Raw genomic sequence first — 114,488 nt, 5'->3', positions numbered from 1 at the left:
GCCTCGCGCAGGCGGACGCGCTGGTGGCCCTGCGCGCGACCTGAGCCCGGCTCCCGGCGCGCCCCGCGCGTCAGGCTCGGCGGGACAGCTCGGCGGGACAGCTCGGCGGCACACCGTACGCACGGCCGTACGGTGTGCCGCCAGAGCTGCGCCGGGTGCGCGAAGGACGCGCAGGAGAGGAGGCCGCATGCCGGCCGACAGGGACGCGTCACGACGCGGCGAGGTGGTGGACGGCGCCCGCAACGGCTGCTTCGGCGACGGGCTCGCCTGCGTGCTGGACGGGCTGGAGGCCCGCCTCCCCGGTGCGTGCCGCTCCGTCGGCCGAGGCGCTCTCAGGTCCTGCGGCCGAAGAACTCGACCTCCGCGACGGCGAGGCGGCGTCCGGGTCCCGCCCCGTAGGTGCTGTCCGTCGTGAGACGGGCCCTGACGATCTCCGAGCCGCGCAGGTCGAAGGTCTGCTGACCGGGCTGGTCCTTGACCCTGATCTCCTTGCTGACCCGGCTTCCGTCCGCGGAAGTGAGCAGGACGGTGATCCTGGCCGGGCGGGCCTGGGTGAGGAACTCGTCCAGCTTGGCCGACGTACCGGAGAAGACGACGAGCTTCAGCACCCGTACCGGCTGCTCGAAGTCGCACTCCAGGTACTGGCTCACCCCGGTGTCGGGACCTGCGGCCGCGGGCGCCCAGTAATGGTTGGTGTAGCCGTCGAACGCCGCGCCGGCCGGGTGGCCCGGTGCCGTGCTGGAGGCCCGGAACCGGGTCGGCGGGACCGCCTCCGGCGTTCCGGTCTCGTCCTTGGCGAAGCCGAACCAGCCGGACACGTGCGGAAGGGCGAACCACACCCCGCACGCCACCACGATCAGCGCGATCGGAAGCGCCAGGCCGGGGCGGCGCCACAGCCGACGCCGCGGCCGGGTGCCGGCGGTGGGCGCCTGACGCGGCCGGCGCCGGAGAATCCGGCGCCACCAGGGAGGCCGGACCCCGGGCGGCGGGCCCGGGTCCAGGAGCAGTGCGCAACGGATGCACAGGGTGCGGTCCGGGGCGTTCTCCGTAAGGCAGTTGGGGCAGCGGACCGGGGCGGCGGGCGGCGGACCCGGCGGTGCGTGCGTGGGATCCGGCGGCACGTCGGGCAACTCCTCGGGCCCCGGCACCGACACGTCCGGGGCGTCACCGGGGCGACGTGGGGCGGCCGTCGCGGCAGCACCGGGGGGCACGGGGCGCGGCCGGGGCTCGGGTTGCGGTTGCGGTTGCGGTTGCGGTTGCCGCTGAGGCTGGGATGGCAGTTGGGGCTGAGATGACGGCTGCGGCTGGGGTGCCAGTCGGGGCTCGGGTTGCGGCTGCGGTCGGGGCTGAGGCCGAGGTTGGAGTGACGGTTGGGGCTGGGGCGGCGGCTGGGGCTCGGGCGACGGCTGGGGCTCGGGCGGCGGCTGGGGTGCCGGGGCCGGTACCGGGACCGAAGGCGGGACCGGAGCCGGAGCCGGTGTCTGAGCCGGGACCGAGGGCGGGGCCGGGGCCGGGGCCGGGGAGGCCGAGGAGCCGCCGGCGGGCCCCTCCCACTCCAGGAACGCCCGGCACGAGCCGCAGAACTGCGTCCCCGGCGCATTGCTCTGCCCGCACGCCTCACAGATCACGAGACCTCCAGGTCGAAACCCACGTGCGCCGGTATCTCCGTACGGATCAGCTCCTCCAGCCGCACCCGGTCGACCTGGTACGGCTGCGAGGCCCGGACCCGGACCGTCACCCACGGCCGCGGGCCGCCCGGGAACTGCGTGTGCGGTGTCGACGACCACGCCGTGCCGCCGCTCTCGACGATGTCCGGCTCGATCCCGGTCTCCAGGAACACCGCCTCCGAGAGGCCGCGCCGGGTGCCGCGCCTGCTGTGCCGTTCGACCGCGCCGCGCACCGTCGCGCGCCGCTGCTCGACCGGGTGGTCCTCGTGCGGCTCGACGGCCACCCACCGGGCCAGCCAGGCCAGGAAGTCCTCCGGCGCGCTGCGCGGGTCGAGGTGGGCGGGCAGATTGTCGATGGAGAGCAGGACCGGGGCGAGTACGTCGTCGAGCGCGGCGAGGAACCGGCGCAGGAAGTCCTGCTCCAGATAGACCGCCGGGAGCTGTTCGATCAGCGGGTGCGGTGTCGGCAGGCCGGTCACGGCTGTACGCATGGCGGTCAGGCCTCCCGTACCCGGAGCTGGTGCTCGTAGCTGAAGACCAGTGCGTGCCGGTCCAGCGCGATCTTGGCGGCGGGTTCGCCGCGCTCCCCGGTCACGGGGTCCGCGGGGAAGAGACGGACGTCCTCCACGAGGTCCACGCCCGGCACCTGTTGCAGTACGGCGAACGCCTCGCCCGACTGGACCGGCCGCCCGAACGGCCAGCCCTCACCGCCCGGCCCGCCGCTCAGCGGGTTGAAGTAGCCGTACAGGGCCGCCAGCGCCTCCTCCCGTACCCGTTCCGGCACGACGCCCCTGCGAACCTGCACCGAGGCGACCACCGTCACCCCCTGGTAGAAGGGCGGTTCGACCACCAACCGGGCGCCGATCGGGCGCCGTTCGTCCAGGTGCCCCGCGATCAGGGCGAGCGTGTGCTGCGGCGGGACGAGCTCGTCGAACCGGATCCGGCCCTGCCCGTCGCTGCGCCCGGCCGGTACGACGAGCAGCCGCACCCCGCCCGCCTCCACGTCCGGGTCCCCGCCGGCCGGGATGCACTGCACCCTGGACGCGTCGGGGGCCACCTCGCGGGCCAGCAGCTCGTAGTCGTGCGGGACTACGGCCCGGTGCAGCGTCCGCAGCGTCATCGGCCCGCGCACCCGCGCGCTGTCCACCGTCTCGCCGTCGACTCCGCCGAGCGCGGGCCGTCGGTTCTCCACCCGGGCCACGTAAGGGATGGCGCTGCGCAGCACCCGGAGCGTGGAGCGGGCGACGTTGCCGCGCAGACCACCGCCGGTACGGTACGCGCGCACGCGGACGGTCGCGCCCTTCGGCGGTACCGCGCCGTAGTAGCGGATGGACCCGTCCCGCTCCCGTACCGCCGGACCGAACTCGACCCGTCCCGAGTTGGGGTCGAGCGTGATGTGCCGGTCGTCGGGTCCGGAGTGCGCGAAGTCGTCGACGCGGGTCCACTCCGTGCCCTGCGGACCGCCGGCCGGGTCCGCGACCTCGACGACGAAGTCGCCGGGGACGACGGGCGGGCGGCTCACCGTGAAGGTCTGTCCGGGCACCCCCTCGGCCGGGCCGAGCACCTCGTCGGTCACGGTCTCGGCGTGCACGGCCCCGACGGTCGCACCGATCGTGAACGCCGTGATCCGGCGCACCACCGGAGGCGCCATGTACGTGGGCTGCCCGGGTTCGGCCGCCACCAGCCGGCAGCGCAGCCAGCCGCCGGTCCGGCGCACGACGACGGCGGGAGTGTGCCCCTGCGGCAGGTGCAGGATCAGTTCCCCGGACCGGTTGAAGCCGCCGGTGTCGTCCTTCTCGACCTCGCAGACCGTCCAGGCGCTGCCGTCCCAGGCCTCCCAGAGCAGCGGCGGCCTCAACGGGTCCACACCGACGCCCTCGACCGCGCAGTCCAGCCGCAGCACGACGACCCCCGCCGGAACGGCGGCCGACAGCCCCACATAGAGCGCGTCGCCGGGCGTGGGCGCGGTGTCGAAGCAGGGGACGGCCCGGCCCAGTGCGAGTTCCTCGGTCCGGTCGACGGCGTCGCCGGACGTCGGCCAGGTCGCGAGATGGGCGAACTCGCACGGGACGACGGACAGTTCACGGACCGTCGTGAACACGACCGCCTCCTCCGTCTCCGTACGGACGGTCGCCACCTCCGTACCGGCCCTCACCCGCACCGGTTCGGGCTGCGGCGCGGAGAGCCGGAACGTCACATCGGTGTGGGCGGCCGTGGGCGGGTGGAGCCGGACCCCGATCAGGTCGAGGAAGGTCAGATAGCTCTTCTCCGGAACCCGGTTCACGCGGTAGACGAGCTGGTCGACCATGGTCGCGAAGGCCTCGATGAGGGTCACTCCGGGGTCGGACACGTTGTGGTCGGTCCACTCGGGGCAGCGCTGCTGGACGAGCCGTTTCGCCTCGTCGACCAGGCCCTGGAAGCGGCGGTCGTCCAGATGCGGACTGGGCAGCGTCACGCGCCGTCCACCTCCTCGTGCTGCGGAATCACATAGAACGGGAAGACCAGGTTCCGGGGGTCGTTGGCGCCCCGGACGGTGTAGCCGATGTCGATGTACAGGACCCCGTTGTCCACCTCGTCGAAGCGGACGACAACCTCGGCGACCTCGATCCGGGGCTCCCACCGGTCCAGCGCCAGACGTACCTCGTACGCCAGCTGTCCGGCGGTGCCCGCGTCCGCCGGGGCGAACACGTAGTCGTTGATCGCGCAGCCGAACTCCGGCCGCATCGGCCGCTCGCCCGGTGACGTCGCGAGGATCAGCCGGATCGACTCCTCCAGCTCGTGCTCGCCGCGCACGAGGGCGATGGAGCCGGTGGCGTCGGTGCGCGGCGGAAACGCCCAGCCCGCGCCGATGAACTGCTGTCCCATGGACGCTCAGCCTCCGATCAGCACCGTCGGGCACCCGGACACGACGGGTGAGCCGCAGGCGGCGAGGTCCCCGACGCGTGCGGCGGGCTGCCCGCCGATCAGCACCGTGGTGCTGCCGGGCGGCGCGAGCGCGGACGGCGGATGCACCGCGGGCGGCGGCGAGGCGCACAGGTGCGGGGTACCGACCGTGGCGGCGGGGAGGCCGCCGATGAGCACGGACGGGACGCCGGGCGGCCCGACCGTGCCGGGGTGTCCGGTGGGGTCGCCGACCCGTGCGGCTGCCGCCGCGGCTGCTGACATGGAAGTCCGGTCCTCTCGTTCGCGTCGCTCGGTTCAGTCGGATCGATCAGGTCCAGTGGGGCGCCCGGGTCGGGTGAGGTGCCCAGGTTCGGTGGGTCGCCCAGGTCGGGTGGGGTGCCCGGGTCGGGTGGGGTGCCCGGGTCGAGTGAGTCGCCAGGGTCGAGTGAGTCGCCCAGGCCGGGTGAGTCGCCAGGGTCGAGTGGGGCGCGCCGTGCCTCCGAAGCGTCAATTGATCTTCACCAACGGCGCGTTGATGGCCAGGGAGCCGCCGCCCTTGATGTCCGTCCGCTGCGTTCCGTCGACCGCGACCCGGGCACCGCGGACATCCACCGTGCCTCCGGTGGAGAGCTTGACCTCGCCGTTCCCGCCGTCGACCCGTACTCCGCTGCGGGACGTCAACGTGACGCTGTCACCGCTCAGTTCGAGGGTTCCCTGGCCGCCGTCCAGCGCGATCCCGCGCGCCGCCCTGATGGACACCTGCTGCTTGGCCTCGATGTTCACGCTGCCGTCGCTGTTGATCACGATCACGGTGCCCCTGCGGTCGAGATCGATCTTCAGCTTCCCGTCACCGGTGAGCAGGCGCACGCCCTGCGGTCCGTCCGCGCCGTCCAGGAGTTCCAGCTGGTTCCCGCTCTTGGATGCGACCGAACGGCGGTTGACGGCCCCGCTGGTCGGATCCACCAGCGGGGTACCACCCGCGGCGCCGGGGGCGGAGCCGGGGACGGAGCCGGGGGCGGAGCCGGATGCGGCCGGGGCGCCGCTCACCGCGTCGGCGCCCACGCCGGCCGCACCCGCCGCCCCGGCACCGCTCGGTCCTCCGCCCGCACCACCACCACCCCCGCCGCCACCGCTGCCCTGCGACGGCCGGTCCTTCCCGTTGTACAGACCGGCAAGCACGTACGGACGGTCCAGGTGTCCGTGCTCGAATCCCACCAGCACCTCGTCCCCCACCTCGGGGATGAAGGCCTCGCCGCCGCTCGTCCCGCCCGACTGCGCCGTACGCGCCCAGTCGCTCGCGTACTCGTCCGACAGCCAGGGAAACCGCACCTTGACCCGGCCGGATCCTTCCGGATCGTGGGTGTCCGTGACCGTCCCGTTGACCAGGCCCGCGCATCGCGACCCGCCGCCGGACGCCGCCCCGGACCCGCCGGAGCCCGGCCCTCCGCCGGTCAGCCCGAACAGCGAACGCTCCTGCTGTCCGGAGACCGTGAGCCAGGTCTCGTATCCACGCACCGGGTCGAAGACATGCCGCGAGGACGTGACCGTGTACCGCCCCTCGAACGGCGCACCCACCGCGTTGAGTGCCACCGCGCTGCCCGCCCGCACCTCCGGATTCCCCCGGATCACCGCCTCCAGCTCCGCGAACGATCCGGCGATCCGTTCGGCCAGGGCCTTCGCCGCCTGGTCCACCTGCGCCTGCGCCCCGTACGCCGCGTCCGTGACCACGAAACGCGCCTCGCCGAACGGCGCGGACACCTCGGCCGCGCTCACCCCGAGCTCCAGCGTCGCCGACTTGCCCGCGGGTGCCCGCCCGACCAGTGGCTGCTTCGTCCTGACGTCCCAGCCGCGCACCTCGACCTCGGAGACCTGCTCCGCGGAGGACACCCCGGCCCGGCAGCGCAGCAGATTGCTGCCCATCTCCAGGACCAGCGGGTCGCGGTCGGCGCGCGCCGAGCCGTCGGGAGCTCCGCTCGCCTCCGCGGGCCGGGTGATGTGCAACTGCCCGTCGAGCACGTACGCCTGGGCGCCCGCCTCCTCCGCGAGACCGCGCACGAACTCCCAGTCGGTGACGTTGGGCTGGGCGATGTGTTCGAGTACGGGCCCGGCGACGTCGACCGTCCCCGGCTTCAGCCCGGCGCGCTGGGCCACCTGGGCGCAGACATCGGCGAGCGTCATGTTCTGGTAGCTGGCCACCCGGCGTCCCCGGAACAGCCGGTGCGACTCGTCGAGCCCACGTACGACGGTGAACGTGCCGGTCTCGTCGATTTCCACCTCCAGGGCGGTGACCACCCCTTTCAGCAACGGCTTCGGTGCCGTGCCGCCGCCCGCGCGGGCCAGCAGCCGGGCCTCGCTGCCGATCTTCAGCCCGGTCTGCTCCAGCAGGACCCGGTCGGGGTCCCGGAAGCGCAGAAGAAACAGGTCGGGGAGCGTGCGGCTGTCGTCGACGTACCCCTCGACCAGCGTGTTCACGAACCTGGGCGGCAACGGCCGGCCGCCGAACTCCACCACCAGCGCCGACGCCACGCCCGGCTGCGCCATCAGGACCGCCCCCTGTCCCGGGTCTCTTCGAGCCGGTTCAACTCGTCCAGCGCGGGAAGGAGCAGCTGCCGTCCGGGGGCCAGCCGCATCGGGTCGTCGATCCCGTTCGCCTCCGCGATCACCCGCCAGGCGGCCGGATCGCCGTACTCGCGCTGGGCGAGCGACGGCAGCGAGTCCCCGGCGTCCAGCCGGTGGACCCGTCGGGCCGCGAGGGCGCCCGAGGTCGGGTTCTGCCCCTGAGTGTCCCCGCTGATCTCCTCCATGGTCACCTGGCAGACGGCCCGGATCGGCACACCCGACGTGGTGAACAGGGTGTACTTCGCCTGTACCTGGCTCACATAGCCCGGGAACCCGGTCAGCCCGCCCCAGTGGAAGACCACCCACGGCGGTGACGAACGCTGCTGCTGACGGGTCTCGTTCGTCGGCACGCAGCATGCGAAGAGCTGCTCGACCGAGGTCACCACGCGGGTGTCCTGGGTGTCGCTGGCGTCGAAGAACATCTCCACGGTGAGCTTGCTGGGCTGCGAACCCTGGTACTCCGGCGGGCCCGAACTCTTGGCGCCCTTGGCCGGACTCCGCTTCCAGGAGGCGGCCTTGGTGAGGCTCAGCTCCTTGGGATTGAACTGGAAGTCGATCCGCCCGCACGGGCCACCGGGCGTGAGACCGCCCCCGGTCGGCGGCGTCCGCAGCTCCAGATACGCGTGCTCCAGCTTGGGCCGGGCCGAACCTCCCCTGCCCGCCTTCGCCGCCGCACCGGCCCCGGACGTGCCGGCGGCACTGAACGCGATGGGACCCGCACCACTCACGAGGTCAGCCCTCCATCACATAGCCGTGATGGGCGATCTCGATCGTCTCCATCGCGACCTTGGGCGATTCCGGGGTGAAGGACGGACCGGTCCACCGGACGGGCACGACCTCCAGCAGCCCCCACTGGGCCACCTTCCGCCCGTCCCCGGTCCGCGCCTCGATGTGCGCCGTCTTGCGGCTGAACCCGGTCGTCATGGTGGCGAACCAGCGGGCGACCTTCTCGGTCTCCTTGGTCAGCGGCCTGGACAGCTTCACGTTCGAGTACTTCAGCCGGGTCGGCAGCTGCCACAGATGCCCGTTGTTGCCTCCCTCCTCCCGTGTTTCGAGCACCACCTCACACCCCAGCCCGTCACATGTGTTGAACGACCCGAGCTCGATGTCGTCGATCGTGACGACGAAGCAGACGCTGACGGCGGGATCCTCGTCCTGGGCGGTGGCCATGGCACGTACCTCTCAATTCCCTTTGTTGTCGCTGCCGTTCGTCAGTGCCGGGTGTTGATGAGAAATCCCGCTCGTTCGCGTTCCAGCCGCAGGTCCGCCTTGAAGAGCCGGCTGAGCGGCGTGTACAGGGCGCGTACCAGCTCGTCGGTGACGACGGGTGCCCCGGCGGGGGCGGAGGCGGCAGCGCCCGGTGCGGTGTGCTCCCCGGCCCCGGGCCCGGATTCCGCTTCCGGTCCGGGGTCCGGGGCCGGCTCCGGTGCGGGCTCCGGTGCGGGCTCCTGGGGCGGCTCGGGGGGCGGTGGTTCCGAGGCCTCCGTCTCGCGCTGGATCACGGGTGGCGCGTACGGCGGGGTCGGCGAACCGAACACGACGCTGCCGTCGGCCGCCCGCTGAGCCACCCCGGCGGCCACGGCGACCGCACCGGCCGAGGTGAAGGAGGGCGCGGAGGACACGGAGGGCGTGTGGGTGGTGGGCGGCGCGGCACGGCCACCGGAACCCGGCAATGAACGAGGCACCGGCGGCCCCCCGGCTGCCTGACGCTGCAGGGCGGGAAGCGGCGGGGAAGGCACGCCCGTCGACTGCCCCGGAGCTGTGACGGTACGTTGCAGCGCCGCCGGCAGGGACGGTGTCACCGCCGCGATCGACGGCGCACCTGCCCCGCCGGGCGTCCAGCGCACCGGAACAACATCGGCCGGCCCGACCCCCGGCCCGGACCCCTGCACCGGTCCCGCACCGGCCGGCACGGACGGTGCCGCCCCGGCCACCGTGGAACGTTGTACGGCGCCTGTCCCACCACTCCGCCCGTTCTGGAGCGTCAGGGGCCGGTCGGCGAGCAGCGGCGCGACCGGAGCGGTGGCCGGGGGCGGCGCCAGGGGGAACTGCGGCACGGCGGGAGTCCGTTGCACTGCCGACGTGGGGGCCGACGGTTTGGCGGCCGGCGATGTGGCGTCCGGCGATGTGGCGTCCGACGCGGCGGGAAGCAAGGGGGAGTCGCCGAGCAGCGGTGCGGTGGGTCCGTCGGAGTCGGGGGCCGGCTCCGGGACTGCGGGCACCTGAGCGGCCTCGGGGACCTCACCGGCCCCACCGCCGCCACCGTCCGCCGCGCCCCGGGCCAGCGGAATCCCCCCGGAATCCGGACCCGGGCCGTCAACGGCAGCCTGTCGCTGCGCCGTCGGTGGCAGTGCGGACAGGGGAGCACCGAGCCCCGGCGCGCGCCGCGGCGAGCCGGGGGCGGGCGGCATCACCGACCGCTGAACGGGCGGAGACGGGGCCGCGGAGCGGGATGGGGCCGGGCTGGCGGGCGCGGGAGCAGCCGATCCGGATGCCGCCACAAGAGGCTGCTCACCCACCAGTTGGCGCACCGGCAACTCCGCCACGGCCGACTCCCCGGCCGACGTCATCGCGGGCCCCTCACCCGGAACAACACGCTGCACGGGCACGGACAGAGGGACGGACAGGGGAACGGACCGCGGAACGGACCTGGTCCCCACCGGCAGCTCCACCGAACGCTCCACGGACCGCTGCACCGGCGCCGGACGGTCCACGGTGGCCGGGGAGACCGGGGCCGTGACCCCGTGCACCAGTCCGGTGGGCGCATCCGGGCTGACCAGATGCCCGAGGGGTGTCCCGAGCGAGGCGTCCTGCCGGGTGGAAAGCGATGCCTGGAACCCGGAAGGGTCGATGACCAGATCCTGAGCACCCAGCGTCCGTTGCATGGGAGGCAGTTCGGCCGGGTCGACCCGTTCGCGCGGCACGGTCGGCGGAGCGGCGCCCGCGCTTCCGGTCTCCGCAGCCGTATCCGTACCCGTGCGCCCGCCACCGCGCAGCCAGGACATCAGGCCCATGGATTCTCCCGCCCTCCCTGCGCTCTTCGCTACTGCCCGTTGAGGCGAGCGATCTGTGCGACGAACCTCAGACGTTCCGGGTGCTCCAGGTCCAGCAGCTCATCGAGCGGCCAGTGGAAGTGGTAGGCGAGGTACGCGACCTCCTCGTAGAGCAGGTCGGCCGCGTACGTCACGATTCCCCCAGGCGGCCACCGGCGAGATCCACCGCGAACTCCTCGTCGCAGGACGGACAGGTGACGGCCGCGCGGGTGTGGCCCTCGGCGTTGATCCGCCGGTAGAAGTCCTGCAGAAACGCCAGGTCGGAGGCGAAGAGGTCCTCGATGACGCCGGGGTGGATGTCGTCGATCGTGCCGATCCGGGTGACGACCCGGGCGATGAGGACGACCGACAGATACGCGGTGTTCTCGCGCACCCGGTCGTCCCGCAAGGGCACGAGTTCATCGCGCGCGGTGGCGAGCCGCATGACTCCGGTACGGTGCACCGCTCCCGACTCGTCGACGTACCCGCGAGGCAGCTCGAAGGCGAACTCGGTGCGCAGGGTGTCCCGTTGACCGGACCGCGCGCCCCCGGCGACCGGCGACCGTCCGTCCGGTCCTTCGAGGGCCGCCGCCGGGGCCGGAGGCGGCGTGGCCTGTGCCGTACGCCGCATCAGTCGAGTTCCATGCTCTCGTAGGTGATGGCGAGCTTCTCCGTCAGGACCGAGGTGTCACCGGCCTTGAGGGTGCCGATCTCCAGCGACTTCGGCCAGGCGTTGATGAGCTTGTAGCGCTTGATGGCGATGCCCTCGTGGTCGTACACGATCACCGCACCGTTGCGGCGGGCCGCGGTCATCCGGCCGAACCGGGAGTCCTTGATCCACCGTTCGAAACTGTTGTCCTCGGTGAGACCCCGGGTCACGGTCACCTCGCCCGCCTTCGGCCGGCCCGGCAGCTTCTTGATGGCGTAGCGGCCGTCGGCGGTGTTCTGCTTCAGCTCGATGACGTCCTGCTCCATCTTCAGACCACTGACCTCGGTGATCTGCTTGATGACGACGCTGTCGAATTCGAGGCCGAAGGAGGCCCCGACGGTGCTGTCGAGATCGGGAAGTGGCACAACAGGCTCCTTTACCGCTCTTGCCGCTTGGAGGACCTCAGAGACGTCCGCGCTGCTCGGCCCGGCTCCCGCCGGTCATTCCCGCCGGTCGTTCGTGCTCGCCGTAGGTCATTCGTCCACACCGCCGGTGCCCCCGGTCAGCTGGGAGAGCCGGAAGACGACGAACTCGGCCGGCCGGACCGGTGCCACCCCGATCTCGCAGATGACCTGACCTGCTTCGATGCTCTCGGGCGGGTTGGTCTCACGGTCGCACTTGACGTAGAACGCCTCTTCCGGCGTGAGCCCGAACAGGGCGCCCTTGCGCCACTCGTTGACCAGGAACGCCGAGACCGTGCGCCGGATACGGGCCCACAGGGCGTCGTCGTTGGGCTCGAAGACCACCCACTGCGTGCCCGCCAAGATCGACTCCTCCAGGTAATTGAAGAGGCGCCGGACATTCAGATAGCGCCAGGCTTGATCCGACGCCAGCGTGCGCGCGCCCCAGACCCGTATGCCGCGCCCGGGGAAGGACCGGATGCAGTTCAGCCCGATCGGGTTGAGCAGATCGTGCTCGCCCTTGGTCAGCTGGGTCTGCAGGGCGACCGCTCCCCGTACGACCTCGTTGGCCGGGGCCTTGTGCACACCGCGCGACTCGTCGTTGCGGGCCCAGACCCCGGCGATGTGGCCGCTCGGCGGGACCAGCCGCGCGCGCCCCGACGAGGGGTCGGCCACACGGATCCAGGGGTAGTAGAGCGTGGCGTACTTCGAGTCGAAGTTGGCGCGGTCGGTGCGCCAGGCGCGGATCTGCTGCGGGCTGAGACCCGGCGGCGGGTCGAGTACGGCGACGCGGTCGCCCATCAGCTCGCAGTGGCTGATCAGTCCCTGCTGCACGGCGATGACCGACTCCAGGTCCAGCAGCCCGCGTTCGTACGCGCTCATCAGGTCCGGCACGGCGATCGTGGTGACCTCCTCGACGGCCTCCAGGCCGCCCAGCCCGGTCCGGCGGTCGGGATCGCCGACGTAGATCTCCGGGGTCAGCGCCCCGGCACCGGGTGACGCGGGCGCCGCCGGGGCCAGGGTCACGGTCTGCGGCTCGGGCCTGGCGGGTGCGGCACCACGCCCGGACTCCCGTATCTCGATGAGCTCCGACGTGGCGTTGACCCGGGTGGCCACGTTCTCCTTGCTGCGTTTGGTCGTGACGCCCGGGTACGTCTCCGCGACCTGCCCGTCCCGCTTCACGACCAGCCGGAAGACGTCGGAGGGCGGATCGTCCCCCTCCGCCGCGGCCACTTCGACGGTGAGCTCACCGGCCGCACCGGGTCGGGGTTTCACCGCGTACGGACCGAGCTGTGTCTCCGATCCGGCGGGCAGCTGTCCGGCCGGGACGTCGTTCCCGTCCTCGGCAGGGGGCTCCGTACCGTCACCGATGCGCACCACGTAACAGACACCGCCGCCGTTGGTGAAGAAGCCGTGGACGGCGGCGGCGAGATACGTACCGTCGACGAAGTCACCGAACGTGCCGGCGAACTGGCTCCAGTTCGTGATCAGCGTCGGCTCGTCGAACGGGCCCTTCTGCGCGAAGCCGACGAAGGCGGCGACCGAGGTGCCCACCCCTTCGATCGGCCGGGATCCGGACTCGATCTCTTCGACGTAGACGCCCGGGGACAGGTACGACGGCATGTGAGTCTCTCCTTGGCCGGGGAACGCCCGCAATTCTTGCGACAGCCGCGATCACCGGGAACGGACGCACGGCCGCCCGCCCGTGCACGGGCCGCTGCCCGATCAGGCAACGCGCACGCGCTGTACGGCCCAGCGGGCGCTGCCCCCGGCCGCGTCCCCGCGCACTGCGCACGCGATCCACCGCCCCCGCACTCTGGGACGGCTGTCGGGCCTGGTGGCGCCGAGTGCCGACTGTCCGGGGACGTGGTGGGCCGGGAGGGCGGATGAAGGAGGTTCCGGAGAAGGATCCCGCCTCCGTGTCCGGCCGCGGCGGTACCCCCCGGCGCGACAACGTGACACTCACGCCCGAAGTGTCACGTTCGCAGACGCCCCCACCCCACCGCCCCGTCGACAGCCGCCCGCCCGGGGACCGCCCCGCCCCCGACCCCCGCAGCCTGCAGCGTCTGCAACGCGCGGCGGGCAACAGCGCGGTCTCCCGTCTGGTGGCCCAGCGCTACACCGCCCCCGTGAAACCGTCCCCCGCCCAGGCCCCCGGCTTCCGCAGGGTCAAGGCCGACGTCGCGGCGAAACGGACCACGATCGCCGTCCACGCCCCCGCGGCCACCGAGTCGAAGTCGGCGCAGGACGCGGCGGTCGCGCCTCCTGACGACAAGGAGGCCCAGGGCAAGGCGGCGAACGCGGAGAAGATGAACGCGGCCAAGCCGGGCGAGTTCAACAAACAGGCGTTCATCGACGCGGTGAACAAGGCGATCGACGCGCAGGCCCCCAAGAACCTCGACCAGGCGGACAAGTTCTCCAAGTCCGGCAAGGCCGACAAGATCAAGGACGAGGTCGACGGCAAGGTCACCGATGGCAAGGAGTCCTCCGCCAAGGACATCGACACGGCGACGAAGGCCCCGCCGGACACCTCGGCGGCGAAGGACAAACCCGTCACGCCTCTGTCCCCCGACCAGCCCCCGCCCAACCCCGGCGCCCCGTCCGCGACCGACGCGATCCCCCCGAAGCAGCCGGCCCCGGTCACGGACTTCTCCCAGGGCCCCGCCGAGAACGACAAGGCCATGGCGGACGCCGAGGTCACCGAGGACCAGCTCGCCAAGGGCAACGAGCCCGAGTTCGACCAGGCCCTGTCCGCGAAGAAGACGGCCGAGGCCGACTCCGCGAAGGCCCCGGCCAAGGGCAGGACGGCCGAAGCCCAACAACTCTCCACCGCGAAGGCAGGCGCCGCGGCCTCCGGCGCCCAGGCCATGACCGCCCTGACCGCGACCCGCGCCGCGGCGGGCAAGCAGGTCGACGGCGGCAAGGGCGAGACGAAGTCGAAGGACGAGAAGAGGCGGGCCGAGGTCACCGCGAAGCTGCAGAAGGTCTACGACGGCACGAAGAAGGACGTCGAGACCACCCTCTCGGACCTGGACAAGAAGGTCGACACGGCGTTCACGGCGGGTGAGAAGGCGGCCCGGGACGCGTTCACCGCCGACCACAAGCGCCGGATGAAGGCGTACAAGGACAAGCGCTACTCAGGCATGTTCGGCCCGGCGAAATGGGCCAAGGACAAGCTCATGGGCATGCCGAAGGAGGCCAACGACCTCTTCCAGGAAGCCCGCAAGCTCTACGTGGCGAAGATGCAGACGGTCATCTCGTCGGTGGCCGACATCATCGGCGCCGAGCTGGGCAAGGCCAAGGCGCGCATCGCCAAGGGCCGTGCGGAGTTGAAGGCCGAGGTCGACAAACTCCCCGCCGACCTGCGTCAGTTCGGCGAGGACGCGGCGAAGGACTTCGCGGGAAAGTTCGACGACCTCGAAGCCACCGTCAACGAGAAGTCCGAACAACTCGTCCAAGACCTCGCCAACAAATACACCGCCGCCCTGAACAAGATCGACGAGGAGATCAAGAAACTCCAGGAAGCCAACAAGGGCCTCGTCCAGAAGGCGAAGGACGCGATCGTCGGCGCCCTCAAGACGATCAACGAACTCAAGAACCTCCTGCTCGGCATCCTCGCCAAGGCCGCCTCGGCCATCATGAAGATCATCAAGGACCCGATCGGCTTCCTGGGCAACCTCGTACGAGCCGTCGGCGCGGGCCTCAACCTCTTCATCACCAACGTCGCCGAGCACCTCAAAACAGGCGTCGTCTCCTGGCTCCTGGGCACCGCGGTCAAGGCCGGCCTCGAACTCCCCCAGAAGTTCGACCTCAAGGGCATCATCCAGCTCATCGCCTCCCTCCTGGGCCTGACCTGGGCGAACATCCGCGCCCGCATCACCCGCAAGGGCATCCCCGACCAGGCCATGAGCGCGGTCGAACAATCCGTCCCGGTCGCCCAGACCCTCGCCCGCGAGGGCCCCGCAGGCGCGGTCAAGGAGATCGAGGCCGAAGCAGGCGACCTCAAGGCCACCATCCTCGAAAAGCTCACCAGTTACCTGATTCCCACGGTCGTCATCGCGGGCATCACCTGGATCATCTCCCTCCTCAACCCCGCCTCCGCGTTCGTCCGCGCGGTCAAGGGAATCATCGACATCGTCACGTTCATCGTGAACCAGGGCGCCCAGATCGTCGAATTCGTCAACGCCGTCCTCGATGCCGTCATCGCCATCGCCAACGGCGGTTCGGCAGGCGTCCCGAAGATGGTCGAGGCCGCCCTGGCGGCCAGCGTCCCCCTCCTCATCGGCTTCCTCGCCTCCCTCCTGGGCATCGGCGGCCTGGCCAACAAGGTCAAGAGCGTCTTCCACGCCGTCGCCAGACCCGTGAACAGGGCCATCGACAAGATTGTCGGCTTCATCGCCAAAGCAGGAAAAAAGCTCTGGGCGAAGATTAAGAAAAGACCCGAAAATGGGAGACCCGGTAATGATGTGACACCCGAAGGAACAAAAAGGAAGGAGGAAAGTCTCACAGAGAAACAGGATCGTCTACGGCGAGCCGTAGACGACGTGAAAAAACTGACCACAGAAAAGAAGCGCCTAAGTCCAATACTGCAGGCACGCATTGCGCTCATTCGCCACAAGTACAAACTTTCCAAGCTTGAGGCAAAGCGGCTGGGCACAGCCTTCGATTGGCACGTGCGAGCCAAGGTAAACCCTGAGGCTGAATTTCACTTGTATCCAATACATGACCAAGCCGCAGACTTGCGACAGAAAATCGGGCAAGCCTTGAACGGAAAGATAGATTCGGTCAACAGATACGCCCCTGTCTCAATATCAGATATACAACGACGTTGTAGAGAAGTCGCCACGGAAGCAACGAGCAAGGGGTACGAGTTAATCTGGGAGCAGATCAACTCGGTCTCCTGGTTGGCTTCTCTGCGTCACCCAGATTTCGAGCACGGAAGCAGCATGGTCGGAGAAGTGAAAAAAGTGGTCGACTACCAGGAGACTGGAGAGACAGACAAACACCCGAGTCAGACCGAGTACAAGAACGAGAGCAATGAAAGGTTCGTACTGGACCAATTAAATCAGAAGGTGCAGAGATACCTAATTCGTAACATCACACCGGAAGACGCCAAGTCCATAAATGCCGGGAATGGGATTTACCGGAACGCCCCGTCAAAAGACCCATGGGAACACGTGCAAGGTCGACGCTTCAAACAGAAAAAGGGAAAAAAGAAAAAAGACAATTCGGACAGTAGAGACGCATCCCCGTATATCTCGGCAACTAAAATTACTCGAGAGATAGAGAATCCGGACGGTGTCAGCTTCAAAAGTGCGGCAGGGCGAGTTAGGATCGATCTGCTGCACGTGGAAAAAGACAGTATCCATGACCTAACGACCCGTGAGGGCCAGCGAACATGGCTGCTAATCAAAGAGAAAATGCCGCAACTTATCGAGGACGCCACTAGGACTCAGGAAGTTCTAATCCTGCGCGAAATTCCCGCGCGGGCAATAGAATGGCTCGATTGAACACCACGCAAGAGGACATGCACAACCCGCTGCAGGCAAAGAGTCGAGCGAGGGAAGTCGTCATGATGCACTGGTGGGTCACACGAATGAAAGAAGATACGACTAGGATTCACTGTGCCCAACTGGCGACACCAACAAGCCTAAACAGTCTCATAGACGCCTTTACGGCCCTGCTGCGCAGCGATCACACGCCCTCCGTCGGCATAGCTCTGGATTATTATCAAAGTTACGAATCCATGTTCCGTCACGGCATCGAGAATCCATTTGAGCAATTCGATGACGAAGTCCTCAAGTTTGCCCGTCAATTGTTGCAACAACCTCCCGTGATAGCCTCAGAACAAATAGAAGCAAAAGAAGACGGCGCCAATCATGCAAGCGCACTAGCAGGCATGATGAATTTGGCGGAAATTGACGATGCAGATCTCATCGCCCAGGCTCTACTGATGGCGACCACCAGTGAGGTGAAGCGCAATGGCGCATTGGCTGCAGCTGGCGTGCTTGAGGATGCAGATGCTCCCCCTCTAGCTTTGATCTACTCACTTGAGTCATTGATCTTCGACGAGCAAAATTCATACCACGCGCGATCAGCGGCAATCAGCGCCCTGTCCGAGTCCGACTCAGAGGCGGCATATGAAGTAATCCTCCGGGCCACTCACCTACCAGAAATAGAGCTTCAATCACAGGCTGCGATCGCTCTTACAGAAAGAGATTTCCCTGCTTATCAAGCAGAAATCGAGCGAGTTATCGACTCTTGGCCGCTGGAGGTCGAGTACCCTGCTACGAAGCTTCTCGCCATGCTCCGCGAAAAAGAAGAAGACGGCTCTGCATAGTGCAAATCAGGTCCAGAAACGGCCTAAAATTCAAGAATCGGCCAAGTGGCCTGACTCCTGGCGCCCACGTGAAACTAAGCGTCGGTGACGCCTGCCACCGTGACCTCAGCCCAGCTGCGACAGCCGTTGTTATTTGTCGTTTACACGTACTGCGTCCGGCTTCGACCTGACGGACCAGGTTTCAGAAGTCGACCACCCGCACCGGCAGCGTCTTCACCCCGTTGATGAAGTTCGACACCAGGCGGCTCGGCGGGGCCGCGAGTCGGAGTGAGCCGGATGGCAGGGATCGGCACACCTCCTCGTACAGAGCGCGCAACTGCAGGCGCGCGAAATGGGCGCCCAGGCAGACATGCGGGCCGTCGCCGAAGGAGACGTGGGGGTTCGGGGTGCGGGAGAGGTCCAGGGTGAACGGGTCGGGGAAGGCGCGTTCGTCGTGGTTGGCGGAGGCGTGGAAGACGACCGCCTTGTCGCCGGTGCGGATGCGGGTGCCTGCCAGTTCCGTGTCTCGGGTCGCTGTGCGCCGGAACGTCAGGACCGGGGGGTGGCGGCGGAGGAGTTCGTCGACGGCGGTGGTCAATTCCACCTCGCCGTCGCGCAGGCGGCGGTACGCGTCGGGGTGTTCGGCCAAGAGGCGCAGGCCGCCGGGGGCCGCGCTGCGTACCGTGTCGTTGCCCGCCACCACCAGCAGGAAGAAGAACATCTCCAGTTCCGGCGCGGTCAGTTCGGGGTCCGTGGCCAGGGCCGTCATCACGTCGTCGGCGGGGTGTCGGCGTTTGTGGGCCGCCAGCGCGTGCGCGTAGTCGAACATGTCGCGCAGCGAGGCCGGGGAGCGGGGGTTGATCGGCTTGCCGTCCGGGCCCGGTGTCGGTGTTCCGGCCTCGTCGGGGTCCTGGTAGCCGATGACGCGTTGCGTCCAGTGGAGAAGAAGCGCGCGGTCTGTGTCCGGTACACCCAGCAGGTCGGTGAGGTTGAGCAGGGCGTAGTCGTCGGTGACCTGGGCGACGAGGTCGCAGCTGCCGTTGCCGGCCCGTGCCTCGGCCACCGCCCGGGTGAACAGGGAACGAGCACGTTCACGCACGACCGTCTCGAAGCGGTCGACGCGTTTCGGGGTGAAGGCGCGGCTGACGAGGGTGCGCAGTCGCCGGTGGTGCGGCGGATCCTGATTGAGCATCATGCGGCGGATGAACGGCAGGTCGGCCGGGTCCGGGTCGCGGATCTGGGTGGCGCCCAGATAGGAGGAGTACGTCGAGGAGTCCTTGAGGACCCGTACCACGTCCTCGTGCCGGGTGACCGCCCAGAAGCCGGGGCCCGCCGGCCAGCCGAGCACCTCCGGCTCCTCCTGCCACGCCACGGGGTGGTGGTCGCGCAGCTGGCGGTAGCGGTCGTGGGGGATGCCCTGCGCGTACTGCCTGGGGTCGAACACGTCCGGTACGGCCGCGCTCATGCCTTCGCTCCGCCGTCCTCCGCGTCCGCCCTCAGAAAGTCCTCCACCACACGGATCAGGTCGAGCGGGGCCTCGTCCATCGCGTAATGGCCGCACGACGGAAGCTCCACCAGTTCGGCCTGGCGGAACCACCGCATCCACGTCGCGCGCTGCACCTCGGCCGACAACGCCGGATCCAGCGCGCCCACCACGGTCAGGGCCGGCACGGATGAACCGTCGATCCGGTCGTGGAAGTCCTCGCCCGCCCAGGAGTCCAGCCAGGCACGGAACGCCTTCGCATCGCTGCGTTCGACCGAGCGGCGCACCATGCGGTCCAGCCAGGCCGCCGGGCGTCGGCTTCCGGTGGTGATGTCGAGGATGGTTCGACGGTTGTCCGGGGTGTGTGCCGCCCCGGAGAACAGTGCCCACTGGTCGGGCGGGAGCGGCAGGCCGGACGCGGGCACGGGCGACACCCCGACGATTCTGCGCACCCGCTGCGGTGCCACGGCCAGCGTCCGCTGAGCGACGGAGCCGCCCATCGAGTGGCCGATCAGCGAGAACCGCTCCCAGCCGAGCCGGTCGGCCAGCGCGAGCACGTCCGCGGCGCCCTCGGCCGTCGTGTACGTGCCGTCCGCGTCCCTGGCCTCGCCGTATCCCCGTAGATCGACCACCGCGTACTGGAACGAACCTCGGTCGAGATCCGGCAGCACCGGGTCGTACGCGGACCGGTCGGCCAGCCAGCCGTGGACCGCGATCACCTTGTGCGGGCCGTCACCGTGCAGTCCGTGGGGCAGAACAGGCAATGCGGTCACACTGACTCCCGTCACCGTACGGAGCGGCCCGGTCGGTCACCGGCCCGACCCCGACCCCGACCACGGTGGCGGCAACCACCGGCACGCGCAAGGGCCCACACACGACCCCTCGGTATCAGTGCGGCGGCGTCACGCCAGCAGTCCCAGGTACGGACCGAACTCCGAGGCCAGTGTCAGGCGGCCCAGTTTCTGGTACTCGCGCTGGATCGCGTGGATCAGTGTCGGCATCATGACCGGTTCGCCCGTGTCCGCCGCCAGGTACGCGGCCGTCACCGCGATCGAGCGGATGTTGCCGCCCGCCAGCTCGAAGTTCTCCGCGCAGAAGGCGAGGTCGAGGTCCTTGCCCCGAGGGAGTGCGGATCCCAGGCAGCGTTCCCACAGCAGGAGGCGCTGTTCGGGGTCCGGGACCGGAAAGTCGATGACCAGGTCCAGGCGACGGGTGAAGGCGTCGTCCAGGTTGGCGCGGAGATTCGTGGCGAGGATGGCCAGGCCGTCGAAGGACTCCATGCGCTGGAGCAGGTACGCGCTCTCGACGTTCGCGTAGCGGTCATGGGCGTCCTTCACGTCCGAGCGTTTGCCGAAGATCGCGTCCGCCTCGTCGAAGAGGAGAACTCCGTTCACGCCTGCCGCTTCGGAGAAGATCCGCTCCAGGTTCTTCTCCGTCTCGCCCACGTACTTGTCGATCACGGTCGCCAGGTCGACGGTGTAGAGGTCCAGGCCCAGGTCTGCGGCTATGACCTCGGCGGACATCGTCTTTCCGGTGCCGGAGTCGCCCGCGAAGAGGGCCGATACGCCTCGGCCCCTGCCGCCGCCGGGGCGCATGCCCCACTCCCCCAGGACCCGGTCGCGATGCCTCGCTCGGGCCGTGAGTTCGCGGAGCTGGGCGTGGGTGTCCGGCGGGAGGACCAGGTCGTTCCAGGTGACGGTGGGTTCGATGCGGCGGGCCAGGCGGTCCAGTCCTGCCGCGTTCTGGGCGCGGGCGCCCTGGCGGACGTGGTCGGGGGTGAGCGCGCCGCCGTCCAGGTAGCTGGTCTGGGCGGCGCCCCGGGCCGCGCGGGTGATCTGTTCCGGGGTGAGGAGGAACGGCGAGAGCAGGCGGTCCACGTCGAGGGTTTCGGGGACGGGTGCGTCGTACGCGTCGGTCCAGAGGGCCGCCCTGGTCGAGGGTTCCACGCGCGGGGCGTGCAGGAGGAGCGGCGGGGCGGCGGACCAGGCCGCGTCCCAGGGGGCCCGGCCCACCAGGATCGTGGGGACCGGGGTGCCGGTGAGGAGCCGGAGGAGCTCCGGGTGTTCGCGGCAGACCGCGTCGAGCGGTGCGCAGACCAGGCCGGCGCCGGTCAGCCGGGCCTCGCGGACCAGGGAGCGGACGGCCTCTGCGGGGGCCGGGTCCTCGGCCAGTCGCGCCAGGTCCAGGCCCAGGACCCGGTGACCCGCGAGCGTCAGCGCGGAGGCCGCGAGGGCCGTGCCCGCACCGCCCTGGTCCTCGCGGAGGTAGGCGAGCGAAACGCCTCGGGCAAGGGCCGCAGCCGGCGGAGCCGGGTCGCCGACGCCCGGTACGGCGTGCCAGGAGGCAAGGAGATCGGCCAGACGCGGGTCGGGGGTGTCGTCGCCCAGAAGGTGCGCGGTGACCCGGTCGGGGACACGGAGCGCACGGCTCAGGAACGGGCGGTCCAGGTCCTCGACCAGGAGGAGGCGGCCCTCACGCAGCGGGGCAAGGGCCGACAGCCGACCGCGCGCCGCCTGATCGGCGGGGGACAGGCCGCAGAGACCCAGGGCCAGGCCGATGGACGGGCGGCGGCGGGTGACATCGTCGTTCAAGTAGCCGTAGAACGCCTCGAAGCGGTCGTCGAGATCCGGTACGAGCGCGATGAGGAGGATCTCGACGTCGAGGTCGGTGAGCCCGAACTCGTCCGCCAGGGACGTCAGTCCGGACCGTTCCGCCAGCGCCTCATCGGATTCCGGAGCGGAAGGCGATACGGGGTACGGGAAGGCGCGGGCCTCGTTCTCGTTCAGCAGGCGGGCGATGTTCTCGTCCGTGAGGTAGAGGCCGCGGAAGGCGTCGTCCGGGTCCGGATCGGTGAGCTGCCGGGCCTCGACCGCCCGCCGGATGCGCTGCTCCACCGCCACCGCGCGGGCGAGGAGATGGCGCAGGTTCGGATCACCCGCAGTGGTCATTCGGCACTGTCCTCCATGCGGGCCTTCTGGGTCTCCGTGCGCGCTTTCCCCGCCTCCGTGCGGGCCTTCCGGGTCTCCGTGATCCGGAGGGACAGGCCTCGCCGCCGTTCCGCATCGGGGCTGCGTGAGACGGCGCCCCCGCCCGGCCGGCCCGGACGATCTCCGTACACCGGAAGTCCTCCGCGCCCCGGCACCGGTTCCGACAACGGCTCATCCCTCTCCGGTACGTCCCCGAAACGGGTCTGCAGCCCCTCGTCCCCTACCGGTGGGCCGACCACATAGCTCGGCGACGCCGTCACCGGCACGCTGATCACCAGGTCCAGCGAAGGCTTCAACTCACCGCCCAGCGCGCTCCACACATCGGCGAACGAGCGGTCCTCGGGCGGCGGAAGCGCGATCGACATGGGTACGGATGCCCCTGTCTCGGCCAAGACGCCGGTGAGCCGCTCCGGAGGCAGCGCCTCGTACCGCAGCAGGCAGCCGAGCAGCGACGAGAGCAGCCGGTGCTCGTCCTCCGGGCGCTTCGTCCATGCCGTGATCAGGTACGAGAGCTTGAAGAAACGGGGTGGACGGCGGCGCGCGACGATCGTGCCGCGCTCGTCGTACTCGTTGTGCAGGCCACGCTCGCGCCTGCGCATGTCCTCGCGGATATCGTAGAGGTAGAGGTTGACCATGGGTGCGTTGACCTTCGCCGCCCACTCCCGGGTCGGAGCATCGAAGACCACTGCGATCTGGCCGCCTTCGAGCACCTCCGCCCTGATCAGCCCACGGAGTACGTCGTCGACCTCGTGGATCACCCGATCACTCCCGTACGGTCGTCGGCGCTCATGCGCGGCCCGCGAAGTCCGGTGGCTGGAGATTCCGCTGGACCACCAGGACCGGTTTCTGCAGTCGGTCGAGGTCTCGCGAGTCCGCCCGCAGCTTGCGCGGGCCGAGCTTGTCCTTGCGCAGGACCAGGACCTGCACCTCGAAGGTGCCGTCACGGCCCACCGTGGCAACGGCCCCCTCGGGGGTGATGCCGATGTTCCACGTGAAACGTACGGTCGCACCCGGCGGGTAGTCCTTGCCCCGGGCCAGTACCGGCTGCCCCGGCTTGGCGACCTGCGGTGTGACGGTCAGCGAGGGCTTCAGAACGCGCAGTCGGTCGGTGTCTTCGTTGTTGGCCGTCCGCCGGTCCGGCAGCGTGCCGCGCACGGTGGCCCGTACGTCTCCGGTGACCGCCGCGCGGTACACCGCCGTCTGGGCCACCTCGATGCGGCCACCGGCCGGGATGGTGCACGGCTTGGCCACCGTGCAGCGGGTGAGCGCGGGAAGGCTGCGGTCCTTCGCCCTGGACGGCTTCGGCCAGGTCGAACCGATGACCACGCCCGTCGCCGCGTCCGGGCCCGCGTTGGTGACGATGAAGCGGGCACGGGCCGGACGGCCGGTGTACGTACGATCGGGGCTGACATCGACCTTCATCGCCACATCCGCCGAGGGCGGCACGGGAGCCTCCAGGACCTCGATCTCCGCCGTGTCCGTCCCCGTATTTCCCGCCGAGTCGGTCGCGGAGCAGGTCACCGTGGTGCGGCCGACCGGGAAGAGCGAACCGGAAGCGGGGGTGCAGGTCACCGGAAGCGTGCCGTCGGTGGTGTCCTGGGCGGTGGCGGTGTACGTCACGCGCGCGCCGTTCTTGTCCTTGGCCCGGACGGTCAGATCGTCCACGGTGACGACGGGCGCATCGATGTCGTTCACGTCGATGCTGATCTGCTCCTGGAAGTCCGGGTCGGCCGCCGCGGCCGGCCCGATCGTCTCCGCGCCGGGGACCTGGGTGCCCATCAGGAACTGGACGGTGCAGCTCAGCCGGGTGCCTTGGGGGGCGTCCGCGGAGACGTCGATGTTCTCCGCGAAGTGCGCGGTGTCCCCGCTGGTGACCTGTTGGGTGGGCGGGTCGAGGCTGACGGACAGATGCGGATCGCAGTTGTCCAGGCGGTAGCTCACGTTGGTAGGAAGATTGCGGAACCCCTCGATGATGGCGTCCACGACGTCATCGCCCTCGATGCCTTCGATCATCCGGCCGTTGGTGGCGGCCGCCAGACGCAGGGCCTGGTCCGGCTCATGCTTTTTGTCATCGGGGTACTCGGGTATCTGGCCGTTGCCGTTGAGTCCGTCGCCCTTCTCGCTGGTCAGACCGACCGCGATCAGCCGCACCCCCGCGTCCTGGAGGGCGAACTCGGCGTCGCTCAGGTAGTACTTGTAGTTGCTGGGTTCATGGCTGGATGCGTCGCCGACCAGCACGATGACCGGGCTGGAGTCAGGACGGAACACGGTCTTCCCGTCACCGCCGTTGGCCAGCTTCCACAGGGCGTAGATCCAGTCCTCGGGCGGGCCGATGCTGTAGCTGCCCATGTCGGCCTTGAGCTGGTCGACACCCGTCTGCACCTCGCCCAGGTCGTAGGTCAGCCCTTGCAGCACCTTGAAGCCCGCGTCGGGGTCCACCTGCTGGTCGCCGAAGGTGGCCACGGCGAAGCGTGAGTCCTGCTGCTCGTCGCGGATCGCCTTCGTGATCTCGGGTATCCGCTCCCTCACCCGCTGGATGGGAACATCCATACTGCCCGTGCCGTCCACCAGCAGGATCACGTCCGGTCTCGGCGGGATCGCCGGCGTACGGACCTGCTTGTCCACACCCGTGGAACCGCCAGGGTCGACCGCGTCGGTGAACTCGGCCGGCGTGACCCAGGGTTCGGGCACCGCCACCGCCGGCGCACCGGAGGTGACGGCCGAACCGGGCGCGATGCCGGTGGCCACAAGAAGCAGGGCAAGGACCGGGACGCGGAACGCGGTGAGTGTGCGGCGCGCGGCGGACGGGCGCGGCCCTCCCGGCCGCGACCATGGAGCCCGCGACGACCGCAACGCCCGCCGCAGCGGATGGAACCAGCGCACGGAAGTCCTCCCCACCCTCGGCCCGTCGGCATACCGGACGACACGGTCCCGTACGCACGGCCGGCCCGCAGCGGTGCGGAAGTCACATCCCCGGGAATCCTCCACTGCCCTTTCGGGCATCCGTCGCGTCCAGCGGCTCCACCACCGACGCGCACACCGGGAGGCTCAGATCAGCCCTTGCCGCATCGCGTACGCCACCGCGTGCGACCGGTTCCGCAGCTGCAGTCGAGTCATCACCGAGTGCAGCACGTTCTTGATCGTGCGCTCGGAATAGGCCAGCTTCGTCGCGATGTCCGCGGTGTCGTACCCCTCGGCGACCAGGCGCAGCACATCCACTTCGCGCGCCGCGAGACCGGTGAAGTGCAGCCCTCGAGGGCCGAGCACCTGTCCCTGGAGGCGGCCCACCTCCTCCAGCAGCCTGCCCAACAGGTCGGAGGGCAGATGGCCTTCGCCCCGCGCGACCGTCCTGATGACCTGCACCAGATGTTCCGGCGTCGACTCGGATCGTCTGACCACGCCGGCGACACCGCACTCCGCCGCGCTCACCAGCTTCTGCTCGTCGATGTCCGTGGTGACGAGAACGGCGCGCGAGGTGCTGGTGCGCTGAATGTGGCGCAGCATCGTCAGCACCTCCTCGTCGACCGTGTCCACGACGACGACCACGATCTGGGGTGAGGCGTCGCCTTCCACCCACTCCGTGACGCTGACCTCGGGCCGGGCCCGTAACTGACTGGCCACACCCGCTTGAGAGATCGGATCCTGGGCCCGTAATGCGACAGTGGTGCGCTCCATGGCAATGCTCCCCCTGAGCAACAGCCGATGGCCTCGCAGCGAACACAACCATCACGGCTGTTTCGTATGCCTCATTCGTCTGAGGCGGTCAAAAGATTCCCTCGTTTACCTGGAGGGAAACAAAAAAGCCGATCCGGGCACGGATTCTGCCCGGAAGTGTTCCTTCACAGCCCATGTCGGCGCGGGACGCCGACCCTACGGTGCGCCCTATGAGTCTCACGGCAAGCCTCGACGATTCGTCCGTCACTGCCGCACCGGGCGAGGAGACGGCCCTCCCTCTGCGGATCCTCAACTCCGGCAGCACCGTCGAGGAATACCGGTTCGAGGTGATCGGTGCGTGTGCCGCCTGGTCGACGGTGGAACCGGCGACGCTCTCCCTGTACCCGGGTGACTCCCGGACGGTCTCCCTCGTGCTGCGTCCGCCCCGCGACTCGACCGTGCTCGCGGGGGAGACACCCTTCGGGATACGGGTGGTGCCCACCAGCGAGCAGGACGCCACGGTGGTGCCCGAGGGGCGGGTGACCGTACTTCCCTTCACCGAGACGACCGCCGAGCTGGTGCCGCGCAGTTCGCACGGCACCTGGCGCGGGAGGCATCAGCTCGCCGTCGACAACCGGGGGAACACTCCGGCCACCGTACGGCTGGGCGCCCGGTCCGGTACGGAGCGGGCCCGGGTCGCGTTCGCCGCGGATGCGCTGGAGATCGCCCCCGGGCGGGCGGAGTTCGGGAAGCTGAGGATCCGGCCGGCGAAGCGCGTGTGGCGCGGAACACCGGTCACGCACGCCTTCCAGGTCGTCGTCACAACGGATCTCGTGGAGGGGCAGGCACCGGCCGAACCGGCCGCACCGGTGACCCTGGACGGCTCGTACCAGCAGGAACCGATCCTGCCGCGGTGGCTTCCGCGGGCGCTCATCACCGCGGCCGTGCTGCTGATCGCGCTCGTCGGGCTCTGGTACGCGCTGCTGCGGCCGGCCGTGAAGTCGGCGGCACGGGAGGCGATCACGCCGGACGCGGTACGGTCGGCCGCCGCGGCCGACAAGAGCAAGGCCCCGGACCAGGGCTCCACCGCCGGCACGGGATCGGGCGGGGGCGACTCCTCCGGGGCGAACGGTGGTTCGCCGAGCCCCCTTCCCTCACAGAGTTCCGGCACGTCCGACGGTGGGACCGGCAGCGGGTCCGGCGGTGCGTCCGAGGCCGCTCCGACCAGTGCGCAGGTGCAGGTCAGGGACTCGGTGGGCGGTGGGTCGAATACCTCGACGGCCCTGCAGGTACCGCGCGGGCACACCTTCCAGCTGACGGACATCGTGGTCCAGAACCCGCAGGGCGACGCGGGAACGCTCCTCGTCTCCACCGGTCGGGGCACGCCGGTGCTCCGGCTGGCGCTGGAGAACTTCAGGGACTCCGACTACCACTTCGTCACACCGATCCTGGTGCCCGCGGGCGGCAAGGTCACGATGACCGTCGACTGCCGGAAGGTGGGCAAGCCGGTGAACGCGCCGACACCCTCCCGGTGTGCGGAGTCGCTGTTCCTGGGTGGCACGATGCGGACGGACGCCGCGGACTGACGGCGCGCACCACCCACACGGACCGACACCGCAGACCGACGGCGCGCACCACCCACGCGGACCGACACCGGACCGACACCGCAGACCGACGGCGCGCACCGCCCACGCAGACCGCCGAAGAACCCGCCACGCTCAAGCGGGCGGAGCCTCTTCCTCCTCCTCGGCTCCTTCCTCCGCCCGCTGCACGAAAGAGCCCTGCACATCGGCAGGTTGCTCGTCCTCGTCCTCCGTCGCCGCCCTTTGCACGGCGGGCACCGAGGCGGGGGCCGAGCCATGACCGGCCGCCCCGGTCCCGATCACTGGAGCCGAGTCCGAAGCCGGGGCGGGCGCCGGTTCCGACAGCACCCGGTCGGCGTTCGCGACGGCCTCCCGCTCGAACCGGTCGGACGGATCGCTCACCCTGATGCCGCCCGGCGCCTCCGTACCCTCCACCGGTCCGTTGCGCTGCTGGATCACATGGGTGAGCTCATGGGCCAGCGTGGTGCGACCCTGCGGCGTGGACGGATCGTACGCGTCCCGCTGGAAAACGACGTTGTTGCCGACCGTGTACGCGTGGGCGCCCACGCCCTTCGCCGACTCGTGCGCGGCGGAGCCGGTGTGGATGCGGACGTCGGAGAAGTCCGCGCCCATCCGCCCCTCCAGATCGGTGCGGGTATCGGTGTCCAGGGGCTGCCCACCGCCGGACGAGACCACATCGTGCACGGGGGAGCGTTCTCCCTCCTCCTGCCGCTGGAGCATCGAGCCCACGGCGCTGTTGCCGACCGCCCGCTGGAGCGCGCTCATGCCGCCGGCACCGACCACATCGGCCCGTCCGGCCGCCGCCGCACGGTAGAGGTGTGGGATGCCCGCGGCCTCCCGGCCCTCGGCCGCCCTCGACGCATGCGCGGCTTCGTCGTGCTCCTGCCCGTGCCCGTGGTCCCGTTCGTGGTCGTGTTCCTGGTCCCATTCCTGTGCGTGCATCGTCATCTCCCCTGACCGCGCCCCGGGTCGAAGGCGCGTCGTGATGGCCCCACCACTCCACCTTCACGACGTCTCACTGCCTCGTCCAGCCCGGACCCCGCCGGCCAGGGGCAGCCGCCGCTGCCCCTTCGGGCACCCCCACCGATTCGCCCGGCCTCGCGAGGCCCGCCGCCCCGACCGCCGCCCGGCCCCCGACCGCGTCAACGCACGCTTCCTAGGAGTGTGTTCGGCGGGGATCCGACGGAGCTCCGGGGGATCAGCGAAGTCGACGACGTCGCCTCCGCGAACGAAATCAGCAAGCGAACGGCTGCATCGACGGGCCGTGGAGTGGCCGGGCCCCGCCGCCGTCGAGATGATCGACGGCATGACCAAGAGCAACAAGGACCAGGACATCACCCTGCGGATCGCCCAGGACCCCGCGGCGGACGAGCTCCTCGCACGCAGCCCGCTCGCCGCTCTGGTCGGCATGCTGCTGGACCAGCAGGTGCCGATGGAATGGGCCTTCTCCGGCCCGTACACCCTGGCCGTACGGATGGGCGGAGACGATCTGGACGCCCATGAGATCGCGGCCTGCGCCCCGGAGGCCTTCACCGAACTCTTCACCGCCAAACCTGCGCTGCACCGCTATCCGGGCTCCATGGCCAAGCGGGTCCAGCAGTTGTGTCAGTACCTGGTGGCGGAGTACGACGGCGACGCGAGCGCGGTGTGGAGCGATGTCTCCACCGGGGCCGAGCTGCGCAAGCGGCTGAACGCGCTGCCCGGGTTCGGCACGCAGAAGGCGCAGATCTTCCTGGCACTGCTGGGCAAGCAGTTCGGAGTCCGGCCGCCGGGCTGGCGGGAGGCGGCCGGACCGTACGGTGAGGCGGGCTCGCACCGGTCGGTCGCCGACATCACCGGCCCGGAATCACTCGCCGAGGTCCGCGCGTACAAGCAGCAGGCCAAGCAGGCGGCCAGGGCGGCCAAGCGCGCAGACACGTAGCGGCAGCGCCCGCACCACACGCTCTCGTCGCGTGCCCACGGCACCCCCGTCCCTCCGCTTTCCCCTCCGGCGCACTCGTCACGCGCCCCTCCGCACGCCCTGCGCGCTCCGACGCACCCCAATGCATCCACTGCAGGCGTACCGTCACGCCGCCGGCGCGTTCTGGTCCTGCCGGGACCGGTGGCCCCGCGACGGGTTCGTACCGGTTGAGCATCGCCGGTGGGATCCGGACCTGCGCATCCGGCAGACGCGCACCGTCCCGGAGCAGTGCGCCCGGATCGAGAGCGGTTCCGGAGAGGGCACACCCGTCGGCGATCTCCCGTGCCTGCGGCGGCAGGACCCCGGCACCGCCGCCGAAAGCCTCACCGGTACCCGACACCACACCCGCACCCGACACCACACCTTCATCGGAGGCCACACCCACGCCCGACGCCACACCGCCACGGGACGCCACGCCCGCACCCGTACGCGCACCGTCGCTGGTGTCCGAACCCGCGCCTCCGCCCGTGCCATCGCTGTCACTCGTCAAGACCGTCGTTCCGAAATGCGCGCTTTTATGGCGTTCTTGCGGCGTCGCAGTCCCGCCCCATGGCTGCGCCCGGAGGCTCTTGCCCGGTAGGCTTTCCGTGTGATCTTCAAGCGCATCGGAAATGGGCGGCCTTATCCCGACCACGGCCGGGAAAGCACCCGGCAGTGGGCGGATGTCGCGCCGCGCCCGGTCCGCCTCGATCAGCTGGTGACCACCAAGGGCAACCTGGACCTCGAAACCCTCCTCGCCGAGGATTCGACGTTCTACGGGGACCTGTTCGCGCACGTCGTGAAGTGGCAGGGCGACCTCTATCTGGAGGACGGACTGCACCGCGCGGTCCGCGCCGCGCTTCAGCAGCGCCAGGTACTGCACGCCCGGGTGCTCGAACTCGGCTGACGGGGCGTCGTGGCAGGCTCGTCGCACGAACGGCAAGCCCTGCGGGCCCTCTCCGGGTTCGTTCGGGTGCTTTCGCACTCGGACGGGCGCGATCCATTGATCATTTAGTAGGCATCATCACCGGGCCGCACTACGCTGCGCCCATGAGCATGCTCACTCCCCCCGGCATGGGCGGAAAGTACCGCATCACGGGCGACAAGTACCCGCGCATGCGCCGCCCCCGGCGTCGCGGCAAACTGATCCTCGCTGCCTCCGCTTCCGTGGTTGCCCTCGGGCTGGCCGGGTGGGGCACGCTGCAGCTCATCGACGTCTTCACGGGCGGCGACCGGCAGGCCAGCGCGGCCGACCACGAGACGGACTGCCCGTCGGCCAAGCCGTCAGCACCGGCGAAGACGCTGCCGAAGCCCGCGAAGATCACCGTCAACGTCTACAACGCGACCCCGCGCAGCGGGCTCGCCAAGAAGGCCGCGGACGAGCTCAAGAAGCGCGGCTTCACCATCGGCGAGGTGGGGAACGCCCCGGCCGCGTACGACAAGAAGGTCGCCGGTACGGGGGTGCTGCTGGGCGCTCCGTCGGCCGTGAACGGCTCGTTCCCGGTCCTCGGTACGCAGTTGCAGGGGACCGTGTCGAAGACCGACGCCCGCAGGACCGCGGACGTCGATCTGATTCTGGGTACGAAGTTCAAGGCACTCAGCACACCGCAGTCCGCCGCTGCGGCCCTCGCCGCCCTGGCGAAGCCTGCCCCCGCACCGTCCTGCTGACGGCGGCCGGAACGGGCCCGGCGGCCGTCAGCGCGTCCCGCGCGGCCCCTGGGGCCTGTGCCGCGGACAGGACCTGCGGTCCTCCGTCCGGACCACGGGACTACGGGGCGGCCCTCAGAGCCTGTCGGGCGACCTCTGACCGGGCGGCCACGCCCTGGCACGCACGCTTCCCGCGTTGCCGAAATGCCCTGGTAGCTCCGCTACGAGGGCCTTTCGGCGCCTTGGAATCGCACGCACCGTACCGCGTCCGCTGTCCGATCGAAGGTCACCCGACAGGCTCTCAGTCGACGGTGCCGTACATCCGGTCGCCCGCGTCACCGAGGCCCGGGACGATGTAGCCGTTCTCGTTGAGCCGCTCGTCGACCGAGGCGGTCACGACGGTCACCGGCGTACCCGCCAGCTCGCGCTCCATCACCTCGACGCCTTCGGGCGCCGCGAGCAGCACGACCGCGGTGACATCGTCCGCACCGCGCTTGATCAGTTCCTGAATGGCCGCCACCAGCGTGCCGCCGGTGGCCAGCATCGGGTCCAGGACGTACACCTGGCGGCCCGAGAGGTCATCCGGCATCCGCGTCGCGTACGTGGACGCCTGGAGCGTCTCCTCGTCGCGGATCATGCCCAGGAAGCCCACCTCGGCGGTCGGCAGCAGCCGCACCATGCCGTCGAGCATGCCGAGACCGGCCCGGAGGATCGGCACGACCAGGGGCCGGGGGTGCGACAGCTTCACCCCGGTCGTCGGTGTGACCGGGGTCTCGATGTCGACCTGCTCGGTGCGCACATCCCGGGTGGCCTCGTAGGCGAGCAGGGTGACCAGCTCGTCGGCGAGCCGCCGGAAGGTCGGGGAGTCGGTGCGCCTGTCGCGCAGGGTGGTGAGTTTGTGCGCGACCAGTGGGTGGTCGACGACGTGGATCCGCATGGGTTCAACAGTAACCGTGCCGCTCGCACCTCTGCGCTGGCATCAACCGCACGTTCGGAGGGAAGGTGGTGGCATACGGACCCAGCCTTGGGGTGATGAGCCGATGCCGGACGGGGAAGAGCGCGAGCGGGACCAGCCGGACACGCCGGTCCCGCGGGACGCGGGGGGCCCGCAGGACCCGCAGGAGGCCGAAACGGCGCGCCGCAGGCGGCGCGCCCAGTTCTTGCGCGAGCTTCATGAGGCGAAGGCGCTCCGCGACCGGGTCCAGCCGCGCCGGGCCAGGGCGGCCCGGATGCGCCAGGCCATGCGGATGAGGACCTTCCGCTGGTAGGTCGGACGGCGGTCCCGTGTCCCCCTGGTGGCGGCGTCCGGGAGAACTGATGGCCGACGCAACGGCCGAACTCCTCTCGCAAAGCCCTTGTTTCTGCCACGATTCCGATGGGCGGGACGCAGGGCAGCCGGACCACCGACTGCCCTCCCGCCGGACCGACGCCCCTATGACCAGTGGGAGAGTCACGGTGTACTTCGCCGCACTGCTCGCGCGCACCGAAGACGGGTGGGAAGCGAGCGACACGGAACTCGACGATGTGGAGACCCTGTCCGACCTGACGGATCTGGCCCGCGAGGCCTCGGTGGACGAGGACACGGTGCTCGTCTTCATCGAGCAGGAGGACGCCTGGTTCGGCGTCGTCCGGGTGGACGGTGAGGAGGACCCCCGAATTTTCGTCTCGGACGCCACCGCCGCCGCCCGCTCCTCGTACGGGGAGATCCTGCTCACCGATGAACTGCTCGGCCGCGAACCCGGGGCCGACGACACCATTGCCGCTCTCGAAGAGCTCGTCGGCCTCGACGGTACGGAGGACGGCGAGCCGGACATCACCCCCGACAACGACAACGACAACGACAACGACGATGACGACGACGAACTCGACGCCGACGCCGTACCGGCGGGCCCGATCGGTGACACCGGGATCCTGGCCGACCTCGGGCTCCCCGAGGCCGAGCTGCTGATGCTGCGCACGGACGCGCTGGTGGAGATCGCGGACGCGCTGGGCGCGGCCGAGGTCCTGGAGACCGTCCGTTAGGGTCCGCGGGTGAGCGAACCACCGCACCCGCAAGGACCGCCGGAACCGCACGATCCTGTAAGAGACCCCTGGCGGGCGCACATGCGCCGCGCCCTGGCCGAGGCCGACGTGGCGGCGCAGGCCGGCGATGTGCCGGTCGGCGCCGTCGTCCTCGGCCCGGACGGCGCCCTGCTCGCCACGGGTCACAACGAACGCGAGGCGACCGGCGACCCGACCGCGCACGCCGAGATCCTCGCCCTCCGCCGGGCCGCAGCGGCGCTCGGCCGATGGCGGCTGTCCGGCTGCACCCTGGTGGTCACCCTGGAGCCCTGCACGATGTGCGCGGGCGCACTGGTGCAGTCCCGCGTGGACCGGGTGGTCTACGGGGCGCTCGACGAGAAGGCGGGCGCGGCGGGCTCGCTCTGGGACGTCGTGCGCGACCGCCGTCTCAACCACCGTCCCGAGGTGATCCACGGAGTGCTGGAGGATGTCTGCGCCGCCCGGCTGACGGCGTTCTTCCGCGAGCTCTGACATTGGATTTCTGTCCACGCCCCGGGATGGTCTAAGCTCTCTCTCGGTAGCGTGTCCGAGCGGCCGAAGGAGCTCGCCTCGAAAGCGAGTGTGGGGAAACTCACCGAGGGTTCAAATCCCTCCGCTACCGCTCTTGTGAAGGGCCCGGCGCATCGCGTCGGGCCCTTCGAGTTTTCCGTGTCCGCGGATGCCGGCCGGGTCCCGGGCCCGACCGCGGGTGCGGCTGCGGCTGTGGGCGCCATGAACCCGACGGCGCTCCCTCGGACATGGCTGTGGCCCCGGGCGTCGACGTCCGTCGTACCCGGGGCCACGGCCCGAAGCGTTGGTCGGGGGAAGCGGCATCGGGGGGACAAGCCGCTTCCCCCGGTGAGAACAGGCCGCTCAAGCCCTCGCCGCGGTCAGGGGGGAAGCTAGTGCCGCAACAGGCAACGTTCGCCCCGTCACGACGCCCGGCACGCACTCTCGCCGCACCGGCCGGAAGTCCTTGTAGCGGAGCTACCAGGACTTTGGCCAACGCCGCGAGCGTGCGTGCTGGGCGGCGCGACAGGGCAAAGCTTGCCGGTCACGGCACTAGCGGCGAGGACCCCACAGTGAGGTCCTGTTCCTCGCCCCGTCGGTTCCTGCCCGGTCCGCGGGGCTCGCCCCCCGTCCTGCGGCCTCGCGGAAGCCCTGCGGGCGGGCGAAGGGCCCCGATCAACAGGGCGTTGGTCCTTAAAGGCGGCGTGAGTGGTCGGATACGTCAGAGGGATACGGCCATGCGTGCGGATAGACTCGCCCGACTGCACGGGGATCCAAGGGGAGGCAGGGGCTGATGGTGCAAGCGAAGAAGATAGCTCTCTACGTGATAGTCGTCTTCGTGCTGTACACGATCATCGCGTCCCCGGAGCGGGCGGCAGATCTCGTCCAGATAGGGTTCGAGGGCGTTTCGAGTGCCGCGCAGAGCGTCGGGGACTTCATGTCCGCGCTCGTGAAGTAGGAGTACCCCATGATCCGCCATCTGGTCCTGTTCAAGCTGAACGACGGCGTCGAGCGGGACGACCCGCGGGTCGTCGCCGGGGCGAGGGCCTTCCAGGAGCTGGAGGGGCAGGTCCCCGAGCTGGAGTTCTGGGAGTGCGCCTGGAACATCACCGACCGGCCGATCGCGTACGACTTCGCCATCAACTCCGCGGTCTCCGACGATGACGCCCTGAAGCGCTACCTCGAGCATCCGGCCCATCAGGCCGCCGCCGGTCAGTGGCGCGAGTTCGCCACCTGGGTGATCGCCGACTATCCGTTCTGATCCGCCCGACCGGTCACCCGAGCCCCTCACCATTGCAGTGAGGGGCTTTTTTTAGTGTTTAAACCAAGTTGAACCCAACACGACGCTATACGGTGCTTGCGCACAGTGGACATGTCTTGTGATGCTATGACCGCTTTTGACGGATGAGTTGACCGAAGTTGACCGCAGAGGGGTGGCGTCATCGTGCCGGCCAGTGCAGCGCCTCAAGTGCCTCCCCAGACCGTCCCGGCGGCCCCGGCCGCCGAAGACATCGAGACGGTCCCGGCCGAGACGCCCGACGGCACCACCGCGCCCGCCAGGACCAGGGGCGCGGACACCAGGGCGCTCACCCAGGTCCTGTTCGGACAGCTCAAGAACCTGGAGCCGGGAACCCCGGAGCACGGCCGGGTGCGGGCGGCGCTGATCGAGGCGAATCTCCCCCTGGTGCGGTACGCCGCGGCGCGCTTCCGCAGCCGCAACGAGCCGATGGAGGACGTCGTCCAGGTCGGCACGATCGGCCTGATCAACGCCATCGACCGGTTCGACCCGGAACGTGGTGTCCAGTTCCCGACGTTCGCGATGCCCACCGTCGTCGGCGAGATCAAGCGGTACTTCCGGGACAACGTACGGACCGTCCACGTCCCGCGCCGGCTGCACGAGCTCTGGGTCCAGGTCACCGGCGCCACCGAGGACCTGACGACCGCGCACGGCCGCTCGCCCACCACCGCGGAGATCGCCGAGCGGCTGAAGATCTCCGAGGACGAGGTACTGGCCTGCATCGAGGCCGGTCGTTCCTACCACGCGACCTCGCTGGAGGCCGCCCAGGAGGGCGACGGGCTGCCCGGACTGCTGGACCGCCTCGGCTACGAGGACCCGGCCCTCGCCGGGGTCGAGCACCGCGATCTGGTCCGGCATCTGCTCGTACAACTGCCCGAGCGCGAGCAGCGCATCCTGCTGCTGCGCTACTACAGCAATCTGACGCAGTCACAGATCAGTGCGGAACTGGGCGTCTCCCAGATGCATGTGTCAAGGCTGCTGGCCCGTAGCTTCGCCCGACTTCGATCCGCAAACAGGATCGAGGCCTAACCGGATCGAGTGCTGCGCCGGAAGTTCGTTCCGAGCGCACGGAATTGCCCCGAACCCCCTGTTAACTGCACGGACGCCACAAAGACTTGTCGACATGTCACTACAGCGTGTTGCCGACATGTGACATTCTGCGGGAACCGCGTTTGCCGTGGCCTCGCCTCCGGTATTCAGGTGGAGGCTGCGTTCCTCCGATGGTCGCGGCTCAACGCGACCGTCCGCGACCTCAAGGGGGTGGCATGTCCGCAGAACAGGGCAGCTCGAAGGTGCTCACGCTCACGAAGAGCGCGCCCGCACCCGTTGCGCTCACCAGCTCGCCGGAAGCCATCGACACCCGCACTCTGTCCCGCTCCCTGTTCCTGCGGCTCGCCGCGCTGGGACCCGCACCGGGCCCCGACGGAACGGACAGCCCGGAGCGTGCCTACGTACGGGACACACTCATCGAGCTCAACCTCCCGCTGGTGCGCTACGCCGCGGCGCGCTTCCGCAGCCGCAACGAGCCGATGGAGGACATCGTCCAGGTCGGCACGATCGGCCTGATCAAGGCGATCGACCGGTTCGACTGCGAACGGGGCGTCGAGTTCCCCACGTTCGCGATGCCGACCGTCGTCGGGGAGATCAAGCGCTTCTTCCGCGACACCTCGTGGTCGGTGCGCGTTCCGCGCCGCCTCCAGGAACTGCGGCTCGCGCTGACCAAGACCAGCGACGAGCTCGCCCAGAAGCTCGACCGCTCGCCGACCGTGCCCGAGCTGGCCAAGGCGCTCGGCGTCTCCGAGGAGGACGTGGTCGACGGTCTGGCCGTCGGCAACGCGTACACCGCCTCCTCGCTGGACTCCCCCTCGCCCGAGGACGACGGCGGCGAGGGCTCCCTCGCGGACCGGCTGGGGTACGAGGACTCGGCGCTGGAGGGCGTGGAGTACCGCGAGTCGCTCAAGCCGCTGCTGGCCAAGCTTCCGCCGCGCGAGCGCCAGATCATCATGCTGCGGTTCTTCGCCAACATGACCCAGTCGCAGATCGGCGAGGAGGTCGGCATCTCGCAGATGCACGTCTCGCGCCTGTTGACCCGTACGCTCGCCCAGCTCAGGGAAGGGCTCATCGCCGACTGACCGCCATGGACCACCGCACTGCGACGCCGACGCATGGGTTCCGATTTGACGGACCGTCAGCCAAACTGGCGCGATGCGACGTCAGATGCGCGACTCGACCGGCCGCCGGGGCACCCTGATCGCCGCCTCGGCGGCCGTGCTGTGTCTGGGCGGCGCGCTGGCCGCCTGTGGCGGGGCGGCCGACGACGGCGGCTACGCGACGGTCGGCGCGGCGGACTCGGACCCTCGGAAGGCTCCGACGGGTGCGGTGGCGCCGTCGGGGAAGGTGACCCTGGTGCCGCTGGACCGGGACGGCCGAAGCACCGGGGGCGGCGGTGGCGCCGGAGGCCGGGCCGACGGCGGGTCTGCACCGGGTGCCACACCCGGCGGTGACGGCTCCGGCGGTACGCCCGGCGGCGACGGCTCCGGGGGCACGACCGGGAGCAACGGCTCCGGACGGGCCGGCGGCGCGGGTGGCGGGTCCGCAGGGTCGTCCGGCACGGGCGGTACGGGCAGCGGTGACGGCAGCGGCGGTGCGTCGGGATCGGGCGGGCCGGGCGGCGGCCCGGCGGACCCCGCGACCCCGTCGGCTCCGAGCCCCACCGCACCCGCGGGACCTGCCGTGCTGATGGTGGGCGCCCCCGAGCGGGCGGCCGCGTCCGAGCGCTGGTGCGAGAAGGTGACTGTCACGTTCCGCAACACCGGGGGATCACCGGCGGACGCGGGGACCGTCACCTTCGCCACGCACATCATCGGCGGGCTGGGAATCGACTGGGCGACCGTCGAGTCGTCGGCGCCGCTGCCCGCGCCGATCGACGCGGGGGCGGCACGAACGAAGACGTACACCGTCTGCGTGGACGCCTGGCGGGTGCCCCTGGGCATGCATGTCGAGACCAGGGACGTCACCGCCGTATTGAAGTGACGGGTGGATACGGAAGGCGGAGGAGAAGCCGGTGCGCCGGGTCAGCCGAGCGCGAGCCAGGCGACCGCCGCGAGGACGACTATCACCGCGACGACGGTGACGATCACCCCGGTCCTCGGTCCGGACGAGGCGGCCGGCTGCTGCCGACGCTGCGGCTCGCCGTCGTCGACGAAGGCGCGGAACATCTGGGTGCTGCCGGCCGGGTCGTGGTTGCCCTCGGGGCCCTGCGGGGCATGGGGGTTGTGTGCCATGGGCCAGGACCCTAGCGAACTCGGCGTGGGGGCCCAACCCCCGGGTCGCCGAAGGGTCCATACCGAAGCCGGCGGCCGGCGAGGGAGGGGTGGGCGCCCCGCACCCGGGCACATGGAAGCCCCGCACCCATATATACGGAACGAGCAGCCCGCGATCGCGGGGAGCAAGCACCCGAAAGCGGCGGACAGGCCCCCCGACGTACAGCTCGAATCGGACACCCGATCGCCCCGCCTGTGGCGCGAACCACACCTGTCCCGACGCGCGCCCCACACGCTGGGCCTTTGACTCGGGCCCTACGCAGCCTTTTGTGTTCCTTTACTTATGCAAGGCCTTTTTCGTTTGCCTTCAGCAACCAACGATTCTATGGTTGCCCTAAGCAACAAGATGCACCGGTGAGAAGTCTGGGGGTCCCGTGGCCGCACGGAGTCAGTACGAAGAACTGGCCCGGCAGCTCAGCGCCGTCGGAGCCGTCAAGCGAGGTCTCGCCCGCATCCTGCCCGCCGAATGTCCTGCCGGATCCGCCGCCGTGCTGGCTCTTCTCCATCAGCACGGCGAGATGCGAATCAGCAGACTGGCCGAACTGTTGGACGTCGACATGTCGGTGACCAGCCGTCATGTGGCCCATGTGGCGGAGCACGGCTGGATCGAGCGGTCCTCGGACCCGGCCGACAAGCGGTCCCGCATCCTGCGGCTGACCCCCGCCGGGGACGACGTGCTCGGTGATCTGAACCGTCGGACCACCGAAATGTTCGCCCACAACCTCTCCCACTGGTCCGACGACGAGGTCGGACAGCTCAACACGCTGTTGGCCCGGCTGCGCGACAGCTTCGCCTGTCGCGGCCCCGGAGGGTGTGCCCCCGGAAAGCACAGTGGCGACTGCCGCCCCCGGCACGCCGACAGCGACAACGACTCGCACACCCGTACACCCGTGTAACAGAAGCAAAGACAAGGAACTCAATGGCTACGACCACACCGACCGGTGTGCGGGGCGGCCACGCCAAGCACGGGGGATCAGCGGATTCCTCGTCCGGCGCGCCGATGACACACCGGCAGATCATGGAAGCTCTGGCCGGGCTGATGCTCGGCATGTTTGTCGCGATCCTGTCCTCGACAGTCGTCTCCAACGCCCTGCCGGAGATCATCTCCGACCTCGGCGGCGGCCAGAGCGCCTACACCTGGGTCGTCACGGCCTCGCTGCTGGCGATGACCGCGACGACCCCCCTGTGGGGCAAGCTCTCCGACCTGTTCAGCAAGAAGCTGCTGGTCCAGATAGCCCTCGTCATCTACGTCGCGGGCTCGGTCGTCGCCGGTATGTCGACCAGCAGCGGCATGCTGATCGCCTGCCGTGTCGTCCAGGGCATCGGTGTCGGCGGTCTCTCCGCCCTGGCACAGATCGTGATGGCGGCGATGATCGCCCCGCGTGAGCGCGGTCGCTACAGCGGATACATCGGTGCGGTGTTCGCCGTCGCCACCGTCGGTGGTCCGCTGCTCGGCGGTGTCATCACGGACACCAGCTGGATGGGCTGGCGCTGGTGCTTCTACGTCGGTGTGCCGTTCGCGGTCATCGCGCTGATCGTGCTCCAGAAGACCCTGAAGCTCCCGGTCGTCAAGCGTGAGGTCAAGGTCGACTGGGCCGGCGCGTTCTTCATCAGCGCCGCCGTCTCGCTGCTGCTCCTCTGGGTGACCTTCGCGGGCGACAAGTACGACTGGCTGTCCTGGCAGACCGGCGTGATGCTCGCGGGCTCCCTGATCCTCGCGCTGCTCTTCGTCTTCATCGAGTCCCGGGCCAGCGAGCCGATCATCCCGCTGCGCCTCTTCCGCAACCGCACCATCACGCTGGCCTCGCTGGCCTCGCTGTTCGTCGGTATCGCGATGTTCGCGGGCACCGTCTTCTTCAGCCAGTACTTCCAGCTGGCGCGGGGCAAGACGCCGACGATGTCCGGTGTCCTGACGATCCCGATGATCGCGGGTCTGTTCATCTCCTCGACGGTCTCCGGCCAGATCATCACCAAGACCGGCCGCTGGAAGGCCTGGCTGGTCAGCGGTGGCTTCCTGGTCACCGCCGGGCTCGGGTTGCTGGGCACCATCCGGTACGACACGGCCTACTGGCACATCGCGGTCTTCATGGCCGTGATGGGTCTCGGCATCGGCATGATGATGCAGAACCTGGTGCTCGCCACGCAGAACCAGGTCGACCCGTCCGACCTCGGCTCGGCCAGCTCCGTCGTCACCTTCTTCCGTTCCCTCGGCGGTGCGATCGGCGTCTCGGCGCTGGGCGCCGTCATGGCGAACCGCGTCACCCACTACGTCAAGGACGGTCTCGCGGAGCTCGGCCCCAAGGGCCAGGCCATGGGCCACGGCGGCACCGGCGGCGGGGGCATCCCCAACCTGGACGCGCTGCCCGCCCCGTTCCGTACCGTCGTGGAGAGCGCCTACGGGCACGGTGTCGGCGATGTCTTCCTGTTCGCCGCCCCGGCCGCGCTGATCGCCTTCCTGATCACGATCTTCATCAAGGAGGTCGCGCTGAGGACGAGTTCCGCGAACGCCGCCCCGGCCACCGCCGAGGTCCCCGCAGAGGTCGCCGCAGAGGAGCCGGTCAAGACTCCGGCCGCCGCTGTGGCGCACGTCGCCGAGGCGACGTCCGGAGGCACCGCGGTCGACACCCTTCAGGCCCCGGTCGCCACTCTGCAGGGCACGGCCGTGCACGGTGTGGTGCGGGGCGCCGAGGGCGCACCCGTCGCCCGCGCCGCCGTCACGCTGATCTCGCTGGCCGGCCGCCAGCTGGGGCGCTCCGTCGCCCAGGCCGACGGCAGCTACGGCCTGGACGCGCCGGGCTCCGGCAGCTACGTCCTGATCGCGTCCGCCGACGGCTTCCAGCCGCAGGCGTCCACGGTGGTCGTCGGTGACGAGCCGCTCGCGTACGACATCCTGCTCTCCGGCACGAGCGGCCTGGCCGGGACCGTGCGGACCGCCGAGACCGCGGCCCCGGTCGAGGGCGCCATGGTCGTCGTGACCGATGTGCGCGGCGATGTGCTGGCCACCGGCAGGTCCGGTGAGGCGGGCGAGTTCACCTTCGGTGAGCTGGTCCCCGGTTCGGTGACCGTCGCGGTGAACGCCGCCGGCTACCGTCCGCTGGCGCTGCCGGTGGAGATCGGCGGCCAGGGCGTCACCCGGATCGAGGCCGCGCTGCAGTCCGGTGCGCTGGTCCAGGGTGTCGTACGGGCCGGAGCCGGCCGTCGGCCGCTGCCGGACGCCCGGGTCACGCTGGTCGACGCGGCGGGCAACGTGGTCGCCACCTCGACGACCGGGGAGGACGGGGCGTACGCCTTCGCCGACCTGGACGCGGGCGAGTACTCGGTCGTCGCGACCGGCTACCCGCCGGTGGCCGGCGCGCTGACCGTGGCCGGTCGCGGGGTCGACGGCCACGACATCGAGCTCGCCCACCCCGGCGAGTAACGACCTCGACCGAGGTCGTGATCACAGACCCCTGGCGGGTCGGCGTTCCGAGCGGAGACGCTGTACCGGCCGGTGGAAATGGGCCCCGGTGGCGGGGACGGCAGGCAGGGGACGGCCTGCCGTCCCCGCCCCGGGGCCCGACTCATTGAGTCATTGAGCAAGGAGAGAAAACGGGATGGGACTTCGCGCACAGGTACGGACGCGGGACGGCTGGGCGGTTCAGCACGCGGTCGTGACGGTCACCGACATGACCGGCACGCAGGTGCTGCGGGCCACCGCCGACGAGGACGGGGCGGTGCGGACCGACGCTCCCCTGCAGGCCGGCGCGTACACGGTGATCGTCACGGCGGTCGGGTACGCCCCCGCCGCCTCCACCGCCCTCGTCACGGCGAGCGGGCGGGTCGAGGCCGGCACGGTGGTGCTGGCCCGCCAGGGCGGCGTGGAGCTGCCGCCGCCGGGCGCCTGGTCGCTGGACCCGGCGCACTCCTCGGTGGCCGCGGTCGCCCAGCACCTGGGGATCTCCAGCGTGCACGGCCGGTTCACCGAATTCAGCGGGCGGATCGAGATCGCGGAGGAGGTCCACCGCTCCCGGGTCGACGCCGTCATCGGCGCGGCCAGCATCGACACCGGCAACAGCATGCGGGACAAGCACCTGCGCTCGCCGGACTTCCTGGACTCGGACCGGTTCCCGGAGATCACGTACCGCTCGAACGGGCTGACCCCGGCGGGCCCGGACCGCTGGCTGGTCCACGGCGAACTGACGATGCACGGTGTCGTGCGCCCGGTCGACCTGGACCTGAGCTACCTCGGGACGGGCCCGGACCCGTGGGGCGGGGTGCGTGCGGCGTTCAGCGCCACGGCGGAGCTGCGCCGCGAGGACTTCGCCATGAACTACAACCAGGTGGTGCAGGCCGGCATCTCGGCGATCGGTACGACGCTTCGGGTGGAGCTCGACATCCAGGCCGTGCAGGGTGAGTCCCTGCCGTCGTAGTCTGCGGACATGGCACCGAACATCGCGACGAACACCGCTGTGGAACTCGACGAGTTGCTGGCCTTCGTACGGCCCAGGCACCGGGCGATCCTGCTGACCACCCGGTCCGACGGCCGCCCCCAGGGCTCCCCGCTGACCTGTGGTGTCGACGACTCCGGCCGGATCGTCGTCTCGACCTACCCCGAACGGGCCAAGACCCGCAACGCCAAACGGGACGAGCGGGTCAGCGTGATCGTCCTGTCGGACGAGTGGGACGGGCCGTGGGTGCAGATCGACGGCTCGGCCGAGGTGATCGACTCACCGGATTCGGTCGAGCCGCTCGTCGAGTACTTCCGGAACATCTCCGGGGAGCACCCGGACTGGGACGAGTACCGGGCGGCGATGGTGAAGCAGGGCAAGTCGATCATCCGAATCACTCCCGAGCGGTGGGGTCCGATCGCCACCGGCGGCTTCCCCGCCCACCTGGCGTCCGGCAGCTGACGGCTGTTCCCGGACGACTTCCCGCTGTGCCCTCCCGAACGCATGCGCACGTTCCGGCGCCGGGCCCGCTCGCGCGGGCCCGGCTGCTGGCCGCGCCGACGGTGGACGCCTCCGTCGTCCGCGAACTGGAGCGCATCACCGGCCGTCCCGTGCACCGGGCTTCTCCCGGCACCGCGCCGCAGGAGCCCTTCGTCCATGTCGGCGCCACGCTGCCGGACGCGCTGCGGAGCGGGTCGCTGCTGTGGTTCCACAGCGTGAACGCCGGTACGGACGCCCTGCTGGCCGCCGGACCGTGGCCGTCCGGCGCGCTGCTCACCCGGACGGTGGGCCGCATGGGTGAACGCATCGCGCAGTACGTGCTGGCGTGGGTGCTCGCCGATTGTCAGTCCGTCCCCGAGTTCGCCGCCCAGCACGCACGGGCCGAGTGGCGCCGCATCCCCTCCGAACTCGCGGTCGGCCGAACAGCCCTGATCTACGGCACCGGCCGCATCGGCTCGGCCGTCGCCGCTCTGCTGCGGGGATGCGGCATCCGGACCGTGGGCGTGGCACGCGAGTCGCGCACGGCGGCGGGCTTCGACCGGGTCGTCGGGGCGGGCGAGGACGCGGGGCCGCTCGCCTCCGCGCGGTGGGTGGTCTCCACGCTGCCGCTGACCGCCGGGACGGAAGGCTTCTTCGGCCCGGACCGGTTCGCGGGCATGGGCGGCGCCACGTTCATCAATGTCGGCCGGGGCGCAACGGTGGACATGCGGGCGCTGGAGGCCGCGCTGCGCTCCGGTGCGGTGGGGCGCGCGGTGCTCGACGTGCTGTCCGAGGAGCCCCCCGCGCCGGGCGACCCCTGCTGGCGGCTGCCCCGGACGGTGATCACCTCCCACTCCGCGGGCATCACCGCGGACGAGGACATCGTCACGGACTTCGCGGCGTGCTGGGACGCGGTGGCAAAGGGGCGGGTCCCGGACACCGCCGTGGATGTGGGGCGCGGGTACTGAGGGGCGAGCGAGGTCTCGGAGGCTGTCGGGCGGCCTCGGACCGGACGGCGGGCGCGGTCCGGTGCGTGCGGTTTCGAGGCGGAGGAGGGAGTCGGATGGGCTCTCCCCTGCTCGAACGCGGCTGAGAGCTCGGGGGAGGAGCACCGGCGACCGACGACGACGCGGGAGGCCTGCGTGCCGGGGCGCGGCCGCCCGGCCGGAGGTCGCCCGGCCGGAGGTCACCCGGCCGGAGGTCACCCGGCCGGAGGTCACCCGGCCGGAGGTCACCCGGCCGGAGGTCACCCGGCCGGAGGTCACCCGGCAGGCTCTCAGCGGTCCCGCATCGCCTCGATGCCCGCGATCAGCAGGTCCAGGGCGAAGGTGAAGTCCCGGTCGCGCATCTCCTCGACCGTGTCGCCGCCGCGGGCGTCCATCAGGTCCTGCGAGGACTCGACGATCCGGCTGAGCTGCGGCTGGCTCCGGATGGCGCCCAGCGACTGCTGGAAGAGCTCGTCCTGGCTGACCCCCGACTCCGCGCTGCGCTGCACGAAGTGGGCCTCGATGGTGCCGAACCCGTACACGAACTGGAAGACCGCGGAGAGTGCGCCCGTCTGCTGGTGCAGTGGCAGCCCCGTCGCCCGGATCACGTCCTGGATGGCGTACGAGAACAGCATCGAGCGGGGGCCCATGTTGGGGAAGTGGCCGGCGAGCGGCGACACCCAACCATGCCGGACCAGCAATTCCCGGTAGGATATGGCCAGTTCGCGCAGCCGGTCGTGCCAGTGCGCGTCCTCCCGAGGGGGCGCGATCTCGCTGAAGACCGCGTCGAGGGCCAGCTCCAGCAGATCGTCCTTGGTGTCCACGTACCAGTAGAGGGACATCGCGGTGACGTCCAGCTCGGCGGCGAGCCGGCGCATGGAGAACTTGGCGAGGCCCTCGGCGTCCAGCAGCCGGACCGACGCCGCGGTGATCTTCTCCCGGTCCAGACCGGCCGGCTGGTCCGATTTGCGGGCGCGCGACGGTGCCCGCTGATCCAGCCACACACTGGTCCTGGCAGGGTTCTTCATACGATCGGCCGCGGACACCATGGCACTCTCCTCGTCTTGCCGGAGGGACGGATCGGACGCGTACGCGCACGCATGAAGCGGATTCATACGATCCGATACGCCCCCCTCGATGCTATGCCGCTGCCTCTGCCCCGGCCGAGGCCGCCCGGACGGAATCTGCCCGCTCGGCACGGCGCAGAAGCGCCGCGGCCAGCAGGCCTCCGGCCAGCACCGCCACCGCCCCGACGAGCTGGCTGGTCTCCAGTCCCGAGGCGAAGGCATCCGTGATCCGAACCCGCTCGCCGGCATCGGTGGCCGAAGCCAGTGCGGCGGGCAGCGAGGCCGCCCCGACGGCCGCCGGCACGAGCGCCGCGAACCGGGAGTTGAGCACGGCGCCGAGCACGGCGACCCCCAGCCCGTTGCCGAATTCGGCGAGCGTGCCGTTGACTCCGGCACCCACGCCCGCCTTCTCCGGCGGGATGGCGCTCATGATCGCGTTGGCCATGGCGGGCATGGCGAGTGCGATGCCCGCGCCCATCACGACCAGGCCGAACAGCATGCCGCCGTAGCCGTTGCCTCCGAGCAGCGCGATCGCCGCGAGTCCGGCGGCCAGCAGGCTCATCCCGGCCGCGATGGTGACCGGCGTACCCAGCTTGGGCACCAGCCTGGCGCCCAGCCCGGTGAGATTGAGCGCGACGACGCTCAGCGCCAGCGGAGCTGTCCGCAGGCCGGCCTCCAGCGCCCCGTAGCCGAGGACGAACTGGAGCTGCTGGGTGAGCAGGAACAGCGAGCCGCCCATCCCGAAGGCGACCAGGATCGCGCCCGCGACCGCGCCGATGAACTTCTGGTTCCGGAAGAAGTGCATGTCCAGCATCGGGTACGGGATGTGCAGCTCCCACAGCACGAACCCGGTCAGTACGACGACCCCGACGAAGGCGGTCAGCAGTACCTGGCCCGACGCCCAGCCGTGCGCCGGGCCGGAGATGATCGCGTACACGACGGACGCCATGCCGATGGTGGAGAGCAGCGCGCCGAGCAGGTCGGGGCGCTCGCTGCTGGGGTTCTTGGACTCCGGGACGAGCCGGATGACGGCGACCAGGCCGATGACCGCGACCGGGATGTTGATCAGGAAGATCGCACCCCACCAGAAGTGTTCGAGCATCACGCCGCCGATCAGCGGCCCGACGGCAAAACCGAGGGAGCTGACGGTGGACCAGATGCCGATCGCCTTGACCCGCTCCGTGTCGTCGAAGATCTGCACGACGACGGCCAGGGTCGTCGTCATCAGCAACGCACCGCCGATGCCCATGCCCGCACGGGCGGCGATCAACTGCGCGGACGACTGGGCCAGTCCGGCCACCAGCGAGCCGATACCGAACAGGGCGAGCCCCGCGACGAGCATCTTCTTGCGGCCGTAGCGGTCGGCGGAACTGCCCGCCGTGAGCAGCAGACCCGACTGGACCAGCGAATAGGCGTTGATCATCCACTGCACATCGGCGGTGGAGGCGTCCAGCTCCCGGGTGAGGGAGGGGATCGCGACATTGAGCACGGTGTTGTCGAGCAGCACGGTGAGCTGGGCGAGGCAGATCACTCCGAGGATCAGCCAGCGCTGCGGGTGGCTCGGCGGCGAGAGATGTTTCTGCTCGGCGACGGTCGCCGTCATGCGGACTCCTGATGCCTTATACGGTGTACGAGTAAGAGACGTACACCGTATAGCTACTCCTGTACGGTGTACAGCTCATTTCCGCGCGGTACCGTGCTCGCCGCTGATCCGACAAGGACTGGAGTGGTATGTCACTGCGTCGTCGTACGGTGGAAGTACTCATCGCAGCGGGCCTGACGGGAACGGCTCTCGCGCCTCCCGCGTCGGCCGCCGGGCAGGAGCACACGGTGCCGCTGCGCGTGGCCACGTACAACATCCATGCGGGCGCCGGCATGGACAATGTCTTCGACCTCGACCGGCAGACCGCCGAACTGCGTTCGCTGGACGCCGATGTGATCGGGCTGCAGGAGGTCGACGCCCACTGGGGCACCCGCAGCGAGTGGCGCGATCTGGCGGGAGAGCTGGCCGAGCGGCTGCACATGCGGGTCTCCCTCGCCCCGATCTACAGCCTCGATCCGGTGTCCCCCGGCGCGCCCCGGCGCGAGTTCGGGGTCGCGGTGCTGTCCAGGTACCGGATCGTGAGCGCCGAGAACCACGAGATCACCCGGCTCTCCACCCAGGACCCGAACCCCGTACCGACCCCGGCGCCCGGCTTCGGCGAGGTGGTCCTGCGGGTGCAGGGGCTGCCCGTGCATGTGTACGTGACGCACCTCGACTACCGCGGCGACCCGTCCGTACGGACCGCACAGGTCGCCGACACCCGCCGGATCATGGCCGAGGACAGCGCCCCCGGACGGCAGCGGGTGCGGCAGATCCTGCTCGGTGACTTCAACGCGGCGCCGACCGCACCCGAACTCGCCCCGCTGTGGGAGGAACTGACCGACATCGAGCCCGGCGGGCCGACGTACCCGGCGCAGGACCCGGTGCAGCGGATCGACTACGTGGCGGTGTCGAAGGATTCCGTACGGGTGCGCGACGCGGCGGTGGCCGAGACACTCGCCTCGGACCACCGCCCGGTCGTCGCGGATCTGCTGCTGCGCCGTTGAGCTAGTGCCTCTCCCGGCACTAGTGCTGTGGCCGGGTCAGGTCGTAGAAGGTGGCGCTGCCGACCGTGACCTCCTCGTAGTTCTTCTCCACCCAGGAGGAGATCTCGGACGAGGTGCCGCCGTTTCCGCCGCCCCCGCCCGTACCGCCCGCGATGAAGTAGTGGATCCTGCCGTCCTCGACGTACTTCTTGAACTGGGAGAGCGTCGGGGACGGGTCACTGCCGTTGAAGCCGCCGATCGCCATCACCGGTTCGCCGGTGGCGAGTTGGTAGCTCGCGGCATTCTGTGAGCCGATGGCCGCGGCGACCCAGGTGTAGTCGCCGGCATCCTTCTCCAGGAGCTTCTCGGCCTCGGCGCCGACGGTCGAGCCGCCCAGCAGACCGCCCATGCCGCCGCCCGACGGGGCACCGCCCTCACCCATGCCACCGGGCGGGGCGCCGGGAGCGGTGCCGGTACCGGGCACGGCTCCCGGTTGTCCGCCGTTCTGCTGGTTGCCGCCCTGGCCTCCCGTCGGGGGCCGGCCCGTACCGCCGCCCTGCTGACCGGCCCCACCCGGAGGCCGCATTCCGCCGGCCATTGCCTCGCCCATGCCCCCGGGGCCGCGCCGGCCGCCGCCACCGGGGCCGCCCATGGAACCGGCTGCGGACGGACCGGCCGTGACGATCGAGCCCTGATGCCCGGTGTTCAGCGTGGAGAGGGTGTACGCCGTCGGCCCGGCCAGCGACGCGACGAGGCTCACCCCGGCCGCCACGAGCGTCGGTCGGCGTCCGATACGCGCGCCGATCAACAGGCCCGCCGCTCCGGCCGAACCTCCGACGAGGACGGCCCAGCGCAGCCACGGCAGGTGGTCCGGCGTCCGCCCCAGCAGGACGTACGACCAGAGCGCGGTCACCGCGACCGTGACGCCGAGCACCCCGCGCGCCCACCACCTGGACCGTTCCTCCCACAGGACCGTGGTGCCCATGCCGACGAGCGCCGCGAGATACGGCGCCAGCGCCACCGTGTAGTACTGATGGAAGATGCCGGCCATGAAGCTGAAGACGAGCGCCGTCATCAGCAGCGAACCGCCCCAGGCGAGGAACGCCACGCGGGCGGTGTCCGTGCTCCCTTGGCGCTTGATGCCCGGGAGGCGCCCCCCTGCCCGCCAGGTCAGACAGACTCCCGCGACGAGCAGGATCAGCGCGGCGGGCAGCAGCCAGGAGATCTGGCCGCCGATCTCGGAGTTGAACATCCGGCCGATGCCGGGCTCCCCCCACTGGCCGCCGGACCGGCCGCCGCCTCCCCCGACGCTGCCCGTCTCGTCGCCGTTGATCCGGCCCAGGCCGTTGTACCCGAAGGTCAGCTCCAGGAAGGAGTTGTTCTGCGAGCCGCCGATGTACGGACGCGACGACGCCGGCCAGAGTTCGACGATCGCCACCCACCAGCCGCCCGCGACGACCGTCGCCAGTGCCGAGAGGCCGAGCTGACCGAGCCGTCTGCGTACGGGGACCGGCGCGAACACCGCGTACAGCACGGCCAGCGGCGGCAGGATCAGGAACGCCTGCAGGGTCTTCGACAGGAACGCGAAGCCGACCGCGACACCCGCCCACACCAGCCACCTGGTCCGGCCGTGCTCCATCGCGCGCAGCACGCAGTAGACGGTGACGGTCATCAGCAGCGCCAGCAGGGCGTCCGGGTTGTTGAACCGGAACATCAGCGCGGTGACGGGCGTGAGGGCGAACACCACCATCGCGATCAGCCCGGCGGCGGCGCTGAAACGGCGGCGTACGGCCGCGTACAGCACCCCGGCCGTGGCCACCCCCATCAGCACCTGCGGGACCAGGATCGCCCAGGAACCGAGGCCGAAGACGCGCACCGACAGAGCCATCGGCCAGAGCGCGGCCGGGGGCTTGTCGACCGTGATCGCGTTCGCGGCGTCCGACGAGCCGAAAAAGAATGCCTTCCAGCTCCGGCTTCCCGCCTGGACGGCTGCGGAGTAGAAGGAGTTGGCGTACCCGGAGGCGCTGAGGTTCCACAGATACGCGAGCGCGATGACCAGCAGCAACGCCAGGAAGGCGGGCCGCACCCAGCGCGGGTCCTCGGGCCTGCCCCGCCACACGCGGTGCGCCAGGGGCCTGTTCGGCCGGGAGTGGCCGGCGGCCGGTGCCGCGGGCGGGAGCGCCGTCGCGTCCGGCGGGGCCGGAAGGCGGTCGGGACGCAGCGTGGTCATCGGGTGTTCCCCCGTTCGTGGTGGGTGTCGTCGGCGTGCCCGGCGGGTCCCACGGAGGCCCCGGGGGCCACGGGAGCCGGAGGGGCCACGGGGGCCGCAGGGCTTCCGACGGCGCGCTCAGGGAAGACCCAGGCGCGGAAGAGCAGGAACCGCAGCACCGTCGCCGCGAGGTTCGCCGCGATCAGCACGGCGAGTTCCGTGCCGTGCGACGGCGATCCGGACGCCGCTCCCAGTGCGGCCAGCGAGCCGCTGGTCAGGGCGAGACCGATGGCGAAGACGACCAGGCCCTGCGCCTGGTGGCGTACGGCTCCGCCCCGGCCTCGTACGCCGAAGGTGAGTCTCCGGTTGGCCGCCGTATTGGCGACGGCCGACACCAGCAGCGCGCCGCCGTTGGCGATCTGCGGGCCGGCGCCCAGCCGGAAGAGCGAGTACAGGACGAGGTAGAAGAGCGTGGAGAGCGCGCCGACGACACAGAACCCGACCAGCTGCCGGGCCAGTCCGCCCGGCACCCCGCTCAGCGCGCGGTCGCGCGGATCGTCCCCGAAGGGCCTCGCCAGCCGGTCCAGCGGCAGTGCGCCGACCGCCAGCGCCCGTCCGACCCGCCACACGCCCCTCAGGTCCTCCGTCGCCGTCCGCACGATGTGGACGGTGGAGTCGGGATCGTCGACCCAGTCGACCGGCACCTCGTGGATGCGCAGCCCGGCCCGCTCGGCGAGCACCAGCATCTCGGTGTCGAAGAACCACCCCGTGTCCTCCACCATCGGCAGCAGCCGCTGCGCGACCTCCCGCCGGATGGCCTTGAACCCGCACTGCGCGTCGCTGAACCGGGCGGCCAGCGACGAGCGGAGGATGAGGTTGTAGGCCCGCGAGATGAACTCCCGCTTCGACCCGCGCACCACCCGCGAGCTCCGGGCCAGCCGCGAGCCGATCGCCAGATCGGAGTGGCCCGAGATCAGCGGTGCGACCAGCGGCAGCAGCGCGTTGAGGTCGGTGGAGAGATCGACGTCCATGTACGCCAGGACCGGGGCGTCCGAGTGCGACCAGACCGTGCGCAGCGCCCGTCCCCGCCCCTTCTCCTCCAGCCGGTACGACCGCACCCGGGGCAGCGCCGCCGCGAGTCCGGCCGCCACCTGCGGCGTACGGTCGGTGCTCGCGTTGTCCGCGACGGTGATCCGGAAGGCGTACGGGAAGGTGCGCGCCAGATGGTCGTGCAGGCGCAGCACACACGGTTCGAGGTCCTTCTCCTCGTTGTAGACGGGTACCACCACGTCGAGTACGGGGTCACCCGCCGCATCGACCGCTCCGGCCAGGAGGTGGTCCCGGGCCGGCAGGGCGCTCCAGGGAGTGTCGGTTCGCATGCCACCGACATTCGTCAACCCCGCTGTCACACCGGTGTGCTGAGCCTGTCCTCCCGCTGTGAGCGCGGCGCGGCCGGGGACCCGGCCCCGGGCTCCGCGGGCAGCTGGACCGTGAACACCGTGCGCCCCGGGACCGAGGACACCTCCACCCGGCCGCCGTGCGCGGTGACGACGGCCTGCACGATGGCGAGCCCGAGCCCGGTGGAGCCCGCGTGGCGGGAGCGCGAGGCGTCGCCGCGCGCGAACCGTTCGAAGACGTGCGGCAGCAACGGGGTTGGAATGCCGGGCCCGTCGTCCTGCACCTCCAGCGTCACCGGGGACCGGCCGGCCGCTGCACGCACCCGTACGGTGACGGTCGTGCCGGGCGGGGTGTGGGTACGGGCGTTCGCCAGCAGATTGACCAGCACCTGGTGGAGCCGGGTCGGATCGCCGTGCACGGTCACCGGCTCGTCCGGCAGGTCCAGGCGCCAGTGGTGCCCGCGCTGCCCGGCGGCGCGGGCATCGCTCACCGCGTCGACGACGACCGGGGAGAGATCGGTGCGCTCGCGGCTGAGCGGGCGCCCAGCGTCCAGGCGGGCGAGCAGCAGCAGATCCTCCACCATGCCCGTCATGCGCTCCGCCTCGGACTCGATCCGACCCAGGGCGTGCCGGGTGTCGGGGCCGGTCTCCTCACGGCCGCGGCGGGTCAGTTCGGCGTATCCCCGGATCGAGGCCAGCGGGGTGCGCAGCTCGTGGCTGGCGTCCGCGACGAACTGACGTACCCGCGTCTCGCTCTCCTGCCGTGCCTCCAGCGCCGAACCGACGTGGCCCAGCATCCGGTTGAGCGCCGCGCCCACCTGGCCGACCTCGGTCCGGGGGTCGGCCTCGGCCTCCGGCACCCGTTCCAGGGGCGCCACCTCGCCTCTGTGCAGGGGGAGTTCGGAGACCCGGGTAGCGGTCGCGGCGATCCGGCGCAGCGGCCGCAGCGCGACACCGACCATGGCGACGCCCGCGATTCCGGCCGCGACCAGACCGGCGCCGGTGACACAGACCTCGACGAGGATCAGGGTGGTGAGGGCGGAGCGCACCTCGGCGGCGGGGATGCCGACGAGGATCGTCGTCCCGTGCGGGCCCGCCACGGTCTGCACCCGGTTGGGGCCGAGACCGGGCAGATCGATGTTCCGCGCCCCCTCCCCGGCAGGGATCTCCGCCGCCGCCAGGGCGTTCTCCTGGGCGCCGGTCATCGGCTGCCCGCCGTCCTCGGTCCCCTGCCCCGGCGTGAGGGCGGTCTCCACGACCACCCTCGACCCGGTGACCGAACCGTCCGCCACGACGGCCCCGAAGGCTCCGACGGGCAGCCCGCGCGCGTCGACGAAGGCCAGCGGGTCGTCGCTCTTCGGCGCACCGCCCGGCATCGGTCCCGCGCCGCCACCGGGTGGTTTCCCGGCCCGCATGGCGATGGTCCTCAGCTGGTCGTCGAGCTTGCCGTACATGTAGCTGCGGTAGGCGATGGTGGTGACCGAACCGATGACCGCGGCCACCACCGCGATCAGCGTCACCGCCGAGACGACGAGCCGGGTCCGCAGCGTCCACGGCCCCCGCCGCCGGCCCACGCGCCTGCGCACGGGACTGTGCACCGGGCTACTCACCGGGCTTGATGAGGTACCCCGCCCCGCGCCGGGTGTGGATCATCGGCGACCGTCCCGCGTCGATCTTCTTGCGCAGATACGAGATGTACAGCTCGACGACGTTCGCCTGCCCGCCGAAGTCGTAGTTCCACACCCGGTCGAGGATCTGTGCCTTGCTCAGCACACGCCGCGGATTGCGCATCAGGAAGCGCAGCAGCTCGAACTCGGTCGCGGTGAGGTGGATGGACGTCCCGCCCCGGCTCACCTCGTGGCTGTCCTCGTCGAGGACCAGATCGCCGACGACGAGCGTCGACTCGCTGCGCACGGCCGCCGTACCGGAGCGCCGGATCAGACCGCGCAGCCGCGCCACGACCTCCTCCAGGCTGAACGGCTTGGTGACGTAGTCGTCGCCGCCCGCGGTGAGGCCGGCGATCCGGTCCTCCACCGCGTCGCGCGCGGTCAGGAAGAGCACCGGGACCTCGGACAGCTCCCGCCGCAGTCTGCCGAGTACGGCGAACCCGTCCGTGTCGGGCAGCATCACGTCGAGGATCACCGCATCGGGCCGGAAATCCCGCGCCATCCGGACGGCACCGGCACCGTCCCCGGCGCTGCGCACCTCCCAGCCCTCGTAACGCAGGGCCATGGAGAGCAGCTCGGCGAGCGGAGCCTCGTCGTCCACCACCAGCACACGGACGGGACTGCGGTCCGCCCTCAGCAGTTCGGTACGCCCCAGGGGCGAGGTCGTCGTCATGCCTCAACCCTGTGAGGCGCCTCTGAGAGGGTCCTTTCCCGATTCTGTGAATTCCCTGAGAAAAGGCGGCCCGTCAGGAGCGCCCCTTTCGGGACGGCCTCTTCACGAGTGCCCTTTCACGAGTGCCCCTTCACGAGCGGCCCTCCGCGAGCGGCCCTCCGCAGGCGCCCCTTCGCAAGCGGTCAGTCCGCGGCGAACAACGCGCTCGCGTTCCCGTGACAGACCGCGCGCAGCCAGTCGTCCCCCAGCTCCAGCCGTTCCAGCGCGTGCAGTTGATGCGCGTACGGATACGGGATGTTCGGGAAGTCCGTCCCCAGCAGGATCCGGTCCCCGAGCGCGGCGAGCCGCCCCCGTTCGGCCACCGGGAACGGGGCGTGGTCCTGCGTGAAGTCCGTGAACGCCATCGTCGTGTCGAGCCGCACCTCCCGGTACGTCTCCGCCAGCGCCAGGAACTCCGCGTACTCCGGCATCCCCATGTGCGCCACGACGAGCCTCAGCCGCGGATGCCGCGCGAGCAGCCGGCCGACGGGTTCGGGCCCCGTGTGCTTGCCGGGCGCGGGCCCGGAGCCGCAGTGCGTCACCACCGGGATCCCGGCCTCCGCCAGCAGCCCCCACACCGGGTCCAGCAGCGGGTCGTTGGGGTCGTAGGCGCCGACCTGCACGTGCGACTTGAAGACCCGCGCCCCGGCCTCCACGGCCTCGCGCACGTACCGCTCCACGCCGTCCTCGGGGAAGAAGGTCGCGGTGTGCAGACAGTCCGGCACCCGGCGTGCGAAGTCGGCCGCCCAGCCGTTCAGCCAGGCCGCCATCCCGGCCTTGTGCGGGTAGAGCATCGAGGTGAACCGGAGCACGCCGAACGACCGCAGCAGCGCGAGGCGTTCGTCCTCGTCGTGCCGGTACTCGATCGGCCATTCCATCCCGGTCAGCGGCCCGGCGGAGTCGAAGTACGCCCAGACCTTGCGCATCACCCGCTCGGGCATGAAGTGCGTGTGGACGTCGATGATCCCGGGCAGCCCCAGCCGTTCCCGGAACCGCGCGACGTCATCGGTGTCACCACTCACTTCGCACCCCTTCCACCGTCCTCCCCCGACGATCTCAGAACAGCCCGCCCTGCACTCCACCGCCCCCGAGGTCGGCGACCGGCACATCCACCCCGGCCCCCGGATCGGCGCCCGCCAGCTCCCACCCGGTCATCAGCCGGGTGTCCAGCACCACGGCCCCGTGCGTCACCGTCTCCAGATGCAGATCGGGCCCGGCCGCCGCCACCAGCCGTCCCCCGACCGCACCACCGTCCACCAACTCGGTGACCGCCCACGCCACCTCGACCGCGCCCTCCAGCCCGAAGACCCCGGCGTGATCGACTGCCTCGAACGGCAACCGCTCCAGCGACTCCGGCCACCCCGCCCCCTCCAGCGCCACGGCCCGCCCGTAGAGCTCCGCCACCTCGGCACGCCGCTCCGCCGCCCCCGGCAGCACCGCGCGCACGGCCCGCTTCCCGGCGTACGGAATCCGGTCCGGCACCCCGAGCGCCGACCGCAGCAGCTCCTCGGTCCGCCGCGCCGCCATCAACGGCCCCCGCCCCAGCCAGCTGAACACCACGGCCCCCTGCTCCCGCAGCCGCGCCGCCTCCCGCTCCTCCGCGGTGATCCCGACCTTCACCATGCCCGGCCCGAACCAGGCGAGATACACGCGGTACGTCCGGGGGTCGTCCGCGATCGTGTCGGCGGCCACCGAGTGCGCCCGGTCCAGTCGCGCACACTCCGGGCACCGGGCCCCGGTGCTCCGCCCCGACACCACGGCCCCCACCGGACACGCGTTCCCGCGCGCCCCGACACAGCCCCGCCGCCCCACGGCCCGGAACCCGAGCTCCGTCCCGTAGGCCGGTGCGCTCACCCGTACGACCCCGCCGCGCCGCCACCCCAGCACGGGCAGCCCCCGCGCGTCCGGCCACCGAAGCCCGGTGCACTGCCAGCCCATGCGCGAACTCCCGGATTCCGATTCGGCCGAAGAAAGACCAGGAGGCCCCGGATTCTTCGGGGCCTCCTGCGATTGTGCACCCGGCAGGATTCGAAGCCGCAACCTTGCGGCCCGGGAGCGCTGTCGGCAGACACCCTGCCTTGCTCGGGCTCGTGCGCTGCCGCTGTGATCACCGGTCTGCGCGTGCCGTCGTCGCCGTCAGGACGGCCGCTCTCCCACCATGTCGACCAGCCTCTTCAGTTCTTCAGTTCTTCGGGCCAAGGACGATCAGACGCATGCTGTCCGTGCCGGCGTACGTGACGAACACGCCCGCGCCCCCGGTGATGGCGTTCGGGGTGCTGGTCGCTTCCGGCAGGGGCTTGGCGGCGCCCGTTGCGACGGACACGGAGACCGGAGTCCTCGGCGCGTCCTCGCCGGCCAGACCGTAGGCCACACCGTCGTCGCCGACAGCCGCGAGGCTGATCTTCCTGGCGCCCTCACCGCTGTCGGTGCACCTGCCCTTGCCCGTCCTCAGGTCGAAGACGTTGCCGCCCTTGACCAGGTAGCGGCCGTCGGGGGACAGGGCCGGCGGCACCTCCGCAAAGTTCCCCGGGCTCGGAACATCCACGTCGTACTCGGTCTCCTCGGCCCGGCACGGGGCGGTGGCCCGGACCGCGCCGGTCGCAAGGTCGTGGACGACGGAGATGTCGTCCGACCCCTTGATCCAATTGGCGATCACGTAATTGCCGACGGCACCGACGATGCGGCCGTTCGGCGTCTCCTCCATGCCGAAGCCCACGTTTTCCTCCCTGCGGACGGCCTCGACGCCGGGCGGAGCCACCTCCGTGCTCTGCCAGCCGCCGTCGGCGCCGAAGCCGCTGACGCCCCGGGCACCTTCCTCGCCGTTGGTGCCCACGAGCGCACCCGCCAGCAGCACGGACGTCGCCGTCTTGCCGACCCTCATCCTCAGCCCCTCTGGATTCTCCGAATTCATGGGGCGATGAGGCGAAGTGCCATCTCCCCCCGGCGGATGGTCTTCGAACGATCAAGCAAACGTAGCAGCCGTATGCGGTGCGGACCGATGACTCGGTGAGGCTCCACGCACGACGCCCGCATGCTCACGGACGTCCTGGGCCGCAGCTCGATCCGTGCGACCGCGGGCATCTACGCCTTCGTACGGCTCGACTCCCGACTCCTACCGCTCCGCCTTCGACCGCGGAGGGGACGTGCTGAGGGGTGACGGCAACGATCCGGACGATGACGAATCGAAAGAGGCCCTGTGGATCTCTCCACAGGGCCTCTGACCTGTTGTGCACTCGGCAGGATTCGAACCTGCAACCTTCCGATCCGTAGGATCGGGCGGGCCGTTGGGCAAGGGCTCCGCCTTCCTCCGGGCCGATCGCTGACGGTCGTGATCAACGGTCTCTGCGTGCCGCCGTCGCCGTCAGGGTTGCCGTCGGCTCTGAACGGTGGCGACCTCCGGGTCAGGCCGCCAGGCAGCCCGGCGCACCCGCGCGCACCGGCGCTCAGAACCCTGGGCTCACATAGTGGGCCATGACTCCGGTTCGTCCGTCGCCACCGCTGCTGATGCCACCAACGGCGGCGGAGGGCCCTTGGCGGTGCGCGTAGAGGTCCACTTGGTCCTGGGCGGCGAAGGTGTGCAGGAACGTCTGCCCCGTGGTGGTCTGGAAGCCGAAACCCGAGGCCGATTGAATGCCGGACACTGCTTCGCTGCCTTCAATGATCACGCCATTCTTGTACAGCGCTGTGCGGATCAGCAGTACCGCGCCGTTCGAGGGCAGAGCGAGGTTGCTGTGGGCGTTGTAGGCGATCTCCCATACCCCGGCGTAGGGAATGGTGAGTGTCGGAACCTCTGAGATCTGCTCGTAGATGAGGTCGGCGCGGGTGAGGGGGTGGGTGAAGGCGAGTGGACCAGTCTGGACCCAGGAGCCGCCCTGCTGGGGGGCCGCGGTGTTTGAGGTGGTCATGGCTGTCACGCTAGCCCTGGCAACGGCGGCCTCGGGGCGGAGATACTCACACCTATTGGCCGTAAATTCGCGTTTACGGAAGAACCTACCAATCCCGGCCGGACATGAACTGACGGGGCAGGGCCGAAGACGTGACGCAAACTGCACTCACCTGTGTGAGTGACCGGGAGGCATCGCCTTGACATATGCACCACCGACAAGCGAAGTCGCCCGGAGCTGGTCATCAGGGCCTCCGGACGCCGCCCGCGGCCACCGCAGTAGCAGCCGCCGGCCTGGCTGAGCGGTGACAGGGGTGCTCAACGACGTCTTTGTGCTGTCGTCGCGACGACACCCTGGGGCCCGACAACATCGACCCGGACGAGGGGGTGGGGTTCGAGGAACGACCTGCTGAGCAATCGGCCCGGCGGAGCACGTTGATGTCACCCACTGATGTCAGAAGCCCCTCGGGATGATCCCGAGGGGCTTCTAAGTTATGTGCACTCGGCAGGATTCGAACCTGCAACCTTCTGATCCGTAGTCAGATGCTCTATCCGTTAAGCTACGAGTGCTTGTGCGTTCCGGGCTTTTCTGCCTGGTCGGCGTTGCGGGAACAACATTACATGACCTGCGCCGTAGTGCGAAATCCTTTAGCCACACCACCTCTGACCTGCGAAAACGACGTGTCAGAGCCCATCGCGGGCGATAGGCGGACCGAGCGCCCGAACGGGCCGGACGCCATCGCGGGCGATAGACGGACCGCGCGCCCGAACGGGCCGGACGTCATCCCGGGGCCACATCCGGACCGATCGGGTCCGGATACGGCCGAAGCCCCGTGCCGGTGGCACGGGGCTTCGGTGAAAAAGCGGAGGCGGAGGGATTTGAACCCTCGATGGGCTTTAAGACCCAAACCGCATTAGCAGTGCGGCGCCATAGACCGGACTAGGCGACGCCTCCAGCACACCCCGCGCGAGCGCGAGTGGTGCGTGCAGATGATGACACAGTTGAGTGTCGTGCCACCAATCGCGACCTACGGTACTAGGCAGTCGGGCGCGAGGGCAAAGCACCCGCAGTTGCGCAACGCCGTGGCGTGCGGAGCGTTAGTGATGACGGAGGCGCCGTCCTCCGCCGTTCCTCCGTTCCACCGGCTGTCCCGTCCCTCCCGTCGAAGTGCACGAGCACAGGAGCCCGCATGCTGCGCCGCCTCGCCCTCACCGCCGTCGTGTCCCTTGCCGCACTGTCCGCCGCCGCGCCGGCCGCGACCGCGGCCGCCACCCCTCTGCCGCTTCCTCTGCCGCTGCCGCTGCTGCACGGGGACGACGGCCGCACCCGGCTGACGGTGACGGTCTCGAACACGGGGGACCCCGTGTCCGAGGGAGTCTTCGAGCTGGAGTGCGGGCCCTCGGGCGGCAGCCACCCGGCTGCGCGGCAGGCCTGCGACCGGCTGGACGAGCTGGCGGCCGAGGGCGCGGACCCGTTCGCCCCGGTCCCGAGGGACGCGATGTGCACCCTGCAGTCCGGTGGGCCCGCGACCGCCCGGATCACCGGGAGCTGGCAGGGGAGGGACATCGACACGGCCTTCGACCGGACCAACGGCTGTGCGATCGGGCGCTGGAACGGTCTGCGGCCGGTGCTCCCCGACGTCCGGTGAGCGGGGGTCGCATCCCCTCCCCGGTGATCCCGAACGGCACGTGACGGGCTGGAGTCGTACACCGTATGCACAGAACCTTGGTGAAGGCTCCCCCGCATCCGCCGTCCCACGTCCCTTCCCTGCCTTTAGACTCCTCCCGTGACAGCCCGCGGCCCGAGGGGCAAGATGGGGCCCGCTGTCGGCAAGGTGCGGTAACCAGGGAGGAAGCGTCGTCGTGAGCAGCAGGCCATCCCGAGGCACTGCTCGCCTCGCAGCCATACTCGATGCACTCCCCGACGGGCTGCTGCTCGTCAACTGCAACGGCACGGTCGTCAACGCCAACACCATCGCCCTGGAGATGTTCGAGACGCCGGGCACGGCGCTCGTCGGACGCGGGCTCCTCGACCTGCTCCCGGAGTTCGACTCCAAGCTGATCCCCGGGTCGATGCGCAGGCCCGAATCCGCCGACGACCGCGGCCGTACGAAGCCGACGCGGATGACCGCACGGCGGACCGACGGCAACGAGTACCCGGTCGAGGTCACGAGCGCCAGCCTGGAGGACGGTCAGGCCGCGTACAACGACTTCCAGAACGGCTACGGCGGCAGCTACACGGGGGACGAGCTGCTGATGCTCGTCGTGCGGGACCTGTCGGGCACCGTCGACACGGAGGCCGAACTGGCCCGTTCGCAGCGGCAGACCGAGATGATCCTGCGGGCCGCGGCCGAGGGCGTCGTCGGTACGGACACGGACGGCCGGGTCGTCCTGGTCAACCCCGCCGCCGCGCAGATCCTCGGCTTCCGCGCCAGCGATCTGGGCGGCCAGGAGCTGCATCCGCTGATCCTGCACTCGCGGGCGGAGGGCGAGCCGTTCCCGTACGAGGAGTCGCCGCTCGCCGACACCCTCCGGTCCGGCCGCAAGCACCGGGTGCGCGGTCAGGTCCTGTGGTCCAAGAGCGGTGCGCAGGTGCCCGTCGACCTGACCACCGCGCCGGTCCGGGACGGGGACCAGCTGGTCGGCGCGGTCATGACGTTCACCGACCGCAGGCCCTACGAGGAGCTTCGCGAGCAGCACGGGGCCGAGGTCGCCGGGCTGACCGCGAGCCACGCCGACGAGATCACCGGGCTGACGGAACGGCACGACACGGAGCTGGCCGACCGGGCCGAGCGGTACTCGGCCGAACTGGAGGAACAGGCCGAACGGCTGGCGGCGCTGACGGCCCGGCACACCCAGCTCACCGCCGTGCTCGGCGAGTCGCTGCGCGGGCCGCTGGAGGAGCTGCGCGGCGAACTCTCCACGCTCGCCGCCGACCCGGCCGGCCAGCTGTGGCCGGAGGCCAACCAGATCCTGCACCATCTGGCCGCGGGCTACGCCCGGATGACCACGCTCGTCGACAACGTGCTCGGTTACCAGCGCCTGGACGCCGGTGCGGAGGAACTGGTCAAGACGAACGTGCTGCTCGACTCGGTCGTGACGGCCGGAATCGACGCGGCCGTCGAGCTGATCGGGCCCGGACGTGCCCAGTTCGCGGTGCACGCGCCACCGATCGAGGCCGAGCTGGACGCGCCCCGGCTGGTGACCGCGCTCGCCCATCTGGTCGCGGACGTCGCCGGCGTCGACTCGACCGGCAAGGCCCGCGTGGTGCCGGGCGGTGGCTACGTCGACTCGACGGTCGTCGTCGCGGCGGCGCAGCGCGGTGAGGTCGTACGGATCGAGGTGCGTGGTCCGTTCGCCGGGGGAGACCCGGTGCACGAGCCGATCGTGCGCGGGATCGTCCGGGCGCACGGCGGTGTGCTCCAGACGCACGAGGTGCCGGGGATGAGCGGCAGCGCGTACGTCCTCGAAGTGCCGTTGGGCGCGGGTTCGGGCACGGTGATGCCACCGGCGCCCGAGCCGGAGCCCGCACCCGAGCCGGAACCGACGGCCGGTCAGGGCGCGCCCGGCGGTGGGCGGCGACGCGCGCGGCGGGCGTCCACGGACGCGTTCCTGGAGAGCCCCGTGGGCGGTTCCGGAGCGGCGGCCGGAACCACCGGGGAAGGTGACACCGGAGCGGCCGAGCCGACGGGGCGGCGACGGGCGCGTCGTGAACCCTCGGCACAGGATCCGCAGGAGACACCGGGGACCCAGGGCCCGAACGACATCATTCCCGCCCAGCAGAGCGAGGGGTCGGGGCGCAGGCGGGGGCGGCCGAGTCCGGCCGAGACCGGTGACCGGCGCGCCCTTCCGGCTCAGCTGTCCCAGTCGCCCGGACAGGGGCAGGGACAGCGGTCGGGGGAGGGCGCCGTCGAGCAGCAGGCGCCGGGACAGGCGTTGGCGCTCCCTTCGGCCCCGGTGCCGTCCGAGGGTGCGGTGGTGACCGCGGCGGAGGGCGCGCAGGGAAGTGGTGGCCGTCCGCAGCGCGGGCAGGCCGTACCTCCCCAGGGTGTGCCGGCCGAGGCGCCGTCGCCGGTGCCGGCGGGTGGGCACCGGGCGCGTCAGGGCGGCGAGAACCAGCTGGCCCTGCCGACTTCCGGTTCCCCTTCCGCTCCCGTTTCCCCGCCCGCTCCGACACCCGCTCCTGAGGGCCTCGCGCCGGCCGGTGACGGCCCGGCCCCGGTGCCGCAGCCGGGCGGAAGGCGGGCGCGGCGGGCGCTGGCGGCCGCGCAGGAGCGGTCCGCCCAGGCCGAGCAGGCCGGGCCCCGTACCGCTTTCGCCCTCCCGCCCGCGGAGGCCGACCGGACCCCGTCCACGGTTGCCGACGCGGACGCCTCGCTGCCCGGACGCCACGACGCCGCGGGCATCGCGCCGGACGACGACCACACACCGCCCCAGGCGCACCCCGTACCGACCGGGCGGCGCCGGGCGCGTCATGCCGACGGGTCCCAGCAGCCCGGACAGGCCGTCGGGCAGCCCGTGGAGCAGCAGGCCGTACCGCACTCGCAGCAGCAGCCGCAGCCCGGACAGGCCGACGAACGGCCCGGCGGGCACCCCGGTGAGCAGGGCGTCGATCTGCCCGGCGGCCGGGACGGCGACGGTCCGGACCGGGCCGCGGCCGGCCGGACCACCCACACCACCGGCACCACCGCCGTCACGGGCACCTCCGAGTCCGCCGGAGGCACCGGCGCAGTGGAGAGCCGCGCGCGGAACGACGAGCCCGAACCGGACGCGCGCAGGCAGCCGCTGCCCGCGGAGGTGCCGATGCCCGGGGGTTCGTCGGACTCGACGCAGGGACGCGCGTTCAGCGTCCGGACGCTCGGGCAGGGTGTGCCGTTCGCGCAGCACATCGCCCACCAGCAGAACCAGACGCTCGGCGGCGGCGCCGGGCGGCGCCGCAAGCTCGCCGCCCCGCCGGAGAGCGAGCGCGCCCCACAGGCGGCACTGCCGCAGCCCGCGCCGGGCGCACCCGCCGGCTCCGCCCCGGGGCCGGGGCAGCTGCTCTCCGCTCCGGAGGCCGAAGGGCGCTCGTACGCCATAGGGGCACCCGACGAGGGTGCCGAGGGGCCGGAGCCGCTGGACGGTCCGGGCGGCGCGGTCGAGGTCGCCAACCGTCCCTCGCCGCAGCCGGTCGACGACGAGCTGCCCCCGGAGCCGCTGGACAATCCGCGGCGACTGCTCGTCTGGCCCGCCCCCGACGTCTCCACCCAGCAGGCGCTGAGCGACCGGGGCTACCGGCCGGTGATCGTGCACTCGCGCGAGGAGGTCGACGCCCAGATAGCGGCGTTCCCCGCCGCGCTCTTCGTCGACCCGCTCACCGGTCCCATCACCCGCAAGGCGCTGCAGTCGCTGCGTCAGGCGGCGGTGGCGGCCGAGGTCCCGGTGCTGGTGACGGCCGGTCTGGGGCAGGCGTCGCGGGAGGCCGCGTACGGTGCCGACCCGGCCGTGCTCCTGAAGGCGCTCGCCCCGCGCGACAGCGAACAGCATCCGCCCCGGGTGCTGTTGATCGAGGAGCACGAGGAGATCGCGCTGGCGCTGACGGAGACTCTGGAACGCCGCGGCATGCAGGTGGCCAGGGCGGGCACCGACAACGAGGCGGTGACGCTCGCCACCCGGATGCGGCCCAATCTGGTGGTGATGGACCTGATGCAGGTGCGCCGCCGCCGGGCCGGGATCGTCGACTGGCTGCGCGCCAACGGGCAGTTGAACCGGACGCCGCTGGTCGTCTACACCTCCGCCGACATGAGCGGGTCGGAGCTGCCGAAGCTCAGCTCGGGCGAGTCCGTCCTCTTCCTGGCCGAGCGCTCCACGAGCGACGAGGTGCAGTCGCGCATCGTCGATCTGCTCGCGAAGATCGGCACGAACTGACCGGCGGACGGCCGGAAGTACGACGAGGGCGGTACGGGGAAGCCCCGTACCGCCCTCGTCGCGTCCCGGCCGGGATGGGTCAGAGCCGGGTGACCTCCAGCTCGCCCTCCGCGTACTGCTTGCGGATCACCTTCTTGTCGAACTTGCCGACGCTCGTCTTCGGCACCGCCGGAATGATCGTCCAGCGCTCCGGCAGCTGCCACTTGGCGATGCCCGACTCGGCGAGGAAGCCCTTCAGCGCCTCGTAGTCCGCGGCGGCGCCGTCCTTGAGCACGACGGTCGCGAGCGGGCGCTCGCCCCACTTCTCGTCCGGGACGGCGACGACCGCCGCCTCGGCCACGTCCGGGTGCGCCATGAGGGCGTTCTCCAGCTCGACGCTGGAGATCCATTCGCCGCCGGACTTGATCACGTCCTTGGCCCGGTCGGTGAGGGTGAGGAAGCCGTCCTCGCTGATCACACCCACGTCGCCGGTCTTCAGCCAGCCGTCCTCGCTGAACTTGTCCTCGGGGCGCAGGGCCTCGCCGTCCGCTCCCCCGTAGTAGGCCCCGGCGATCCAGGGACCGCGTACCTCCAGCTCACCGGCCGACTCGTTGTCCCACGGCAGATGCTCGCCGCCGGGGCCGACCAGACGCGCCTCGACACCGGCCGGGAAGCGGCCCTGGGTGACGCGGTAGGGCCACTCCTGCTCCTCGGTGAGCCCGGCGGGCGGGTTGGCCATGGTGCCGAGCGGAGAGGTCTCCGTCATGCCCCAGGCGTGGCAGAGACGGACACCGAGCTTGTCGTACGCCTCCATGAGGGAGGGCGGACAGGCGGCGCCGCCGATGGTGACGCGGGCCATGGACGTGAGGTCGCGCGGGTTGGCGGTGACCTCGGCGAGCAGCCCCTGCCAGATGGTGGGGACGGCGGCGGCGTGGGTCGGCCTCTCGCGCTCGATCATGTCGGCGAGCGGGGCGGGCTGCAAGAACCGGTCGGGCATGAGCATGTTGACGCCGGACATGAACGTGGCGTGCGGCAGCCCCCAGGCGTTCACATGGAACTGGGGGACGACCACCAGCGTGGTGTCCTTGTCGGTCAGGCCCATCGACTCGGACATGTTGACCTGCATGGAGTGCAGGTAGACGGAGCGGTGGGAGTAGACGACGCCCTTGGGGTCACCGGTGGTGCCGGAGGTGTAGCACATGGCGGCGGCCCGGCGTTCGTCCAGCTCGGGCCAGTCGTAGCTGGTCGGGCGGCCGGCGAGCAGCTCCTCGTACTCGTGCACCCGCGCCGCCGCGCCGTCCAGGACGGAACGGTCGCCCGGCCCGGTGACGATCACGTGCTCGATCGACGTCAGATGCGGAAGGACGGGCGCGAGCAGCGGCAGCAGGGAGCCGTTGACGATGACGGCCTTGTCGTCGGCGTGCTCGACGATCCAGATCAGCTGCTCGGCGGGGAGCCTGAGGTTGAGCGTGTGGAGGACCGCGCCCATCGAGGGGATCGCGAGATACGCCTCGACGTGCTCGGCGTTGTTCCACATGAGGGTGCTTATGCGCTGGTCGCCGTCGACACCGAGTTCGTCGCGCAGCGCGTGCGCGAGCTGCGCGGCGCGCCGGCCGATCTCCGCGAAGCTGCGCCGCTGCGGCTCGGGCTCGCCTGTCCAGGTCGTGACCTGCGACTTCCCGTGGATGGTCATCCCGTGTTCGAGGATGCGGGTGACGGTCAGCGGTACGTCCTGCATGGTGCTCAGCACGGCGTCCTCCCGGTGGGCGCTACGCGGCAGTAGGGGTTCCGCTGATTCTGCGCACATACCGGGTGGTATGTCACTAGGTCTCGGGGTACGAATCGGTGTCGTTCGCCGGGGCCGGTCCCGCGCGGGCACCCAGCCCTCCGTCCGGAATCACCGCACCGGAGCCAGCTCCGGATCCTCCCTGAGCTTGCCGAGCGCCCGCGACACCGCGCTCTTCACGGTGCCGACGGACACCCCGAGCACCTCGGCCGTCTGGGCCTCGCTGAGATCCTCGTAGTACCGCAGGACCACCATCGCCCGCTGCCGGTCCGGGAGCTTCAGCACGGCCCGCCACATCGCGTCGTGCAGCGTCTGGTGCTCGGCAGGGTCGGGTGCCGGCGCGGCCTCCTGCTCGGGCAGTTCGTCGCAGGCGAACTCGTCGACCCTGCGCTTGCGCCACTGCGAGGTCCGGGTGTTCAGCAGCGCCCGGCGGACATAGCCGTCGAGCGCGCGGTGGTCCTCGATCCGTTCCCAGGCGACGTACGTCTTGGTGAGCGCGGTCTGCAGCAGGTCCTCGGCATCGCTGGGGTTCGCGGTGAGCGAGCGGGCGGCCCGCAGCAGCACGGGCCCCCGCGCCCGTACGTACGAGGAGAACGACGGATACCGGGCGTGCTGGGCCTGCGAGGCGTACGGGCTGTGTGCGGCGTACGAGCCGTGCTGGACGTGTCCGATGGTGGCAGCTCCCCCGGAGGTGCCCGTGCAGACTGGCGTGGTCATGGCTTCCACGCTAGGAGCGGGGACCGCCGCGTGGATCGGCCCCAGGTCCCGAAACGGCGTCCGCCTCAGGGTGTAGGGGTGGGGCCTGCTCCACCTCCTGTAGGTGGAGTCCTCGTCGTCAGGGCTCAGGGTCGCCCCCCGGGGCCCCGTCGGGCCGGCGTCGCCGCCCGCGCTCGGGCGGCGACCGCGCAGCCGGCCGCCCTCGCTCAGTCGTCCACGCCCAGTATCAGACCCGAGGTGGGTACGCCGGTGCCTGCCGTGACCAGCGTTCTGGCCGCCCCGGACAGCTGGTTCACCGACGTGCCCCGGATCTGCCGGACCCCCTCCGCGATGCCGTTCATCCCGTGCAGGTACGCCTCCCCCAGCTGGCCGCCGTGCGTGTTCAGGGGCAGCGCGCCGGACGCGACGAAGTCGGCGGCCTCCCCCGGCGCGCAGAAGCCGAACTCCTCCAGCTGCATCAGGACGAACGGCGTGAAGTGGTCGTAGAGGATGCCCACATCGATGTCGGCGGGGGAGAGGCCGGAGTTCCGCCAGAGCTGCCGGGCGACCACCCCCATCTCCGGCAGCCCGGTCAGATCGTCCCGGTAGAAGCTGGTCATCTGTTCCTGCGCCCGCCCGGCCCCCTGGGCGGCGGCCACGATCACGGCGGGCGGCTGCGGCAGATCCCGGGCCCGCTCCACGCCGGTGACGACGATCGCCTGCCCGCCGTCGGTCTCCTGACAGCAGTCGAGCAGCCGCAGGGGTTCGACGATCCACCGCGACGCGGCGTGGTCGGCCAGGGTGATCGGCTTCCCGTGGAAATACGCCGCGGGGTTACGGGCGGCATGGCGGCGGCCGGTGACCGCGACATGGCCGAAGGCGTCCGGCGTCAGCCCATGGGTGTGCAGATATCGCTGGGCGGCCATGGCGACCCAGGAGGCCGGCGTGAGCAGCCCGAAGGGGAGGTTCCAGCCGAGCGCCGCGCCCTCCGCCGTGGGCTCCCGCCGCTGCACCCCGGAGCCGAACCTGCGCCCGGAGCGCTCGTTGAACGCCCGGTAGCAGACCACGACGTCGGCCACCCCGGTCGCCACGGCCAGTGCCGCCTGCTGGACGGTGGCGCAGGCCGCGCCGCCTCCGTAATGGACGCGGGAGAAGAACGTCAGCTCACCGATGCCGGCCGCCTGGGCGACAGTGATCTCGGGGCTGGTGTCCATGGTGAACGTGACCAGGCCGTCGACATCGGACGGGGTCAGCCCCGCGTCGTCCAGGGCGGCCCGTACCGCCTCGACGGCCAGTTCGAGTTCGCTGCGCCCGGAGTCCTTGGAGAACTCGGTCGCCCCGATCCCCACGACCGCCGCCCTGCCGCCGAGCGAGTCGGCCCTGCGCAGGCTCATGCCGCCCCCTCCGGAACACCGACGGTCACGGTGCCGGTGACATGCCTGCCGAGACCGTTGGTCCCGACGACCTTCACCTCGGCCGTCCCGTCGCCCCCGAGGGCGGTGACCGTTCCGCTCAGGACCATCGTGTCCCCGGGATAGTTGGGCGCGCCCAGCCTGATGGCGACCCTGCGGAGCACGGCCGACGGGCCGAGACGGTCGGTCACGTACCTGCCGACCAGGCCGTTGGTCGTCAGGATGTTCATGAAGATGTCCGGGGACCCCTTCTCCCGGGCGAGCTCCGCGTCATGGTGCACGTCCTGGTAGTCGCGGGAGGCGATGGCGCCCGCCACGATCAGGGTGCGGGTCACCGCGATCTCCAGCGGTGCCAGCTCCTCACCGACCTTCACTCCGATCCCTCCTTCACCAGCGCCCGGCCGAGTTCCTGAAGCACTTCGCTGCCGCATCCCAGATGGGCGTCGAGCTGACGGCCCCAGAGGAAGTGGCGGTGCACGGGGTGATCGAGGTCCGCGCCCGTTCCGCCGTGCAGATGCTGTCCGGCGTGCACCACCCGCTTCCCCGCCTCCGACGCCCACCAGGCCGCGGTCAGCGCCTGCTGCCCGTACGGCAGTCCCGCGTCGTGGCGCCAGGCGGCCTCGTACGCGGTGACCCGGATCGCCTCGGTGTCCATATGGGCGTCGGCCGCGCGCAGCAGCACCGCCTGCTTGGTGGAGAGCGGGCGCCCGAACTGCTCGCGGGTGTTCGTGTGGGCGACGGCGCGGGCCAGCGATCCGGCGCACACCCCGGCCTGCAGCCCGGCGAACGCGGTCCGGCCCGCCGCCAGCACCGCCTCGTACGCCCCGGCGCCGCCGAGCCGCTCCCCGGACGCCCGGTCCAGCACGAGCCGCGCCGCCGACCACGGAGCCGTGGTCTCCACCGGTTCGGTCGCCACCCCCCGTGAGTCGGTCCGTACGATCCACAGCGCCCGGTCCGCGTCCGCGACGAGGACGAGGTCCGCGTCCCGCAGCCACGGCACGTACGGCACGCTGCCGCTCAGCCGTCCCTCGCCGTCCGTCCGGAGCCCGCCACGCGCCGGGAACGCCCCGGTGGCGACGGCCGTGCCGTCCCGCAGCGGAGGCAGCAACCGCTCCCGCTGCTCGTCCGTGCCGTGCACGGCGACGGCGAGCAGCCCGTGGACACAGCTCGCCGCGAACGGCACCTGCGCCGTCGTCCGGCCCTGTTCCTCCAGCAGAAGTACCAGGCCCAGGAGCCCGATCTCCTCGACGGCGGCGGTCAGTCCGGCCGCGCAGAGTTCCTTCCACAGCTCGGTGTCCGTCCCCGTGCCTGACCGGACCAGGCGCTCGTGCGTCGACAGATCCCCGAAGATCCGTGCCGCCAGCCCCTGGGCCGCCGTCTGCTCCTCGGTGGGTGCGAAGTCCATGTCAGCCCTCGTCTCCCCGGAAGACCGGAAGTTCCAACTCCGGGTCCGTGCGCAGGAATTCCAGCCGCACCGGCATCCCCGTCCGCACCTTGTCGTACGGCACACCGATCACATTGCTGACCATCCGCACGCCCTCGGCCAGCTCTATCAGCGCCACCGCGTACGGCCCGCCGTCCTCATGGGCGCCGAAGGCGGGGAAGGGCGGGTGATGCATCACGACATGGCTGAAGACGGTTCCCTCGCCGCTCGCCTCGACCGTGTCCCATTCCTGGCAGCCGCACGCGTTGCAGCCGGGCAGCCAGGGGAAGCGCAGCGTCGCGCACGCGCCGCACCGCTGGATCAGCAGTCTGTGCTCGGCGACGCCCTGCCAGAACCCGGCGTTGTCCCGGTTGATCACCGGTCTCGGGCGCAGGCTCCGGCCGCCGCGGGGCGCCGAGCGCCTCGCCCCGGCTGGGGCGTACTTGAGGATCCGGAAGCGGTGCGTCCCGGCGGGCTCCCCGGCCGCGCGGACGTCCATGCGCGTCGTCACGAAGTAGCCCGTCCCCAGCTTGGTCGTCTTGCGCTGCGAGACCGACTCGATCACCGCGTCGAACGTGATCCGGTCGCCGGGCCGCAAGGGCCGCAGATACTCCTGCTCGCAGTCTGTCGCCACCACCGAGGTGTATCCGGCGCCGTCGAGCAGGGCGAACAGTTCCTCGTACGCCTGGGAGCGGTCGGTGTGGCCCGACAGTCCGCCCATCGTCCACGCCTGCAGCATCGTCGGCGGAGCGATCGCCTCCGGCCCCTTGTAGGCGGGGTCGGTGTCGCCCATCGCCTCGCACCAGTGCCTGATCATCGGCTCGTTGACCGGATCCTTGCCGACGCCGGCGGTCGCGGCGGCCCGCCCCTCGAACCCCTTGAGCCGCTCGTACAACCGGTCCGGCTCGCCCGGTTCACCCGGCTCCTCCTGCCCGTCCCTCGCACCTGTCACCGTGCGCCCCTCCTCATGCCGAGCCGCATCGTCGCGACGATCTCCCGCTGCACCTCGCTCACTCCGCCCCCAAAGGTGTTGATCTGCGCCGCCCTGTTCATCCGTTCCAGCTCCCCGTCCCCGAAGCAGCCGGGCGAACCGCCCCGGACCGTCCCGGCCTCCCCCACGACTTCCTGGCAGATCCGATAGACCTCGACGGCGCTCTCGGTCCCCGCGAACTTCACTCCGCTCGCCTCGCCGGGTGCCAGCGAACCCGCACCGACCTCCCCCACCAGGCGCCAGTTGAGCAGACGCGTCGCCGCCAGCCGGGCGTACGCCTCGGCCAGCCGGGCCCGCACCCACGGCTCGTCGGCGGGACGCCGGCCCGTCGCCGGGTCGAAGGTGCGCGCGAAGTCGAGTGCCGCCTCGTAGAAGTCCTCGGCCTGCATCCCGATCGCGGCGAGGGCCACCCGTTCATGGTTCAGCTGGTTGGTGATCAACCCCCAGCCGCCGTTCTCCGCACCGACCAGATGGGTGAGGGGCACCCGTATCCCGTCGTAGTAGGTGGACGTCGTGGTCAGCCCGCCCACGGTCTCGATCGGCGTCCAGGCGAACCCCGGGGCGTCCGTCGGGACCAGAATGATCGAGATGCCCCGGTGCTTCGGTGCGTCCGGGTCCGTACGGCAGGCGAGCCAGATCCAGTCCGCGTTCTGCGCGTTGCTGGTGAAGATCTTCTGCCCGTCGATCAGCCAGGAGTCGCCGTCCCGCACCGCCCGGGTACGCAGCGCCGCGAGGTCGGTGCCGGCCTCCGGCTCGCTGTAGCCGATGGCGAAGACGAGGTCGCCGCTGAGGATCCGGGGCAGGAAGTACGCCTTCTGCTCATCGGTCCCGTACTTCATCAGGGTCGGCCCGACGGTGTTGAGGGTGACCATCGAGACGGGTGCCCCCGCCCGGTAGGCCTCGTCGAAGAAGACGAACTGCTCGTCGGGTCCGCGGCCCCGACCGCCGTACTCGACGGGCCAGCCGAGTCCGAGCATCCCGTCGGCGCCGATCCGCCGCAGCAGCCGACGCTGCTCGGCCAGGTCCTCGGATCCGGGCCCGGGCCCCGCGTCCCTCCTGGGCATCACCTTGCCGAAGTACGTGCGGAGTTCGGCGCGCAGCTGTCGCTGACGCTCCGTCTGGGCGAGGTGCACGGCGGCTTCCTCCCGGACACGGGCTCACGGATCAGGGTTTCTGACTGTCCGTCAGATACGGGTACGCTGTCAAGGTCGACGACACCCGGGGCGCGATTTCCGGGGCGGCCGCCGCCAGGCCCCGACCACGGCGTCGGGGCAACACGAAGCGGCCCGCGCGAGGGCGCCGAAGCACCTTCGCGCAGGCCGCTGTCGCCCAGCCGTGACCCGACCCCCCGACCGGCCCACGAACGGCCGGGATCACCAGAGCCTGGTGAAGTTCACCACGACGTTGCCGCTGTGCTGATCGATCACGGTGAACGCCGATCCGTTCACCTGCGCGGAGGTGCTCCTGTTCGACGCTCCGGAACCGACGGCCTGCTGCTGCGATGTGGACGAAATACCGGAGTTGTTGCCACCGACGCCGCTGCCGGCGACCGTCGCGACGGCCGCGTTCGATCCGTCGTTCGCGAACGAGCCGTTGTCGGCCTGGGCCACGCCGCCGAAGAGCGCGACGGCGAGGGGCAGGGCTGCAACAGCGACGAGGGCACGAGCGGTACGGATGCTTGCCATGTCAATTCCTCCAGGAACCGAAAGTACGGCTTGTTCCGGGCCAGTTGGCCGACCGTCCCGGTTGGTCACGACGTCGCGACACCAGAGTTGCCCACCGAATCCCCGGCGAACCACACGGTTGATCCGATTCCCCCGCAAGCATGAGGGAGCGCCGCCAAACCCCCTCGCGCCCCCAAAGCCCCGCCCAACCCCTCCTGCCCCACCCTCACGCCCTCCGACCCGCCCGATCCGCACCGCCCGGGGGGAGAAACGCTCCGGCACCTGCCCCGCCTCCCGTCCGCCCCCCTTCCCATATTCGAACGTTCGTACGAAAATAAAGGCATGGCCATCACCGACCGGCAGACCGCCACCCTGGCCCTCGCCCACGCGCTCTGTGCCGCCGAGCGCGGCCTCCCCGTCATCCCGCTCACCGCCGGCAAGCTCCCCGCCCTGCCCTCCCCGCACCGGAACGAGGACCGGCCGGTCGCCTGCCGGGGCGCCTGCGGCCGACCCGGACACGGGGTCCACGACGCCACCACCGACCCTGCCGCCGTGCGCGCCCTCTTCGCCGCAGCCCCGTGGGCCACCGGCTACGGGATCGCCTGCGGCCGGCCCCCGCACCACCTCATCGGCATCGATCTGGACATCGACACCACCGGCCGCCACGACTCCGCCGCGTCCCTCCAGCAGATGGCCCTGCATCATCTGTTCACCATTCCGCCGACCGTCACGGTCCTCACGCCCAGCGGCGGCCGCCACATCTGGCTGACCGGCCCGCCCGGTGTCCCGGTACCGAACTCCGCGAGCCGTCTCGCCCCCGGCATCGACGTCCGCGGCGCGGGGGGCTACCTGGTGGGCCCCGGCTCGGTCACCGCCCGCGGCACGTACCGGCTCGCCCCGGGCACCGCCGGCCTCCCGCCGGCCCCCTGCCCCCGCGCACTCCTGCGCCTGCTCAGGCCTCCCGCACGCCCTCGCCACCCCACGGCCCTCCCCGACCGGGGCCGGGGGCTGGTCCGGTTCGTCCTCGCGGCACGCGAGGGCCAGCGCAACACCCGGCTCTTCTGGGCAGCCTGCCGCGCCTACGAACACGGCTTCGGCGAAGCCCTCGCGGACGCCCTCGCCCGCGCCGCCGTCCGCACCGGCCTCACCGAACACGAAGCCCGAGCCACCATCGCCTCGGCGGCCCGCCTCACGTCCGGCCAGCCGGACGGCAGGGCCGCGTACTGAGTGGACGGGCCGCCGGAGCGGCGACCGAGACATGGAGCCCCGGCGGTCACGGGCCGCGGCGCGCGTGAGCGGGCCGCCCTGAAGTCGAACGCACGCAAGCAGACCTCCGGCCCGGAGGAGACCGCGCTCACGGACCGGGGCCCACGCCTGGTCCACACCGGTGATCCACGGCGGCACATGGGCGGCTCAGGGCGAGGCGGGCCGCATGACGAAGGGGTGCCCCTGATCCGGGACACCCCTTGTGGTCAGCACATTCTCCGACCTGGCGGTGGGTGTGGGATTTGAACCCACGGTGACATCGCTGCCACGACGGTTTTCAAGACCGTTCCCTTAGGCCGCTCGGGCAACCCACCCCGCTCCCTCGGCCCACGGGCCGAGGTTGACGAGAGGACAGCCTAGCCGGTCAGCTGTCGCCCTTGCGCTCCCCCAGGGTGACTTCGGCGGTCGCCGTCCGGCCGTTGCGCTTGTAGGTCAGCGTCACCTGATCACCGGGCTGGTGGGTCCAGATCTCGCCGATCAGGGTCGGGCCGCTGTCGATCACGGTGTCGTTGAACTTCGTGATGACGTCGCCCGCCCTGAGGCCCGCCCTGGCCGCGGGGCCGTCCTTCGCCACGGCTGCCGTGCCGGCCGCGCCCTGGTCGGAGATGACCGCGCCGCCGGTCTTCTCGTCCATCGTGACCGTCGCGCCGATCACCGGGTAGACCGGCTGACCGGTCTTGATCAGCTGCTGGGCGACGTTCGTCGCCTGGTTGATCGGGATGGCGAAGCCGAGGCCGATGGAGCCCGCCTGGGTCTGGCCGGCACCGCTGCCGGTCGACTGGATGGCCGAGTTGATGCCGATGACCGCGCCGCGCGAATCGAGCAGCGGGCCACCGGAGTTGCCCGGGTTGATCGAGGCGTCGGTCTGCAGGGCGCTCATGTACGAGTTGCTGCCGCCGGAACCGTCGCCGGAGGCGACCGGTCGGTTCTTGGCGCTGATGATGCCCGTGGTCACCGTGTTGGAAAGGCCGAACGGGGCGCCGATCGCGATCGTCGAATCGCCGACCGCGACCTGTTCCGAGTTGCCGAGGGCCAGTGGGGTGAGCCCCGGGGGCGGGTTCTTCAGCTTCAGAACGGCGACGTCGTAGCCCTGCGCCCGGCCGACCACCTCGGCGTCGTACTTCTTGCCGTTGGAGAACGTCGCCGTGAGCTGGCCGTTGTCCGCCGCGGAAGCCACCACGTGGTTGTTGGTGAGGATGTGGCCTTCCTTGTCGTACACGAAGCCGGTGCCCGTACCGCCCTCGCCGTCGCCGGCCTGCGCGTCGATGGTGACCACGCTGGGCAGCGCCTTGGCAGCCACGCCCGCGACCGTGCCGGGGTCGCGCTTCAGGTCATGCGGGTTGGCCGACGCCGCGACCGTGGTCGAGCCGCCGGAGGTGGTGCCGTTCCGGTCGGCCGCCCAGTACCCGAGGGCACCGCCGATACCGCCCGCGATCAGCGCCGCCGCCGCCACCGCGGCCACCAGTCCGCCCATGCCGCGCTTGCGCGGGCCCACCGGGGAGTGCAGCTGGTCCGGTGCGCCCCAGACCGGGCCGCCGCCGCCCGCGCCGTGGTGCGCGTACGCGGGGACGGTGGGAGGGGGCGGGGGCCAGTTGGCCTCGGCGGCCGACCGGACCCCGGGGGGAGGCGTGCCCGGAACGGAAGGCATGGAAGTGGTGGGGGCCGGTTCCCCCGTCGGAGGGATCGGCTGCGCGGCTTCCGTGCCCGGCCCCGGCGAGTACGCCGGGGAGGGTGGGGGTGCGGGTGTGCTCCCAGACGGCCCCCGAGGAGCATCGGCCGGCACTGGAGGTGCGGACGGAACGGACGGAACGGCCTCGGCCGCAGTGCCCTCGTTGCCCTCGTTCTCTGTGCTCACAGCTCTTTACTCCTCGGTTCCACATCATCTTCGGCAAGAGATCCGCTGTGTACGTGTCATGGGACAGCTTTTCCCAAGACACGTCAGGCCACTGTAAGCAGGACCTGTGCATCCGCACGCCAATCTTTACATCCGGCAAAACGGTCTCCCGGCGCAAGGCACGGTGCGAGGCGCGCACGGCGGCGGCGCAAGGCGCGGCGCGAGGCCGTGGTGCGAGGCGTGGTGCGCGCCGTGGTGCGCGCTGCCGTGCAAGCCGTGGTGCGGGGCGCACGCGGCCTCTGCGTACTGCACGGAGCGCGGCTCGGTCGTCCGCGGCGCAAGCTCTACGCGACTGTCGCCTCTCGGTGTCACCATGACGCAGTGACCCATGCACGGCAGCAATCCATGCGCCATCCCATCCAGGTCGTCGCCCACCGAGGCGCCTCCGACGACGCCCCCGAGCACACCCTGGCCGCATACCGGAAGGCGATCGAAGACGGCGCCGACGCCCTGGAGTGCGACGTACGGCTCACCGCCGACGGCCATCTCGTCTGCGTGCACGACCGCCGGGTGAATCGCACCTCCAACGGGCGGGGCGCCGTCTCCGCGCTGGAGCTCTCCGAACTCGCCGCCCTCGACTTCGGATCCTGGAAGGACCGCGAGGAATCGGAGTCCCCGGACTGGGATCCGGTGCCCGGGGAGCTCACCTCCGTACTCACCCTGGAACGTCTGCTCGAACTGGTCACCGAGACGCGGGCCGCCGGGCGCCCGCTCCAGCTGGCGATCGAGACCAAGCACCCCACCCGCTGGGCGGGCCAGGTCGAGGAACGGCTGCTCCATCTGCTGAAACGTTTCGAGCTCGATGCCCCGCCGGCCGACGGCCCCTCACCGGTACGGATCATGAGCTTCTCGGCGCGCTCCCTGCACCGTGTCCAGGCCGCGTCCCCCACCCTGCCGACCGTCTACCTGATGCAGTTCGTCTCGCCGCGCCTGCGTGACGGGCGGCTGCCGGCCGGGGCGCGCATCGCCGGTCCGGGGATGCGGATCGTCCGCAGTCACCCGGGCTACATCGAGCGCCTGCACCGTGCGGGACACCGTGCGCACGTCTGGACGGTCGACGAACCGGAGGACGTCGCGCTCTGCATCGACCTCGGCGTCGAGGCGATCATCACGAACCGCCCGAAGCAGGTTCTGTCACAACTGGGACGCTCTTCACATCAGTGACACGGAGTACACCGGCGCATTCGAACCGTATTCGATCGTCACGAGTGCGTCACTGGCGGGCGATTGGCCGGTTTCCGGTCCAGTCCGGGAGGGCATCCACTCCGTGGCGTGGGGCAAAGGAGGTCTCGGGGGTGGCGTTGGTGGTGGCACAGGAGGTGCCCACGTCGTCGAGCATGGCCGTACCCCATGGCCCTGCGGGCGTGGGTCAGGCGCGGCACCGGATGCGCGAGCAGTTGCGCAGCCACGGGGTGCCGGATTCGGTCGTCGACGATGCTGTATTGATCCTTTCCGAACTGCTCAGCAATGCCTGTCGGCACGGCAGGCCGCTGGGACGGCACACGAATGTGGGTGACGGCGACATCCGCGCCGCGTGGCGCGTGGACAGAACCGGCGGGCTGACCGTGGAAGTGACGGACGGTGGCGGTCCGACCCGCCCCATTCCGGCCACACCCTCGGTGACGGCGCGCGGCGGCCGCGGACTCAACATCATCAGCGCGCTCGCCGAGGAGTGGGGCGTGCGCGACAGTTCGTCCGGCGAGGTCACCGTCTGGGTCCTCGTCAACGAGGGACACGGCCGGGTCCCCGGGATGCCGGGCATGTCGGGCTCGTCAGGTGGGCCGGGCGTGTCGGGCGTGCCGAGTGCGTCGGCCATGCCGAGCAGCCCGGGGCTCGACGGTCTGGGATTCGCGGACGCCTTCGACGACGTGGGCTGACGTCCCGCGCGGCAACGGACCCCCGTCGTCACGGCAGGTCCGAGCACCCGGGCGGCACGAGATCCGGGCGGCACGGACACCCGTACCGGTACACATACCGGCGCACGTATGTGCGCCGCCGGACGGATGCGCCTGTGGCGGTGGGCGAGGCGTACGCGCCATGGGCGACGAGACGTACGCACGGGGGTTCCGCACTCCCGTTCCGCCAGGCGCGCGGGCGTGTGTGTCCCTTACGCGACGGGGGCCGCTAGGCTCGCGGGCCAGACCGCACTGTCGCAATCGGGAGAAAGCCCACCATGGCCAAGAAGCGCCCTCAGACCAAGGCCGGGAAGCAGCAGCTCAAGGATGGCGAGATCCCGGTTGTCGGGGCTCGTGAGCCCTGCCCGTGCGGTTCGGGCCGCCGCTACAAGGCGTGTCACGGCCGCGCCGCCGCCCAGGCCGTGACCGAGCTCGTCCACCGCCCCTTCGAGGGACTGGCCGGCGAGTGCGACTGGGTCGCTCTGCGCGAACTGGTGCCCGCCGCCACGGTCGGGCTGACGCTCAAGGGCGGGCTGCCCGAGGGCGTCCCCTCCGTGACCCTCGCGACCGTCCTGCCGATGGCCTGGCCGGCGCTGCGCCGGGACGACGGCTCGGTGCTGCTCGCCCTGCAGAACGACACCTCGTCCGGCGACCTCAGCCGTGACCTCGCGGACATCCTTCAGCGGGCGCTGGCCTCCGAGCCCGGCTCGCCGGTGGCCGCGCGGCGCGTACCGGCCGACGGTCCGCGGCTGCAGGATGTGCTCGACCCCGGCGCCGCGTTCGAGCCCGTCGTCCACTCCGGGTTCGAGTTCTGGGTTCCGGACTCGGAGAACGCCACGCCCGAGGTGTCCGCCTCCCTGGAGCGCGCGAACGAGGCGGCGCTCCCGACGACGCGGCTCTCCGGCGTGGACGCCGCGTACTGGTGCGAGACCCCGGAGAAGAACCACCTGCGGTGGGTCATGCCGCACCCCGAGGAGCAGCTCCTGGACGCGCTCGCCCGGCTGCACGCCGCCGGCACCTCCTCGCTGGGCGAGGGAACACGGCTCGTCGGCTCCTTCCGGGCGCACGGGCTCATGGTCCCGGTCTGGGACCTGCCGAGCGCGATGGGGGCGGCGGAGTGCGAGAAGCCCGCTGCCGAGCTCGCGGAGCGGCTGGCCGCGGCACTCGCCTCGGACGCGCCGCTCACCGCGGAGGAGCGGCGGGCCCGCGGCGGGCTCACCAACCGCCAAGTGACGCTCAGCTGACAGTGACGATTCCTGGCCCCCTTCCGTGACTCGCGTCACAACTCGCCGTACCAATGGGTAAATCGCTGCCCGAATACGCGAGATCGAATTTGCGAACGGCAGATCTCTTGTTACCGTTCTAGAAGCCCGGTCGCTGGTGCATCCCCCGTCGCCAGCGATCGGGCATCCTCATTTCCGGGCGCGGCGCACAGCGCGCAACGCGGCGCACGAGCCGGCGTACGGACCCCTCGTCGGCACACACTTCCCGCCGCCGGTCCCCTCCCGCTCCGGCCGCCCCCGGCCTCTCAGAACCTGCGCTCCACCGCCAACACGGCACGACAGGGCCCGGATTGACGACGCTCCCTCATCGGCGACGACGCCCCTCCCGCCCGACGCTCCGCGGGCTCCACCGGAACGGCCCGTCTCGGACGGATCCCGGACAGCCCCCGGCCACCGGAACTCCCGTACAGATATCACCCCCGTGAAGTAATTCGAATAAATCTTCGAAAAACTCTTCGCGAGACTTTCGGAAGGTCCATCAGGAATACCTCCGCGGAAGGGCTTTGCAGCGGCAGACTTTGCATCGACCGGCAGGAGCCGGGCCCGGAGAGGTACCGGGAGAGCGGGCGGGAGAAGAGCGCGAACGGAAATCGGAGCCGGTGCGCGCCGACACACTGTCACGCCGCGCACGCCCGCGACACCGATCACGCGAGGAATCGCGCGGCAACATCCGCCGGCACCTTCGGAACCTGACGGCCTCGCCCGAATCCCTGATGCTCCGCCGAATGCCCCGCCGGAGACATCGAGAATATGAACGTCCCGGTGCCGCACGTCTCCGCGCGGGAACGCCGGTCGGCTCGCGCCCGGACGGGTGAGCCGACCACCTGTCAGTAGGCGAGCCGACTGCCGCCGTCAGGCGCGCCGTTGCTCGCCTCGACCAGCGCGTCGAGCACCGCTCCCACATCCGGCAGCCACGGCGCAGCCGGTCCGGGGACGGGGCCGCCCCTGTTCGAGCCCCGGCCGGGGACCGGCGCGGGAGCCCGTTCCCAGCGCACCTGCCCCGCCCCGACCTCGGACGGCGGAAGGACGAGATAGCCGCCCTCACCGTGAAAACGCAGCGAACTGGGCACCCGGTCCTGGGCGTGCAGCAGCTCACCGAGCCGTTCGAGGGTGTACGGGGCCACCAGCAGCGACCACCGGGTCGGCGTCGCCACCACGGGACCGAGCCGCGTTCCCATCCGGTCCAGCTCGGCCAGCGCCCTGGCGCCCGCCACGGCCGGCAGGCTCAACGCGCACGGTGCGCGCCCGCCCGTGGCCAGCACGATCGGCGCGGTGGGCCGATTGGTCCACCACCAGCGCACCATGCGCTCGTCGGTGGTCGCCGCGAGGAGACCGGGATCGAAGGGGTGTGCGCCGGGAACGGCGCACTCGGGATCGGGGCAGGCACAGCCACGGCCACGGTCACCGCGACCACCGGCCGCCTCAAGTCCCACTCCGGGGAGCACGGGCCACTGCCATGCGGTGGCACAGGTCAGGACCGCGTCGAGCTGGACGGGCCTTGTCCTGCGTCGGAGCCGGAGCCTGCGTCGCCTTCCGAGGATCTCGCGCATGAGCGCTCGTTCCTTTCCGTTGAACGCCGAGGGACCACATCACACCACGCGTGTGTCACACCACGTGTACATCTCTTCACTGTGCGTACATGCTCTTCAGGGGTCGCGATACGGGTGGGTCATCGGTACCGAGCATGAGCTGAGCCGGGTCGAGCAAGGGCGAGGCGGGTCCGGACACAAGCATGGCGAGGAGCAGCGCACGTATCGCGCCGGTCATCTCGAGGCGCAAGCCCCGCCACTCGGGGGTGGGGGCGTAGCCGTCACAGGAGAGGACGCCTGGGCCCGCTGCCAGGTTCCGGGGCGATCAGAACTGCCCCTGGTCATCATCGGATTACGTACCCAGCATGCCCGAAATGACGCTCCCTCTGGGACTTCACCCCGAGAACACCCCCTGTCGAGCACACCCAGTCGACCGCAAATCACCGCCACCAGGTGCATTTTTTAGCCAACTTTGCAGTTACTTGGACACCACAATTCCTGCAGGGACAATGCTGGACATCGCCTTACTTGTGCGTGTACATGTGGATGCTACGTGTACACGTGGATGCACTGATAGCGGCGCAGAATGACATGGGGGTTTGCGATGCTATTCGACGAATCGCACCGGTGGGGAAGCCGACTGTCATGAGCGCCCCGCACCTCCCGAAAGTGGCCGGAATCGATCCCATGGTTCCTGTTTCAGCTCACACTGCCGGATCTCTGTCCGAAGTACCGTCCGCGCCCGGAGCGTTCATCCAGGACCGGCTGGCCGGCTGGGTCTCCGACCTCACCACCCTGCACGAACTCACCGAGCGGCTCGCCAGGACCAGCACGCTCGACGACGCGCTGCACGAACTGCTGAGCGCCGGAGCGGCTCTGGTCGGTGCCCGCCGCGGTCTGGTCGTCTTCGAACCGTCCGACCGCCGCGGCCCCGTGAGCACCGTCGGCCTCGGGCTCGCCCACGCCGAGCTCGGGCACATCGAAACGATTCCGCGCCGGGCCACCTCCTACGGCCGGATCCTGGAAGGTCTCCCGGGCGCCGAAGGAGCGCAGACCACCCCCGATCTGCTCGGCGACACCACTCTGGACCCCCGCCACCGCGAGGTCGCCGCCCGGCTCGGATACGCCGCCAGCTACACCCTGCCGATCAGCGCCGAGGCGACCGGCCGGCTCGGCGCCGCCGTCTGGCTGTACGACGAGCCCGCCGAACCGCTGGAACGCCGACGCCATCTCGTCGGCCTCTACGCCGGATTCGCCGGCGAGCACCTGGCCAGGCTGCTGGAACTGGAGCGGGCCAGGGCGGATGTCGCCACGGTCACCGAGGAACTGCTGCCCAGCCGGCTGCCCCGGATCGCCGGCGTCCAGTTGGCCGCACGCCACCGCACGGCGCCCCAGGGCGGCGGCGACTGGTACGACGCGCTGGCCCTGCCGGAAGGCGCGCTCGGTCTTGCCGTGGGCTCGGTGAACGGCTCCGGACCGAGCGCGCTGGCCGCCATGGGCCGGCTCCGTGCCGGTCTGCGGGCGTACGCGGTGATGGAGGGCGAGGATCCGGTCGCCGTGCTCTCGGATCTGGAACTGCTGCTGCGGCTGACCGAACCCGCCCGTTCCGCGACCGCCCTCTTCGCCTACTGCGAACCCGCCCGCCGCAAGATCCTGCTGGCCGGCGCGGGCCACACCCCGCCGCTCGTGATCGGCGACCGGCGCACCCAGTTCGTCGAGACCTCGGTCTCCGCGCCGCTGGGCATGCTCGCCTGCTGGGAGGCGCCCAGCGTGGAGATCTCCCCGGCGCCCGGCGAGACCGTGCTCCTCTACACCGACGGACTGCTGCGCCGCACCGGCGACTCGACGGACCGGGCGTTCGCACGGCTCCACTCGGCGGCGGCGTGCGTACCGAAGGCGCTGCGCGACGACGCCGGGGCCGTCGCCGATCACGTGCTGCGGACCGTGCTGCCGGACGGGCTCGACCAGGGCGGCGACACGGAGGACGTCGTCGTCCTGGCCGCGCGCTTCGACTGAGCCTCGCCGCCCGCCCCGGCCCGGTCGTACGGGTCGCCCCGGCCCGGTCGTGTAACAGGTCTTCCGGCCCTGTGCCCCCTTCCGTACGCCCGTACGATGGATGAGGTCCAGTGTCGTATCAAGGAGAGACAAGTCGTGGCTGAGGAGCTCACCCCGGAGAACCCGGAGACCGAAGCAGAAGAAACGGTCAAGCAGCGGAAGAACGGCCTGTACCCGGGCGTCTCCGATGAACTCGCCGCGAACATGAAGTCCGGTTGGGCCGATACCGAGCTGCAGGGCCTCGCGCCGATCGCCCAGGCCGCACACACCGCCGCCCGCCGCGCCGCGCTCTCCGCGCGCTTCCCCGGTGAGCGCCTGGTCATCCCCGCGGGCAACCTGAAGACCCGCTCCAATGACACCGAGTACGCCTTCCGCGCCTCCACCGAGTACGCGTACCTCACCGGCGACCAGACCCAGGACGGCGTCCTCGTCCTGGAGCCGACGCAGGACGGGCACGAGGCGACCATCCATCTGCTGCCGCGCTCCAACCGCGAGAACGGTGAGTTCTGGCTCGACGGCCAGGGCGAGCTGTGGGTCGGCCGCCGCCACTCCCTCACCGAGGCCGAGCAACTGCTGGGCATCCCGGCGAAGGACGTGCGCGAGCTCCCGGCCGCGCTGGCCGAGGCCACCGGCCCGGTGCGCAACGTCCGCGGCCACGACGCGGGCATCGAGGCCGCGCTGACCGACAAGGTCACCGCGGAGCGCGACGAGGAGCTGCGCGTCCACCTCTCCGAGGCCCGGCTGGTCAAGGACGCCTTCGAGATCGCCGAGCTGGAGAAGGCCTGCGATGCCACCGCACGCGGCTTCGAGGACGTCGTGAAGGTCCTCGACAAGGCCGAGGCGACCAGCGAGCGCTACATCGAGGGCACCTTCTTCCTCCGCGCCCGCATCGAGGGCAACGACATCGGCTACGGCTCGATCTGCGCGGCCGGTCCGCACGCCACCACCCTGCACTGGGTGCGCAACGACGGGCCGGTGCGCTCCGGTGAGCTGCTGCTCCTCGACGCCGGTGTGGAGACCAATGACCTCTACACCGCCGACGTGACACGCACCCTTCCGATCAACGGCACGTTCACGCCGCTGCAGCGGAAGATCTACGACGCGGTGTACGAGGCCCAGGAAGCGGGCATCGCGGCCGTCAAGCCCGGCGCCGACTACCGCGACTTCCACGACGCGGCGCAGCGCGTGCTCGCCGAGAAGCTCGTCGAGTGGGGCCTGCTCGGCGATCTGTCCGTGGACAAGGTCCTGGAGCTGGGGCTCCAGCGCCGCTGGACGCTGCACGGCACCGGCCACATGCTCGGCATGGACGTCCACGACTGCGCCGCCGCGCGCACCGAGACGTACGTCAACGGGACGCTGGAGCCCGGCGTCTGCCTCACGGTCGAGCCGGGTCTGTACTTCCAGGCCGACGACCTGACCGTCCCCGAGGAGTACCGGGGCATCGGCGTCCGGATCGAGGACGACATCCTCGTCACCGAGGACGGCAACCGGAACCTCTCCGACAAGCTGCCGCGCCGGGCCGACGAGGTCGAGGCGTGGATGGCTCGGCTCAAGGGCTGATCCGGAAGGCCCGGCGACGGGCCTCCCGCACGCCGGAGGGCGCCCCGCTCAGGAAGCCATGAGCAGGGCGCCCTTCCGCCATTTCAGGATCTTGTCGAAGCTCACCACGGCACCGCGGCCGGGACGGTTGCCGAAATGGACGTGATCGGCGAGCTGCTCGATGATGCAGAGCCCCCTGCCGTCCTCCGCGCCGAGCGGCGGGTACGGCTGGGGCTCGTGCTGCGGCGCCGACGCACGCAGCGTGCGCCGGGCGGGGAAACCGGGCCCCGAATCGGCGACTTCGATACGGCACTTCTCGCCGTCCAGATAGGCGGTGACCCGGTACTCCCCGCAGGCCGTCCCGGGCAACTCGTCCCATACGTCCCACGGATCGCGGCCGACGCCCTGTTCGTCCCGGCTCCTGCGGTCGCCGCCGTGTTCAACGGCGTTCGCACAGGCCTCGCTGAGCGCGACCGACAGGTCGAAGGAGATGTCCGGGTCCACGCCTGCGGTCTCCATGGCGCCCAGCAGGAAACGCCGGGCGAGCGGAACGCTCGCAGCCTCGCGCCGCAGATGGAGGGACCACCAGATGCTCATGCTCCAGCCTCCTGGCTGCGGCTCGACATACCGATACCTATTGCCGCACTGGACCATTCGTAAGCACGGAGCGGATGTGAGACCGCTCATTCGGCGGATACCCGCACGCCGTACATCACGTGTATGCCGGACCGGGCCCTCGGATCCGCCCGTGGCCCGGTGATCTCCCCGCCGGTCTCCGCACACGGTGCCCCCCGGCTCCGGCCACGCCTGTGACGGCCCGCACCCAATCGGACGGAAGCCGACCTTCCGGACCTGCCGTACCCAAGCCGGGTGCGCGGTGCGATGATGGCCCCGCCATGTCTATGCCTGTCGCACGCGCCGGAGCCGGTCTGCGGCTCCTGAGGGCCGCGGTGTTCACCGCGGTCTGTGTCGCGCTGTCCGCGGCAGGCCACTCCCTGGCGTCCTGCGCGGCCGTCCCCTGGTGGACCCTGCTCGCCGGATTCCTGGGGGTCTTCGCCGTGGCGGCACCGCTCGCCGGACGTGAGCGCTCGCTGCCGTCCATCGCGGCCGCGCTGGCCGGCGGACAGATCGCCCTGCACACCCTCTTCGGCGTGGGAGCGCATGCCACGCCGACCGGAACGACCACGGGCGACGACCCGCTGATCCGGTTCGCGGCGAGCCTTGTGTGCGGCATGGGACCCGCCCAGTTGAACGCCGCCGAAGCTCGCCGCATCGTCACCACGGCGGGCATCGACCCGGCATCGGTGACGGCCGCCGGCCATCAGCACATGGCGTCCGCGGCCGACGCGGATCCCGTCGGCCTCGCCGGTCTGCTGCCCGGCCTGCCCATGTTGCTCGGCCACCTGCTGGCCGCCGTGGCCACCGGCTGGCTGCTGCGGCGGGGCGAGATCGCGCTGTTCCGGCTCGCCCGGCTCTCCGCGCACGGCGTCCAGCAACTCGCGGCCGGGGCCCGGCTGCGCGCGCTGCGCGCCGCACTCTCACTGGTGAACGCCTTGCGCGCCGGACTGCCCGGGGGTCCGACGACCGGGCCGCGCATCCCGCGTACCGGGGCCGACACCCCGGTCCCCGCCACCGGGGACACCTTGCAGCACATGGTGATCAGGCGCGGGCCGCCCCCGGCGTACGCGCTCGCAGCCTGACGCGACACCCACCGCACGACGCACGCCCGACTCGACGCCCGGAACCGACCGGTGCCCTGCGAGTCGGCGTACGCACGCCACACGTGAGGCAGAGGTGTCGCGATGCCGCCGCGCACCCGCGCGCCGGACCACCTTTCCTTCGTGTCTCCGTGGAGTAATCCCTGTCATGAACGTTTCCCGCATCGCCATCGCCGGCGGCATCGCCGCGTCCACCGTGCTGATCGTCGCCGGTACCGCCTCCGCGCACGTCAGCGTGCAGCCCCAGGGCGAGGCCGCCAAGGGCGGATACGCCACCGTCAACTTCAAGGTCCCCAACGAGCGCGCCGACGCCTCGACGACCAAGGTCGAGGTCAACTTCCCGACCGACCACCCGCTGGCCTCCGTCATGCCGCAGGCCGTACCCGGCTGGGACGTCGAGGTCACCAAGAGCAAGCTGGCCAAGCCGCTCGAAATGCACGGCGAGAAGATCAACGAGGCCGTCTCCAAGGTCACCTGGACCGCCAAGGGTGACAAGAACGACCTCGGCATCCGTCCGGGCAATTTCCAGCAGTTCCCGCTCTCCATCGGGCAGCTCCCCGAGAACGCCGATCAGCTGGTCTTCAAGGCCATCCAGACGTACGACAACAAGGAGGTCGTCCGCTGGATCGAGGAGCCGAAGGACGGCGCCGCCGAGCCCGAGAACCCGGCACCGGTCCTCGAGCTGACCGCGGCGTCCGCCGACGAGCACGGCGCGGGTACCACCGGCAAGGCCGGTGCCGACGCCACCGAACAGGCAGCGGACAAGCAGACGACGGCCGCTTCGGACACGTCCGACAGTGACACCACGGCCCGGGTCCTCGGCATCGTCGGCATCGTCGTCGGCATCGCGGGAGTGGCCTTCGGCATCCTCGCCGGCCGCCGTCGCACTGCCTGAACCACAGCCCCACCCGTCCCACCGACCCACCAGGAATCAGTGCTCCATGCGTAAGAAGACTGTGCTGGCCGCGGCGCTCGTCGCCGCGGCCGCGCTCTCGCTGTCCGCCTGCGGCAGCAGCGACGACAGCGCGAAGAAGCCGATCGCCGACGTGTCCGTCGAGGCCAAGACCAAGGCCGCGACGGTGCTCGACCAGCCGTTCACCAAGCCCGATCTCGTCCTCACCGACACCCACGGCAAGAAGTACGACCTCCGTGAGCGGACCAAGGGCAAGCCGACGCTGATCTACTTCGGCTACACCAACTGCCCCGATGTCTGCCCGCTCATCATGAGCAACATCGCCATTGCCAGGAAGTCCCTCCCCAAGGCCGACCAGGACAAGCTCCAGGTCGTCTTCGTGACCACCGATCCCGAGCGGGACACCCCGTCCTCGCTGGGCACCTGGCTCAAGTCCCAGGACCCCTCCTTCATCGGCCTCACCGGCGACTTCCCCACCATCCAGGCGGGCGCGCGCCAGATCGGCATCGGCATCGACGCGCCGAAGAAGGAGAAGGACGGCACGGTCGTCTCGATGCACGGATCCCAGGTCATCGCCTTCTCCCCGAAGACCGACAAGGGGTACCTCGTGTACAGCGAGGACACCTCCCCCGACGACTACACCAAGGACCTCCCCAAGATCATCAAGGGAGAGAATCCGTGAACCGCCGCACCGTCCTCGCCGGCGCCGTCGCCCTCACCACCGGGCTGGCGCTGGCGGGATGCTCCTCCTCGGGCAGCAAACCCGTGCTGAAGGTGACGGGCGCGTTCATGCCGCAGCCCGTCAGTGACATGGCGGCCGGCTTCTTCGTCATACGGAACAGCGGCGGCGCGTCCGACCGGCTCACCTCGGTCACCAGCCCCCTCTCCGACAACGTCACGATCCACGAGTCGAAGAACCAGACGATGCGCATGGTGTCGTCCTTCGAGGTCCCCGCGGGCGGCGAACTGGATCTGGAACGCGGCGGGAACCACATCATGTTCATGAACCTCAAGCAGCAGCCCAAGCAGGGCGAGAAGGTGTCCGTGGAGCTGCACTTCGAGAAGGCCGACCCGATAAAGGTCGACCTTCCCGTGAAGGAGACCACCCACAACCCGAAGAAGCAGTGAGGGACTGACTCGCCATGACAGCCACCGCCCCGCACTTCGGAACGTCCCCGTCCACTCCCGTGCCACGACGACCGCTCGCCGCGGCCGCGCTCCTCGCCGCGCTTGTCGGCATGGTGTTCGGCCTGCTGCTGGGCGGTGCGGGCCCCGCGTCCGCACATGCCGCGCTCACCGGGAGCGATCCGCAGGACGGGGCGGTGGTCGACGCCGCGCCCAAGGAGGTCACGCTCACCTTCTCCGAGCAGGTCGCCATGGGCAGCGACTCCGTCAGGGTCCTCGACCCCCACGGCAAACGCGCCGACACCGCCGTCGCCCCCCGTGATCTGGGCAGCGGTTCCACCGTGAAGTACGGCGTCTCGCTGCACTCCGGGCTGCCCGACGGTACGTACACCGTCGCCTGGCAGGCCGTCTCCGCGGACAGCCACCCCGTCTCGGGCGCCTTCACCTTCTCCGTCGGAGCCCCCTCCAAGACCACGGTCGCCCTTCCGACGGAGCAGGCCGGGGGCGGACTCGTCGGAACCCTCTACGACATCGCGCGCTACGCCGCCTACGCCGGTTTCATCCTGCTGGCCGGCGGCGCCGCCTTCGTGCTGGCCTGCTGGCAGCGCGGGGCCGGTGCACGCCCCTTGCAACGCCTGGTCGTACGCGGCTGGATGACCCTCACCACCGCCACCCTGGCCATGCTGCTCCTGCGCAATCCCTACACCGGCTCCGGGAAGCTCGCGGACGCCTTCGACCTCGACGGTCTGAAGGCTGTCCTCGACACCAGGCCCGGGGCGGCGCTCGTATCCAGGCTGCTGCTGCTCGGCGCTTCCGCGCTCTTCATCGCCGTGCTGTTCGGGGCGTACGCCAAGCGCGAGGACGAGCGCGAGAAGAAAGACCTCACCTTCGGACTGGCCGTCGGCGGCACGGTGATCGCCGCCGGGATCGCCGGGACCTGGGCGCTCGCCGAACATGCTTCGGCAGGGATCCAGCCGGACATCGCCATGCCGGTCGACATACTCCATCTGCTCGCCGTCGCGGCCTGGCTGGGCGGGCTGGTGGCCCTGTTGGTCGCGCTCCACCGGACGCCGGACATCGGAGCCACGGCGGTACGACGCTTCTCCCGCATCGCTTTCGGCAGCGTGCTCGTGCTCACCGCCACCGGGATCTATCAGTCCTGGCGCCAGGTCGGCACCTGGTCCGCGCTCACCGGCACCGAGTACGGGCGACTCCTGCTCGTGAAGGTGGGACTCGTCGCCGCCCTGGTCGGGATCGCCTGGTTCTCACGCCGCTGGACCGCACGCCTGGTCTCCAGCGGAGCCGAACGACCGGTCTCGAACGGAGCCGCTGCGGAGAAGAGCACGGAAGGCGCCGGGACGGAGACCGATGCGACCGGGATCGAGGTCGAAGCCGCGATCGAGAGGCCCGAGGCCGGGACGGAAGGCGGAGCCGGGGCCGAAGACGGGGCCGGGGCCGAAGAACCCCAGACCGAAGGCGCACCGGCGCCTCTGGCCGAGGACCCCGCGCGGGCGGCGCAGCTCGCGCGGCAGCGGGCCGCCGTGGCCACCGCCGAGAAGAAACGGATCCGCGACGCCGACCCCGAGCGATCCGGGCTGCGCCGCTCGGTGCTGGCGGAAGTCACGGTCGCCGTGGCGCTGTTGGCCGTGACGACCGTGCTGACCTCGACCGAGCCGGGACGTACCGAGGAAGAAGCGGCCCGTGGCGCCACGACGGCCACCGCTCCCGCGGCCGAAGGCCCGGTCAATCTGACGCTGCCCTTCGACACGGGCGGCCAGAACGGCAAGGGAACGGTACGGATGGACATCGACCCCGCCCGTACCGGCACCAACGAGCTCCACATCTGGATCGACAGCCCCGACGGCAAGGCCATGGACGTCCCCGAGCTGAAGCTCGCCCTCACCCTGGAGTCCAAGGACATCGGCCCGCTTCCCGTACTCCCCGTCCGGCTCACCGAGGGCCACTGGACCGCGAGCGGCGTCCAGATCCCGATGGCGGGTACATGGAAGGTCGCCGTGACCGTGCGTACGTCGGACATCGATCAGACGACCATCGACAAGAACGTGAAGATCGGCTGAGCAGGATCGTGAGCGGAAACAGCAGCAAGAAGAACGCCCCCCGCAGCAGTAGGACCGCTGCGGGGAACGGCAGGACCTCCGTCGGAGACGGGAACGGCAATGGCGGAGCCGGTCGCGGCAAGGGCCACGGGCCCAGCAAGGGCGACGGGACGCCCGGCAGCGGTTCCATCTCCCGACGGCGGTTGCTCGGCACCGCGGGCGCGGCCGGTGCGACCGGGCTCGTGCTGGGTGCGGCGGGCGGTGCGACCGGCTATGCCGCGGCCCGGCCCGATGAGCGCACCGCTCTGACCACGGTCGGCGCCACCCAGGTGACGTTTCACGGGAAACATCAACCGGGGATCACTACTCCGCTTCAGGCATGCGGTCATCTGATCGCCTTCGACCTGGCGCCCGGCGCCGGACGGAAGGAGGCGGCCGCCCTGATGCGCCGGTGGTCGGACGTGGCCCGGCGCCTGATGGCCGGCGAACCGGCAGACAGCGGTTCGGCGGACGGCACGGCCCACGACACCGGAATCGCGCTGGATGCCGGACCTTCTTCGCTGACCATCACCTTCGGCTTCGGCAGCACCTTCTTCGAACGCACCGGCCTGGTCGACCACCGGCCACCAGGGCTCGACCCGCTGCCGCCGTTCTCCGCCGACCACATCGACGCCAAGCGCTCCAACGGCGATCTCTGGGTACAGATCGGCGCCGACGACGCACTCGTCGCCTTCCACGCACTGCGTGCCGTACAGAAGGAGGCGGCCCCGGCCGCCCGGGTCCGCTGGCAGATGAACGGCTTCAACCGCTCCCCCGGCGCCACCGCGCAGCCGATGACCGCTCGCAATCTGATGGGGCAGGTGGACGGCACGAACAACCCGAAGCCCGCCGACAGCGACTTCGGCCGGCGCGTCTTCGTCCCGGCCGGGACGGACACGAAGTACGACTGGCTGGCCGGCGGCTCGTATGCGGTCGTCCGCCGGATCAGGATGCTGCTCGACGACTGGGAGAAGCTCCCGGTGCAGCGACAGGAGCAGGTCATAGGGCGCCGCAAGAAGGACGGCGCTCCGCTGAGCGGTGGCACCGAGACCACCGCGATGGACCTCGACCGGGCGGGCCCCGACGGCAAGCTCCTGATCCCGGACAACGCCCACGCCCGGATCTCCTCCCCGGAGAAGAACGGCGGTGCGGCCATGCTGCGGCGCCCCTTCTCGTACCACGACGGCATCGCGGCGGACGGGTCTTTGGACGCCGGGCTGCTGTTCATCTGCTGGCAGGCGGATCCACTGCGTGGATTCGTACCGGTGCAGCGAAAACTGGACCGGGGAGATGCCCTGTCCCCGTTCATCCGGCACGAGGCCAGTGGCCTGTTCGCGGTGCCGGGCGGTGCGGCGGATGGCGAGTACGTGGGTCAGCGGCTATTGGAGTCCTGAGCGTCCGGGGCAGATTAGGGTGACGGTATGTCCGCCACGCGCTACGCATATCTCGGCCCTGAAGGCACCTTCACCGAGGTCGCCCTCCGTACGCTCCCGGAAGCCGCCACCCGCGAACTCGTGCCGATGGTCTCCGTACCGGTGGCTCTGGACGCGGTGCGCAACGGGACCGCCGCCGCGGCGCTCGTACCGATCGAGAACTCCGTCGAGGGCGGCATCACCGCGACGCTGGACGAGCTGACCGCCGGCGAACCGCTGATGATCTATCGCGAAGTGCTGCTCTCCATCACCTTCGCGCTGCTGGTGCGGCCGGGCACCGAACTGTCCGACATCAAGTCGGTCACCGCGCATCCGGCCGCGCAGCCGCAGGTACGCAACTGGATGGCCGCCCACCTCCCGGACGTCGTATGGGAGTCAGCGGCCTCCAACGCCGACGGTGCCCGGCTGGTGCAGGAGGGACGGTACGACGCCGCCTTCGCGGGTGAGTTCGCCGCGGCGACCTACGGTCTCGAACCGCTGGTGACCGAGATCCATGACGCGGAGAACGCGCAGACCCGCTTCGTCCTGGTCGGCCGCCCGGCCCGGCCGGCCGCGCCGACGGGTGCGGACAAGACCTCGGTGGTCATCTGGCTGGGCGAGGACCACCCCGGAGCGCTGCTCGAACTACTCCAGGAGTTCGCGGTCCGCGGAGTGAACCTGATGCTGATCCAGTCGCGACCGACGGGAGCGGGCATCGGGAACTACTGCTTCGCGGTGGACGCCGAGGGGCACATCTCGGACCGCCGGGTCGGCGAGGCGTTGATGGGGCTGAAGCGGATCTGCCCGAAAGTGCGTTTCCTCGGTTCGTATCCGCGGGCCGGAGTGGCACTGCAGGACGTACGGCCGCTGCGGGCGGGGACGTCGGACGCGGAGTTCACGGAGGCCTCCGACTGGCTGGCCCGCAACCTGGACGGCCGGGGCTGACGGCGGTACGGAGCCGACGGCCCCGGGTCCCCCCGGCTTGCGGCCGGGCCGCTCGGTCGGGTCCCGTCGCACTCGCACCGCTGTTGCTATCGGCCGATTTTCGTCATCCACAGAGTTATCCACAGGCGTGGTTCGCGACCTGGGGACAAGTCGACATCCCGATGGGGCATCGCCGACATATCACCCCAGGCATCCCAGATGCATCCACAGGGCGGCAGGTCACCCGAGTCGCGCCGCGTCGCCCCAATTCCATTGATCAACTCTTCGACAGGGCGAATTCCCACCCGAACGAGCGTCTGAAGCGGGTTTGAGACGACATTCCAGGAGCCCTCACACACTTTTCGGAATGATCACTTCCGGCATCCACAGATCTTCTTCACAGCCTGTGGATAACCTTGCGAAGCAGCAGCACCTGTGGACAAGTGACGACCAACTCCCCTTCCAGGCAAGGCCGATGCGTCAAGACGGTCGACACCTTCTGCCCCATTTAGGGGAGTAAACTCTTTTTATTGACGGTCGAGATCGACTCAGACCCGCAATGCTCTTCAGCATTATCAATTCAGGCAATTCGGGCAAACTGACACGCTTGGCGATATCGGTTCGAGCGGGAGAAGCGCTCACCGGTAGCCTGGAGAGGTGATTGACCTTCGCCTGCTCCGTGAGGACCCCGACCGTGTTCGCGCCTCCCAGCGCGCCCGTGGAGAGGACGTCGCGCTCGTCGACGCCCTTCTCTCCGCCGACGAGCGGCGCAGGACGTCCGGCGTCCGCTTCGACGAACTCCGCTCCGAGCAGAAATCGCTCGGCAAGCTCATCCCCAAGGCTTCGCCCGAGGAGCGCGCCGAGCTCCTCAAGAAGGCAGAGCAGCTGAAGGCCGACGTCAAGGCCGCCGACACGGCGCAGGACGAGGCCGACGCCGAGGCCAAGCGGCTGATGCTCCAGCTCGGCAACATCGTCCACGAGGACGTGCCGGTCGGCGGCGAGGAGGACTTCGTCGTCCTCGAGACGCACGGCACGATCCGTGACTTCGGCGCGGAGGGCTTCGAGCCCAGGGACCACCTGGAGCTCGGCGAGAAGCTCGGTGCCATCGACATGGAGCGCGGCGCCAAGGTCTCCGGTTCGCGCTTCTACTACCTGACGGGTGTCGGCGCACTGCTGGAGCTCGCCCTCGTCAACGCGGCGATCGCGCAGGCCACCGAGGCGGGCTTCGTCCCGATGCTGACGCCGGCGCTGGTGCGCCCGCGTGCCATGGAGGGCACCGGCTTCCTCGGTCAGGCCGCGGAGAACGTGTACCACCTGGAGAAGGACGACTACTACCTGGTCGGCACCTCCGAGGTCCCGCTCGCCGCCTACCACATGGACGAGATCATCGAGGCCGACAAGCTGCCGCTGCGGTACGCGGGCTTCTCGCCGTGCTTCCGCCGCGAGGCCGGCACGTACGGCAAGGACACCCGGGGCATCTTCCGCGTCCATCAGTTCGACAAGGTCGAGATGTTCTCGTACGTCGACCCGGCGGACGCCGAGGCGGAGCACCGCAGGCTGCTGGACTGGGAGAAGCAGTGGCTCACCGCTCTTGAGCTGCCGTTCCAGGTGATCGATGTCGCCACCGGCGACCTGGGTGCCTCGGCCTCCCGGAAGTTCGACTGCGAGGCGTGGATCCCGACGCAGGGCAAGTACCGCGAGCTGACGTCCGCGTCGAACTGCGACGGCTTCCAGGCGCGCCGCCTGTCCGTCCGGATGCGCGACGGCAAGAAGGTCCAGCCGCTGGCCACGCTGAACGGCACGCTCTGCGCCGTACCGCGCACGATCGTGGCGATCCTGGAGAACCACCAGCTGGCCGACGGTTCGGTACGGGTGCCCGAGGTGCTCCGTCCGTACCTGGGCGGGCGCGAGGTGCTGGAGCCGGTCGCCAAGTGACCTTTCCGTACAAGCTCGTCGCGACCGATCTCGACGGCACGCTGCTGCGTAACGACGACACGGTCTCCGAGCGCACCCGTGCGGCGCTGGCCGCGGTCACCGAGGCCGGCGCCGCACACATCATCGTCACCGGCCGCGCGGTCCCGTGGACCCGGCACATCCTGGACGACCTGGGTTACGAGGGCCTCGCGGTCTGCGGTCAGGGCGCGCAGGTCTACCACGCGGGCGAGCGCAGACTGCTGACCTCGCTGACGCTGGACCGGCAGCTCGCCGGTCTCGCGCTGTCCAAGATCGAGGCCGAGGTCGGTCCCCTGGCGCTGGCGGCGAGCCGCGACGGGCTCGACGGCGAAGTGCTGGTCGGCCCCGGATACCGCGTGCAGGAAGGGCCGCTTCCGGCCCTCTTCGTCGAGGACCCGGCCGAATTGTGGTCCGCCCCCCTGAACAAGGTCTACATCCAGCACCCCGATCTCGACGACGACGCACTGGCCAAGGCCGCGCGAGCGGCAGTCGGCAATCTGGTGGACGTGGTCATGGCCGGTCCCGGCGTGGTGGAGATCCTGCCGCTGGGGCTGAGCAAGGCGACCGGGCTCTCGCTGGCCGCGCGCCGACTGGGAGTGAAGGCCGCGGACACGCTGGCCTTCGGTGACATGCCGAACGACATCCCGATGTTCGCCTGGGCGCAGCGGGGTGTGGCGATGGACAATGCCCACGCGGATCTGAAGGCCGTGGCCCAGGAGATCACCGCGTCCAACGAGGACGACGGCATCGCCGTGGTGCTGGAGCGGCTCCTCAGCCCTACCCCCACGGCTTGACGGACACGTCTCTGCCGGGCGCCCTCGCACGCACGTCTCCGCGGAACGTCCGTGCAGGTACGTCTCCACGGAACGTCCGTGCAGGTACGAGTACGGGCCGGCTGCGGAAAGAGCGGCCGGCCCGTACTCGTACCCGGCACTTTCGCTGCGGAGGATGCGCGGATCGAACGCGCGCGGGGTCTACGGCCCCGACGACGGCTTAGCAAGCCGCTGCCTTACCACTCGGCCAATCCTCCGGGAGGGCGGCCGCGCGATGCGCGAGATAGCCGCCCCGGGCGTCCTGCGCCGATCGGCACGGCGGAGTCGTCGGTGACTACTCCGGTGCCGGCTCGGGCCCGCCCTGCTGGGAACTCGACGGACTCGGACTCTCGGTCATCGTCGCGCTCCTCTCCCGGCTTGCGGCGTGCGGTTGTTGTCGTCGGTGCGCACTGCACCAACCACTGTGCCCGGGACGGCCTTTCGGTGCCACCCATTTTCCGGGCAGCACCGAATGGCCGCCGTCAGCCCTGGATCAGCGCTGCTTGATGCGGCGGTTCAGGTCCTTGAGGTGGCGGGCGAGATCATCCATCCTGCCGTCGATCCGGACGATGTCCTCGGACAGATGGCCCAGCCGCACGCTCATGGCGCCGACGACCTGATGTGTGACGTCCAGCCTCCGGTCGAGGCTGTCGAGCCGGTGCGACATCCGGTTGAGTACGGGACCGAGCTCCTGAAGGGCACTGCCCACTCCGGCGAGGCAGGTCTCGACCCGGGTGACGCGGTGTTCGAGCGATGCGTAGCCCGCACGCAGCTCCTGCTCGGCGTCGAGCAGATACGTACGGACACATCGCGCGATGTCGCTGTCGCGAAGAAGCATCGCGACGTTGAGGACGGTTCTGCGGGTGTAGACCCTGAGCCGGGTCGCTGCCTGTGGATAACTTTCCGGCACTTCACCCGCCCATAGCGACAGCATGTCGTTATGGAAAGAGCGCAGCTCAGCGCCACGCAGCACGCGCATCCCGTTCTCTACGAGCTCATTCTGATGGCGGTCCGTGAGCCTCCTGACCGTGGTTGTGGATACTTCGAAGTAGCGAGCCACATCCTCTGTGCGAAGGTGAATTCCATCCGGGAGCATGACAAGACTCTTGACCTTGTCGAGGACATCGACGCGCCCCATCTGCTCGACGCGCAGCGCACGCGATTCGAGCAGGGCGACTTCCGTGGGCATGGGCATGCCTTCCGATCGTGAAACCGACGATGGACAGCCCTGTCCCGGGCTTGAGGGGCGGAGGACGCTCACGGTTGCCACTCACTCAATGACCGACCCGGCGGGCACTGCCTCGCCGGCATCGGCAATCCCTGTTTCACGAGAACTACGACGCCACAGATCCCAGTTGCCTCCACGCACCCTGCCCAACGAACCGATAACCGTACAGTTACGCGTACTACTGTCCGAAATGCATCAACCCCCGTCCACAGGACGAGGGTCGATGCAGCGCTGAGCGGTCAGGGACGAAGCGCGGAAGGGATGTCGGGCGGAAGCCTCCCGGTCACTCCTCCCCGGCCAGCTTCAGCGTGCGCAGCTTCTGCCCCGCGTACCAGGTCGCCACCACCGTGACCGCCGCCAGAAGGACCGTCGCGACCGGCAGTCCGACATCGGAGGTGATCGCTCCGGACCCGCCGACCCTCTCGGCGACCGCGAGGGACCACTGCTGAACGCTGAGCGTGCGCGCCCCCGGCACAAGGCTGCCGAACAGGGCCTCCCACACCAGCGCGTAGACGAGTCCGAAGACGACCGCGTGCCGGCTGACGGTGCCCAGCAGCAGGAACAGCGAGCTGTACGCGATCGACGCGACCAGTGCCGCGACGGTGTAGGCCACCGCGATCTGCTGGCCGTTGCCGTTGAGGATCAGCCCCGCGATCAGTGTGGGCAACGCCGAGAAGACCATCGTGACGGCGATGGCCACGATCAGCTTGGTGAAGATGATCGTCGGCCGCTTCACCGGCTTGGCCAGCAGATAGACGATCGAACCGTCGTCGATCTCTGGGCCGATGGCTCCGGTTCCGGCGATCACACCGATCAGCGGCACCATCGTGGCGATGGCGAAGCCGCCCAGCACGTCCGAGGCGACCTGGTCATCGGCTCCGGCAAACATCCGTACCGCCACCGCGATGACCACCAGCAGTGCCGGCAGGACGAAGAGGATGGCGGCCCGGCGTCGGCCGAGCAGGGCCCGGTAGGTGAGCCGGGCGACTGTGGGGTCGTACATGACGCTTCACAGCTCCTTTCAGGCCACTACTCAGGCCGCTACGAGATAGGAAAAGACCGATTCGAGGGACTCGTCGGACGGCGAAACGGTCAGAAGACGAATTCCGTTGTCGCGTGCGACCTTCGGCAGCAGTTCGGTGAAGCGTCCGAAGTCGACCGCCTGGATGCGCAGGGCCTGTTCGCCCAGGTCCACCTCGATGCCGGCCGTCGACGGGTCGGCGATGAGCGCGGCGGCGAGGGCGCGGTCGTCGCTGGAGCGCACGAGATAGCGGTGGGGGCGGTCCGTCATCAGTCGCCGGATCTTCCGGAAGTCGCCGGACGCCGCGTGCCGTCCCGCCACGATCACCTCGATGTGCGAGGCGAGTTGCTCGACCTCTTCGAGGATGTGGGAGGAGAAGAGCACGGTGCGGCCCTCCGCCCCCATCCGTCGCAGCAGCCCCATCAGCTGCATCCGCTGACGCGGGTCCATTCCGTTGAACGGCTCGTCGAGCAGCAGCACGGACGGTTCGTGGACCAGCGCGGACGCCATCTTCACGCGCTGGCGCATGCCCTTGCTGTAGGTCGAGATCTTGCGGTCCTGCGCGTACTCCATCTCGACCGTCGCCAGCGCCTTCCGCGCCGCCGCGTCATCGAGTCCCTGCAGCTCCGCGTTGGCGACGACGAATTCGCGGCCGGTCAGGAAGTCGTACATCGCTTCCCGCTCCGGCACGATCCCGATCTCCTTGTACACCGCTTCGTTGCGCCAGATCGGCCGACCGTCGAGCGTGACGGTGCCCGTCGACGGAGCCAGGAACCCGGCCATCATGTTGATCAGCGTGGACTTTCCCGCGCCATTGGGGCCGAGCAGCCCGGTGACGCCCGGTCCCACCGTCATGCTCACGTCGTTGACGGCGACCACATTGCCGAACCAGCGCGAGGTGTGATCGATCTCGATGGTGGTCACAGCCCGACCTTCCGGTAGCGGCGCATCAGTACGGCGTACGAGCCGGCGACGAGCGCGAGAACAACGATCAGATAGACCACACCGGCCCCCGCCCCCGGGCCTTCCCCTCCGGGGAAGGCCGAGTCGGCTCCGAGGAACGCGGTCTGCACACCGCCGATCAGCGTGATGGGGGAGAAGAGCCCCAGCCACTCGATGGCCCCCTCGGAACCCGTCTGCCAGGCGATGGCCTGGACCGTGGAGACCGCGCCGTAGGAGATGGTCAGTACGGCGATCACCGCGGCGACACCGAAACCGCGGCGCGGTGTCAGTGCGGCCATCACCAGTCCCAGCCCGGCGAAGAGAACGGATAGCAGCGCCACCGACACCAGTCCCTGTCCGAACCCCTTGGTCTGCTCGACGAAGTCGAACTTCCCGAGCAGGGCGCCCACATAGAGGATGACGAGTGGCGCCCCGGTGAGAATGAAGAGCGCGGACGCCATGGCCGCCAGCTTCGCGACGACGTAGTCGACCCGTTCGATCGGCCGGGAGAAATACAGCGGCACACTCTTGAATCGCAAATCCCGGGAGACCGACTGCGGTGCCTGCGAGGCGAGGAAGAGACCGATGAGGGCCTGCATATAGATCGCGAACGCCGTGTACTTGATCGGGAGAGCCGTGGTCCCCGGGGTGGCGATGGCGACGGCGACGATGATCGCCGAAATCATGCACATCACGCCGGAGAGCAGCATCGGCAGCACCTTGGACTTGGCGGAACGCCCCAGCCCGAAGGATCCCCGCAACGACTGCGAGTAGAGCGAGCGCCGGGCGTACCCGCGGCCCAGCCGCTTGCCGTCGTAGGAGCGGTACCCGATGTTGTGGATCCGGGAGGTGTCGCTTCCGCTCATGGTCTCGGTGCTCATCACGACCGCTCCCCTTCTGCTGCAAGGCCCTTCTGCTGTACGGCCGCGGGCACGATCTGCGCGGCGGCTGCGGCCTCCGGCCCCTCTTCGGTACGGAAGACCTCGGCGATGTGGTGGCGCCGCTGCTCCATCCGTACGAGACCGAGTCCGAGTCCGGCGACGCCGTCGCGCACGATGTCGTACGTCTCCTCACCGGCCGCCTCGACCAGCAGGATGTGACCCGCACCGGGCAGCCCCTGCCCGTCGAGACCGTCGTGACCCACGAGTCCGACGCCGGCCCGGATGAGGACCTGCCTCAGCGCGTCGGTGCCGTCCGGATGGGCGTCGCTGTCGGTGACCTCGACCGCCAGGGTCGTGGTGGTCTGGGTGAAGTCGCTGGTGGAACTGGAGCGCAGGAGTGTGCCGCCGTCGATGATGACGACGTGGTCGCAGGTGCGTTCCAGCTCGCCCAGGAGATGCGAGGTGACCAGGACCGAGATGCCGAAGTCCGTGTACACGCGGCGGATCAGCCCGAGCATCTCGTCACGGCCGACCGGGTCCAGACCGTTGGTCGGCTCGTCGAGCAGGACCAGCTGCGGGTCGTGGACCAGGGCCTGGGCCAGCTTCACACGCTGCTTCATGCCGGTCGAGTAGCCGCCGATGGGGCGGTAGCGCTCCTCGTACAGACCGACGTGGCGCAGCGTGTCGGCGGTGCGCTCGCGCGCCGCCGTCGGCGGGAGCCCGGACATCCGCGCCATGTGGACGACGAACTCGGTGGCCGAGACGTCCGGCGGCAGACAGTCGTGCTCGGGCATGTAGCCGACCCGCTCCCGGATGGCGGCGCCATCGGTGGCGACATCGAGCCCGAGTACCGCGGCCCGGCCTTCGGTGGCGGGGGACAGACCCAGCAGGATCTTGATCAAGGTGGACTTGCCGGCTCCGTTGGAACCCACCAGGCCGGTCACACCGGGCCCGATGTCCAAGGAGAGCCGGTCAAGCGCGGTCACCCGGGGGAACCGCTTGCTCAGGCTTTCGGTCGCGATCACAGTCACGTCTTCGAAGATAGTGGCGCGCGCCACAGCGGACGTCAGCCCTGGCGGCTGGATGCGCATCAGACTCCAGACGTACGGACCCGTAGGGGGACCACCACAAGGGAGGAGCTCCCCCGTCGGGGGAGGGCCTCGCCGAGTTGTCCACAGGTCTCCCCGCCCCTCTTGACGTGACCGTCGGACATTGTCACATTCATCAGTGTCACGTTACGGGCACGTACCGCACACGGCAGGGAACGGACGGTGGCATGACCTCGGCAGTGAAGGACGAACGGGCCCCGGAACTGCGGGGGTTCAGGGAAGTACAGCGCCTCGCCTACGACTGCGCCCAGGCGGTGGCCGGCCGGCTCGCCCCGGGGGTCACCGAGCGCGAGGCGGCCCGGATGCAGCGCGACTGGTTGCGCGAGCGCGGCGTGCGGGACTGGTTCCACCTTCCCTTCGCCTGGTTCGGTGACCGCACCGCCTTCGCCGGGTTCAAGGTGCCCCTGCAGTTCTTCCCGACCAACCGCGAGCTGGAGCCCGGGATGCCGTTCATCCTCGACATGGCACCGGTGTACAAGGGCTTCACGGCGGACATCGGCCACTCCGGCTGTCTCGGGCTCAATCCTCTGCACGACAGGCTCCTGGCCGACCTGGAGGTCCACCGCGAGCTCATTCTGCGCGAGGTGCGGGAGCGGCGTTCGCTGCGCGAGATCTATGAGGACGTCGAACGCCTGATGATCAAGCAGGGGTACGCCAACAGGCATCGCGCCTATCCCTTCGGGGTGATCGCCCACAAGATCGACCGTGTCACCGAGCGTCGGTGGTCCCCGCATGTGTTCGGCTTCGGCACCCAGTCGATCAAGGGGCTGCTGAGCGACGCGCTGCACGGCCACCGGGACGGCTGGTCGCCGCTGTGGAGTCCGTACCGCTTCTCCGACCATCCCCCGCAGCCCGGACTGTGGGCGGTCGAACCGCACCTCGGATTCCGGGGTACCGGCGTCAAGTTCGAGGAGATCCTGGTGGTCACGGACTCCAAGGACCCCGAACAGGGCGCCTTCTGGCTGGACGACGATCTGCCGCATGTGCGGCGCTGGGCCGAGGAGAGGGTGGTGGCATGAATCCGAAGAATCTGCCGGGGGCGCGTGAGCGCCGGGTGCGTACGGGCGGAATCGAGCTGTGCGTCGTCGAGTTGGGGGACGTGTCACGACCCACGGTCGTTCTCGTGCACGGCTACCCGGACAGCAAGGAGGTCTGGACGGACGTGGCGAGGCAGCTCGCCGACCGGTGGCACGTCGTGCTGTACGACGTCCGCGGCCACGGCCGGTCCACCGCACCGAAACCACTGCGCGGCGGCTTCACGCTGGAGAAGCTCACCGATGACTTCCTGGCCGTCGCCGACGCTGTGAGCCCGGACCGTCCGGTGCATCTGGTCGGGCACGACTGGGGGTCGGTCCAGTCCTGGGAGTTCGTGACGGTCGAGCGGACCGAGGGCCGGATCGCCTCGTTCACCTCGATGTCCGGGCCCTGTCTGGATCACTTCGGGCACTGGATCAAGCAGCGGATGACCCGGCCCACCCCGCGCCGGGTCGGCCAGCTGCTCGGCCAGGGTGCCAAGTCCTGGTACGTCTACATGCTGCATACGCCGGTCCTGCCCGAGCTCGCCTGGCGCGGCCCGCTCGGCAGGCGGTGGCCGCGGATTCTCGAACGGATGGAGAAGGTGCCCGCGGGCGACTATCCGACGTCCTCGCTGCCCAGCGACGCGGCACACGGCGCCTGGCTCTACCGGGACAATGTCCGGGCCCGGCTGCGCCGGCCGCGTACCGATGCCTATGCGCATGTTCCGGTCCAGCTCATCACACCGACCGACGACATCTTCCTTTCGGAGAAGCTGTACGACCAACTGGAACTGTGGGCTCCGCAGTTGGTACGCCGCTCACTGCCGGGCAAGCACTGGGTGCCCCGCACCAGGCCGGACCGACTCGCTTCCTGGATCAGTGAGTTCGTCGCCGCCAACGAGGCGGCGCGGGCGGATGGCCGACCGGTACGGGACACCGCGCCGTCGGGGGCGTACGCGGACCGGTTCGCCGGACAGCTGGTCCTGGTGACGGGTGCGGCCGGCGGTATCGGCCGGGCCACGGCCTTCGCCTTCGCCGAGGCGGGTGCCCGGGTGGTGGCCGTGGACCGCGACGCGGAGGGGGCGGTCAGGACGGCGGAGATGGCCCGGCTGATCGGCTCCCCGGCCGCCTGGGGCGAAGCGGTCGACGTCAGTGACGAACAGGCGATGGAGAAGCTGGCCGAGAAGGTCGCCGCCGAGTACGGCATCGTCGACGTCCTGGTCAACAACGCCGGGATCGGGCTGTCGGGCTCCTTCCTGGAGACCACCAGCGAGGACTGGAGGAACGTCCTCGACGTCAATCTGTGGGGTGTCATCCACGGCTGTCGGATCTTCGGCCGGCAGATGGCCGAACGCGGCCAGGGCGGTCACATCGTCAACACGGCTTCTGCCGCCGCCTACCAGCCGTCCCGGGCGCTGCCCGCGTACAGCACGTCCAAGGCGGCCGTGCTGATGCTCAGCGAGTGCCTGCGGGCCGAGCTCGCCGACCGGTCGATCGGGGTCAGTGCCATCTGTCCCGGCATCGTCAACACGAACATCACCGCGACGGCACACTTCGCCGGTGCCGACGCGGCGGAGGAGAAGCGTCTGCGCAAGCGGACCAGCCGCTTGTACGGGCTCCGCAACTATCCGCCGGAGAGGGTCGCCGACGCGATCCTCAAGGCGGTGGTGCGCGACCAGGCCGTCGTACCGGTGACGCCGGAGGCCCGTGGGGCCCGGTTCCTGTCCCGGTTCAGCCCCGGTGCACTGCGCGCCATCGCCCGACTGAAGCCGCCGCTGTGAGCGGCCCCGGGCAGTCGTCGGCGGAGGAGCACCGGGCCGCCGCTGAGTACCGGATCGAGGACCTGGCGCATGCGAGCGGCACCACGGTCCGTACGATCCGCGCCTACCAGGACCGCGGTCTGCTGCCGACGCCGGAACGGCGCGGCCGGGCCAATGTGTACCGGGACACCCACCTTGCCCGTCTCCGGCAGATCGCCGATCTGCTGGACCGCGGATACACCCTGGCCAGCATCAAGGAGCTCCTGGACGCCTGGGACGCGGGCCGCGGTCTGGGCGGCGTGCTGGGGCTCGTCGCGGAGGTGCACGGCCCCTGGACGGACGAGCAGGCCGACCGGATCACCCGGGCCGAGCTGAACACAAGGTTCGGCACAAACCCCGACGACGACGCGATCGCCGAGGCGGTGGACCTCGGCGTACTCGAACCAGTGCCGGGGAGGGACGACGAGTTCCTGGTTCCCAGCCCGCAAGAGCTTGCCGTGGCGGTCGAGTTGTACGCGGCCGGCGTTCCGCTCGGCGCGATCTCGGGGCATCTGAGGGAACTTCGTGGTCGGGTCGAGCAGATCGCCTCGCGTTTCCTGGAGTTCACCACCGAGCATGTCTTCGCACGCTATCTCGGTCATCGCCCGCCCACTGACACGGACGCGGCGGAAGCAGCCGCCATGGTGCGCAGACTGCGCCCCCTCGCCCAGCAGACCGTGGACGCAGAACTGGCCCGCGCCATGCGCATGTTCGCCACCCGACGTCTGCGACACCACCTCGACGCGGACACCCCGTTCACCTTCCGGTCCGCAGCACCGACGACCCGACACATCGCTTTGCCAACGGGGACAATTCAGGCCGTGCAGGAGCTGGTTGGTCCGGACAACGTGTCCGCCTTCGTCGCCGCCGCCACGGAACGTGAGGTGCAGAAAAGGGCATTGGACGCACTCAGCTCATCCGGCCCTGAAATAAGGCAAGTTACTCAATTCGACTGATATCAAATCCACTTGTCCACAGAATCGCCAATTACCCTGTGGATAAGTGCAGTTGGCTGTGGATCAAACCTATGGACGAAAATTGCTTCAGCGAATATAATTGCTGAAGTGAATCGGTAGGTGAAATACGGATGCACACGAAAGACCGCTGTGGGCACTCTGGCGGGATGGACGAAAGACGCACCGTGAAGGTGTCCAAGTACCTCTCGAAACATCTGCGGCACCAGCCGGAACGAATCGGGATCACCCTCGACGCCAACGGCTGGGTGGCGATCGATGAACTGCTGCGCGCCATGGCCCGCCACAACTTCCCCATCAGCCGGGCCGAGCTCGACCACGTGGTCGCCGTCAACGACAAGCGGCGTTTCGCCGTCGAGAACGGCCGTATCCGTGCCAGCCAGGGGCACACCGTCCCGGTGGACCTCGCCCTCCCGCCGGCCGAGCCGCCCGCATACCTCTACCACGGCACGGTGGGACACGCGCTGGACGCGATCCGTAGCGAGGGCCTGCGTCCGATGAACCGAACGCATGTCCATCTCTCGCCCGACCGTGAGACGGCGACCAGGGTCAGTGCCCGACGCGGCCGTCCCGTCGTCCTGTCCGTGGACGCGAGCGCGATGCACCACGCGGGCCACACCTTCTACGTCAGCGCCAACGGGGTCTGGCTCACCGCTGCCGTGCCGCCCGCGTTCCTGCGTCTGCGCGGCTGACCCCACGGCCGGTCCCGCCGAGACCCCCGCGCTGCCACCGAGCGGATGCACCCGGGCACTCTCGTCACCTCAGGCGAGCCTTGTTCACCTATCGCAGCCTGACCAGCGGCCGGCTTCTCCGCACAGGCGCTCAGCGCCGTCCCGCGCCGAGCAGCTCACTCAGGCGGTCGCCGATGACGGACACCCCGGGGCGCGGCTCGCTCTCGTAGTACCAGGGCTTGCGCCGGCGCAGCAGCGCATCACCGTGCTCGCTCCAGGTGAATCCGGGTTTCCGCAGGAACTTCCGGAACACCACGTCGGCTGCCTCCGGGTGGGCAGTGGCCAGTCGGCAGATCGGCAGTGGCGTGATCGACTCCTCGCGCAGGTACGTGCGCAGCAGGTCCTGATGCTCTCTGCGTCCTGCGAGGGCGGGGTCCTCGAAGAGGTCCCGCAGCATCCCGTAGTCCGCGTAGAAGTTGAGCCCGTCGACGGGATCGTAGATGACACCGACGGTGTCCGAGTCCGCCAGTTCCCACGGCAGTTCGAAGAGGGGCAGGCCCGGGCCGGGGAGCCGCCTGCCCCGGGCACGACCGGACTGTCCTTCGACAGTTGCGTCCTGACGCCGACGGTAGTAGGCGTTGAGTCGTTCCTCGGCTTCGGCAGGCGGGAGGACCAGTTCGTCGCTGCCGCAGAACTCGATGAATGCGGCTCGGTCCTCCCGCATCCGCTGCCATCCCTGCTCGATCTTCGCGGGGTTACGAAAGACCAGCTCGGGCCGGCTGGTGGCAAGGCCGAGGGCGGCTTGGGCGATCTCGGCGGCACTGGACCTGGGGTAGTACGACATCGCCCCGGACACCAGCCACGCCCCGCCTGTCGAGTGCACGGGTACCAGGCAGGTGTGGAGGAACCCTCCCTTGGATACTCCACGGAACGCGGTCGGCCCGACATTCGAGTACGTGCGAAACTCCAGGTCATTGACCAGGTTGAGCAGGACGACGGCATCCCTTTCCCTGCGCCGGATCTCGAAGACGCCCTCGACCGGGTCACGCCAGCCGAGCAGCATCTCCCGGTCGGATGCGGTCAAGTCCTTCCGTGCGGCGATGAACCGGTCCACCACCGTCGAGCCGCCCGGCAGGCGGTGTCGCAGGATGAAGTGGTCGGTGATCCGGATCGCCTCGTTCTCGTCCAACTGCCGTTCAGGCCCTGCGGCATCCAGCAGGAGGGGCGTCAACCAGCGGTCGAAGCGGGCGCTCTGCGCGAAGGCGACCAGTCGCTCCTTCAACGTGGCACTGCGCTCGATGAGATCCGTCAGCGACGGTCCGCCGGCGCCCTGATTCGCGCCCTCTACGGGGTCAGCCATGTCCAGCCCTTCGCCTCGTCGATCACGGCTTCGAGTTCGGCTTCGCCCAGCATGCCCATGAGGCCGCCCAGCATGCCCATGAGGCCACGGTAACGGCCTCCACGGCGACGCCGACACGGCTTCCTGGTTCTTGCTCCGGCGGCACATCCGTGGAAGCGGAAAGCCCCGGCGTATCGTCTGAGGCATGCGTCTGAGCACTGTGATTCTTCCGATCCACCGCTGGAACGAGGGCCAGAAGTTCTGGCAGCGCGCCGAGGACATGGGGTTCCACGCCGCCTACACCTACGACCACCTGTCCTGGCGGACGTTCCGCGACGGACCCTGGTTCGGCGCGGTCCCGACTCTCACCGCCGCGGCCGCCGTCACCCAGCGGATGCGCCTGGGCACCCTCGTCACCTCAGTCAAGCCTTGTTCACCTATCGCAGCCTGACCTGCGATTTCAGCGTTATCCGCTCGTTCCGCCACGGCCCGGACGTCGGCACACCCTGGTCGACGAGGAACTGGGCTGAAGCCATGACGGAGTCCGGTCAGCTCACGCTCATGCCACGGTCCGGCCACTGACCGCGCTCCTCGCGCATAGCGTTGATCTTTCGGGACGCCTTGAGGAACGAGTAGTCCGTCCGGTCGTCGTCAGCCGACGACGTGCGGGATTCCTTGTCCATGGTCAGGTGTCGCGAAAAGCTGTCCGGATCGTCCCCGAACTCGTAGCGGACCAGCTCCGCGTCCTCGGAGATCTTCCGGAAGTAGACGAGTGCGGCCACTACCACTCACCCTCAATGTCTTCCCGCTTGTTCAGCGGTACGGAATCCTGCCAATTGTACGTTTCGTTGGCGACCCTATGCGCTTCCTGGTAGGTCGCACCGGGGTTCTCCCGGAGGTAGGTGAGCTCAGCCAGCTCGTGCTCCAGCAGGAGTCTGTCCTCGGGCAGGGAGTTCCCGGCTCTCAAGCGAATCCACGCGTCCGCGATCTCTGCATCGGCGTCGAACTTGCGCACGACGACCTTCCCTGTTTCGTAATCTTCGATGGGGTGTTCCGTGTCGAAGACATGCTTCTTGATCGCCGTGACCTCCTCCGATGAGAATCCCGTCGCTCCATTGTCGCGAGCCAGTCCCTGCGTGTGATTGCTGATGGCGTCGATGTCCCGCGAGTCCCGCATGAAGTCCGCGTACGCGTCCTCGGCCCACCGTGTCTGGGCGGGATCGTCCAGGATGTCCCTCGGACGTCTGCGGGCACCTGTCAGCCACTCGTCGGAGTGCCGGATCCCGGATTGGGCCGCCCCTTCAAGTCCTTCCCGTGCGGCGACGCGGAGTCCCGCCCGGGCCCCGCCGAATCCCTTCGTACCGATCAGGTCCGGGACCAGCCGGCCCAGCCCTTCGCTGGGATCCGCGCTGAAACTGTCGATGAGTGCTCCGGGGACGCGCTCGGGGTGGGCTGCCGTGGAGACGAGGCCCGCCAGCGTCATACTGACGTGCTGCTGGTAGTCAGCCGGGTGAGTCAGGTTGTAGGGATCGAGCGGGTTGAGGCCGCGTACGAAGGTGAGGAGTCCCGCCGTTCCTTTGACCACCCCGCCCACGAAGTGGTTGAACTCGACGGCGTTGGCCCCTCGCGAGTCGACCCACGAGGCCATGGCCCGGTCGAGCGGCGGCGGCTCGGCAGGCGCGTACTCCGTCGCGGCGGCGATGGCCCGCTCAGCGGTGGCAGCGGCCTCGTTGCGCTGACGCCGTGCCTCCTTCAGCGTCTCGAAGGCCAACCTGACGTCCGCCACACCTGGATCGCTGAACGAGGGAGGTTTCGGCCCCGGGTCGCGGCCGGCCCGTGCGGCCGCGTTGTAGCCGTCGACCTTGGAGTTGTAGGCGCTGACGGCGTCCTCGGACGCCTTCTTGCCCTTCTTGTACAGGTCGATCGCCTGTTGGGCCTGCCTCTGTGCCCACTCCACGGTCTCCGTGTAGCGGAGAAGCGCGTTGCTGGCGGCTTCACAGGCGTCGGCCGCCCGAAGCCAGTTCGCCGGATACATCGCGAACTTCTCCCGGAAGGCGTCGGCCGCCTGCCCCTTCCAGTGGCCTGAGTCCAGCGCGCGCATGCCCTGGCCAACGCGGTCGAAGGCTGCCTGGAAGTCCTTGAAGTGCGTCGCCGACTCCCGAAGAGCCGCAGGCGATCCATGGATCAGCTCATTGGCCTGTTCCGTCTCACCGAGATGCTGCTCACGTATCGAGGCCCCGAGGTCGGAGGCGACATCATCGCCCCAATCCTCGACTTTGTCCGCCCAGTCGTGCGCGCCGACGTGGTCGAGCCCCTTCCCAGCCCAGTCGGTGGCCTGGTCGATACCCTCGCCCAGGGCCTTCTTCCCGGCCTCCCAACCCTCCTCCAGCTTTCCCAGGCCCTTGTTGGCCAGGCCTCCTCAGTCCACCGTCAGCCCTCACCACCCTGCTGAGGCTTCGGCGGCGGCCCGACCATGTCCTCTACTGCGGCGTCCACCTCTTCGCGCATCCCCGTTGCGTCGATGAGCTGGTTGGGCAGGAGGATCTCGGAGCTGTTGAGGTCTCGGACGGTCCCCTTCCACGCCTCCTTGCTGTTCTCGGCGGCTCGGTCCAACGACTCCTGGCTGTAGTCGGCATCTCGGATCTGGGTGTAGGCGTTGTCCGAGAACACCCCGCCCCAGTCCTTGGCGATGACCTCCTCCTCGGTGGCATACGGATTGCCCATCCCGGAGTTGACGAGCACCTTGAAGGAGCCCTGAATGTACTGATCCTGCTCATGCAGCATGCCTGCCGACAGCCCGACATTCGCCGCGAACGTGTTGCCCTGCTGCACCAACGCCCGAACGCCCCACTCCCAGCGCTCGCAGAAGGTGCCCAATGTGGTTGCCACCCCCTCGTGGCCCGTCTCCATCCCAGACAGCGCGGTGTCGGCGAAACCTCGCCCCATACTCGCCATCCCCACCATGCCGAGCTCTTTGAGCTCCTCCAGCGCCTGGGTGATACCCAGTGCGATCTGTCCCAGCGCTTCCTTGGAGGAGCTGAGGTCGGGCTGGTCGCCGCTCACGCCGCCTCCCCGTCAAGTGCCGCCGCATCCGGCACGATCCCGCGCACTGGCGGAAACACGGCTCCGTCCGGCCCCGCAGCGTTCAACGCCACACCGCACGGGAAGTCCAGCACCGGCACTACCTCATCCAGCAGCCGTGCACCGACCACCCGCCGGTACGACCACTCCCGGCCCTCCTCGCCACGCGCAGCAGCGAATCGGGCCAACGCTTCCTCATCGGAGAACGCACAGATCCAGTCCAGGCCCCCGAACTCGGCAGTCCACAGCCCATCTTGCTCCTCCAGCGGCACCAGTACCACGCGGCTACGGAAGTCCGCAAGCCGCTCCCGTACCGCCTCCCGAGCCTGTTCCACGGGACCGACCTCTGCTGGAAGCGCACGCGCAACCGGCGGCACCGTCGGCGTTGAAGCCGCTCGTTTGACAGCCTCGGACTTAAGTTGAGCCCACTCCTCGTCAAACCCCACCCAGAACCTCCGTCGGCTCGCCGGTCAGCTCCAGAATGCCAGCTCGTCACCCTCGGCTGTTCGAGCCGAAGCACCTCGGGCTCATCAGGATCCGGCCACGACGAGGCGTCGGCTGTCCGCTGAACGGACGTAGGCTCGTCGGCATGAGCCTGCGCCTGAGCACCGTGATCCTTCCCGTCGACCGCTGGCACGAGGCCGGCCGCGCCAAGTGGCAGCGCGCGGAGGAGCTCGGCTTCCACGTGGCGTACACCTATGACCACCTGTCCTGGCGGTCCTTCCGGGACGGCCCGTGGTTCGGCGCGCTGCCCACCCTCACCGCCGCCGCGACGGCCACCGAGCGGCTCCGCCTCGGCACCCTCGTCACCTCCCCCAACTTCCGGCACCCCGTCACGCTGGCCAAGGACCTCATCACGCTGGACGACGTCTCCGGCGGACGGATCACCCTCGGTATCGGCGCAGGCGGCAACGGCTTCGACGCCACGACGCTGCGCCGGAGCGACGAGGAGCCGTGGACGCCGCGCGAGCGGGCAGACCACTTCGACGAATTCGTGCCGCTGCTCGACCAGCTGCTCCGCGAGCCCTCGGTGACGTACGAGGGCCGGTTCTACGCGGCGAACGAGGCCCGGAACGTCCCCGGCTGCGTCCAGCGTCCCCGGCTGCCGTTCGCGGTGGCCGCCACCGGGCCGCGCGGGATGAAGCTGGCCGCGCGGTACGGCCAGGCCTGGGTCACCACGGGGGACCCCAAGCTGTACGAGACGGGGACCCCAAAACAGTCCGTGGAGGCCATCCGGGGGCAGATCACCAAGCTGGGCACGGCATGCGAGTCCGTCGGCCGGGACGTCGACGGGATGGACAAGATCCTGCTCACCGGTTTCACCCCGGACCGACCGCTGCAGTCCGTCGACGCCTTCGTGGACTTCGCGGGCACCCACTTCGCCCTCGGCTTCACGGAGATCGTCGTCCACTGGCCGATCCAGGACTCCGACTTCGCGGCGGACGAGAAGATCTTCGAGCGCATCGCCACCGAGGGCCTGGCCCAGCTCGCCCCCTGACGGCCCCGACGCGACCGCCGACCCGTCCCGTCCCGGACCTCCCCCTGGCGGACCCGGCACAACCCCACCGGACCGTCGCCGGGCCGATCGGCCCACCGTCACAGCCGATCGGCCCGGCACCACGGATCGAAAACCAATGGCATATGCAACAGGCATGGTCCCCGGTCAGGGGTGCACATCCTCATTTGTGCGCCCCTCCGCACGCCCGTGCGGCTTCGTACGCGAGAATGAGCGTGTGACCTCAGCTACCGACTCGCCTTCGCCTGCCGCTCCCCGGCTGATCGCCACCGACCTGGACGGCACCCTTCTGCGTGACGACAAGACCGTCTCGGCCCGTACGGTCGCCGCGCTCGCCGCCGCCGAGGAGGCCGGTATCGAGGTCTTCTTCGTCACCGGACGCCCGGCCCGCTGGATGGATGTCGTCAGCGACCACGTCCACGGCCACGGCCTGGCGATCTGCGCGAACGGCGCCGCGGTCGCCGATCTGCACGCGGACGGCAAGCTGGTCAAGGTCCGACCGCTGCTGCGCGACATCGCCCTGGACGTCGTGCACACCCTGCGCGCCGCCGCACCCGGCACCTCCTTCGCTGTCGAACTGGCCACGGGCATCCATTACGAACCGGCCTACCCGCCCTTCCACCTGGACCCCGGCGCCACCGTCGCCGTCGCCGAGAAACTGCTCAGCGAGGAGACGCCCGGCAGCGGCGCTCCTGTGCTGAAGCTCCTCGCCCACCACGACGAACTGTCCCCGGACGACTTCCTCTCCCTGGCCCGCGCAGCGGCCGGCGACCGCGCCTCCTTCACCCGGTCCAGTCCCACGGCCCTGCTGGAAGTCAGCGGCCCCGGGGTCTCCAAGGCCAGCACCCTGGCGCTCTGCTGCGCCGAGCGCGGCATCTCGCCCGCCGAGGTCGTCGCCTTCGGTGACATGCCCAACGACGTGGAGATGCTCAGCTGGGCGGGCACCTCGTACGCGATGGGCAACGCCCACCCGGCCGCACTCGCCGCCGCCTCGGGCCGGACCGCCACCAACGGCGACGACGGCGTCGCGGTCGTCATCGAACAGATCCTCGCCGAACGCCGGATGCGCGACACGGCAGGCTGAAAGGCCTGCGCCCGGAGCCGGATGCCCGACACGGCGGCCGAGGCCTGCGCCTGCCCGCGACACGGCAGGCGGGGCCCGCGTCCGCGTGCCGCCCACCGCCTTCACCCCGCGCAACGTGCTCGGCCGCCTCGGCCGGATGAGGCCGTGCAGCCGTGCCCCCGCGAAGCCGGACCCCGAGCACCCCGCCACCGGCTCAGATCGGCGCCTCCCACACCACCGTCGTGCCGCCCCCGTCCTCCCCGATGCCGGGCCCGAACCAGCTCGCACCCCCCAGCGACTCCGCCCGCCGTGCCAGGTTCCGCAGCCCACTGCGCCGACCGCTCTCCGGGATGCCCATCCCGTCGTCGGCGACCGACAGCCGCACCGCGTCCCTCCCGTCGGGCAGCGCGACGGTCGCGTCGACGACCACGTCGATCGACGATGCCTCGGCATGCCGGAAGGCATTGGACAGCGCCTCCCGCAGCGCGGCGATCAGGTTCTTCCCGGTCAGTTCGCCCACCAGCGAGTCGACCGGGCCGAGGAAGCGGTGCGAGGGCTTGAAGCCCAGCGGGACCGCCGCCATGTTGATCTCGCGCAGGACACGGGTGCGCAGCCCGGACGGTGCCTCCGCGGGTTCCTGCTGCAGCGCGAAGATCGCGGTACGGATCTCCTGGATGGTCACGTCCAGTTCGTCGACCGCCCGGCCGACACCGGTCCGCACCTCGGGCACGTCCGACCTGCGCTGGGCGCTCTCCAGCATCATTCCGGTGGCGAACAGCCGCTGGATGACCAGGTCGTGCAGATCGCGGGCGATCCGGTCACGGTCCTCGTAGACGGCGAGCCGTTCCCGGTCCCGCTGGGCCTCGGCCATCATCAGCGCGAGTGCGGCCTGCGAGGCGAACTGGGTGGCGAGGGTCCGTTCCGTCTCGGTGAACGGCCTGTCGCCCCGGGCGCGAGGGGTGGCGAGCGCGCCCAGCACCCGCCCACCGCTGTGCAGCGGCAGCAGCATGCTGGGGCCGAAGTGGTGGGCCAGCTTGGTGACCATGCGGGAATCGGTGGCCGAGTCGTCCACGAAGACCGCCTCGCCGCCCAGCAGCTTCGCCACCACCGGGCTCTGAGGCCCGATGATCACCCCCAGCGGGGCGGATGCGTCGTCGTCCGCGGAGACCGCGACGATCTCCAGACCGCCTCCCTCCGTCGGCAGCAGCACGATCCCGGCGGCGGACGCGGCGAGATGACGGGCCTGTTCGGCGACGACGGAGAGCGCGTCATCGGCGTCACCGCCGGAGAGCAGGGCGGTGGTCACGGCCACCGAACCGTCGATCCAGCGCTCGCGCTGACGCGCCGCCTCGTACAGCCGGGCGTTGCCGATGGCGATCCCGGCCTCCGTGGCGAGCACCCGCACCATGTGCAGGTCGTAGTCGTTGAACTCGCCTCCGTCGTCCTTCTCGGCCAGATAGAGATTTCCGAAGATCTCTCCCTGTACGCGGATCGGAACGCCGAGGAAGGTCCGCATCGGCGGGTGGCCGGGCGGGAATCCGGCGAACCTCGGATCGGCCGTGAGATCGGCGAGCCTCACCGGACCCGGATCGTGGATCAGCGCTCCGAGCAGCCCCCGGTGCCCGTCGGGGCGGCGCCCGATCTCGCGCGCCACTGCGTCCGGCACTCCGTACGTGACGAAATCGGAGAGCCCCGCACCCTCCTCGTCGACGACGCCGATGGCGGCATAGCGGCAATGGGCGAGTTCGGCCGCGGTCTCGCAGATCCGGTCGAGGGTGGAGTGCAGTTCGAGGCCCGTGCCGACGGAGCGCATGGCCTCCAGCAGCTGCGGCACCCGAGCGGTGAGTTCGGTGGACAGGCCCTGCAGGCTGCGGGTCGCCCGCGTTGCGGCTTCGAGTGAGTCCTTCGAGTCCTGCTCTGACATACCCCGAGACTAGTTAGTCCCTATTGGTGAGGAAAGTTGGCTATTGTTCCGTTCGACTCACCCGTCCGACTCACCCGTCCGGCTCACGCCGGTACGCCCACGGCTGTTTCGGCCCCCCGCGCGGTCTCCCGCTCACGCTCCAGCATCCGGCGCAACGGGCCCTCCCCGGCAGCAAGATCGGCGTACGGACCGCGCTGCACGATCCGGCCGGCATCCAGCACCACCACCTCGTCGACGGCTTCGAGTCCTTGCAGACGGTGGGTGATCAGCACCGTCGTACGTCCCTGGGTGGCGGCCAGCAGGTCCGCCGTCAGGGCGTCCGCCGTCGCCAGGTCGAGATGCTCCGCGGGCTCGTCCAGAACCAGTACGGGGAAGTCGGCAAGGATCGCCCGTGCCAGCGCGAGGCGCTGTCGTTGGCCGCCGGAGAGGCGTGCTCCGTGTTCACCGACGAGGGTGTCGAGCCCGTCCGGCAGCGCCTCGGCCCAGTCGAGCAGCCGTGCCCCGTCGAGAGCCATCCTCAGTTCCTCGTCCGTCGCATCGGTACGGGCCAGCCGCAGGTTCTCCCGGATGGAACTGTCGAAGATGTGGGCGTCCTGGGCGCACAGCCCGACGAACCGCCGGACCGTATCCCCCTCCAGTGAGGCGGCCTCGACCCCGCCGATCCGGTACGTGCCCGCTCGCGCGTCCAGGAACCGGAGAAGGACCTGCGCGAGGGTCGTCTTCCCGGAGCCGGACGGGCCGACGACGGCGATCCGGCGGCCCGCGGTCAGCCTCAGGTCGACGGAGTCCAGGGCATCCCGCCCTGCGCCCGCGTACCGGGCCGACAGCCCCCGCACCTCCAGCGGGAAGGGCGATCCAGGTGCCGCTGCCGGGCTGTCCGGTTCGCTCACCGGCAGCGGGGTGTCCAGCACCTCGTACACCCGCTCCGCACTGCGCTTGACCCGCTGCCGGTACTGGACGGCGAGGGGCAGACCGGTCACGGCCTCGAAGGCGGCCAGCGGCGTGAGCACCACCACCGCGAGCTCCACGCCGGCGAGCCGCCCGTCGTGCACGGCCGGGAGGGCGACGAGCGCGGTGACGACGACGGTGAGGCCGCCGATCAGAGCGATGAGACCACCGCCGAGCGCGGTGGAGGTCGCCGCGCGGGCGGCGATACGGGTCAGAACTCCGTCGGCCTCCCGGGCACGCGCCCGGCGGTCGGACAGGGTCCCCGCAACGGTCAGTTCGGCGGTCCCGCCGAGCAGATCGGTGATCCGGACAGCCAGGTCGGCACGTGCGGGGGCCAGCCGGCGTTCCGCACGGCGGGAGCAGGCCCCGCTGACCAACGGCACTGCCACTCCGGCCAGCAGCAGTCCGGCGGCCAGCACCACGCCCGCCGCGGGCAGCAGCCAGCCGATGAATCCGGCGGTCGCCGCCCCCACCACGACGGCGGTCCCGGCGGGCAGCAACCAGCGCAACCAGTAGTCCTGGAGGGCGTCGACATCGGCGACGAGCCGGGAGAGCAGGTCACCGCGCCGGGCCCGGCGCAGACCGGCAGGGGCGACGCGCTCCAGGCCCCGGTAGACCGCGACGCGCAGCTCGGCGAGCATCGTGAGCACCGCGTCGTGCGACACCAGACGCTCGGCGTAGCGGAAGACGGCCCGTCCGAGACCGAAAGCACGGGTCGCGGTCACGGCGACCATCAGATAGAGCACCGGGGGCTGTTCGGAGGCACGGGAGATCAGCCAGCCGGAGACGGCCATGAGCCCGACGGCCGAACCCAGGGCGAGGCTTCCCAGCAGCAACGCGAGTACCAGCCGTCCGCGCTGGGCCCCGGCGGCCTCCCTGACCCGGGCGAGGACCTGTCCGGAGCGGGCCGCGGTGTCCCGCAGCACCTCGCGGTCCGACGGCACGTCGCTTCCGTCGGCGGCTGCGCCCGTGGGCCGTGGCATCGCGGCGGATGGCTCGGGCTTCTCCGGGCGAAGGGTCACGCCCGGTTCCAGCGTCACCACCCGGTCGGCCACCGAGAGCAGCGCCGGACGGTGCACGACGAGCAGCACGGTCCGCCCCGCCGCCAGTCTCCGTACCGCCTCGACGATTCCCGCTTCCGTCTCGCCGTCCAGGCTCGCGGTCGGCTCGTCGAGCAGCAGCAGCGGCCGGTCG

The 114,488-nt window shown here is 70.3% G+C and carries 100 protein-coding genes and 5 tRNA genes (2 of these 105 only partly in view); 46 read left to right on the top strand and 59 right to left on the bottom strand.

The window, feature by feature from the left end; all coding sequences use genetic code 11:
• On the top strand, positions 1-44 hold the end of the coding sequence (locus ACIQCZ_RS18845; protein ID WP_402283473.1) for a diaminopimelate decarboxylase. The gene continues 1,303 nt to the left of window position 1, outside the view; 44 of the gene's 1,347 nt are visible here — the last part of the coding sequence; its start codon lies beyond the left edge, outside the window; the stop codon is at positions 42-44.
• 288 nt (positions 45-332) lie between these two features.
• On the opposite strand, the gene ACIQCZ_RS18840 is transcribed toward ACIQCZ_RS18845, so the two are convergent.
• The 13 genes from ACIQCZ_RS18840 to ACIQCZ_RS18780 all read right to left on the bottom strand — a co-directional run bounded on the left by ACIQCZ_RS18840 (position 333) and on the right by ACIQCZ_RS18780 (position 12,934).
• Positions 333-1,121: a discoidin domain-containing protein gene (locus tag ACIQCZ_RS18840; protein ID WP_402283472.1), complete on the bottom strand. Its 789-nt coding sequence runs from the start codon at positions 1,119-1,121 to the stop codon at positions 333-335.
• Positions 1,122-1,624: 503 nt separating this feature from the next.
• On the bottom strand, positions 1,625-2,158 hold the full coding sequence (locus ACIQCZ_RS18835; RefSeq protein ID WP_351081646.1) for a phage tail protein: 534 nt from the start codon (positions 2,156-2,158) through the stop codon (positions 1,625-1,627).
• Positions 2,159-2,163: 5 nt separating this feature from the next.
• On the bottom strand, positions 2,164-4,122 hold the full coding sequence (locus ACIQCZ_RS18830; RefSeq protein WP_402283470.1) for a putative baseplate assembly protein: 1,959 nt from the start codon (positions 4,120-4,122) through the stop codon (positions 2,164-2,166).
• Complete coding sequence (locus ACIQCZ_RS18825) at positions 4,119-4,532, bottom strand: GPW/gp25 family protein (protein WP_351081650.1); 414 nt, start codon at positions 4,530-4,532, stop codon at positions 4,119-4,121. Before ACIQCZ_RS18825 ends, ACIQCZ_RS18830 begins: the two co-directional genes overlap by 4 nt.
• 6 nt (positions 4,533-4,538) lie before the next feature.
• Positions 4,539-4,832, bottom strand: a complete 294-nt coding sequence (locus ACIQCZ_RS18820; protein ID WP_402283468.1) for a PAAR domain-containing protein — start codon at positions 4,830-4,832, stop codon at positions 4,539-4,541.
• 225 nt (positions 4,833-5,057) lie between these two features.
• Complete coding sequence (locus tag ACIQCZ_RS18815; RefSeq protein ID WP_402283466.1) at positions 5,058-7,091, bottom strand: VgrG-related protein; 2,034 nt, start codon at positions 7,089-7,091, stop codon at positions 5,058-5,060.
• On the bottom strand, positions 7,091-7,897 hold the full coding sequence (locus ACIQCZ_RS18810; protein WP_402283464.1) for a peptidase M23: 807 nt from the start codon (positions 7,895-7,897) through the stop codon (positions 7,091-7,093). The genes ACIQCZ_RS18815 and ACIQCZ_RS18810 overlap by 1 nt, the downstream gene beginning before the upstream one ends.
• A 4-nt stretch (positions 7,898-7,901) precedes the next feature.
• Positions 7,902-8,339, bottom strand: a complete 438-nt coding sequence (locus ACIQCZ_RS18805; protein WP_351081658.1) for a phage tail protein — start codon at positions 8,337-8,339, stop codon at positions 7,902-7,904.
• 41 nt (positions 8,340-8,380) lie between these two features.
• Entirely contained in the window at positions 8,381-10,183 is a 1,803-nt protein-coding gene (locus ACIQCZ_RS18800) for a hypothetical protein (RefSeq protein ID WP_402283462.1), read from the bottom strand.
• Between the two features lie 29 nt (positions 10,184-10,212).
• A complete protein-coding gene (locus tag ACIQCZ_RS18795) occupies positions 10,213-10,356 on the bottom strand; it encodes a DUF6760 family protein (protein ID WP_093896703.1) in 144 nt (47 codons plus the stop codon).
• A complete protein-coding gene (locus ACIQCZ_RS18790) occupies positions 10,353-10,832 on the bottom strand; it encodes a hypothetical protein (protein ID WP_402283460.1) in 480 nt (159 codons plus the stop codon). Before ACIQCZ_RS18790 ends, ACIQCZ_RS18795 begins: the two co-directional genes overlap by 4 nt.
• Positions 10,832-11,275 carry a phage tail protein gene (locus ACIQCZ_RS18785; RefSeq protein ID WP_072488539.1) on the bottom strand — a complete coding sequence of 148 codons (444 nt, stop codon included), beginning with the start codon at positions 11,273-11,275 and terminating at the stop codon, positions 10,832-10,834. Before ACIQCZ_RS18785 ends, ACIQCZ_RS18790 begins: the two co-directional genes overlap by 1 nt.
• A gap of 108 nt (positions 11,276-11,383) precedes the next feature.
• Positions 11,384-12,934 (bottom strand): phage tail sheath family protein, encoded by a 1,551-nt coding sequence (locus ACIQCZ_RS18780; protein ID WP_402283459.1) that lies wholly within the window; start codon positions 12,932-12,934, stop codon positions 11,384-11,386.
• A 263-nt stretch (positions 12,935-13,197) separates the two neighbouring features.
• Between ACIQCZ_RS18780 and ACIQCZ_RS18775 the strand changes: the two genes are divergently transcribed.
• Together ACIQCZ_RS18775 and ACIQCZ_RS18770 are read left to right on the top strand one after the other, a co-directional pair.
• Positions 13,198-16,821 carry a hypothetical protein gene (locus ACIQCZ_RS18775; RefSeq protein ID WP_402283457.1) on the top strand — a complete coding sequence of 1,208 codons (3,624 nt, stop codon included), beginning with the start codon at positions 13,198-13,200 and terminating at the stop codon, positions 16,819-16,821.
• Positions 16,818-17,651 (top strand): HEAT repeat domain-containing protein, encoded by an 834-nt coding sequence (locus ACIQCZ_RS18770; RefSeq protein WP_402283455.1) that lies wholly within the window; start codon positions 16,818-16,820, stop codon positions 17,649-17,651. Before ACIQCZ_RS18775 ends, ACIQCZ_RS18770 begins: the two co-directional genes overlap by 4 nt.
• 181 nt (positions 17,652-17,832) lie before the next feature.
• Here ACIQCZ_RS18770 and ACIQCZ_RS18765 read toward each other — a convergent pair whose 3' ends face one another.
• The 6 genes from ACIQCZ_RS18765 to ACIQCZ_RS18740 all read right to left on the bottom strand — a co-directional run bounded on the left by ACIQCZ_RS18765 (position 17,833) and on the right by ACIQCZ_RS18740 (position 25,775).
• Positions 17,833-19,095 carry a cytochrome P450 gene (locus ACIQCZ_RS18765; protein ID WP_402283453.1) on the bottom strand — a complete coding sequence of 421 codons (1,263 nt, stop codon included), beginning with the start codon at positions 19,093-19,095 and terminating at the stop codon, positions 17,833-17,835.
• Entirely contained in the window at positions 19,092-19,886 is a 795-nt protein-coding gene (locus tag ACIQCZ_RS18760; RefSeq protein WP_402283452.1) for an alpha/beta fold hydrolase, read from the bottom strand. The genes ACIQCZ_RS18765 and ACIQCZ_RS18760 overlap by 4 nt, the downstream gene beginning before the upstream one ends.
• Positions 19,887-20,015: 129 nt before the next feature.
• A complete protein-coding gene (locus ACIQCZ_RS18755; RefSeq protein WP_402283450.1) occupies positions 20,016-22,061 on the bottom strand; it encodes an ATP-binding protein in 2,046 nt (681 codons plus the stop codon).
• On the bottom strand, positions 22,058-22,858 hold the full coding sequence (locus ACIQCZ_RS18750) for a DUF4255 domain-containing protein (protein WP_402283449.1): 801 nt from the start codon (positions 22,856-22,858) through the stop codon (positions 22,058-22,060). The genes ACIQCZ_RS18755 and ACIQCZ_RS18750 overlap by 4 nt, the downstream gene beginning before the upstream one ends.
• A gap of 28 nt (positions 22,859-22,886) precedes the next feature.
• On the bottom strand, positions 22,887-24,983 hold the full coding sequence (locus tag ACIQCZ_RS18745; protein WP_402283447.1) for an HYR domain-containing protein: 2,097 nt from the start codon (positions 24,981-24,983) through the stop codon (positions 22,887-22,889).
• Between the two features lie 165 nt (positions 24,984-25,148).
• Complete coding sequence (locus ACIQCZ_RS18740; protein ID WP_351081680.1) at positions 25,149-25,775, bottom strand: response regulator transcription factor; 627 nt, start codon at positions 25,773-25,775, stop codon at positions 25,149-25,151.
• A 209-nt stretch (positions 25,776-25,984) separates the two neighbouring features.
• Between ACIQCZ_RS18740 and ACIQCZ_RS18735 the strand changes: the two genes are divergently transcribed.
• Entirely contained in the window at positions 25,985-27,340 is a 1,356-nt protein-coding gene (locus ACIQCZ_RS18735) for a hypothetical protein (RefSeq protein WP_402283445.1), read from the top strand.
• A 132-nt stretch (positions 27,341-27,472) separates the two neighbouring features.
• Here the strand turns inward: ACIQCZ_RS18735 and ACIQCZ_RS18730 are convergent, their stop codons facing one another.
• A complete protein-coding gene (locus ACIQCZ_RS18730; protein WP_402283443.1) occupies positions 27,473-28,306 on the bottom strand; it encodes a DUF4157 domain-containing protein in 834 nt (277 codons plus the stop codon).
• 358 nt (positions 28,307-28,664) lie between these two features.
• On the opposite strand from ACIQCZ_RS18730, the gene ACIQCZ_RS18725 reads away from it, so the two are divergent.
• The 3 genes from ACIQCZ_RS18725 to ACIQCZ_RS18715 all read left to right on the top strand — a co-directional run bounded on the left by ACIQCZ_RS18725 (position 28,665) and on the right by ACIQCZ_RS18715 (position 30,965).
• Entirely contained in the window at positions 28,665-29,279 is a 615-nt protein-coding gene (locus ACIQCZ_RS18725) for an HhH-GPD-type base excision DNA repair protein (RefSeq protein WP_402283571.1), read from the top strand.
• Positions 29,280-29,907: 628 nt separating this feature from the next.
• On the top strand, positions 29,908-30,204 hold the full coding sequence (locus tag ACIQCZ_RS18720) for a type II toxin-antitoxin system VapB family antitoxin (protein WP_072488263.1): 297 nt from the start codon (positions 29,908-29,910) through the stop codon (positions 30,202-30,204).
• 167 nt (positions 30,205-30,371) lie between these two features.
• Positions 30,372-30,965, top strand: coding sequence for a LytR C-terminal domain-containing protein (locus tag ACIQCZ_RS18715; protein ID WP_402283570.1), 594 nt, complete (start codon positions 30,372-30,374; stop codon positions 30,963-30,965).
• Between the two features lie 280 nt (positions 30,966-31,245).
• On the opposite strand, the gene upp is transcribed toward ACIQCZ_RS18715, so the two are convergent.
• On the bottom strand, positions 31,246-31,881 hold the full coding sequence (gene upp / locus ACIQCZ_RS18710; RefSeq protein WP_376275885.1) for a uracil phosphoribosyltransferase: 636 nt from the start codon (positions 31,879-31,881) through the stop codon (positions 31,246-31,248).
• A 103-nt stretch (positions 31,882-31,984) separates the two neighbouring features.
• Between upp and ACIQCZ_RS18705 the strand changes: the two genes are divergently transcribed.
• The 9 genes from ACIQCZ_RS18705 (at position 31,985) to ACIQCZ_RS18665 (ending at position 37,824) form a co-directional block, all read left to right on the top strand.
• On the top strand, positions 31,985-32,212 hold the full coding sequence (locus ACIQCZ_RS18705) for a hypothetical protein (protein WP_402283441.1): 228 nt from the start codon (positions 31,985-31,987) through the stop codon (positions 32,210-32,212).
• Positions 32,213-32,399: 187 nt separating this feature from the next.
• Complete coding sequence (locus tag ACIQCZ_RS18700; protein WP_402283568.1) at positions 32,400-32,966, top strand: hypothetical protein; 567 nt, start codon at positions 32,400-32,402, stop codon at positions 32,964-32,966.
• Positions 32,967-33,047: 81 nt separating this feature from the next.
• On the top strand, positions 33,048-33,476 hold the full coding sequence (tadA, locus tag ACIQCZ_RS18695; RefSeq protein ID WP_376213315.1) for a tRNA adenosine(34) deaminase TadA: 429 nt from the start codon (positions 33,048-33,050) through the stop codon (positions 33,474-33,476).
• A gap of 45 nt (positions 33,477-33,521) precedes the next feature.
• Positions 33,522-33,606: transfer RNA gene (locus ACIQCZ_RS18690), tRNA-Ser, on the top strand.
• Positions 33,607-34,287: 681 nt separating this feature from the next.
• The gene (locus ACIQCZ_RS18685) at positions 34,288-34,452 is read left to right on the top strand and encodes a hypothetical protein (RefSeq protein WP_376213317.1); all 165 of its coding nucleotides are present in this window, start codon (positions 34,288-34,290) and stop codon (positions 34,450-34,452) included.
• Between the two features lie 9 nt (positions 34,453-34,461).
• Positions 34,462-34,755: a Dabb family protein gene (locus ACIQCZ_RS18680; protein ID WP_402283440.1), complete on the top strand. Its 294-nt coding sequence runs from the start codon at positions 34,462-34,464 to the stop codon at positions 34,753-34,755.
• 207 nt (positions 34,756-34,962) lie between these two features.
• Positions 34,963-35,820, top strand: a complete 858-nt coding sequence (locus ACIQCZ_RS18675) for an RNA polymerase sigma factor SigF (RefSeq protein ID WP_402283438.1) — start codon at positions 34,963-34,965, stop codon at positions 35,818-35,820.
• A 236-nt stretch (positions 35,821-36,056) separates the two neighbouring features.
• A complete protein-coding gene (locus ACIQCZ_RS18670; RefSeq protein WP_351081700.1) occupies positions 36,057-36,923 on the top strand; it encodes an RNA polymerase sigma factor SigF in 867 nt (288 codons plus the stop codon).
• Positions 36,924-36,996: 73 nt separating this feature from the next.
• Positions 36,997-37,824: a hypothetical protein gene (locus ACIQCZ_RS18665; RefSeq protein WP_402283437.1), complete on the top strand. Its 828-nt coding sequence runs from the start codon at positions 36,997-36,999 to the stop codon at positions 37,822-37,824.
• Between the two features lie 41 nt (positions 37,825-37,865).
• Here ACIQCZ_RS18665 and ACIQCZ_RS18660 read toward each other — a convergent pair whose 3' ends face one another.
• Entirely contained in the window at positions 37,866-38,075 is a 210-nt protein-coding gene (locus tag ACIQCZ_RS18660) for a hypothetical protein (protein WP_376275899.1), read from the bottom strand.
• 413 nt (positions 38,076-38,488) lie between these two features.
• Between ACIQCZ_RS18660 and ACIQCZ_RS18655 the strand changes: the two genes are divergently transcribed.
• The 5 genes from ACIQCZ_RS18655 (at position 38,489) to ACIQCZ_RS18635 (ending at position 43,989) form a co-directional block, all read left to right on the top strand.
• Positions 38,489-39,010 (top strand): MarR family winged helix-turn-helix transcriptional regulator, encoded by a 522-nt coding sequence (locus ACIQCZ_RS18655; RefSeq protein ID WP_351081703.1) that lies wholly within the window; start codon positions 38,489-38,491, stop codon positions 39,008-39,010.
• A 23-nt stretch (positions 39,011-39,033) separates the two neighbouring features.
• On the top strand, positions 39,034-41,532 hold the full coding sequence (locus tag ACIQCZ_RS18650) for an MFS transporter (RefSeq protein WP_402283436.1): 2,499 nt from the start codon (positions 39,034-39,036) through the stop codon (positions 41,530-41,532).
• A 175-nt stretch (positions 41,533-41,707) separates the two neighbouring features.
• Positions 41,708-42,523 (top strand): YceI family protein, encoded by an 816-nt coding sequence (locus ACIQCZ_RS18645; RefSeq protein ID WP_351076150.1) that lies wholly within the window; start codon positions 41,708-41,710, stop codon positions 42,521-42,523.
• A 9-nt stretch (positions 42,524-42,532) separates the two neighbouring features.
• Positions 42,533-43,003, top strand: coding sequence for a PPOX class F420-dependent oxidoreductase (locus ACIQCZ_RS18640; protein WP_402283434.1), 471 nt, complete (start codon positions 42,533-42,535; stop codon positions 43,001-43,003).
• 26 nt (positions 43,004-43,029) lie between these two features.
• Entirely contained in the window at positions 43,030-43,989 is a 960-nt protein-coding gene (locus tag ACIQCZ_RS18635) for an NAD(P)-dependent oxidoreductase (protein ID WP_402283433.1), read from the top strand.
• Positions 43,990-44,297: 308 nt separating this feature from the next.
• On the opposite strand, the gene ACIQCZ_RS18630 is transcribed toward ACIQCZ_RS18635, so the two are convergent.
• Both ACIQCZ_RS18630 and ACIQCZ_RS18625 read right to left on the bottom strand, forming a co-directional pair.
• Positions 44,298-45,056, bottom strand: a complete 759-nt coding sequence (locus ACIQCZ_RS18630; RefSeq protein WP_402283431.1) for a TetR/AcrR family transcriptional regulator — start codon at positions 45,054-45,056, stop codon at positions 44,298-44,300.
• Positions 45,057-45,147: 91 nt separating this feature from the next.
• Positions 45,148-46,677 (bottom strand): MFS transporter, encoded by a 1,530-nt coding sequence (locus tag ACIQCZ_RS18625; protein WP_402283430.1) that lies wholly within the window; start codon positions 46,675-46,677, stop codon positions 45,148-45,150.
• 128 nt (positions 46,678-46,805) lie between these two features.
• Between ACIQCZ_RS18625 and ACIQCZ_RS18620 the strand changes: the two genes are divergently transcribed.
• Positions 46,806-47,663 carry an endonuclease/exonuclease/phosphatase family protein gene (locus ACIQCZ_RS18620; RefSeq protein WP_402283428.1) on the top strand — a complete coding sequence of 286 codons (858 nt, stop codon included), beginning with the start codon at positions 46,806-46,808 and terminating at the stop codon, positions 47,661-47,663.
• 19 nt (positions 47,664-47,682) lie between these two features.
• Here ACIQCZ_RS18620 and ACIQCZ_RS18615 read toward each other — a convergent pair whose 3' ends face one another.
• From ACIQCZ_RS18615 to ACIQCZ_RS18570, 10 genes are all read right to left on the bottom strand, one after another.
• Entirely contained in the window at positions 47,683-49,872 is a 2,190-nt protein-coding gene (locus ACIQCZ_RS18615; RefSeq protein WP_402283427.1) for a glycosyltransferase family 39 protein, read from the bottom strand.
• Entirely contained in the window at positions 49,869-51,230 is a 1,362-nt protein-coding gene (locus ACIQCZ_RS18610; RefSeq protein ID WP_402283425.1) for a glycosyltransferase, read from the bottom strand. The genes ACIQCZ_RS18615 and ACIQCZ_RS18610 overlap by 4 nt, the downstream gene beginning before the upstream one ends.
• Before the next feature lie 26 nt (positions 51,231-51,256).
• The gene (locus ACIQCZ_RS18605) at positions 51,257-52,834 is read right to left on the bottom strand and encodes an ATP-binding protein (RefSeq protein ID WP_402283424.1); all 1,578 of its coding nucleotides are present in this window, start codon (positions 52,832-52,834) and stop codon (positions 51,257-51,259) included.
• Positions 52,835-52,850: 16 nt separating this feature from the next.
• Positions 52,851-53,588, bottom strand: a complete 738-nt coding sequence (locus ACIQCZ_RS18600) for a response regulator transcription factor (RefSeq protein ID WP_351076167.1) — start codon at positions 53,586-53,588, stop codon at positions 52,851-52,853.
• A gap of 182 nt (positions 53,589-53,770) precedes the next feature.
• Positions 53,771-54,649 (bottom strand): amidohydrolase family protein, encoded by an 879-nt coding sequence (locus ACIQCZ_RS18595; RefSeq protein ID WP_402283423.1) that lies wholly within the window; start codon positions 54,647-54,649, stop codon positions 53,771-53,773.
• 34 nt (positions 54,650-54,683) lie between these two features.
• Complete coding sequence (locus ACIQCZ_RS18590; RefSeq protein WP_402283421.1) at positions 54,684-55,565, bottom strand: DUF2797 domain-containing protein; 882 nt, start codon at positions 55,563-55,565, stop codon at positions 54,684-54,686.
• Between the two features lie 244 nt (positions 55,566-55,809).
• Complete coding sequence (locus ACIQCZ_RS18585; RefSeq protein ID WP_402283420.1) at positions 55,810-56,508, bottom strand: hypothetical protein; 699 nt, start codon at positions 56,506-56,508, stop codon at positions 55,810-55,812.
• Positions 56,509-57,070: 562 nt separating this feature from the next.
• Positions 57,071-57,532 (bottom strand): hypothetical protein, encoded by a 462-nt coding sequence (locus ACIQCZ_RS18580; RefSeq protein WP_402283419.1) that lies wholly within the window; start codon positions 57,530-57,532, stop codon positions 57,071-57,073.
• A 475-nt stretch (positions 57,533-58,007) separates the two neighbouring features.
• A tRNA-Arg gene (locus ACIQCZ_RS18575) sits at positions 58,008-58,080 on the bottom strand.
• 294 nt (positions 58,081-58,374) lie between these two features.
• Positions 58,375-58,465, bottom strand: a tRNA-Ser gene (locus tag ACIQCZ_RS18570).
• A gap of 235 nt (positions 58,466-58,700) precedes the next feature.
• On the opposite strand from ACIQCZ_RS18570, the gene ACIQCZ_RS18565 reads away from it, so the two are divergent.
• Entirely contained in the window at positions 58,701-59,159 is a 459-nt protein-coding gene (locus tag ACIQCZ_RS18565) for an SSI family serine proteinase inhibitor (RefSeq protein ID WP_402283417.1), read from the top strand.
• 214 nt (positions 59,160-59,373) lie between these two features.
• Positions 59,374-63,417 (top strand): PAS domain-containing protein, encoded by a 4,044-nt coding sequence (locus ACIQCZ_RS18560; RefSeq protein WP_402283415.1) that lies wholly within the window; start codon positions 59,374-59,376, stop codon positions 63,415-63,417.
• A gap of 79 nt (positions 63,418-63,496) precedes the next feature.
• Here ACIQCZ_RS18560 and ACIQCZ_RS18555 read toward each other — a convergent pair whose 3' ends face one another.
• From ACIQCZ_RS18555 to ACIQCZ_RS18520, 8 genes are all read right to left on the bottom strand, one after another.
• Entirely contained in the window at positions 63,497-65,146 is a 1,650-nt protein-coding gene (locus ACIQCZ_RS18555) for a long-chain fatty acid--CoA ligase (RefSeq protein ID WP_402283413.1), read from the bottom strand.
• A gap of 147 nt (positions 65,147-65,293) precedes the next feature.
• The gene (locus ACIQCZ_RS18550; protein WP_402283412.1) at positions 65,294-65,899 is read right to left on the bottom strand and encodes a SigE family RNA polymerase sigma factor; all 606 of its coding nucleotides are present in this window, start codon (positions 65,897-65,899) and stop codon (positions 65,294-65,296) included.
• Positions 65,900-66,105: 206 nt separating this feature from the next.
• Positions 66,106-67,272, bottom strand: coding sequence for a lipid-transfer protein (locus ACIQCZ_RS18545; protein ID WP_391741200.1), 1,167 nt, complete (start codon positions 67,270-67,272; stop codon positions 66,106-66,108).
• Positions 67,269-67,664, bottom strand: a complete 396-nt coding sequence (locus ACIQCZ_RS18540) for a MaoC family dehydratase (RefSeq protein ID WP_402283410.1) — start codon at positions 67,662-67,664, stop codon at positions 67,269-67,271. Before ACIQCZ_RS18540 ends, ACIQCZ_RS18545 begins: the two co-directional genes overlap by 4 nt.
• On the bottom strand, positions 67,661-68,695 hold the full coding sequence (locus ACIQCZ_RS18535; protein ID WP_402283408.1) for an acyl-CoA dehydrogenase family protein: 1,035 nt from the start codon (positions 68,693-68,695) through the stop codon (positions 67,661-67,663). Before ACIQCZ_RS18535 ends, ACIQCZ_RS18540 begins: the two co-directional genes overlap by 4 nt.
• Position 68,696: 1 nt before the next feature.
• Positions 68,697-69,665 carry a bifunctional MaoC family dehydratase N-terminal/OB-fold nucleic acid binding domain-containing protein gene (locus tag ACIQCZ_RS18530; RefSeq protein ID WP_402283407.1) on the bottom strand — a complete coding sequence of 323 codons (969 nt, stop codon included), beginning with the start codon at positions 69,663-69,665 and terminating at the stop codon, positions 68,697-68,699.
• The gene (locus ACIQCZ_RS18525) at positions 69,662-70,837 is read right to left on the bottom strand and encodes an acyl-CoA dehydrogenase family protein (protein ID WP_402283405.1); all 1,176 of its coding nucleotides are present in this window, start codon (positions 70,835-70,837) and stop codon (positions 69,662-69,664) included. Before ACIQCZ_RS18525 ends, ACIQCZ_RS18530 begins: the two co-directional genes overlap by 4 nt.
• A 240-nt stretch (positions 70,838-71,077) precedes the next feature.
• Positions 71,078-71,389: a hypothetical protein gene (locus ACIQCZ_RS18520; protein WP_402283404.1), complete on the bottom strand. Its 312-nt coding sequence runs from the start codon at positions 71,387-71,389 to the stop codon at positions 71,078-71,080.
• 321 nt (positions 71,390-71,710) lie between these two features.
• Here ACIQCZ_RS18520 and ACIQCZ_RS18515 point away from each other — a divergent pair, with 321 nt between their 5' ends.
• Positions 71,711-72,595 (top strand): bifunctional DNA primase/polymerase, encoded by an 885-nt coding sequence (locus tag ACIQCZ_RS18515; RefSeq protein WP_402283403.1) that lies wholly within the window; start codon positions 71,711-71,713, stop codon positions 72,593-72,595.
• A gap of 263 nt (positions 72,596-72,858) precedes the next feature.
• Here the strand turns inward: ACIQCZ_RS18515 and ACIQCZ_RS18510 are convergent.
• Both ACIQCZ_RS18510 and ACIQCZ_RS18505 read right to left on the bottom strand, forming a co-directional pair.
• Positions 72,859-72,948 (bottom strand) — tRNA-Ser (locus ACIQCZ_RS18510).
• Between the two features lie 50 nt (positions 72,949-72,998).
• Positions 72,999-74,489, bottom strand: coding sequence for a S1C family serine protease (locus tag ACIQCZ_RS18505; RefSeq protein WP_402283401.1), 1,491 nt, complete (start codon positions 74,487-74,489; stop codon positions 72,999-73,001).
• Positions 74,490-74,873: 384 nt separating this feature from the next.
• On the opposite strand from ACIQCZ_RS18505, the gene ACIQCZ_RS18500 reads away from it, so the two are divergent.
• The 3 genes from ACIQCZ_RS18500 (at position 74,874) to ACIQCZ_RS18490 (ending at position 77,667) form a co-directional block, all read left to right on the top strand.
• On the top strand, positions 74,874-75,692 hold the full coding sequence (locus ACIQCZ_RS18500) for a glycerophosphodiester phosphodiesterase (RefSeq protein ID WP_402283565.1): 819 nt from the start codon (positions 74,874-74,876) through the stop codon (positions 75,690-75,692).
• Between the two features lie 44 nt (positions 75,693-75,736).
• The gene (locus ACIQCZ_RS18495; RefSeq protein WP_402283399.1) at positions 75,737-76,405 is read left to right on the top strand and encodes an ATP-binding protein; all 669 of its coding nucleotides are present in this window, start codon (positions 75,737-75,739) and stop codon (positions 76,403-76,405) included.
• A 296-nt stretch (positions 76,406-76,701) separates the two neighbouring features.
• Entirely contained in the window at positions 76,702-77,667 is a 966-nt protein-coding gene (locus ACIQCZ_RS18490) for a DUF5926 family protein (protein WP_402283397.1), read from the top strand.
• Positions 77,668-78,533: 866 nt separating this feature from the next.
• Here ACIQCZ_RS18490 and ACIQCZ_RS18485 read toward each other — a convergent pair.
• The gene (locus ACIQCZ_RS18485) at positions 78,534-79,256 is read right to left on the bottom strand and encodes a bifunctional DNA primase/polymerase (protein ID WP_376559722.1); all 723 of its coding nucleotides are present in this window, start codon (positions 79,254-79,256) and stop codon (positions 78,534-78,536) included.
• Positions 79,257-79,880: 624 nt separating this feature from the next.
• Here ACIQCZ_RS18485 and ACIQCZ_RS18480 point away from each other — a divergent pair.
• On the top strand, positions 79,881-81,251 hold the full coding sequence (locus tag ACIQCZ_RS18480; protein ID WP_402283395.1) for a PP2C family protein-serine/threonine phosphatase: 1,371 nt from the start codon (positions 79,881-79,883) through the stop codon (positions 81,249-81,251).
• Positions 81,252-81,386: 135 nt separating this feature from the next.
• Positions 81,387-82,850: an aminopeptidase P family protein gene (locus ACIQCZ_RS18475; RefSeq protein WP_402283394.1), complete on the top strand. Its 1,464-nt coding sequence runs from the start codon at positions 81,387-81,389 to the stop codon at positions 82,848-82,850.
• A 48-nt stretch (positions 82,851-82,898) separates the two neighbouring features.
• On the opposite strand, the gene ACIQCZ_RS18470 is transcribed toward ACIQCZ_RS18475, so the two are convergent.
• Positions 82,899-83,426 carry an ATP-binding protein gene (locus ACIQCZ_RS18470; protein ID WP_402283392.1) on the bottom strand — a complete coding sequence of 176 codons (528 nt, stop codon included), beginning with the start codon at positions 83,424-83,426 and terminating at the stop codon, positions 82,899-82,901.
• A gap of 299 nt (positions 83,427-83,725) precedes the next feature.
• On the opposite strand from ACIQCZ_RS18470, the gene ACIQCZ_RS18465 reads away from it, so the two are divergent.
• From ACIQCZ_RS18465 to ACIQCZ_RS18425, 9 genes are all read left to right on the top strand, one after another.
• Positions 83,726-84,529, top strand: a complete 804-nt coding sequence (locus ACIQCZ_RS18465) for a hypothetical protein (RefSeq protein ID WP_402283391.1) — start codon at positions 83,726-83,728, stop codon at positions 84,527-84,529.
• A gap of 166 nt (positions 84,530-84,695) precedes the next feature.
• Entirely contained in the window at positions 84,696-85,442 is a 747-nt protein-coding gene (locus tag ACIQCZ_RS18460) for a YcnI family protein (protein WP_402283390.1), read from the top strand.
• A gap of 46 nt (positions 85,443-85,488) precedes the next feature.
• The gene (locus ACIQCZ_RS18455; RefSeq protein ID WP_402283388.1) at positions 85,489-86,142 is read left to right on the top strand and encodes an SCO family protein; all 654 of its coding nucleotides are present in this window, start codon (positions 85,489-85,491) and stop codon (positions 86,140-86,142) included.
• A complete protein-coding gene (locus ACIQCZ_RS18450; protein WP_402283387.1) occupies positions 86,139-86,588 on the top strand; it encodes a copper chaperone PCu(A)C in 450 nt (149 codons plus the stop codon). Before ACIQCZ_RS18455 ends, ACIQCZ_RS18450 begins: the two co-directional genes overlap by 4 nt.
• A gap of 14 nt (positions 86,589-86,602) precedes the next feature.
• Positions 86,603-88,663 (top strand): copper resistance CopC/CopD family protein, encoded by a 2,061-nt coding sequence (locus tag ACIQCZ_RS18445; RefSeq protein ID WP_402283386.1) that lies wholly within the window; start codon positions 86,603-86,605, stop codon positions 88,661-88,663.
• 167 nt (positions 88,664-88,830) lie between these two features.
• Positions 88,831-90,075, top strand: a complete 1,245-nt coding sequence (gene efeB / locus ACIQCZ_RS18440) for an iron uptake transporter deferrochelatase/peroxidase subunit (RefSeq protein WP_402283564.1) — start codon at positions 88,831-88,833, stop codon at positions 90,073-90,075.
• A gap of 27 nt (positions 90,076-90,102) precedes the next feature.
• Complete coding sequence (gene pheA / locus ACIQCZ_RS18435) at positions 90,103-91,038, top strand: prephenate dehydratase (protein ID WP_402283384.1); 936 nt, start codon at positions 90,103-90,105, stop codon at positions 91,036-91,038.
• Between the two features lie 636 nt (positions 91,039-91,674).
• Entirely contained in the window at positions 91,675-92,952 is a 1,278-nt protein-coding gene (gene serS, locus ACIQCZ_RS18430) for a serine--tRNA ligase (protein WP_376275112.1), read from the top strand.
• Positions 92,949-93,764 carry an HAD family hydrolase gene (locus ACIQCZ_RS18425; RefSeq protein WP_402283383.1) on the top strand — a complete coding sequence of 272 codons (816 nt, stop codon included), beginning with the start codon at positions 92,949-92,951 and terminating at the stop codon, positions 93,762-93,764. Before serS ends, ACIQCZ_RS18425 begins: the two co-directional genes overlap by 4 nt.
• 148 nt (positions 93,765-93,912) lie before the next feature.
• On the opposite strand, the gene ACIQCZ_RS18420 is transcribed toward ACIQCZ_RS18425, so the two are convergent.
• The 6 genes from ACIQCZ_RS18420 to ACIQCZ_RS18395 all read right to left on the bottom strand — a co-directional run bounded on the left by ACIQCZ_RS18420 (position 93,913) and on the right by ACIQCZ_RS18395 (position 98,879).
• A tRNA-Ser gene (locus ACIQCZ_RS18420) sits at positions 93,913-94,000 on the bottom strand.
• Between the two features lie 275 nt (positions 94,001-94,275).
• Complete coding sequence (locus ACIQCZ_RS18415; protein WP_402283562.1) at positions 94,276-94,971, bottom strand: hypothetical protein; 696 nt, start codon at positions 94,969-94,971, stop codon at positions 94,276-94,278.
• 322 nt (positions 94,972-95,293) lie between these two features.
• Positions 95,294-96,013: an ABC transporter permease gene (locus tag ACIQCZ_RS18410; protein WP_402283381.1), complete on the bottom strand. Its 720-nt coding sequence runs from the start codon at positions 96,011-96,013 to the stop codon at positions 95,294-95,296.
• 30 nt (positions 96,014-96,043) lie between these two features.
• The gene (locus tag ACIQCZ_RS18405; protein WP_376275118.1) at positions 96,044-96,955 is read right to left on the bottom strand and encodes an ABC transporter ATP-binding protein; all 912 of its coding nucleotides are present in this window, start codon (positions 96,953-96,955) and stop codon (positions 96,044-96,046) included.
• On the bottom strand, positions 96,952-97,854 hold the full coding sequence (locus ACIQCZ_RS18400; protein ID WP_402283379.1) for an ABC transporter permease: 903 nt from the start codon (positions 97,852-97,854) through the stop codon (positions 96,952-96,954). Before ACIQCZ_RS18400 ends, ACIQCZ_RS18405 begins: the two co-directional genes overlap by 4 nt.
• Positions 97,854-98,879 (bottom strand): ABC transporter ATP-binding protein, encoded by a 1,026-nt coding sequence (locus ACIQCZ_RS18395; protein ID WP_402283561.1) that lies wholly within the window; start codon positions 98,877-98,879, stop codon positions 97,854-97,856. Before ACIQCZ_RS18395 ends, ACIQCZ_RS18400 begins: the two co-directional genes overlap by 1 nt.
• Positions 98,880-99,130: 251 nt before the next feature.
• Between ACIQCZ_RS18395 and ACIQCZ_RS18390 the strand changes: the two genes are divergently transcribed.
• The 4 genes from ACIQCZ_RS18390 to ACIQCZ_RS18375 all read left to right on the top strand — a co-directional run bounded on the left by ACIQCZ_RS18390 (position 99,131) and on the right by ACIQCZ_RS18375 (position 103,444).
• Positions 99,131-99,982, top strand: coding sequence for a M24 family metallopeptidase (locus ACIQCZ_RS18390; RefSeq protein WP_402283377.1), 852 nt, complete (start codon positions 99,131-99,133; stop codon positions 99,980-99,982).
• A complete protein-coding gene (locus ACIQCZ_RS18385) occupies positions 99,979-101,760 on the top strand; it encodes an SDR family oxidoreductase (protein ID WP_402283376.1) in 1,782 nt (593 codons plus the stop codon). The genes ACIQCZ_RS18390 and ACIQCZ_RS18385 overlap by 4 nt, the downstream gene beginning before the upstream one ends.
• The gene (locus tag ACIQCZ_RS18380; protein ID WP_402283375.1) at positions 101,757-102,734 is read left to right on the top strand and encodes a MerR family transcriptional regulator; all 978 of its coding nucleotides are present in this window, start codon (positions 101,757-101,759) and stop codon (positions 102,732-102,734) included. The genes ACIQCZ_RS18385 and ACIQCZ_RS18380 overlap by 4 nt, the downstream gene beginning before the upstream one ends.
• Before the next feature lie 167 nt (positions 102,735-102,901).
• The gene (locus ACIQCZ_RS18375; RefSeq protein ID WP_402283373.1) at positions 102,902-103,444 is read left to right on the top strand and encodes an RNA 2'-phosphotransferase; all 543 of its coding nucleotides are present in this window, start codon (positions 102,902-102,904) and stop codon (positions 103,442-103,444) included.
• Between the two features lie 130 nt (positions 103,445-103,574).
• On the opposite strand, the gene ACIQCZ_RS18370 is transcribed toward ACIQCZ_RS18375, so the two are convergent.
• On the bottom strand, positions 103,575-104,783 hold the full coding sequence (locus tag ACIQCZ_RS18370; RefSeq protein WP_402283371.1) for a hypothetical protein: 1,209 nt from the start codon (positions 104,781-104,783) through the stop codon (positions 103,575-103,577).
• 184 nt (positions 104,784-104,967) lie between these two features.
• Between ACIQCZ_RS18370 and ACIQCZ_RS18365 the strand changes: the two genes are divergently transcribed.
• Positions 104,968-105,213: an LLM class flavin-dependent oxidoreductase gene (locus ACIQCZ_RS18365; protein WP_402283369.1), complete on the top strand. Its 246-nt coding sequence runs from the start codon at positions 104,968-104,970 to the stop codon at positions 105,211-105,213.
• Positions 105,214-105,310: 97 nt separating this feature from the next.
• Here ACIQCZ_RS18365 and ACIQCZ_RS18360 read toward each other — a convergent pair whose 3' ends face one another.
• Genes ACIQCZ_RS18360 through ACIQCZ_RS18345 form a run of 4 tightly spaced genes read right to left on the bottom strand, consistent with a single transcriptional unit; the run spans position 105,311 to position 108,178 of the window.
• On the bottom strand, positions 105,311-105,544 hold the full coding sequence (locus ACIQCZ_RS18360) for a hypothetical protein (RefSeq protein WP_073790865.1): 234 nt from the start codon (positions 105,542-105,544) through the stop codon (positions 105,311-105,313).
• Positions 105,544-107,151: a WXG100 family type VII secretion target gene (locus ACIQCZ_RS18355; protein ID WP_402283559.1), complete on the bottom strand. Its 1,608-nt coding sequence runs from the start codon at positions 107,149-107,151 to the stop codon at positions 105,544-105,546. The genes ACIQCZ_RS18360 and ACIQCZ_RS18355 overlap by 1 nt, the downstream gene beginning before the upstream one ends.
• Positions 107,152-107,192: 41 nt before the next feature.
• Positions 107,193-107,825: a hypothetical protein gene (locus ACIQCZ_RS18350; RefSeq protein WP_402283368.1), complete on the bottom strand. Its 633-nt coding sequence runs from the start codon at positions 107,823-107,825 to the stop codon at positions 107,193-107,195.
• Positions 107,822-108,178, bottom strand: a complete 357-nt coding sequence (locus ACIQCZ_RS18345; protein WP_402283367.1) for an SseB family protein — start codon at positions 108,176-108,178, stop codon at positions 107,822-107,824. The genes ACIQCZ_RS18350 and ACIQCZ_RS18345 overlap by 4 nt, the downstream gene beginning before the upstream one ends.
• Positions 108,179-108,432: 254 nt before the next feature.
• On the opposite strand from ACIQCZ_RS18345, the gene ACIQCZ_RS18340 reads away from it, so the two are divergent.
• Positions 108,433-109,341, top strand: a complete 909-nt coding sequence (locus ACIQCZ_RS18340) for an LLM class flavin-dependent oxidoreductase (RefSeq protein WP_402283366.1) — start codon at positions 108,433-108,435, stop codon at positions 109,339-109,341.
• Positions 109,342-109,576: 235 nt separating this feature from the next.
• Complete coding sequence (locus ACIQCZ_RS18335) at positions 109,577-110,443, top strand: HAD hydrolase family protein (protein ID WP_402283364.1); 867 nt, start codon at positions 109,577-109,579, stop codon at positions 110,441-110,443.
• A gap of 193 nt (positions 110,444-110,636) precedes the next feature.
• On the opposite strand, the gene ACIQCZ_RS18330 is transcribed toward ACIQCZ_RS18335, so the two are convergent.
• Positions 110,637-112,346 carry a GAF domain-containing sensor histidine kinase gene (locus ACIQCZ_RS18330; RefSeq protein ID WP_402283362.1) on the bottom strand — a complete coding sequence of 570 codons (1,710 nt, stop codon included), beginning with the start codon at positions 112,344-112,346 and terminating at the stop codon, positions 110,637-110,639.
• A gap of 83 nt (positions 112,347-112,429) precedes the next feature.
• Positions 112,430-114,488: the 3' portion of a thiol reductant ABC exporter subunit CydD gene (gene cydD / locus ACIQCZ_RS18325; RefSeq protein ID WP_402283360.1), read on the bottom strand. Its footprint extends 1,460 nt past the window's final position; 2,059 of the gene's 3,519 nt are visible here — the last part of the coding sequence; its start codon lies beyond the right edge, outside the window; it ends in the stop codon at positions 112,430-112,432.

It is taken from the genome of Streptomyces sp. NPDC093149 (genome assembly GCF_044754145.1).
In the GTDB taxonomy this organism is placed as follows: Bacteria; Actinomycetota; Actinomycetes; order Streptomycetales; family Streptomycetaceae; genus Streptomyces.
This window is presented reverse-complemented; position numbering and strand designations above follow the sequence as displayed.

Excerpts from the sequence above, each read along its gene's own strand:
- ACIQCZ_RS18390 (WP_402283377.1), top strand. The coding sequence starts at position 99,131 with ATGACCTCGGCAGTGAAGGACGAACGGGCCCCGGAACTGCGGGGGTTC.
- ACIQCZ_RS18580 (WP_402283419.1), bottom strand. The coding sequence starts at position 57,532 with ATGACCACCTCAAACACCGCGGCCCCCCAGCAGGGCGGCTCCTGGGTC.
- ACIQCZ_RS18620 (WP_402283428.1), top strand. The coding sequence starts at position 46,806 with ATGTCACTGCGTCGTCGTACGGTGGAAGTACTCATCGCAGCGGGCCTG.
- ACIQCZ_RS18680 (WP_402283440.1), top strand. The coding sequence starts at position 34,462 with ATGATCCGCCATCTGGTCCTGTTCAAGCTGAACGACGGCGTCGAGCGG.
- ACIQCZ_RS18715 (WP_402283570.1), top strand. The coding sequence starts at position 30,372 with ATGGGCGGAAAGTACCGCATCACGGGCGACAAGTACCCGCGCATGCGC.
- ACIQCZ_RS18630 (WP_402283431.1), bottom strand. The coding sequence starts at position 45,056 with ATGGTGTCCGCGGCCGATCGTATGAAGAACCCTGCCAGGACCAGTGTG.
- ACIQCZ_RS18480 (WP_402283395.1), top strand. The coding sequence starts at position 79,881 with ATGAGCGCCCCGCACCTCCCGAAAGTGGCCGGAATCGATCCCATGGTT.
- ACIQCZ_RS18465 (WP_402283391.1), top strand. The coding sequence starts at position 83,726 with ATGTCTATGCCTGTCGCACGCGCCGGAGCCGGTCTGCGGCTCCTGAGG.
- ACIQCZ_RS18790 (WP_402283460.1), bottom strand. The coding sequence starts at position 10,832 with ATGCGGCGTACGGCACAGGCCACGCCGCCTCCGGCCCCGGCGGCGGCC.
- ACIQCZ_RS18765 (WP_402283453.1), bottom strand. The coding sequence starts at position 19,095 with ATGAGCGCGGCCGTACCGGACGTGTTCGACCCCAGGCAGTACGCGCAG.
- ACIQCZ_RS18550 (WP_402283412.1), bottom strand. The coding sequence starts at position 65,899 with ATGACCACGCCAGTCTGCACGGGCACCTCCGGGGGAGCTGCCACCATC.
- ACIQCZ_RS18340 (WP_402283366.1), top strand. The coding sequence starts at position 108,433 with ATGAGCCTGCGCCTGAGCACCGTGATCCTTCCCGTCGACCGCTGGCAC.
- ACIQCZ_RS18805 (WP_351081658.1), bottom strand. The coding sequence starts at position 8,339 with ATGGCCACCGCCCAGGACGAGGATCCCGCCGTCAGCGTCTGCTTCGTC.
- ACIQCZ_RS18520 (WP_402283404.1), bottom strand. The coding sequence starts at position 71,389 with ATGGCAAGCATCCGTACCGCTCGTGCCCTCGTCGCTGTTGCAGCCCTG.
- ACIQCZ_RS18365 (WP_402283369.1), top strand. The coding sequence starts at position 104,968 with ATGCGTCTGAGCACTGTGATTCTTCCGATCCACCGCTGGAACGAGGGC.
- ACIQCZ_RS18370 (WP_402283371.1), bottom strand. The coding sequence starts at position 104,783 with ATGGCTGACCCCGTAGAGGGCGCGAATCAGGGCGCCGGCGGACCGTCG.
- ACIQCZ_RS18515 (WP_402283403.1), top strand. The coding sequence starts at position 71,711 with ATGGCCATCACCGACCGGCAGACCGCCACCCTGGCCCTCGCCCACGCG.
- ACIQCZ_RS18590 (WP_402283421.1), bottom strand. The coding sequence starts at position 55,565 with ATGGGCTGGCAGTGCACCGGGCTTCGGTGGCCGGACGCGCGGGGGCTG.
- ACIQCZ_RS18535 (WP_402283408.1), bottom strand. The coding sequence starts at position 68,695 with ATGGACTTCGCACCCACCGAGGAGCAGACGGCGGCCCAGGGGCTGGCG.
- ACIQCZ_RS18415 (WP_402283562.1), bottom strand. The coding sequence starts at position 94,971 with ATGCCCACGGAAGTCGCCCTGCTCGAATCGCGTGCGCTGCGCGTCGAG.
- ACIQCZ_RS18685 (WP_376213317.1), top strand. The coding sequence starts at position 34,288 with ATGGTGCAAGCGAAGAAGATAGCTCTCTACGTGATAGTCGTCTTCGTG.
- ACIQCZ_RS18640 (WP_402283434.1), top strand. The coding sequence starts at position 42,533 with ATGGCACCGAACATCGCGACGAACACCGCTGTGGAACTCGACGAGTTG.
- upp (WP_376275885.1), bottom strand. The coding sequence starts at position 31,881 with ATGCGGATCCACGTCGTCGACCACCCACTGGTCGCGCACAAACTCACC.
- ACIQCZ_RS18645 (WP_351076150.1), top strand. The coding sequence starts at position 41,708 with ATGGGACTTCGCGCACAGGTACGGACGCGGGACGGCTGGGCGGTTCAG.
- ACIQCZ_RS18610 (WP_402283425.1), bottom strand. The coding sequence starts at position 51,230 with ATGCGAACCGACACTCCCTGGAGCGCCCTGCCGGCCCGGGACCACCTC.
- ACIQCZ_RS18460 (WP_402283390.1), top strand. The coding sequence starts at position 84,696 with ATGAACGTTTCCCGCATCGCCATCGCCGGCGGCATCGCCGCGTCCACC.
- ACIQCZ_RS18705 (WP_402283441.1), top strand. The coding sequence starts at position 31,985 with ATGCCGGACGGGGAAGAGCGCGAGCGGGACCAGCCGGACACGCCGGTC.
- tadA (WP_376213315.1), top strand. The coding sequence starts at position 33,048 with ATGCGCCGCGCCCTGGCCGAGGCCGACGTGGCGGCGCAGGCCGGCGAT.
- ACIQCZ_RS18375 (WP_402283373.1), top strand. The coding sequence starts at position 102,902 with ATGGACGAAAGACGCACCGTGAAGGTGTCCAAGTACCTCTCGAAACAT.
- pheA (WP_402283384.1), top strand. The coding sequence starts at position 90,103 with ATGTCCGCCACGCGCTACGCATATCTCGGCCCTGAAGGCACCTTCACC.
- ACIQCZ_RS18490 (WP_402283397.1), top strand. The coding sequence starts at position 76,702 with ATGGCCAAGAAGCGCCCTCAGACCAAGGCCGGGAAGCAGCAGCTCAAG.
- ACIQCZ_RS18410 (WP_402283381.1), bottom strand. The coding sequence starts at position 96,013 with ATGTACGACCCCACAGTCGCCCGGCTCACCTACCGGGCCCTGCTCGGC.
- ACIQCZ_RS18815 (WP_402283466.1), bottom strand. The coding sequence starts at position 7,091 with ATGGCGCAGCCGGGCGTGGCGTCGGCGCTGGTGGTGGAGTTCGGCGGC.
- ACIQCZ_RS18470 (WP_402283392.1), bottom strand. The coding sequence starts at position 83,426 with ATGAGCATCTGGTGGTCCCTCCATCTGCGGCGCGAGGCTGCGAGCGTT.
- ACIQCZ_RS18330 (WP_402283362.1), bottom strand. The coding sequence starts at position 112,346 with ATGTCAGAGCAGGACTCGAAGGACTCACTCGAAGCCGCAACGCGGGCG.
- ACIQCZ_RS18545 (WP_391741200.1), bottom strand. The coding sequence starts at position 67,272 with ATGAGCCTGCGCAGGGCCGACTCGCTCGGCGGCAGGGCGGCGGTCGTG.
- ACIQCZ_RS18585 (WP_402283420.1), bottom strand. The coding sequence starts at position 56,508 with ATGAGGGTCGGCAAGACGGCGACGTCCGTGCTGCTGGCGGGTGCGCTC.
- ACIQCZ_RS18665 (WP_402283437.1), top strand. The coding sequence starts at position 36,997 with ATGCGACGTCAGATGCGCGACTCGACCGGCCGCCGGGGCACCCTGATC.
- ACIQCZ_RS18825 (WP_351081650.1), bottom strand. The coding sequence starts at position 4,532 with ATGGGACAGCAGTTCATCGGCGCGGGCTGGGCGTTTCCGCCGCGCACC.
- ACIQCZ_RS18650 (WP_402283436.1), top strand. The coding sequence starts at position 39,034 with ATGGCTACGACCACACCGACCGGTGTGCGGGGCGGCCACGCCAAGCAC.
- ACIQCZ_RS18500 (WP_402283565.1), top strand. The coding sequence starts at position 74,874 with ATGCGCCATCCCATCCAGGTCGTCGCCCACCGAGGCGCCTCCGACGAC.
- ACIQCZ_RS18775 (WP_402283457.1), top strand. The coding sequence starts at position 13,198 with ATGAAGGAGGTTCCGGAGAAGGATCCCGCCTCCGTGTCCGGCCGCGGC.
- ACIQCZ_RS18755 (WP_402283450.1), bottom strand. The coding sequence starts at position 22,061 with ATGACCACTGCGGGTGATCCGAACCTGCGCCATCTCCTCGCCCGCGCG.
- ACIQCZ_RS18615 (WP_402283427.1), bottom strand. The coding sequence starts at position 49,872 with ATGACCACGCTGCGTCCCGACCGCCTTCCGGCCCCGCCGGACGCGACG.
- ACIQCZ_RS18400 (WP_402283379.1), bottom strand. The coding sequence starts at position 97,854 with ATGAGCACCGAGACCATGAGCGGAAGCGACACCTCCCGGATCCACAAC.
- ACIQCZ_RS18485 (WP_376559722.1), bottom strand. The coding sequence starts at position 79,256 with ATGCGCGAGATCCTCGGAAGGCGACGCAGGCTCCGGCTCCGACGCAGG.
- ACIQCZ_RS18445 (WP_402283386.1), top strand. The coding sequence starts at position 86,603 with ATGACAGCCACCGCCCCGCACTTCGGAACGTCCCCGTCCACTCCCGTG.
- ACIQCZ_RS18600 (WP_351076167.1), bottom strand. The coding sequence starts at position 53,588 with ATGACGACGACCTCGCCCCTGGGGCGTACCGAACTGCTGAGGGCGGAC.
- ACIQCZ_RS18800 (WP_402283462.1), bottom strand. The coding sequence starts at position 10,183 with ATGGGCCTGATGTCCTGGCTGCGCGGTGGCGGGCGCACGGGTACGGAT.
- ACIQCZ_RS18670 (WP_351081700.1), top strand. The coding sequence starts at position 36,057 with ATGTCCGCAGAACAGGGCAGCTCGAAGGTGCTCACGCTCACGAAGAGC.
- ACIQCZ_RS18625 (WP_402283430.1), bottom strand. The coding sequence starts at position 46,677 with ATGACGGCGACCGTCGCCGAGCAGAAACATCTCTCGCCGCCGAGCCAC.
- ACIQCZ_RS18820 (WP_402283468.1), bottom strand. The coding sequence starts at position 4,832 with ATGTCAGCAGCCGCGGCGGCAGCCGCACGGGTCGGCGACCCCACCGGA.
- ACIQCZ_RS18660 (WP_376275899.1), bottom strand. The coding sequence starts at position 38,075 with ATGGCACACAACCCCCATGCCCCGCAGGGCCCCGAGGGCAACCACGAC.
- ACIQCZ_RS18835 (WP_351081646.1), bottom strand. The coding sequence starts at position 2,158 with ATGCGTACAGCCGTGACCGGCCTGCCGACACCGCACCCGCTGATCGAA.
- ACIQCZ_RS18735 (WP_402283445.1), top strand. The coding sequence starts at position 25,985 with ATGAGTCTCACGGCAAGCCTCGACGATTCGTCCGTCACTGCCGCACCG.
- ACIQCZ_RS18725 (WP_402283571.1), top strand. The coding sequence starts at position 28,665 with ATGACCAAGAGCAACAAGGACCAGGACATCACCCTGCGGATCGCCCAG.
- ACIQCZ_RS18455 (WP_402283388.1), top strand. The coding sequence starts at position 85,489 with ATGCGTAAGAAGACTGTGCTGGCCGCGGCGCTCGTCGCCGCGGCCGCG.
- ACIQCZ_RS18780 (WP_402283459.1), bottom strand. The coding sequence starts at position 12,934 with ATGCCGTCGTACCTGTCCCCGGGCGTCTACGTCGAAGAGATCGAGTCC.
- ACIQCZ_RS18740 (WP_351081680.1), bottom strand. The coding sequence starts at position 25,775 with ATGGAGCGCACCACTGTCGCATTACGGGCCCAGGATCCGATCTCTCAA.
- ACIQCZ_RS18385 (WP_402283376.1), top strand. The coding sequence starts at position 99,979 with ATGAATCCGAAGAATCTGCCGGGGGCGCGTGAGCGCCGGGTGCGTACG.
- ACIQCZ_RS18730 (WP_402283443.1), bottom strand. The coding sequence starts at position 28,306 with ATGACGATGCACGCACAGGAATGGGACCAGGAACACGACCACGAACGG.
- ACIQCZ_RS18565 (WP_402283417.1), top strand. The coding sequence starts at position 58,701 with ATGCTGCGCCGCCTCGCCCTCACCGCCGTCGTGTCCCTTGCCGCACTG.